Origin of the sequence: Amycolatopsis sp. NPDC051128 (assembly GCF_040682715.1) — a bacterium.
GTDB lineage: Bacteria > Actinomycetota > Actinomycetes > Mycobacteriales > Pseudonocardiaceae > Amycolatopsis.
Window position 1 is genome coordinate 1 of record NZ_JBFBBN010000027.1, and the last position, 113,074, is coordinate 113,074.

A 113,074-nucleotide genomic window follows, 5' to 3' on the forward strand; every position below is an offset into this window, starting at 1 on the left:
ACGCTACGTCGCCCGCGAAATCTACCCACACCTCACCGCAGACCTCGCCGCAATCCACCACCTCACCCTTGACAAACCATAGGAGCATCATTGGGGCGTTCGGGCTCTCCGCGGACGAGGGCTTTGTATGTGCGTGGACTTTGTGTTACAAAGTGCGCAGCGACTTTGCGACGCAAAGTCCACGAGCGAAGGGAGGACGCCATGGATGGGGGACCGGCGTTCGCACTCCACGGCCTGACCAAGCGGTTCGGCCCGGTCACGGCGGTCGACGGCGTGTCCGTCGAGATCGCGGGGGGCGAGATCGTCGCGCTGCTCGGGCCGAACGGCGCGGGCAAGTCGACCACCGTCGACATGCTGCTGGGCCTGACCAAGCCGGACGCGGGGGAGGTCGCCATCGCGGGTGGCAGCCCGCGCGAGGCCGTCGACCGGGGGCTCGTCGGCGCGATGATGCAGAACGGCGCGCTGCTGCCGGACGTCACCGTCGGCGAGATCGTCGAGCTGATCGTCTCGACGCACGCCAAGCCGCTCCCGGCGGCGGAGGTGATCGCCCGGGCGGGCCTCGGGCACCTCGTGAAACGCCGCTGCGGCAAGCTTTCCGGCGGGGAACGGCAGCGCGTCCGGTTCGCCCTCGCCCTGGCGGGCGACCCGCGGCTGCTCGTGCTCGACGAGCCCACCGCCGCGATGGACGTCGACGGCAGACGGGCCTTCTGGGCGGCCATCCGCGAGTTCGCCGCCACCGGCCGGACCGTGCTGTTCGCGACGCACTACCTCGCCGAGGCCGAGGACTACGCCGACCGCGTGGTGCTGATGCGCCACGGCGCCGTCGTCGCCGACGGCCCGGTCGCCGAGGTCCGGGCCGGGGTGTCCGGGCGGGTGCTCAAGGCCGCCGTGCCCGGCGCGACCGAAGCCGAGCTGGCCGCGCTCCCCGGCGTCACGACCGTGCGGCTGCGCGCCGGCCGCGCCGAGCTGGCCTGCGCCGACTCCGACGCCGCCGTCCGCGGCCTGCTCGCCGCGTACCCGCTCGCCACCGACATCGAGATCAACGCGCTGGGCCTCGAAGAGGCCTTCCTGGCGCTCACCGCCGATGCCACGGAAGGGGCGGCCGCGTGAACACCACCTACCTGAGCCTGGAGATCAAGCGGATCGTCCGGAGCCCGCAGTTCACGATCTTCACCATCGGCATGCCGGTGGCGATGTACCTGCTCTTCGGCTCCATCTTCGGCGATGTCGTCCTCGACACCGGCCTGCACTCGAGCACGCAGACGATGATCGGCATGGCCGCGTACGGGGCCAGCGGCGGTGCCTTGTTCACCGGCACCCGGGTGGCCCAGGAACGCACGGACGGCTGGCAGCGCCAGCTCCGCCTGACGCCGATGCGCGGCCCTGGCTACCTGGTCGTCAAGGTCGCCTCGGCGATGGCCGTCGCCCTGCCCGTCCTCTTGGCGATCTTCCTCGTCGGCTTCCTGCGTGGCGAACCGCTCGGCATGGCCGACTGGGGCAGGCTGCTGGTCTTCCTGTGGGCGGCCACGCTGCCGTTCGCCGTCCTCGGCCTGGCGATCGGCCTGTTCGGCAAGGGGGACACGGTCGGCGCGGTCACCGGCGCCTTGATGATGCCGCTGGGCCTGCTCGGCGGGCTGTGGCTCCCGCTCGAGATCCTGCCGGGCTGGATGACGACGGTGGCGCACTTCGTGCCGACCTACTGGCTCCGCCGCGTGGGTCTCGACCCGCTGACCCACGCCTCCGGGACCTGGGTCGCGGTGCTCGTGCTGGCGGGCTGGCTGGTCGTGCCCGCCCTGGTCGTCGTGCGCCGGTTCCGGCTGGACACGGCCCGGTTGTGAATGCGTGTTAACTTCCGTGCAGCGCTGAGGGGTCTGCACGGACGGAGGGCGAAACAGGTGGACGACGAACCGTTGTCGGCGGAGGAGTCGCTGAACCTGATCGCCCAGCAGAACCGGCGGACCCGCCGGGAGCTGGGCGGGGGCCCGGCGCGGATGCTCGCGGCCTGGGCCTTCGCCTGGTTGATCGGCTGGGGTTTCACCTACGTCACGACGTTGCCCGGGGTGGCGGTGCCCGGCTGGGTCGCCGGCGGCGTCGTCGTCCCGCTGCTGTTCCTCGGCGCCGTCGCCTACACGGCCTACACCAGCATCCGCACCGGCCGCGGGATCCGGGGGCCGTCCCGCACGGTCGGCGCGATGTACGGCTACGGCTGGGCGCTCGGCTCGACCGGGCTGATGGTCGTCGACATCCGGATCACGCAGTTCCAGACGCTCTCGTCCGACCAGGTGTCGCTGCTGTGGACCGGCACGTGGCTGCTGTTCACCGGCGTGATGTACCTGGCGGGCGGCATGGTGTGGCAGGACAAGCTGATGTACGGCCTCGGTGCGTGGATGATCGTGTCGGCCGCGCTGAGCGTGCTGGTCGGTTACCCGGCGAACTTCCTCGTGCTCACCGTCTGTGGCGGGGGCGGCTTCCTGCTCGGCGCGATCGTCTACTTCGTGCGCGAGAAGACCGGCCCATGAGTGAACTGCCCCAGCTCGACCCGGTCATCCACGCCCAGGCACGGCTGCGGGTCACCGTCGCGCTCGCCGGACTGCGCACCGGCGACCAGATCACCTTCCCCCGGTTGCAGCAGCTGCTGGAAATGACCGCCGGCAACCTCTCGACGCATTTGCGCAAGCTCGAGGACGCCGAGTACGTCGAGATCACCAAGGCCCACGAGCACCGCACCCCGGTCACGCTGGTCCGGCTGACCGCCCGCGGCCGGGCCGCGTTCGAGAGCTACACCAAGGCGCTGCACCAGCTGCTGGACGCCACCGGCGAGGACTGACGTGGGCCGCTGGGTGATCCACCTCGACCTGGACGCCTTCTACGCCTCGGCCGAGCAGCTCACCCGCCCGACGCTGGCCGGGCGCCCGGTGCTCGTCGGCGGCACCGGGCCACGCGGCGTCGTCGCCGGCGCGAGCTACGAGTCACGGGCGTTCGGCATCCGGTCGGCGATGCCGATGGCGCAGGCGCGGCGGCTGCTCCCGGCGAACGGCGTGATCGTGCCGCCGCGGTTCCGCGTGTACGAGCGGCTCAGCCAGGAGGTCTTCGCCGTCGTCACCGCGGTGGCACCGGTGCTGGAGAAGATCTCGCTCGACGAAGCCTTCGCCGAGCCGCCTTCGCTCGTCGGCGCTCCCTTCGACGACGTGACGGCGTTCTGCGCGTCGCTGCGGGCGCGGATCCGCGCGGAGACGGGGCTGGTGGCGTCGATCGGCGCGGGCAACGGCAAGCAGATCGCGAAGATCGCCTCCGACGAAGCCAAGCCGGACGGGCTGCTCGTCGTGCCGCAGGGCACCGAACGCGAGTTCCTCGCGCCGCTGCCGGTGCGCGCGTTGTGGGGGATCGGCCCGGTCGCCGAGGGCAAGCTGCGGTTCATCGGCGTCCAGACGCTGGGGCAGCTGGCGGCCCTGTCCGAACAGGACGCCGTCGCCACGCTCGGCGGCGTCGTCGGGCGCGAGCTGCGGCGGCTCGCCACCGGCGCCGACGACCGCCCGGTGGCCGGGCGCGCCGAGACCAAGCAGGTCAGCGCCGAGACGACGTTCGACACCGACATCATCGACCTGCCGTCGTTGCAGGCGGAGGTCCGCCGGATCGCCGCCGGCGCCCACCAGCGGCTGCTCAAGGCCGAGCGCGTGGCGCGGACCGTCGTGATCAAGCTGAGGCACACGGACATGCACACGGTGACCCGCTCCGAGACGATCTCCGCCCCGACCGACGACCTGGCCGAGCTGGCCGCGACCGCCGAGCGGCTGCTGCTCGACCCCGCGGAGTTCGGCGGCATCCGGCTGGCCGGCGTCGCCTACAGCGGGCTTTCGGTGCCGCACCAGGACGCGCTGTTCACCCTGGCCGCCCCGTCGACGCCTGCGGCGTCGACGGTGGTCTCCGCCGCACCGGCCCCCGCGCCGGCCCCCTCGACCTGGCGGCCGGGCGACGACGTCGTCCACGAGGAGTTCGGCACGGGCTGGGTCCAGGGCGCGGGCCACGGCCGCGTGACGGTCCGCTTCGAGCACCGCTCGTCCGGCCCCGGCGTGGCTCGCACCTTCCTCCAGTCCGACCCCGCCCTGCGCCGCGGCGACCCCGGCGACTGCCTGCGGTGAAAGCCGTGAATGTCGCATTGAGGGACTTCAAGTCCCTCAATGCGACATTCACGGACTTCGGGACCTACTCGGCCGAGCAGCCTTGGAGCTTGGCCACTTGCTGGCCGGCCAGAAGGAAAGCGCCCACGCCGTAGGCCGCGGTGTCCGACGCCTTGGCCGTGGCCGGGCGGTCGCCGACCGGCTGGACGTACCCGACCAGTCCCGTGGGCTGCAGCGCCTTCGTCGACAGCGCCGTCCACGCCTTGTCGACGACCGGGCGGAACCGCGCGGCGTCGAGGACACCCGCGTTGACGCCCCAGCCGATGCCGAACGCGAAGAACGCCGTGCCGCTGGACTCCGGGCCGCCGTGGTCCCACGGGTTCAGCAGGTCCGAGTTCCAGAAGCCGTCGCGGCGCTGCACGAGCGCCAGGGTGGCTGCCATCTTTTTGAACACCCGCAGGTACTCCGGCCGCCGCGGGTCGTCGGCGGGGAGGACCTGCAGGACCTTCGTCAGCGCCGCCAGGGCCCAGCCGTTGCCGCGCGACCAGAACACCCCCGAGCCCTTGAACCGCTCGTCGCGATACCACAGGCCGGTGAACTCGTTGAACAGCTTGTGTTCCGAGTACGAGAACAGCGTCTGCATGGCGTCCGAATAGGACGGATCGTGGTCGATCAGGCTCATCCGGGCGAACGACGGCATCGCCATGTTCAGCGCGTCGACGTAGTTCCAGTAGTCGCGGTGCCCCGCCTGCACCGCGGCCACCTCGGCCTTGATCCGCGTGCGGATCGAGTCGAGCGGGATCTCCGGGTGGAAGTAGGTGTAGAGGTCGAGGTACGCCTCACCGGCGGCTTGGTTGTCCGGGAAGAACGGCCGCTTCGGGTCGTCGGGGAGCAGGTATTTGTTGGCCTGCGCCCAGGGGAAGGTCTTGTGGTTGGACTGGCCAGTGGTCCGAACCAGTGCGAGGTTGCCGACGTGGAACGTCGCGTTCTGCCAGTCCGGCGCGTCGAGGTTCGTCCCGTTGGCGACCCAGTAGTTGCCCGCGGACACCATTTCGTCGGAGATCGTGCAGGTGGCGGCGGTCGCCACCGGGGCGGTGCACAGGCCGCCCGTCAACGCCGCGGCCGCGAGCACGCCGAAGCCACGAATTCCCGGGAAACGCATGAAAGCGTCCTCCTCAGCACGTCATGGCGGCGGTCATCCGCAGCGAGTGAAGCGCGTCATGGTGGACGTGTCAAGGTGCCGCTCAGCGGTACGGCGCAACGGTTTCCAGCAACCTGCGCGACGCGGACTCGGCGCCGTCGGGGTTCTTCGCCAGCACCAGCGTCAGCACGCGGGAATGCGCCACGAGCTCCATCGGCTCGCCGCGCGCCCTCAGCGCGGCGACCACGGGCACCTGCAGCTGCGCGATCAGCGTGTTCCCCGACGCGCGGATCAGCGCCGCGTGGAAGCGCGAATCGGCGTCCCGGAACGCTTCGCCGTCGGCGCGCTCGACCGCGACGGCCATCAGCTCGTAGGCCGCGGCCATCGCCGACAGCTCGTCCGGACGCCGGTGCCGCGCCGCCATCCGCGCCGCCTGCGGTTCGATGGCCAGCCGCAGTTCCAGCAGTTCGCGCAGGTGCTCGCGGCCGTCGGGACCGCCGACGCGCCAGGCGATGACGTCCGGGTCGATCGCGTCCCACGCCTCGGGTGGCTGCGTCCAGGTCCCGACCCGCGGGCGCGCGGTGACCATGCCCTTGGACTCCAGCACGCGCAACGCCTCGCGAACCACGGTCCGGGACGCGGAGAACCGCCGGCCGAGCTCCTCAGGGACGAGTGGCTGCCCGTCCCCGAGGACGCCTTCGACGATGAGCCTGCCCAGTTCGTCGACGATGCGCGCGTGGAGGTTCCGCACCGCTACTCGGGCAGGCCGACGCGGCGCTCCCCGCTCCGCAGCTGCTGCAGCACGACCGCGATCACGAGCAGGGCGCCGTGGGCGACGTTCTGCCAGAACGGGTTGATGCCCAGCCCGGACATGCCGTTGTCGAGCACGCCCAGGATGATCACCGCGAGCACGGTGGAGATGATCGACCCGCGGCCGCCCTTGAGCATCGTGCCGCCGAGCGCGGCGCCGGTGACGGCCTGCAGCTCCAGGCCCTCCGAGCCGGACGTCGGCTGGCCGGAGCCGGTGCGCGCGGTGATCAGGATGCCCGCGATCGCGGCGACCACGCCGACCAGGGCGTACACGCCGATGATGTACCGGTTGATGTTGATGCCGGCCAGCCGCGCGGCGGTGTCGTTGCCGCCGATGGCGTAGACGTTGCGGCCGATGTCGGTGTACTTCAGCAGGAAGTGCAGGAGCGCCGCGACGATCAGGAACACCCACACCAGCGACGGCAGCCCCAGCACGGAACCCTTGGCCAGGAAGATGAACAGGTCGTCGCCGCCGGTGTAGCCCTGCGCCTTGCCGTCCGAGATCACCTGCGCGATGCCCTTGTAGGTGGCGAGCATGGCCAGCGTCGCGACCACCGGGTTGACCCGGCCGAAGATGATGATCATGCCGTTGACCAGGCCGCAGAGGATGCCGACGCCGACCGCGGCGAGAATGCCCACCTCGGCGTTGCCGGTCGAGGTGAACACCATCGCCGAGACCACCGAGGCGAGGCCCGCCATCGAGCCGACCGAGATGTCCAGCGCGCCCAGGATGATCACCAGGGTCTGCACCAGCGCGAGCAGCCCCATGATGGTGATCGCGCTGCCGATCAGCAGCAGGTTGTTGGTGCGGAAGAAGTTCTCGTTCAGCACGGACAGCAGGATCACCAGCGCGATGAGCGTGATGATCAGGCTCGAGTTCTGCACGCCGATGCCGGTGAGCACGCGGCGCGCGGCCGACGGCTGGGGCGGCGCGACGGGGGACGAAGCTTCTTTGGTGGGGGTACTCATGCGCCGATCTCCTGCTGTTCTTCCACGGCTGGTTCGGTTTCGGGGATGGCGAGGGTCAGCACGGCTTCCTCGGTCGCTTCGTCACGGCTGATCTCGCCGGCCAGGCGTCCGGCGCGCATCACGAGGATGCGGTCGGCCAGCGTCAGCACCTCGGGCAGGTCGGAGGAGATGACCAGCAGCGCGATGCCTTCCGCGGCGAGGCCGTCGATGATCCGGTAGATCTCGGCCTTCGCGCCGACGTCGACCCCGCGGGTCGGCTCGTCGAGGATGAGCAGCTTCGGCCGCCGCGCGAGCCAGCGCGCCAGGACGGCCTTCTGCTGGTTGCCGCCGGACAGTTTGCGCACTTCCTGCTCCATCGACGGCGTACGCACGCGAAGCTCCCGTACGTACTCCTCGACGAGCGCGCGTTCCTTCGCCCGCTTCACGACGCGGAAGCGGCGAAGACGGTCCAACACCGAGATGGAGATGTTGTCGCGGACGGATCGCTGCATGAGCAGCGCGTCCGTCTTGCGCTCCTCCGGCGCGAAGCCGATCCCCGCCTTCACGGCGTGGCCGGGGTTGTGCGCGCGCAACGGCTTCCCGCCGAGTTCCACGGTCCCGGACCGGATCGGCAGGTCACCGACGATCGCGCGGGCCAGCTCGGAACGGCCCGCGCCGACCAGCCCGGCCAGGCAGACGACCTCGCCGGCGCGGACCTGCAGCGAAACGCCGGTGACGTCGTCCGTGGTGACGTCGGCCAGCTTCAGCACGACGTCGCCGGCTTCCTGCGTGGCCCGGCGTTGCAGGGCCGAGAGATCGCGGCCGATCATCATCCGCACCAAGCTCGCTTCGTCGGTCTCCGCGGCCTGCTGGACGCCGACGAGCTTCCCGTCGCGCAGCACCGCGACGCGGTCGGCGAGCTGGAAGATCTCCTTCATCCGGTGCGAGACGTAGACGACCGCGACCCCGCTGTCGCGCAGCCGCCCGATCAGCCGGAACAGCGCCTCCACCTCGTGCTCCGACAGCGACGACGTCGGCTCGTCGAACGCGATCACGCGCGGCGGGGTGGCCGCGGTGAGCACGCGCAGGATCTCGACGATCTGCCGCTGCGCGGCGGAGAGTGCGACGCCGAGCGTCGACGGCTTGAGCACGCCTTCGAAGCCGTACTCGGCCAGCGCGTCGTGCGTGGCCTTGGTGAGCGTGCGGCGGCTGAAGACGCGCGCCCTGGCCGGGAGTTCGCCGACGAAGACGTTCTCCGCCACCGAAACGTGCGGGATGATCTCGGGTTCCTGGTAGATCACGCGCACTCCGGCGGCCATCGCGGCGCGCGGGGTGTCGAAGGTGACTTCGGTGCCGTCGAGGAGGAGCCGGCCGTCGTCGGGGCCCTGGTCGCCGGAGAGCACGCGCAGCAGCGTCGACTTCCCGGCGCCGTTCTCGCCCATCAGCGCGAGCACCTCGCCGGAGCGGAACTCCAGCGAGACGTCGTCGAGGGCGGTGACGCCGGAGAAGCGCTTGCCGATGCCCTCGACGGCGAGCGGGGGAGAAGTGCTGGACATGGAGTCCCTTCCGTACGGCGGCAGGACCGGCACTTTCACGGGAAAGTGCCGGTCCCGGCAAGCGGTCAGGTGCAGTTGACGCCGGCCTGCTGGTAGTTGTCCTTGTTGACGATCGTGGTCTTGGCGATCGTCTCCGCGGGCAGCTCCTTGCCGTTCTTCACCTTGTCGACCAGCACCTGGATCGCCGAGCGGCCGACCTCGGCGCCGGAGATGTACAGCGCGGCCTTGTTACCGGTGTCCTTGCCGGCCTTCCAGTCCTTGCAGTCGAGGTAGGCGCCGAGCCCGACGCCGATGATGTTGGCCGGCTGCACACCGGAGTTGGCCAGCGCGGTCACGACGCCGGTTTCGTTCTCGTCGTTGCAGCCCCAGACGACCCAGTGCTTGACGCCCGGGTTGGAGCCGATCACCGCGCCGGAGCGGTTCTGCGCGTCGACCGGCGAGTTGTCGGTGCCGACGTCGATGACCTGGACGTCCGCGCCCGCGGACTTGGCGAACGCCGACTTCGCGGCGTTGACGCGGTCGGTGCAGACGGTCAGGTCCTGCTTGAACGCGCTGATGATCTTGGTGTCGGCGGCGGCCCAGCCCGCGGCCTTGAACAGCTTCCCGGCCTCGGTGCCGACCGAGTCGCCCATCTGGCTGCCGTTGAAGCCGACGAACGGGGCCTTCGCGCCGGTGCCGTCCTTGATGACGTCGTCGGAGGCGATCAGCGGGATGCCCGCGCTCTTGGCCTTGTCGATCACCTGCGGGCCGATGGCCTGGTCGGGGACGACGATGGCGACGCCGTTCGCGCCCTGCGCGACCGCGGCGTCCAGCTCGGTGATCGCCTTGTTCGCGTCCTGACCGAGGTTGACCACCTTGAGCTCGACGCCGAGCTCCTTCGCCTTCTCCTGCGCTCCCTGCGCCTGCTCGACGAAGTACTGCTGGTCGCCCTGTTTCTGCAGGTAGTAGAGGGTGATTTTGCCGTTGGCCGGTGCCTGCTGGGGTGCGGATGTCTCAGTTTTGCCGGAGGAACACGCGGCTAACACCAGGCTGGAAATCAAACAACAACCAACAACGCTCCAGGTGCGGAACCTGTGCGGGTATGTGGACATCGAGCGCTCCCATGGGGGCCGAGGACGAGTGGTGCGGGTGGGTTACCGCCGAGTGACTCGTATTACAAAACACCCGTTCGTCGAGCGTCAAGGCACTTTGGCCCGGCAGTTAGCGGAGCGAGACCTACTCTCCGTGATCGGATGAGGACGAAGACCCGGTTATTTATCGTATTTTTCCGCCGCTGTCCTGCGCGTTGACCGGTTTTGTCCTGTGCGAATGTTCTGATCGGTGTTGTCGACTGTGGTGCGATTTGCCGGTGACCGGGAGGCCGTCCGTGCCGGGTTCGTCCGGGTGGGAGGATGGCCGGACCATGCCTGAGGGGGACCGATGACGAAGTACCGCGTCGCCGTGCTCGCCGGTGTCGCCGTCCTGGCGGCCGCGTGCAGTGGCAGCCCGCCGCAGCAGGGGCCGGCGCCGACGCCGTTCCCCGAGGCGGCCGCGTCCAGTGCCGCTCCTGGTGCCGCGCCCGACGGGTCGTTCAGCGTCGTCGCCACCGGCGACGTCCTGATCCACCCGGCGCTGACCGACCAGGCCGAGGCCGACGGCGGCGGGAAGTTCGACTACCGCCCGCTGCTGGCCGGGATCAAGCCGCTGATCTCCGGCGCCGACCTCGGGATCTGCCACCTCGAGACGCCGCTGGCGCCGAAAGGCGGGCCGTACAGCGGGTACCCGTCGTTCAGTGCGCCGCCGGAGATCGCGGACGCGCTGAAGGACACCGGCTACGACACCTGCTCGACGTCGTCCAACCACACGATCGACCAGGGTGCCGAGGGTGTCGCCCGGACGCTGGACAAGCTCGACGACGCCGGCATCAAGCACACCGGCTCGGCGCGGTCGGCCAAGGAGGCGGCGACGCCGCTGATCCTCGACGTGCACGGCGTGAAGGTGGCGCAGGTGTCCTACGCCTTCGGGTTCAACGGCATCAAGGTGCCGGCCGGGAAACCGTGGCTGGCCAACCAGATCGACGTCGACGACGTGCTGGCGGCGGCGAAGAAGGCGCGGCAGGCCGGGGCCCAGGTCGTGCTCGCGAGCCTGCACTGGGGCGTCGAGTACCAGCACGAGCCGACGGCGGAACAGCGCAGCCAGGCGAAGAAGATCCTGGCGTCGGACGACATCGACCTGATCATCGGCCACCACGCCCACGTGGTCCAGCCGTTCGAGAAGATCGGCGACAAGTGGGTCGCCTACGGGCTCGGCAACAGCGTCGCCCGCCACTCCGAACCGCGCGGCGACACCGAAGAAGGCGCGGCGGCCCGCTTCCGCTTCGTCCGCGACGGCGACCGCTGGAAGGTCGACAAGGCCGAGTACGTCCCGACCCTGATCAAGCTGGACGCCCCGATCCGCCTGGTCGACTTGTCGACATCACCGCCGTCCGCGCAGGTCACCAAGGCCCTCCAGGACACGGACAAGAACATCCTGAGCCTCGGCGCGGACCAAGACGGCCTCACCCGCCCCGGCAAGTAACCCGTAACCCGCGTGATTGAAGCCGTAACCCGCGTGATTGAAGCCGGATCTCGCGAGTTACGGCTTCAATCACGCGAGTTCCGTTTCTGATCACGCGAGTTACGGGGTTCAGTGGGTGCGGGTGGTGATCAGGCGGGCCAGAGCCGCCAGTTCCGCGCCCGCGCGGGGGACCGGGTCGGCCGCGGCGAGGTCGCGCAACGCCTTGGCCAGCAACGCTTCGGCCTGGGCCTGGCTCCATTGGCGGCCGCCGGCGGCGTCCACGAGCGTGGCCGCGCGAGCCAGCTCGGCCTCGTCCAGCGGCTCGCGCCGGGCGTAGAGGACGGCCAGGTCGGCGCCCGGCGCCGTGCCGGAACAGAGGGCCGTCACCACCGGCAGCGACTTCTTGCGGTTCTGGAGGTCCGAGTACACCGGCTTGCCGGTGACGGCCGGGTCGCCCCAGATGCCGAGCAGGTCGTCGACGTGCTGGAACGCCAGCCCGACCGCCCGGCCGAACGCGCCGAAGGGACCGGGATCCCGCCGCCCGGACGTCGCCCCGAGCGTGCACGCCGCACCCAGCAGGGCCGCCGTCTTGCCCTCGGCCATCCGGACGCACTCGCCCGCGGTGACATCGTCGCGGTTTTCGAAGTCCAGGTCCGCGGCTTGGCCTTCGAGCAGGGCCAGCACCGCGCCCGACAGCAGCCGCGCGTCCGGCACGCCGCTCGGCGCCAGCACCTCGAACGCCAGGCTCAGCAACGCGTCCCCGGCGAGCACCGCCGCCCCGGTGCCGAACACCGTCCACGCCGTCGGCCGGTGCCGCCGGGTGGTGTCGCCGTCCATGACGTCGTCGTGCAGCAGCGAGAAGTTGTGGACGAGTTCGACCGCGACGGCGGCGGGGACGGCGTCCGCGGGGTCGCCGCCGGCCGCTTCGGCGGACAGCAGCACCAGCGCGGGTCGCAGGGCCTTGCCACCGTCGCCGTGCGCCGGTTCGCCGTGGGCGTCCCACCAGCCGAAGTGATAGCCGGCGATCCGCCGCAGCGTTTCCGGCAGCCGGTCGGCCGCCGTGTGGAGCGCCGGCTCGACGAGGCTCCTGCTCCACGCGAGGACTTCGGTGAGTGGACGGGCCGCGGCGCGCCTGTTCATGGTCGTCATGAGCGGCCGATCTCGACGTCGTCGAGCACGCCGAGCGCGTCGGGCACCAGCACGGCCGCCGAGTGGTACGCGCTGACGAGGTACGACGTGACCGCGCGCTCGTCGATGCCCAGGAAGCGGACGTTGAGGCCCGGCTGGTACTCGTCGGGCAGCGCCTGCGGCCGGAGGCCGATGACGCCGGCGTCGTCTTCGCCGGTGCGCAGGGCGAGGATCGACGTGGTTCCCCTGGCGCTGACCGGGATCTTGTCGCAGGGCAGGATCGGGACGCCCCGCCAGGCGGTGACGCGTGTGCCGTCGAGGATCGTGGTGCCGGGGTAGACGCGGTGGGCGGTGCAGGCGCGGCCGAACGCGGCGATGGCACGGGGGTGGGCGAGGAAGAACCGGGTCTTGCGACGGCGCGAGAGCAGGTCGTCGAGGTCCATCGGGGTGGGTGGGCCGGTGCGGGTGGTGAGCCGCTGCTTGAGGTCGGCGTTGTGCAGCAACCCGAAGTCGGTGTTGGTGATCAGCTCCTGCTCCTGCCGCTCCCGCAACGCCTCCACGGTGAGCCGGAGCTGCTGCTCGAGCTGGTTCATCGGCTGGTTGTAGAGGTCGGTGACGCGGTTGTGCACCCGCAGCACGGTCTGGGCGACGGCGAGGTCGTACTCCCGCGGCGACGGGTCGTAGTCGACGTAGGTGCCGGCGAGGACCGGCTCGCCGTCGTGGCCGGCGGTGAGGGCGATGGCGGCTTCGCCTCGGGCGTTCTGCGGTTTCCGTGGCCGTGTCAGCTCTCGCGTGACGTGGGTGCGCAGGGCTTCCGATCGGCCGTTGAGGCGGGCGTAGGCCGCGGCGGGCAGCACCAGGGCGATGACGCGGGTCGCGGCGCGGGCGGTGAAGGTCCAGGTGGCGGTGTCGCCGCCGAGGAGTTCTTCGCCGAAGTGGTCGCCGTCGGTGGCGGCGCCGAGGTGCGTTTCGTCGCCGTACTCGCCGGTGCCGTGCCGGGTGACCTTGCCGTGGGCGATCAGGACCACCGTGTCCAGCGGCGTGCCGGCGGTGAAGAGCGTCGCGCCGGGCTCGTATTCGCGTTGTTCGAAGGCGCCGGCCAGCGCGCTCAACGCTCGTTCGTCGCCGAAGCCGCGCAGGAGCGCGAGTTCGGTGAGTTCGGCGGGGACGACCTGCACGCGGGCGCCGGTGGTGTAGAAGCTGACCTTGCCGTCGCCGACGGTGTAGGTCAGGCGCCGGTTGACCCGGTACGACCCGGCAGGCACGTCCACCCAGGGCAGCTGGGAGAGCAGCCAGCGGGTGCTGATGCCGCGCATCTGCGGCACCGACTTCGTCGTCGTGGTCAGTGTCCGCGCCGCGGTGACGTTCAGCGAAAGCTGCAGCGACGCCGTTTCTTCGGTGACTGTCAAGGTTTCACGCGCCGATCGGGTTCGGGTGCTTCGGGAGGACGCACGCCCGCGGGTCGCGGCACGATCCGGGCCGCGGCCGTGCCCAGCCCGGTCGGCCCGAAGGCCGACGCGGGCAGGCCTGGCCCGGGGCGGGGTGGTTCCGCGTCGGGCTTGCGAGGCGGGGTGACGGGCTCGGGCACTACCCCTCCCGGCCGATCTCGGCGCTCTCCAGCACGGCCAGCGCGTCCGGCACCAGCACGGCGGCGGAGTAGTAGGCGGACACGAGGTAGGAGATGATGGCCTGCTCGCTGATGCCCATGAACCGGACGTTCAGCCCCGGCTGGTACTCGTCCGGCAGCCCGGTCTGGTGCAGCCCCACCACGCCCTGCGCCTGTTCCCCGGTGCGCATCAGCAGGATGGAGCTGGTCCGGGTCTCGGTGACGGGGATCTTGTTGCAGGGCAGGATCGGCACCCCGCGCCAGGCGGGGACGTGGTGGCCACCCAGGTCGACGGCGTCGGGGTAGATGCCGGCCTTGGTGCATTCGCGGCCGAACGCGGCGATCGTCTTGGGGTGGGCGAGGAAGAACCCGGGGTCCTTCCACACCAGCGCGAGCAGCTCGTCCAGGTCGTCCGGCGTGGGCGGGCCGGTGCGGGTGGGGATGCGCTGGGCGAAGTCGGCGTTGTGCAGCAACCCGAAGTCGCTGTTGTTGATCAGCTCGTGTTCCTGGCGTTCCCGCAGGGCTTCCACGGTCAGCCGCAGCTGCTGCTCGATCTGGTTCATCGGCTGGTTGTAGAGGTCGGCCACCCGGCTGTGGACCCGCAGCACGGTCTGCGCCACCGACAGCTCGTATTCGCGGGGCCTGGCTTCGTAGTCGACGAACGTGCCCGGCAGCACCGGTTCGCCGTCGTGGCCCGAGGCGAGGGCGATTTCGGCCTCGCCGTGGTCGTTGCTGGCCGCCGAATCCAGCGCCACGTAGGCGTCCAGGTGCGCGCGCAGGGTTTCCGAGCGGGCCAGGACGTCTTCGAAAGCCTGGCGGGGCAGGGTCAGCACGGTGCAGGTGGTGACGGCCTTGGCGGTGAACTCCCAGATGCCGTCGCCGCGCACCAGCACCGATTCGCCGAAGTAGTCGCCGTCGGCGAGGGTGCCGAGGACGGTCTGGTCCCCGTATTCGCCGGTGCCGATCTTGGTGATCTTGCCGTGGGCGAGGAGGAACACCTGGTCGGCCTGGCTGCCGAACTCCACCAGCGCGTCCCCTGGCTCGTATTCGTGCCGGGTGAACCGGCCGGCCAGCTCGGCCAGGACCTCCTCGTCGTCGAAGCCGCGCAACGGCGCCAGCTCCCCGAGTTCGGGCGGGATGACGCGGACCTCGGCGCCGGTCGTGGTGAACGTGACCCGCCCGTCGCCGACCGCGTAGCTCAGCCGGCGGTTGACGCGGTAGGCGCCGCCGGAGACCTCGACCCACGACAGCAGCTTCAGCAGCCACCGCGAGGAGATGCCCTGCATCTGCGGGACCGACTTGGTCGTCGTGGCCAGTGTCCGGGCCGCGGCCCGGCCAAGGCTCAACGGCGCCTGCTCGGAGTCCACCGGGTCGGTGACAGTCACAGCGAAAACCACCCCATCATCTCGATCGTCAGTCATGACCTGCTGTTCCGGATATTGGTGCGGTTACGCGGCACCCTGAAATCAACATAACAACGGCGTCGCGCCACACAATGCCACGATCGGGGGATCGAGATGATTCACCTGGGTGCGGTCCGGTCGTTCTGGGCATTTTCCGGCGGCGGGCCGCAGTGGCGATCACCCCTGGTGCCCGGCCGTCACCCGAACGGGAAGTTTCCTGTTCACACGGGGTAATCGATGGTCGCCGCGGGCAGTGGCGCGAGCGGGTCGTGACACCGGGAACTGCGCCGAACCGGCGACAACCGCGGCGTGGGTGAGGCCGCCGGGATGAATCGAACAATTCCCGGTTGCCGTCGTGGAAACGTGGGTCTAACTTGGGTGACCCCGGTGGGAAATGCGCCGGCGAGTGGGGGAAAGGACGTGGATGAACATCTTCGTGGCCGGCAGTCTTTGGGTGGCCGGCGCGGCTCTCGTCGGGGGCACGGTCGCGTACCTGGTCCGCCGGCTCGGCTGGGACGAGGGCAGGCCGGACAACAACGACGCGGCGGGCCAGGTGTTCACCATCGTCGGCGGGTTGTACGCGGTCCTCGTCGCGTTCGTGCTCATCTCGCTGTTCGACTCGGTGGGCGCCGCGAGCAACGACGCGCAGGCCGAAGCCGACAGCCTGGTCGCGGCGACCTGGGCGGCCGACGCGCTGCCGGAGGACACCAAGGACCGGGTGCACCAGCTCGCCGTCGCCTACGCGCGGACGGTCGCCGAGCAGGAGTGGCCGCGCCTCGCCGACGGCGGCGCGGTGCCCGCGACCGGCTGGACGCAGCTCGACCAGCTGCGCCAGGCGGTGGCGGAGACCCGGACCGACGGTGACTGGCAGATCGACCGTAAAACCGAGGCCGCCAACCAGCTCTGGTCGGTCTACCATGCCCGCCAGCAGCGGCTGACCGGCTCCGGGGGTGGCGGGGTCGGCGCGGTCGTCTGGTTCGCGCTGATCCTCGGCAGCCTGCTCACGGCGATCCTGCTCCCGAACCTGATGGGTGGCACGCGGCTGGTCGCGCACGTCATCATCGTGTCCACCCTGGCCGGCACGATCACGTTGCTGCTGTTCGCGATCCACCAGCTGCAGAACCCGTTCGGCGGCGGCGTGAAGATACCGCCGGCGGCGTTCACCTCGGCGCTGGAAAGGCTGGCTTGACCGGCAGCAGGGCCCGCTGGGCGGCGATGCTCGGCGTGGCCGCTGCGGTTTCGGCCCTGCTGACGGCGACGGGCCTGCTCGCGCCCCCGTCGGCGCCATCCTCCGAGCGGCCGGCGGCTCAAGACCAGGACGCCTGCACGGTCCTGCAGGCGGAGAACGAACGGGTCGGCGCGCCGACGACGTTGCGGCTGCTGGCGCTGCCCGGCGGAGCCACGCGACGCCTGAGCCAGGCCGGGTTCTGGATCAACGCGATGGGCTACTCCGCCGCGCAGGGCGTCGTCTACGGCGTCGCCGACGGCACCCGCGGCGGCCGCTACCAGCACGGCGCGCACGCGGTGCGGATCGACTCCGCCGGGGTGGTCACCGACCTCGGTGTGCTCGGCCGCGCGGGCGCGCGGCGTCCGGTGTGGAGCCTGGTCACCGGCGCGACCGCCGGGGCGATCGCCGGGAACCGCTGGTACGTGCGGCAGGGCAGCGTTCTGTACACAGTGGACATCGACCCGGCGAGCGCGGACTACGTGCGGGTGGTGCACCGGACGGCGCTGTGGCCGCTGTCGCTCGCCGTCGGCGTCGACGACTTCGCCTACGACCCGGCGGACGGCCTGCTCTACGGCGTCTCGGCGACTTCGCCCGGCGGCAACTCGGTGGTGACGCTCGACCCGGCGACCGGGAAGGTCGCGGTGGTGCCCTTCCTGCGTTTCCCCGCCGGCGGCGCGTACGGATCTGTCGTCCTGGCGCCCGGCGCGGTCTACGCGACGGCCAACCGCGAGGGGCACCGCAGTGTCGCCTACCGGCTGCCGCGCGACGGCTCGGGCCCGGCCGTCGAGATCGCCACCGGGCCGGCGCTGGTGAGCGGCGACGCGGCCGGGTGCTACGCCGACGCGGCCCCGCCGCCCTCGACGAGTCCGGCCACCCAGCCGCCGTCGCCCGGCCCCAGCCCCAGCCCGAACTCGCCGCCGCCGACGCCCGGCCCCAGCCCCAATCCGAACTCGCCGCCGCCCCCCGGCCCCAGCCCCAATCCGAATCCGAACTCGCCGCCGCCGACGCAGGCACTTCCGCCGAGTCAGGAACCTGTGCCCGCGCCGGTTCCCGAGCCGCCTCCGCCGCCGCGCCCGCCTCCGGTCGAGCAGCCGGACGCGGCGGTGCCGCCCCCGGCGCCCACCCCGGCCCCGGTGGTCACGCCGACGCCGTCCGCGCCGGTTCCGCCGTCACGGCACGCGCGCCCGGCGGAGAAGACCGAGCCGCCGCCGACGGACACCGGGCTGCGAACCGAGGCGAAACGCCGATGGGGCCTGACGGCCCTGATCCTGGTCCTCGGCGGCGGCGCGGCGGCGGCGCACCGGCGGCGGCACCGGTGACGGCCGGCGCCCGAGGTTGGGTCAGTACTTGAACTGGTCGACGTTGTCGGTGGTGATCAGCAGCGGGTCGCCCAGCAGGACGGTCTTCGTCGCGGAGTCGTACTTCACCGCCGGCAACTCCAGGCTCACCTTGTTCACCGGGTTCAGCGGCTTGCCGTCGGCGATCTGCTTCGCCGTCCACGCGGTCAGGTAGCCGAGCGATTCGACGTTCCACAGCACCGACTGCGAGCACGAGCCGTCGAGCAGGAAGGGCTTGATCGCCTGCGGCGTGCCGACACCGACGGTGAACACCTGGCCGATCTTCTGCTGCTCGCGCACGGCCTTGGCGACGCCGGGCGCGGAGGTCGAGCACTCGCCGATCAGCCCGGTCAGCCCGGGGTGGCGGGCCATGAGGTCCTTGGCCATGGTCGTCGCGGTGGCCTGGTCCTCGCCCGCGTACACGGTCTCGACGAGCTGCGCTTTCGGGTAGTTCGCGGCCGCGTACTCCTTCTGGACCGCGATCCAGGCGTTGAGGTTCTCCGCGGCGGGCCCGCAGGAGACGATGGCGTACTGGCCGGTGCCGCCCGTCCGCGCCATCAGCGCGTTGACCAGCGCGGAGCCGATGCCCTGGGCGGTGGCCTGGTTGACGAACACCTCGCGCTGCGTGCCCGGCGCGTCGGTGTCCGAGGTGAGCACGTGGATGCCCTTCGTCCTGGCCTCGGCGATCACCGGCGCGAGCACGGCCGGGTCGTTGGGCGCGACGACGATGACGTCGACCTTCTTCGCGATCAGGTCGCGCAGGATCTTCACCTGCTCGGCCGGGTCGACGGTCGCCGGGCCGGTGGTGTACCACTCCACGCCCAGTTGTTTCGCCGCTTCGAGGCCGCCGGTGTTCATCGCGTCGAAGTACGGGATGCGGGCGATCTTGGGCACGAACGCGATCTGTGTCGGCGACGGCGCGGGAGCGCTGCCCAGCCGTTCCGAGCAACCACCGAGCGCGAGCGCCGCACCCAGCAGCAGCGCCGCGACCAGCCGGAACGTCTTCGTCGGCCCTCGCATCCCCACCCATTTCTCAGGACTTTCGGACGGTCTTCGCATGGTGGAGACCCAGGGCGAACGTAGGGCCCCGGGTAACCGAGGTCAACGGGATGTGCGCAAAGGGTTACATAAGTGAGTTCAATCTCGGGGATTTTCGGCGGGAATCGCCTGGACAGCGGTATCGGCTACGCTGTGCGACGACGTTTTGCACAGTGCGTTGCCTTCATGTCGGCGAGCCAGTGACGGACGCCACCCGGCTCTTGTACCCCCCGGGGGTATAGTCGGCGGTATGAGTGAACAGCACGGAGCTTCGTGGGCGACAGCGATCCAGGCGACTCTGCACTGCCTGACCGGCTGTGCCATCGGTGAGGTGCTCGGCATGGTGCTGGGCACGGCGTTCGGCCTGCACAACGCGGCGACGGTGATCCTCTCGATCGCCTTGGCGTTCGTCTTCGGCTACGGCCTGACCATGCGGGGCGTGCTGAAGTCGGGGCTGAGCCCGGCGGCGGCGTTCAAGGTGGCGCTGGCCGCGGACACGGTGTCGATCGCGGTCATGGAGCTGATCGACAACACCGTGGTCGTGGCGATCCCGGGCGCGATGGACGCGGGCCTGGCGAGCTTCCTGTTCTGGCTGGCGCTCGCGCTTTCGCTGGCGGTCGCGTTCGTCGTCACGGTGCCGGTGAACAAGTGGATGATCGGACGCGGGCGCGGCCACGCGGTCGTGCACGCCCAGCACCACCACTGACGGCCTCGGGAAAGGTGGCGGCCTCCCCGCCGGCACCGGACCCTCGAAGCGCCACTTTCCCTAGGAAAGATGCATCGCCTCACGGGGATTTTACAGGTCGATCGCGCGGTCGACCTTGTCCCGGTCGAGCACCCGCAGGATGCCTTCCAGCAGGTAGTAGTCGGCGTAGGGGAGCGACACCTCGACGCCGTCTTCGTTCGGCCGGTTGCGGGTGCAGCGCGCGACGCTCGCCTCGGCCCGGGTGGACTTCGTCGTCAGGCACGTCCGCGACACCGCGGTGAGGATCCGCAGCGCGCTCTCCCGGTACCGCGGGTGGTGCGTGAGCTCGGCGAGGTCGAGCAGGCCGCAAGCCATGATCACGCCGGCGGAGGCGTCCTTGACGTCGTTCGGGGCCTGCGGCGCCAGGTAGTCCCACACCGGCACGTGGTCGGGCGTCAGCCGGGACAGCGCGAAGTCCGCGAGCCGCCGGGCCGTGGTCAGGAACTCCGCGTCCCCGGTCCGCCGGTGGATCGTGGTGAACCCGTAGACGCCCCACGCCTGGCCGCGCGACCAGCACGACGCCGGGCTGTAGCCCTGCACGGTGTTCGGCCCGATCGGCGCGCCGGTCACCGGGTCGAAGTCGAACACGTGCGGCGTCGACCCGTCCGGGCGCGGGAAGTTCCGCTGGGTCGTCTTCGCGTGCGCGATCGCGATGTCCAGGTACCGCGGATCCTGGGTCTGCTCGCTCGCGAATGCCAGCAGGTCGAGGTTCATCATCGTGTCCATGATGACCCGGCCCGCGTTGTTCGGGTCGGTGAGCGAGCCCCAGGCGCGGATGAACCGCCCCGCCGGGTTGTAGCGCTTGATCAGCGACGACGCGGCTTGCACCGCGCCGGCCCGCCACTTGTCGTCGCCGGTGAGCCGCCACGCGGTCACCCACGATGGGGAGAAGAGGAAGCCGAGGTCGTGTGTGCCGGTGTCGTTCTGGCGCGGCGCGAGTTTCTCCGCGGACGCCAGTGCGAGGGTCTTGAATTGTTCCTCGCCGGTGTGCAGCCAGGCCAGCCACAACTGGCCGGGCCAGAATCCGCCGACCCAGTCGCCATTCTGCGAATAGGTCCATTTCTCGAACTTCGTGCCGACGGGAAACGCGGTGACGCCGGGGGCCACCGCGCGCAGCTTGGCCACCGCGTGATCGGCCGCTTGGCGGAGCGTCCGGGTGACCGATGCCTGGTCGGCGGCATCGGTGGTGGCCGCGGCGGTCGTGGAGGTGCTGGCGCTCGCCGCCACCGCGGCGCCGGCCGCGGTGGTCAGCAGGGTTCTCCGGGTGATGCTCACAGGTGCCCGCCATTCCGTGAGGGGAAAGTGCCCGGAATTTTGGCACGACCGGCAGGGATTTGTACACCCGGCGGACAACTGTTCATGGTTGTGAATTGTGTGCCGGTGAGCGGAATAGCGTGAGAAAAGGGCGAAGGCCCGGCGGGGGTTGCCGGGCCTTCGCTGTTATCGCGGGGTTGAGGGCAGTCAACCACGCGACGATCGTGGCTCACTCGAGCCGGGGTTCAGCAGTGCGGCGCGACGGGCTGGTCGGAGCCGGTCTGCAGGTAGGTGTCCGACACGTAGTGGCCGGGGCCGATCCGGTCCCAGATGTTGTTGGTGCCGAACTTGCCGGCGACCGTGTCACCCTCGACGTAGCACTCGATGTTCACCTTGGCGTAGTTCGCCGCGAGGCCCTTGATGGCGGCCGAGGTGCTGGCGCTCGCCCGGACGTTCATCGGGTCGCCCGCGGTGGTGACGACGCCGGTCGGGCCGGAGCCGGTCCACAGGAAGGTGACGTTGACGTAGCCGTTGTCGGACATCCCGAGGCCGTCCCAGAACACGCCGTCGGCGAGGTCGATGCCGGCCGGGTTCTGCACCGTGCGGCCGGAGTCGTCCTTCTTGTGGTTGTAGCCCTGCAGGTACGCGGCCTGCGCTTCGGGCGTGCCCTGCGGCAGGTCCTTGAACTCCGAGCGGACCGACGCCGGGTTCCAGTAGTCGTCGCGCTCGTTCCACGGGCCGATCTCCCACACCGGCGCGTACTCGCACTTGCTGCCGTCGGTGCGGCACACCTTGGCGGTGTAGGTGCCGGTGCCCTTGGGGGACACGGACTTGCCCGAGGGGAAGGAGACGAAGTGGTCGTGGCTGACGATCTTGTGGCCGTTGGCGGTGGTGCCGCCGACGAGGCCCTCGCGGGTGCCGTACACCTTGTAGGTCAGCGGGGTCGTCGCGGCCAGCGCGTTGACCTGCGGGGCGCTCTCCGCGCTCAGCGCGAGGCCGCGCACGGCCGGGCGGACGCCGTCGGTGTCGCTGTGGAGGCTGACGCGCACCTGCACCGAGCTGACGGCGGTCTTGAGCGTCGTGCCCGCGGGCGTCCACTCGGTCCAGTCGTTCACCCCGGTCCGGCCGCGGACGTCGACCTCGACCGAGGTGCCCTTCGGCGCGTCGGCGGTCAGCTGCGCGTTGACGCGGTTGGCCGCCGAGCCGAGCGCGTGCTCGGCCGTGATGAGGCTGCCCTCGCTGCCCGCGAACACCCGCGCGGTTCTGTGCCAGGCGGCGTCGGCCAGCGTCAGCGTTCCGCCCGCGGCGGCGACGTTGACGTCATCGGTGTCCACAGTAGACAGATCGGCGGTCCAGCTCGCGCTGCCCGACGGCGTGGTCGCTGCCTGGGCGGGGGCTCCGGCCAGCGCCGTCACCGCCCCCGCGGCCAGAACCGCCGCGGTCACGCGGCCGGCCTTGAAACTCCGGATCATCCCCGGTTCTCCCTTCGCACTTGTTCACTCGAACGTGGCGAAAGACTGACGGGGCGGCGTACATGATCCGTACAAGCAGACGGTGCGTCACGCGGAAACGATGTGCGGGGACTCGTTCACCGGGGTCAGGGGTTCCTGCGGCCGCGCCGAGAGCTCACGCCAGATCGCCAGCGCGCGCTCCGAGTAGTCGCGAGACCGCTCCGGCTGCGAAAGCGCCCGGTGCAGTTCGCCGAGCAGCTGCGAAACCTCCGCCTCCGACCGCCGGTCGCCGTTGCGCCGGTGCACCGACAGCGAGTTCATCAGCAGCAGCTGGGCGTGCGCGAAGTCGCCGCTGTGCAGGCACAGTTCGCCGAGGTTCTGGTTGGCGTAGCCGACGCAGTGGTCGTCGCCGAGCTCGGTGAAGATCGCGATCGCCCGGTCGACGTGCTCGCGCGCCGCCGCCAGGTTGCCCTGGTGCTGGAACAGCAGGCCCAGCCGCTTGAACGCGTGCGCCTCCCGGTGCCGGTCGCCGATCGCCGCCGACAGTTCCAGCGCGTCGGTGAACCAGCGCTTCGCCGCCGCGTAGCAGCCGCGCGACATCCAGACCGCGCCGGCGCCGAGGCGGGCCACCGCCTCGCCGTGCGGGTCGTCTTCCTCCGCGAACAGCTTCAGCGCTTCGTGGCAGTGGTCGAGCGCGAGGTCGTCTTCGCCCTCGATGCGCAGGATCGTCGCGAGCCCGGTCAGCGCGATGCCGACGCCCTGGGCGTCGCCGACCCGCTCGAACAACGTCTTCGACTCCTCGAACGCCACCCGGGACCCGGCGTATTCGTCCTGGTAGAGCAGGTATTGAGCGAGGTTGCGCTGGACGATCGCCTCGGCGCGCAGCGAGCCGGTCCGGCGGGCCGCGTCGAGCGCGATGAGGTGCGTGCTGTGCCAGTCGTCCTGGTGGCCGCGCAGGTCGAAGTACGGCGTCAACGCCGACGCCAGCTGCCAGGCCAGGTCGTCGAAACCCTGCTGGGCGGCCAGCGAAACCGCCGCGACGCTGGCGTGCCGCTCGGCGGCGAACCACGCCGCCGGGTCGTCGGGCAGCACGTGCGCGGGCACCGGCGGGCGCGGCAGCTCGTCGTCGCAGTACATGCCGAAGAAGTGCAGCGGCATCCGGCGCGCCGCCTCGAGCGACAGCGCGAGGTAGCCCTCCAGCACCCGGCGCAGGCCGGCCCGCGTCTTCGCCGCGTCACTCCGCTCCGCGAGCTCGACCGCGTACACGCGCAAGAGGTCGTGCAGGCGGTAGCGCGGCTGCCCGGCCGAATCGGACCCGACGAGCTCGACGAGGTGGCCGTCGACCAGCACGTCGAGCACCTCCTCGGCTTCGCGGCGGCCCAGCACGGCCGCGACCGCCCACCCCGGGAACTGCACCGGCCCGAGCAGCCCCAGCCCGCGGAACGCGGTGGCCGCCGACATCGGCAGCAGGTCGTAGGACAGGGTCACGCTCGCGCGGACGGCGAGGTCGCCGACACGCAGCTCGTCGAGCCGGCGGTGCTCGTCGCGCAGCCGGTCGGCCAGCAGCCGCAGCGTCCAGCCCGGCCGGTGCGTCAGCTTCGCGCCGGCCACCCGGATCGCCAGCGGCAGGTGCCCGCACTGCCGCAGGATCGCCGCGGCGCTCTCCGGTTCGGCGGCCACCCGCTCGGCGCCGACGATGCCCTCCAGGAGCCGCGCGGCCTCGGCCTCGGGCAGCAGGTCGACGTCCACCGGCGTCGCCCCGGCGAGGTCGGGCAGCCGGATCCGGCTGGTCACCAGCACCGCGCACGCGCCGGCGCCGGGCAGCAGCGGCCGCACCTGGGCGGCGCTGCCGGCGTCGTCGAGCACGACGCACATCCGCCGCCCGGCCAGCCGCGACCGCAGCAGCGCGGACCGTTCGGCCGGTTCCCGCGGCAGCCCGGCGTCGGGGATGCCCAGCGCGTGCAGCAGCTCGGCGAGCACGCCCATCGGTGCCCGCGGCGACGAAGACGTGCCGGCCAGGTCGACGTGCAGCTGGCCGTCGGGGAACTCGTCGCGGACCGCGTGCGCGATCCGGACGGCGACCGCCGACTTGCCGACGCCGGGCGCGCCCGAGAGCACGATCACCGCCGGGGTGCCCGAGGCCGCGCGCTCTCGCATCAGGGCCGTGATCTCGCGGAGCACGGCGTCGCGGCCGGTGAAGTCCGGCAGGTCGAGCGGCAGCTGGCAGATCGGGGCGACGTCGGCGGGGCGCGGCGCGAGGACGCTCTCCGGCACCAGCGTCGCCCGCAGCTCGCGCAGCCGGGCACCGGGTTCGGCGTCGAGTTCCTCGCGCAGGACCCGCTCGGCCGATTCGTACGCCTCGATCGCGTCGGTGGTCCGGCCGGCCGCGCGCAACGCGACGATCAGCTGACCCCAGAGTTCTTCGCGCAGCGGATGCTCGGTGACCAGGCCGCGCAGCTCGGCGACGGCTTCGCCGCAGCGGCCGAGGTCGATCCGCGCCCGCAGGCGCTGTTCCTGCACCGAGAGCCGGAGTTCGGCGAGCCGGGCGACGGTCGCGCCCCAGCTGTGGTCGTGCGGCAGTCCGTCGAGGACTTCGCCGCGCCACAGGGCGTCGGCCCGGTCGAGGAGATCGAGCGCGCCCTCGGCGTCGCCGCGATCGAGCGCTTCCTGGGCTTCGCCGGCGAAGGCGGTGAAAGCGAGGTGGTCCAGTTCGTCCGGCGACGCGGTCAGCAGGTAGCCGGAGGCACGGCTGCTGATCCGTTCGCCAAGGTCGGGGTCGATCTCCGCGAACCGTCTTCGGAGCGAATGGACGTACGTGCGGATGTTCGCCGCGGCCGACCGCGGCGCCGAATCCGGCCACAGCACTTCCACCAGCACGTCGGTCGAAACGACGACGTTCGGCTGCAAGGCCAGCGCGGCCAGCAGCAGCCGTGGCTTCGGACCGCCGAGCGCGATCACCTGCCCGGCGGTGGTGACCTCCAGCGGGCCGAGGACGCGGATGGCCAGCGAGGTGGTCTCAATCTGCCCGATGAGTTCCCCCATGATCGGATGCTAGGGCCGCTTCGGCCCGGCGGCTAGATCCATTCGGAGTGTCTGTGCGCACGCGTGCGCGCGAGGCCCGGATTTGTACGGGACGTGTACGGCCCGAAGTCACGCTCCCTGCCATGAAGCGTTTGAACTTCCGGCGCATCGCCGGCATCGGGGTGATCGTGGCGACGGTCGGTGCGCTCGCGGTCGGCGGCGCGCTCGAAGCGTCGGCCGCGGCCACCGGCACCGTCAAGACCGCGGGCGACCCGCTCAACGTCCGCCGGGCGCCCACCACGGGCGCCACGGCCGTCAAGACCGTCGCGAACGGCGCGACCGTGACCATCGACTGCCAGATCACCGGCGCCTCGGTGACCGGGCCCTACGGCACGAGCACGCTGTGGGACTACCTCCCGGCACTCGGCGGGTACGTCTCGGACACCTACGTCTTCACCAACTCGGACACGCGGGTCGCGCCCGACTGCGGCGTCGGCTCCGGCAGCGGCCAGTGCTCCGACGCGTGCGCGGGCGAGGCGCAGTACCGCTCGTCCGACTCCCACTTCCTGGTCTACGACACCAGCTCCGACGGTTATTCGGCCGTGGCCGTGTACTGGCTCAAGGGCGGCGCCGGGCCGTTCTACGTCTGGAACTCCGGCGGCGAGGGCACGAAGGTCGACAAGGCCGTCGCGGTCCCGCACGGCGGCTGGGTCTTCTACAAGGTCTGCGTCGCCAACTACACGACCGCGAAGCCGGACCTGAAGTCCTGCAGCGACGGCATCACCGACTTCGCGGCCTGACCGCGTCCACCGCAAGAGAAAGGCTTTTCACCATGGGCCAGGTCAACCGGCGCAAGGTGCTCCTCGGCGGGCTCGCCGCGGTCACCGCCACCGCGGCTTCGGCGGCGCTGCCGTCCTGGGCGAACGCCCGCACCACGGCCGCCGCGCCCGCCATCCGCGATCCGTTCCAGCTCGGCATCGCCTCCGGCGATCCGCTGCCCGACAGCGTCGTGCTGTGGACGCGGCTCGCGCCGGCACCGCTCACCCCGGACGGCTTCGGCGGCATGCCAGACGCCACCTACGCGGTCGACTGGGAGATCGCGAACGACGAGGCGTTCAGCTCGATCGTGCAGAGCGGCTCGGTGAGCGCCGCCCGGGCGTCCGGGCACAGTGTCCACATCGAACCGACCGGGCTGCAGCCCGCACGGGAGTACTTCTACCGGTTCAAGAGCTCCGGCTACATCTCGCCGGTCGGCCGGACGCGCACCGCGCCCGCCGCCGGTGCCGCGGTCAACCAGCTCAAGTACTGCTTCAGTTCCTGCCAGCACTGGGAGGAGGGCTACTACCACGCGTACAAGGGCATCGTGGCCGACGACCCGGACCTGGTGCTGTTCCTCGGCGACTACATCTACGAGAAGAAATCGGGCCGCACCGCGAAGGAGCGCAACCCGCGCGGCCTGGCCTTCAGCGAGGACGTCACCACGCTCGCGCAGTACCGCGCCCGCCACGCCCAGCACAAGACCGACGCCGACCTGCAGGCCGCGCACGCGATCGCGCCCTGGATCGTGGTGTTCGACGACCACGAGGTCATGAACGACTGGAACGGCACCACCTCGCCCGCGCCGGCGGCGCGCAAGGCCGCCGGGTTCCAGGCGTTCTACGAGAACACCCCGATCCGCTCGACGGCCAAGCCCAACGGTGCGTCGATCCAGCTGTACCGGCAGCTGATGTGGGGCAACCTGGCCCGGTTCCACATGCTCGACACCCGCCAGTACCGCAGCGCCCAGGTGCCCGACCCCGCCGGCGACGCCGGTCCGGCCTGCGCCGACATGCGCAGCACCTCCCGCAGCATCCTCGGCGCCACCGAGGAGGCGTGGCTGCTCAAGCAGTTCGAGTCGCACCCCGCCACCTGGGACTTCCTCGGCCAGCAGGTCTTCTTCGCCACGCGTGACGCCGACGGCGACAAGACCACCTGCGAGAACAACGACTCCTGGCAGGGCTACGAGGCCTCCCGCAACCGGATCCAGCAGGGCTGGGTCGACCGCAAGGTCGCCAACCCGGTCGTGCTCACCGGGGACGTCCACCGGCACTGGGCCGCCGACCTGCGGCTCGACTACTTCAACCACAGCAGTCCGGTCATCGGCTCGGAGCTGGTCACGACGTCGGTCACGAGCAACAGCGACAACGCGGGCGACCCCAGCGCCGCCTGGTACGCGAAAAACCCGCACGTGAAGTACTGCAAGGGCGAGCGGGGGTACGTCCGCGTCACGACCACGCCGTCGCAGATGCGGGCGGACTTCATGACGACGTCCGACACGAGTGTCTACGACCCGGCGTCGGTCGTCATCAAGAACGACCGCAGCTACGTGGTGCAGGCGGGCAAGGCCGGCCTCCAGCAGGTCTGAAGCTACGCTGCGTGACGTGACCGATGAACTGGGTCTGCGGGAGCGTAAGAAGCTCCGCACGCGGGCGGCGATCTCGGCGGCGGCGATCCGGCTCTTCCTGGAGCGCGGGTTCGACGCCGTCGGGGTCGCCGAGGTGGCGCGGGTGGCCGAGGTGTCCAAGCGGACGCTGTTCGCCTACTTCCCGACCAAGGAGGACCTGGTGCTGCACCGGTTCGCCGACCACGAGACCGACGCGGCGGACGTCGTGCGCGCCCGCCGCCCCGGCCAGGGCGCGCTGGCCGCGCTGCGAGAGGCGTTTCTGCGCGGCCTCGACGAACGCGAACCGGTGACCGGCCTCTGTGACGCCCCGGCCGTCGTCGAGGTGTTCCGGCTGGTCACCGGCACTCCCGCGCTGGTGGCGCGGCTGGTGGAGTTCGCCTCCGCGGGGGAGTCGGCGCTGGCCGCCGCCCTCGCCGAGGCCGGCGTCCCAGCGCTGGACGCGGGCCTCGCCGCCGCGCAGATCACGGCCGCCCGCCGGACGCTGGCCACGGCGAACATGGACGCGATCGCCGCCGGCGTCCCCGCGACGCGGCGCCTCCCGGAAGCCGTCGCGGCGGCCGAACGGGCGTTCACCCTGCTGTCGTCCGGAGTAGGGTTCCCGTGACCGTCGCCGATCATGCCGGATTCATGGTCCGGACCATGCGAAACGCACGGGACCACCGGGTGTGGCGAAGGTAGACTCCGAATCCTGATTGGACACCGGGACCACCGAGCACGGGACCCGCGCCCGACTGGGGGTGGCGCGGGTCCCCGGCCCGGCGATCTTGACATTCCGCTCGTGCCACTCGTAATCTGGTTGTTCCGCCGTCATGCCGATTTCCGATTCCATGACAAGGCGGTTCCACGGTGAAGAAACTCTTGCTGATCACCTGTGCGGTGGCGGGGCTGGTGGTGACCGGCGCCGGGATCTCCGCGGCCGCGCCCGGCGGCGTTTACGACGTGAAGGACTACGGGGCCAAGGGAAACGGGTCCGCCAACGATTCCGGGGCCATCGACAAGGCGATCACGGCGGCCAACGCGGCCGGCGGTGGCACCGTCCGGTTCACGCCGGGTAACTACAAGTCGGCGAACACCGTGCACCTCAAGAGCAACGTGACGATCCAGCTCGACGCCGGCGCGACGATCACCGGGTCCAGCGCGGACAGTTACGACAAGCCCGAGGCGAACCAGTGGGACGACTACCAGGACTACGGCCACAGCCACTTCCACAACGCGATGTTCTACGGCGACAAGCTGTCGAACATCGGGTTCACCGGCGCCGGCACGATCGACGGCGGCGGCAACCTCATCACCGGCAACCCGGATCCGGGCGAGGCCGACAAGATCCTGTCGCTCACCCGCTGCGACGGGCTCACGCTGTCCGGGATCAAGCTGCGTCGCGGCGGCCACTTCGCCGCGCTGATCAACGGCTGTAAGAACGTCGTGTCCGACCACCTGACCATCGACACGGCGAGTGACCGGGACGGCTGGAACATCATCAGCACGACCGACGTCACGATCACCAACGCGACCATCGCGGCCAACGATGACGCGCTCGTCTTCAAGAGCGACTACGCGCTCGGCGCGAAACTGCCGAACGGGAACGTCACGGTGAACAACGCGAAACTGTCGGCGGTCTGCTGCAACGCGCTGATGTTCGGTTCCGAGACGTGCGGCGACTTCACCGGATACCGGTTCTCGGACATCGCGATCACCGGCGCGCACAAATCGGGCATCGGGATCGTTTCGATGGACGGCGCCAAGATTTCCGACGTGCACTACCGCAACATCACGATGTCCGGCACGTACTCGCCGATCATGATGAAGATCGGCACCCGGAAGCGGTGCGGGAACAACCCCGGCGTCGGCTCGATCAGCGGCATCACGCTCGACAACGTCACCGGCACGCACACCGGGAGCAACTTCAGCCCGACGATCTGGGGCGCGGACAGCGGCCACCGCGTCTCCGACGTCACCTTCACCGGCGTGAAGCTGAACGTGCCGGGCGGCTCCGGCACCATGGGCACCGGCGTGCCGAGCAACACCGCGACGGACTACAACCCGAAGAGCATCGGCACCCGCCCGTCGTACGGCTGGTACCTGCGCTACGCGTCCGGCATCCGCTTCGTGGACAGCTCGGTGGAGTTCGCCAAGGACGACGGCCGCCCGGCGAGCATCGTCAACAACAGCACCGACATCACGTTCGAACACTTCACCGCGGAGAAGGGCTCGAAGAGCCCGTTCGACCTCGGCTTCCAGTCGGTGACGGGCTACTGCGTGAAGGACTCGGCGACAACCTCGGGCTCGGCCCTGCGGGTGAACACCTCGAGCTCCACCTCGACCTGCTGACGTTCTCCGTATCCCGCGTGATCAGAGCCGTAACTCGCGTGATTGAAGGCGTAACTCGCGAGTTACGGCTCCGATCACGCGAGATACGGCCTGAATCACGCGAGATACGGGTTTCCGCACGGACGAAGGGGCCCCGGCTGGTGAGCCGGGGCCCCTTCCGCGGCGCGCCTCGTGGTCAGTGCCGGTACTGCTCGTTCATGATGAGGAACGCGCCGAGGCCGTGGAAGTCGTTGGTCCTGCGGGCCCGGGCGTAGTAGTACGACAGGTCGCCGACGTTGGTGCCTTCGCCGATGTCGGTGATGTTGGTCAGGCCGTCCGAACCGAGCGAAACCTTCTGCAGCACGCCGGCGTAACCCTTGTCCGCCACCGCCTGGTACGACGAAGGCAGGTAGCCGCGCTGGACGCCGCGGGCCATCGTGAACGTGTACATCGACGACGCCGACGTCTCGAGCCAGTTCTTCGCGTCGTAGCCGCGGTCGACGACCTGGTACCACCGGCCGGTCGAGGGGTCCTGGTACCGCTGGTAGCCCGCGGCCAGGAACCGGACGACGTCGATCAGCGCGGCCCGCCGCGGGTGGTCCGCCGGGAGCGCCTCGAGGATGTCGATGGTGGCCATGCCGAACCAGCCGATCGCCCGTGCCCAGTGGTACTTCGAGTGGCGCCCGGACCCGGACGCCCACGACTCGGAGCCGTCCTCGTCGTAGGCGTGGTAGAGCAGGCCCTTCGCCGGTTCGCGAAGGTGGTTGAAGTACACGACGATGTTCTTCGCCGCTTCTTCGAAGCAGTACGCGCCGTCGTCGAACGCCGCGCCGTAGAGCGCGAGGAACGGCTGGGCCATGTACACGCCGTCGCCCCACAGCTGGCCGACCTTGCTCGTGGCGTGGAACATGCCGCCGTCGGACGTCCGGGGGTAGGACGGGAACCGCTTGCGGAGCTGGTCGGCCGCCGTCTTGTACTTCTTGCGGCCGGTTTCCGCGTGCAGCAACGGAAGCAGCTGGCACGAACGCATCGAGTCGAGGTTGGTGAAGCTGTTGGAGATGCCGCTGTCGGTGATGAAGCGGTCGTACCAGGCGATGATGTAGTCGAGGTACTTCTTCTCGCCGGTGCGCTTGTAGAAGAGGTACTGGCCGTAGAGGTAGAGGCCCAGGGTGTAGCCCCAGCCGCCGATCTTGTCCGGCGGGTAGCGCTTCATCGTCGAGTCGATCACGGCCCGTGACCAGTCCATCGGCGCCGCGCCGCCGATCGGGGGGAGCCGGTCCGCCGCCCGCGCGACGGGACCCGCCGCGGCGAGGGCACCAAGGGTGCCGAGCGTGCCGGCCAGGACCGCGCGCCGGGTCGGGCGAAGGGGGTGCTCGGACATTCGTCGTCCTTTCGTGCACTGGCCCCGGGGAGCGGGCGGGAGGGTGGCCGGGATGCCGATCCGCCGTCCGTCGGCATCCCGACCAGCTCAGGGGGGCGCGGCGTGCTGCCCGTGTCGCCGGAGCGATGGTCTCGGAGCGAAAGCGCTCACTGGGGAGAACATCTACTCGCCTTCCGGAGGATCAGTCAAGAGAGATCGGATCTCTCGTCTCATATATCAGATATATGACCCGAATGGCCGCAACTCTGATGTACCGGTCAGCGAAATGCCCCGCAAAGGTCGGATCTAAGTCTTGATCGACCGTCGTCAAGGCGAGCGCGTTCAGGGGTGGCCACAGTGGACAGTCCGCGAGCGACGGCGTGACGGCCAGGTACTACGCGACCGCGGCGGGCTGAGCCAGCAGGTCGAGGGTGAGCGCCGCGGTCCAGCTGAACGAACGGGTTCCGTGGCCCGTCCCGGTCAGCGGGTCGCAGTACTCCGCGAAGTCCGTCCGCAGTGCCGTCTCGACGAGGTCGGCGCGCAGGTGTTCGGCGAGCGCGTGCTCGCCGTGGCGCAGCAGCCCGTGCCGGACCAGCCAGCCGACGTTGAACCAGGACGGGCCGCGCCAGTAGCGGCCCGGGTCGAACTCAGGCGCGGTCAGGTCGTGACTCGGGACGCCGTGCACCCGCCCGAGCCGGAACCGCGGCCCGGTGGCCGTCGCCAGCAGGGCCGGGGCGACGGCCAGGTCCGGCAGCAGCAGCGGCAGCAGGCCGGCGCACGTGTACTCGCGGGTCCGCGTGCCGGTCCGGACGTCGCGGGCGAAGAACCAGCCGGAAGCGCTGTCCCACAACGTGTCCTGCAACGCCTTCGCGACGCGCGCCGCGGCTTCGCGGTGGCCGGCGGCGGCCGCGGGCAGGCGGAGCTCTTCGGCGATCTCGGCCAGCGCCAGTTCGCCGTCGGCCAGCAACGCGTTGAAGCCGGGATCTTCGACGACGAAGCCGGCGCCGTCCTGGTAGCCGCTGTCGCGGTAGTCGGCGGCGAGCCGGACGTAGCGGCCGTAGTCCTCGTCGCTCGGCCGGTCGGCGGCGGCGCCGTGCTGCAGGTCGCGGCGGACGAACCCGGCCGACGGCGTGACGGCGGAGAGGGGCGCGTCCCAGGCCGGGCTGTTGTCCATCCCGGACTCCCACGGGTGCACGATCGCGGCGAGCCCGCGCCCGCCCCGGCCGCGGTGGGTGTGCAGGTATTCGTGCCAGGCCCGGAGTTTCGGGTACAGCGTGGCGAGGAACGTGCGGTCGGGCTCGGCCTCGTGCACCGCCAGCACGGCCCGCGCGTGCACCGGCGGCTGGACCAGCCCCGACGTCCGCCCGGCGTGCCAGAAGGACGGCCCCGGGAAGTACGCCTCCGGCGGTGTGTCCGGGTTGAAGAGGATGTGCGGGACGCGGCCGTCGCGCCACTGGGCGGAGAACAGCGTCAGCAGCTCGAGCCGCGCGCGCTCGGGCGCCAGGTGCCGCACGCCGAACGCGATGAACGCGGAGTCCCAGCTCCACTGGTGCGGGTAGAGCCCGCGCGAAGGCACCGTGGACGAGCCCAGCCAGTTGTCCGCCAGGACAGCTGCCGCGCGCTCCCGTGTTACGTCCATGTGTCCAACCTATCTCCTACTTATGTCTTGTCAATGGACAAAAGTCCGCAGCTGGGATGATGCGGGCCACACCGAAGGGGGCCCGTGATGGCGACGCCGACCAGTGCCGGAGAGCTGCTGCAGCTGGTCCGGACGGGACAGGCGACCACGCGCAAGGCGCTGCGCACGCGCAGCGGGCTGTCGCGCTCGACGCTGACCGCCCGATTGGAGCAGCTCCAAGCGGCGGGCCTGCTGGCCGAAGGCGACCAGGAGGACTCCACCGGCGGCCGCCCGGCGCGGCAGCTGCGGTTCGACGACCAGCACGCCGTCGTCCTCGCCGCGAGCATCGACACGATGCACGCCGAGGCCGCGCTCACCGACCTGTCCGGACGGCGGCTGGCGCGCCGCGGGGGCGCGCTGCGGGTCGCCGACGGCCCGGAACCCGTGCTCGCCCGGATCGCGGAGTGGTTCGAGGCGATGCTGGCCGAGGTGGGACGGCCGGTGTGCGGCGTGGGCGTTTCCGTACCGGGGCCGGTCGAGCCCGGCCGCGCCCGGGTCACGCAGCCGCCGATCATGCCCGGCTGGGACGGCTACCCGATCGACGGCTACCTCGGGGCCCGCTTCGGCGCCCCGGTGCTGGTCGACAACGACGCCAACCTGATGGCGCTGGGCGAGCACCGCGCCCGGTACCCCGACTCGGCCGCGCTGGTGGTGGTCAAGGTGTCCACCGGGATCGGCGCCGGGCTGGTCATCGGCGGCGAGGTCTACCGCGGCGTCGACGGCGGCGCGGGCGACATCGGCCACATCCGGCTGCCGGGGCACCCGGAAGCGCGCTGCCTCTGCGGTTCGGTCGGCTGCCTCGCGGCGGTCGCGAGCGGGGGCGCGCTGGCCGCGCGCCTGACGGAGCTGGGCCTGCCGACGACGTCGGGGTCGGGCGTGCGCGAGCGGATCGTGGCCGGGGAGCCGGCCGCGGTGCGGCTCGCCGAGTCCGCCGGGCGGCAGGTGGGGGAGGTGCTCGCGACGCTCGTCTGCGTGGTCAACCCGGGCGTGCTGGTGATCGCCGGCGACCTCGCCGAGCCGCACTTCGTCGCCGGGGTCCGCGAGGTGCTCTACCGGCGGGCGCTGCCGCGCGCGACGCAGAGCCTGCGCGTCGAGATCGGCGGCCGCGGGCTCGCGCTCGGCGGCGCGGTGGCGATGGTGGTCGAGGCCGTGTTCGCCCCGGCCGAGGTCGACCGCAGGCTGGCCGCGCGCGCCTGACCGCCGGTCCGGCCGGCGGTCCGGCCGCGGTCTGTCCCGAGTGGACAGAGCGACCGACTTTAGTAGGTGGCGGGCGCCTGTCTCCCGTAGTCCGCACTGATGTCGCGAAACGGACTTACCGCGCATCCAGGTGTATTCCTCGCGTTTTCCGGGCGACAAATCGGATTTCCGCACCGCGCCAGGATCGGCGGTGAATTCGCGACCAGATAACGGTTGCGCAAGTACTTCCCCGGGAGTGGAACGCCGATCTAGTCTCAGCCGGTATTCGAGGCCCATTTACCGGGGGCCGCATTCGAGAGGGAGATTTCTGTGCGAAGAAGCTCCACCCTGCTCCTGTCGCTCGCGGTGGTGGGTGGTCTCACCGCGACCATGCCGGCGACGGCGTCGGCGCAGGGGCGTCAGGACATCCCGCAGTCGCACCCGTTGTGGGCGAACGCGCAGGCGAAGGTCGCCGACACGGCGCCCGCGGCGAAGCTGAGCTTCCGCGTTTACCTGAACCAGCGCGACAACGCCGGCGCCGAGGCGCTGGCGCAGGCCGTGTCCGACCCGGACAGCAGGACCTACCGCCAGTTCCTGAGCCCCGACCAGGTTCGCGACCGGTTCGCCGCGAGCGAAGCGACGGTGAACGCCGTCAAGTCGTGGCTGACCGGCAACGGGTTCAGCATCGGCGAGGTGCCGTCGAACCGCGCCTTCGTCGAAGCCACCGGCACGGCAGACCAGACGGAGAAGGCGTTCGCCGTCGACCTGGGCAAGTACCGGGTCAAGGGCCAGACGCTGCGCGCCGCCGACAAGAACCTGTCGGTGCCGGCGAACCTGGCGGCCGACGTCCTCGGCGTCGTCGGCGTGGACCAGGCGACCAACCTGTTCAAGCCGGACCACACCGACGGCATCGACTCGGGCAAGGCCACGAAGTCCGTGCAGCCGTCCGATGTCGCGCCCGGCCCCGGGTTCCGCAACGCGCCGCCCTGCAGTGCCTACTACGGCGAGAAGATCGACACCACCGATCCCGCCTACAACGGCAAGCGGCTGCCGTACGCGCCCTGCGGGTACACCCCGGCGCAGCTGCGTTCGGCCTACGGCGTCGACAAGGTCGGCGCGGACGGCAAGGGCACCACGATCGCCATCGTGGACGCGTTCGCCTCGCCGACCATCTACGCCGACGCCAGCGAGTACGCCCGCCGCAACGACCCGGCGCACCCGCTGAAGCAGAGCCAGTTCTCGCAGCACGTCTTCCCGGCCAACCCCGTCCTGGAGCCGCCGGACCAGTGTGACGCGGCGGGCTGGTACGGCGAGGAGACCCTCGACGTCGAGGCCGTCCACGGCCTCGCCCCGGGCGCGAACATCCTGTACGTCGGCGGGTCCGACTGCCAGGACAACTCGCTCGACGAGGCGCTGAACTACGTGATCGCCGGCCACAAGGCCGACATCGTGTCGAACTCCTACGGCGACACCGGTGAGGACATCCCGGCCGACGAGGTCAAGGTGTTCAACCAGATCTCGCTGCAGGCGGTCCTCGAGGGCATCGGTGTCTACTTCTCGTCGGGCGACAACGGTGACGAGGTCGCGCGCCTCGGCTTCCCGTCGCCGGACTTCTCCGCCTCCGCGCCGTGGATCACCGCGGTCGGCGGCACGTCCATCGCGATCGGCAAGGACGGCAAGCGGATCTTCGAGACCGGCTGGGAGACCAGCAAGTCGCTGCTGACCAACGGCGTCTACGGCCCCGCCGCCTACACCAGCGGTTCCGGTGGCGGCACGAGCCGGCTGTTCGAGCAGCCCTTCTACCAGAAGGGCGTCGTGCCGGACGCCCTGGCGACGAAGAACCAGACCGGCCACAAGAAGGGCCGGGTCGTCCCGGACATCTCCGCGGTCGGCGACCCGAACACCGGCTTCCTGGTCGGCCAGACGCAGACCTTCCCGGAGGGTGCGCACTACGACCAGTACCGGATCGGCGGCACGAGCCTCGCGTCGCCGGTGTTCGCCGGGATCATGGCGGTGGCTGACAGCCTCGACCACTTCCACCACGGCTTCATCAACCCCGTGATCTACAAGCTGACCTCGCGCACCTCGGCGATCAGCGACGTGCAGCACGTGGACGGCCAGGCCGTGGCCCGCGTCGACTACGCGAACTCGGTCGACGCGTCGGAGGGGCTGCTCCGCTCGGCCCGCAACCTGGACTACCAGGGGCTGACGATCCGCACCACCAAGGGCTACGACGACGTGACCGGCCTCGGCGCGCCCAACGGGCTGCTGTTCCTGTTCCTCGTCTAGTTTTGCAGTGAAGTCCTGAAGGGCACTCTCACGGCCGTAAGGTCCGTGAGAGTGCCCTTCACGGCGTTCCGGGGGCTTCGCCGAGCGGGATCACCGCGCGGACGGTGGTGCCGCCGGTGACACCGCTCACTTCCAGTTCGCCGCCGAGGGCCTGGACACGATCTCGCAGCCCGGCCAATCCCGTGCCGCCCTCGACGTCGGCGCCGCCGACGCCGGTGTCCGTCACCTCCACCCGCAGCTCGGCGCCGGCGACCGCGATCCGGACGGCCACGTGGTCGGTCTGTGCGTGCTTCAGAGCGTTCGTCAACGCCTCCGACGTCACGAAGTACGCCGTCGCCTCCACCGCCGCGTCGAGGCGCGGCACCTCGCCGACCGAAAGGGCGACGTCCACCGGGATCCGGTCGGCCAGCGACCGGACCGCCGCCACCAGGCCCGCTTCGGTGAGGATCGCCGGGCGGATGCCGCGGGCCAGCTCGCGCAGCTCGGTGATCGCCGTCTGCAGCTCTTCGACCGTGCCGGCGAGCAGGGCCCGGACCTCCGCCGGCAGCTCGCCGCCGTACCGGCGGCCGGCCATCCGCAGCAGCAGCACGACGCTGACCAGCCGCTGCTGGGCGCCGTCGTGCAGGTCGCGCTCCAGGCGGCGGCGCTCCTCGTCGCCGGCCGCGACCAGCCGGGCCCGCGACGCCCGCACCTCGGCCAGCCGCTGCTCCAGCTCGGCGGTGAGCCGCTGGTTGTCCAGCACCAGCCCGGCCGCCGCGTTCAGCGCGTCGATCGACCGGCTGTCCTTCCACACCTCGTCGTCCTGCACCAGCGCGGCCAGCCCGGTGCCGTCGCGTTCCAGCAGCAGCCGGATCATCTCGGCGTTGCCGACGCGGGCGCGCAGCACGCCGGCCAGGAACGCCAGCGGCCACAGGCAGAACAGGATCCGGTGCGCCTGCAGCAGTGGCTCCGACAGCGGGTGCCCGTCGCCGAGGGCCGTGCCCGCGGCCGACGACAGGGCGGCGAGCAGGGCGATCGTGATCACCGGGGACAGCAGGCGCCGCTGCGGCAGCCGGCCGGTCAGCCACCGGTAAAGCAGCACGACGACCACTCCGGCGCTGATCGCCGTCGCGGCGAGCTCCAGCGCTCGGCCGGCGAAGGCGCCACCGGCCGGGTCGGCCGAGATCGCCGGCAGGTCGCGGGGGTCGTCGCTGAACAGCAGCCCGAGGACACCGGAGCCGAGCACCACCAGGTAGGCCGCGGCGACGAGCAGCCGTTCCCACCGCGAGCGGAGCGTGCCGTGCGGGAACGCGAGCACGAGGTGCGCGATCACCGGGCTGGACGCGGCGCGCAGCGGCACGGTGAGCGTGTACAGCACCGGGTTTCCGGTGAACTGCAGGTCTTCGAGGAACAGCGCCACGCCGGCGAGCGCGATGAGCACACCGATCGGGTTGGCCGGGCGCCGCACGTGCGCGACCGCCCCCGCGAGCAGGAACAGGAAGCCGGTGGTGGCGCTGAGAGCGGTGTCGAGCACGGAATGGGTGCCTTCGGCGGCCTTCAGCGTCAGCGCGGTGACGCCGAGCGCGCAACCGGCGGCCAGCAGGCCGGTCATCGCGAGCGTCCGCGGATGCTGCACCGCCCCCACGCAGCCCCCTCCCCGGTGTGCTTCGCGGACGCGCTCCCGCGGACCGCCCGGGCAATCCTGGCGGGAGCACGCCGTGGTCCGGCAACGGCTTACCGTGATTCGCCTGCTCGGGCCGTCGCGTTACAGTGCCGATCGGTACTGATCCGACCACAGCCACGGCCGAATGGCTTAGCAGCAACAGTTACGTGCCGCGTCGGGGTCGGCCTGCTTTTGGCCGGATCAGTACTGTGCCGATCGGTACTGATCCGACCACAGCCACGGCCGAATGGCTTAGCAGCGACAGTTACGTGCCGCGTGAGGGGTCGGCCTGCTTTTGGCCGGATCAGTACACCGGCCGCCCGCGGCTTAGGGTGACTCGGGCTCGGACGGGAGGCAGGACATGAGCGGACGCGGTCTGGAGGCCGAGGTCTTCGGTGGGCGGATGCCCACGGGAGGCCGTGACCTGGCGATCGAAACCCACGGCATCACGCCGGTGCCCGCGGGCAACCGCTTCGGGCGGCCGTGGCGGCTGTTCAGCGTGTGGTTCGCGCCGAACCTGACGATGACCGCGGTGTTCACCGGCACCCTCGCCGCGTCGCTGGGCCTCGGGTTCTGGACCGGGCTGGCCGCGATGCTCGCCGGCACCGTGCTCGGCTCGCTGCCGGTGGCGTACCTGTCCACCTGGGGGCCGCGCACCGGCACCGGCCAGCTGCCGCTCGCCCAGCTGCCGTTCGGCGGCGGCGTGGTGCTGCCGGGGCTGGTGCAGTGGCTCGGCTCGATCGCCTGGGACGCGCTGGTCGGGCTCTTCGGCGGCGAGGCCCTCGCCGAGCTGACCGGGCTGCCGTTCTGGGCCGCGGTGCTCATCGTGCTGGTGCTGCAGTGCGCGCTCGGCGTGTTCGGCTACGCGCTGATCCACCGCGTGCAGGCGGTGATGAGCGTGCTGCTGGTGCTCGCGTTCGCCGCGCTCGCCGTGAAGGTCCTTTCCGGACACCCGGTCGCCACCGCCGACACCGCGGCCGGCGCCGACCTGGCCGGCGGCGTCGTCCTGTTCACGACGATCGCGTTGTCGCTGGCGATCTCCTGGGCGCCGTACGCGTCGGACTTCAGCCGCTACCTGCCGGTGGAGACGTCGTCCCGCAGTGTCTTCTGGGCGACGTTGCTCGGCCTCGTCGTGTCGTACGCGGTCGGCGAAGGCCTCGGGCTCGCTCTCGGGTCGTCGCTGGGCGACCACACGGCGTCCGGGATCGCGAACCTGCTCGGTGGCGGGTTCCTGGGCGCGCTGGCGCTGGCCGTGATCGCGCTCGCCGCGGTGTCCTCGAACGCGATGAACGACTACAGCGGCTCGCTGGCCCTGCAGACCGTCGGTGTCCGGCTGCGGCGTCCGGTGTCGGCGGTGGTCGTCACCGTGCTCGCGTTCGCGCTGATCCTCTGGATGCACAGCGGGGACCTGTCGGCGAAGTTCGAGAACGTGCTGCTGTTCGTCAGCTACTGGATCCCGCCGTTCCTCGGCGTGGTCGTCCCGGACTGGCTCGCGCGGACCCGCGGCGGGCGGCGCGTGGACGTCCTGGCGGCGGTCTCCGTTCGCCCGTGGGCGGCGGTCGTGGCCTTCGCGGTGGGCTTCGGCGCCGCGGTGCCGTTCATGAACACGTCCCTCTACACCGGGCCGGTCGCCGCGGCACTGCACGGCGCGGACCTCGCCTACTACGTCGGTCTCGTCGTTTCGCTGGCAGCGTATTTCCTGCTGCGGGGCCGCCCTCCGATTGACCTCAAGTAATATAGAGGTTTCATGATGGTGTGGTCCCCTCGAAGGAGGAACCATGCCCACCGCTTTGATCACCGGGGCGTCCGCCGGGCTGGGCCGCGCGCTCGCGGCGGCCCTGGTGAGTCGCCAGTGGACGGTCGTCGGCGACGGCCGGGACGCGGCGGCGCTGGGTTCGGCGGCCCGGGAGATCGGCTTCACGGCCGTCCCCGGCGACGTCGCCGACCCGGCCCACCGCGCCGCACTGGCGGCCGCCTGTCCCGCACTCGACCTGCTCGTCAACAACGCCAGCACCCTAGGCGTCAGCCCGTTGCCGCCGCTGGGGCGCTATCCCTTGGCGGAACTGGAAAACGTCTACCGCGTCAACGTCCTCGCGCCGCTCGCGCTCACGCAGCTGCTGCTGCCCGCGCTCACCGCGGCGCGCGGCACGATCGTCGACGTCAGCTCGGACGCCGCCGTCGAAGCCTACGAAGGCTGGGGCGGCTACGGCTCCGCGAAGGCCGCGCTCGACCAGCTCACCGCCGTGCTCGGCGCGGAAAACCCGGACCTGGCCGTGTACGCGGTCGACCCGGGGGACCTGCGCACCGCGATGCACCAGCGCGCCTTCCCCGGCGAGGACATCTCGGACCGGCCACTGCCCGAGACCGCCGTCCCGGCGTTCCTGCGGCTGCTCGACGAACGCCCGCCCAGCGGCCGCTACCGCGCCGCCGACCTCATGGCGGCGGCGTGAACATCCGGTTCGACCTGCCGGACGAACTGTCCGCGTCGGCCCCACCCGAGGCGCGAGGACTGGCGCGCGACGAGGTCCGCCTGCTCGTCGCTTCGCCGTCGGGCGTCCACCACTCGGTGTTCGCGTCCTTGGCCGAGCACCTGCGGCCCGGCGACCTGCTGGTCGTCAACACGTCCGGGACCCTCCCGGCGGCGGTCGACGCCCGCCGCGCCGGCCGCCCGATCGTCGTCCACTTCGCTACTTCGCTGGACGACGGGGCGTGGATCGTGGAGCTGCGCGCCCCCGGCGGGCCGCTGCTCGACGGACGACCAGGGGAGCGGCTGGAGCTGCCCGGGGGCGCGTCGCTGACGCTGCTGTCCCCGGCCGTGCCGGGCGCGGCGCGGCTGTGGCGGGCGGCGGTGGCGGTGCCGGTCGACGGTGGGGTCACGGCGTTCCTGGCCGCGGCGGGCCGCCCGATCCGCTACGGCTACGTCCCGCGCGCGTGGCCGCTTTCGGACTACCAGACGGTGTTCGCCCGCGAACCGGGCAGCGCGGAGATGCCGTCGGCGGCCCGGCCGTTCACTTCGGCTTTGGTGACCCGCCTGGTGACCGAGGGGGTGCTGTTCGCGCCGCTCCTGCTGCACACGGGCGTGTCGTCGCCCGAGGCGGGCGAGCCGCCCCAGGCCGAGCGCTTCCGCGTACCCGCGACGACGGCCGCGCTGGCGTCGTGGGTCCGCACCCGCGGCGGCCGGGTGATCGCGGTCGGCACCACGGCGGCCCGCGCGCTGGAGTCGGCGGTTTCCGGCGGCGAAGTCCACGCGGCGGAGGGCTGGACGGACCTGGTCCTGGGCCCGGACCGCCCGGCCCGGGTGGTGGACGGCATCATCACCGGCCTGCACGCACCCGAGGCGTCCCACCTGCTGCTGCTGGAAGCGGTGGCGGGCCGCGAGCTGGTCCAGCGCGCGTACGACGCGGCGGTGGAGCGCCGCTACCTGTGGCACGAATTCGGCGACGTGTCCCTGCTGCTGCGCCGCTGACGGACGCGAAGCGGCCCCCACCCTCTCCGGGGGGCGTCCCCAGGTCCAGCGTATCGGGGTGGCCCGACGAAAAGCCGCGAAAAGCCGCAGCCCGGCCGGATTGTCCACATCACGGCCGGGCTGTGGGCAACTCGGCGCCGGGTCGTTCGGGCCGAGCGCCCCAATGTGGCGTTGGTTGCGTTGGACGCACCCAATGTGGCGTTGGTTGCGCTGAGCGCACCCAAAGTGGCGTTCGGTGCGTCGAACGCACCCAATGTGGCGTTCGGTGCGTCGAACGCACCCAATGTGGCGTTCGGTGCGTCAGACGCACCCAACGCCACATTGGGGCGCAACCCCGGGCCCCTGTCAACGAACCTCGGACGCGCGACATTAGCGCCGGGAGGGCTCCTCGTCGTGGCGGCGGGACCGGACCAGCCCGGCCACGACCACCACCGCGACGCCCAGGCCCACCCCTGTGACGATCGAAGCCACGAGGCTCGCGGTCCCGGTCGCGAGGCCGAACGCGCCGCCCAGGTAGACCGGGATGCAGACCGCCGCCGGCAGCCAGGTCCGCAGCCCGAAGGCGCGGTCCGACGCAAGCCACAGCACCAGCGTCACCGCCGCCGCGGTGGCGACCGGGATCGCCCAGACGGCCAGGGTCGTCTCGGCGTCCAGGCCGAGTGACCTGAGCCACTCGAACGACGCCTGGCCCAGCCCGATGAACAGCACGACCAGTGCCACGCGGACGCCGGTGGCTCCCTGGCCCCGTCGGTATGCGGTGCTCGTCATGCCTTCCCTCCCGAGTTCGTGGTCACCCATACCACGTCCGGGTGACGCCGCCGGTTGTCCGCGCCGCCGAATTTCTCGGGCCCGGTTGTCCAGATACCGGGAACTTCCCGCTCGGGCCGCTTCACCCCGCATGCTCTTGCGGAACCACTTGCGAGAACGGTCGCTCTTAGGCGCACCGGCCACCGGTTGTCAAGGAATCTCACCAGAATTCCCGGGATGCGGATGGCTATGCGCCCTAGTGGGTGACCGTGCGAACCTCGCCCCGACACCGATCCCGAAAGGCGACACTGACGTGCGCAGCTACCACCGGAACCGCTTCCTGGCCTCGGCGCTGGCCGCCCTGACCGCCGTGAGTGCGCTCGCGGGCTGTTCCCGCGCGGACAGCAGTGTCGCGCCGGCCGCGAACCAGGGGGCCGCCGGCGAGGTCCGCCTCGGGTTCTTCCCGAACGTCACCCACGCGCCCGCGCTGATCGGCGTCAAGAAGGACTTCTTCAAGAACGAGCTGGGCTCGACCAAGCTCACCACGCAGACGTTCAACGCCGGCCCCGAAGAGGTCAACGCCCTGCTCGGCGGCTCGCTCGACGTCGCGTTCATCGGCTCCGGCCCGGCGATCAACGCCTTCACCAAGTCCAAGGGTGCCATCCAGCTGATCTCCGGCGCCGTCTCGGGCGGCGCGCAGCTGGTCGTCAAGCCCGACATCGCCGGTGTCGACCAGCTCAAGGGCAAGAACATCGCGACGCCGCAGCTGGCCAACACCCAGGACGTCGCGCTCAAGAAGTTCCTGGCCGACAAGAAGCTGACCGACCAGGTCAAGATCACCAATCTCGAGAACCCGAAGACACTGGACGCCTTCAAGAAGGGCGAGGTCGACGGCGGCTGGCTGCCCGAGCCGTGGGCGTCGCGGCTGGTCATCGACGCCGGCGCGAAGGTCCTGGTCGACGAAAAGACGCTGTGGCCCGGCGGCCGCTTCCCGAGCACCGTCGTCATCGTGCGCAGCGAGTTCCTGCAGCAGCACCCGGACACCGTCCGCGCGCTGCTCAAGGGCGAGCTGGCCGCGATCGACTGGGCGAAGGCCCACCCGGAGGACGCGAAGACCGTGGTCAACGGCGCGCTCAAGGAGCTGGCCGGCAGTACCCTGAACCCGGCGGTCCTCGACCGCGCGTTCTCCGGCATCGAGCTGACCACCGACCCCGTCGCCGCCGAGTTCCCGCAGCTCGCGCAGGACTCGGTCACCGCGGGCGTGGTGAAGTCGGCGGTGGCGCTGAAGGGCTTCGCGGACTTCGGCCCACTGAACGAGGTGCTGAAGACCCAGAACCTTCCCGCCGTCGAAGCCCCCGAACTGACCAAGTGATCAGGAGAGGCAGCCAGCGATGACCACGACCCTCCCGACCGGCCCGGCGAAGCTCACCGGTGCGACCGCGGTGCGTCTCGACGGCGTGCGCAAGACGTTCGGCCCGGCCGGCCGCGCGGTGGTCGCGCTCGACGGCGTGGACCTGACGGTCGCGCCCGGCGAGTTCGTCTGCCTGCTGGGCGCGTCCGGCTGCGGCAAGAGCACGCTGCTGAACCTGGTCGCGGGGCTGGACGCGCCGTCGGCGGGCGAGATCACGCTGAACACGTCGCGGCCCGCGGTGATGTTCCAGGAGGCCGCGCTGATGCCGTGGCTCACCGCGGCCCGCAACGTCGAGCTGCCGCTGCGGCTGGCCGGGTTCGGGCGCGCCGAGCGCCGCGAGAAGGCCGCCGAGCTGCTGGACCTGGTCCGGCTGAACGGTGCGGGCACCAAGCGGCCGCACGAGCTGTCCGGCGGCATGCGGCAGCGGGTCGCGCTGGCCCGCGCGCTCGCCGCGACCCTGCGCGTCGGCGGCGACCCGGAACAGTCGCTCCTGCTCATGGACGAGCCGTTCGCCGCGCTCGACGCCATCACCCGCGACGTCCTGCAGGGCGAGCTGCTGCGCGTCTACCGCAGCACGGGCACGTCCGTGTTGTTCGTGACGCACGACGTGCGTGAGGCGGTCCGGCTCGGGCAGCGCGTGGTGCTCCTGTCGTCGCGGCCCGGCCGGGTCGTGCGCGAGTGGACGGACGTGCCGCTGGCCGACCCCGCGGAGCTGACCGAGGAAATCACTGGGCACCTGCGAGAGGTGATCAGCACCCATGCCGCAGCTTGACCGGTCCCCCGGGGACGTCGAAGAACTCGACGCCGTCGGCTCCGGCCTCGACGCTCTCGACGCCCCGGTGGGGGAGCGCCGCCCGAGCTTCTGGAAGCGGTTCGCGTGGGGCGTCCTGCCGCCGTTGGGCGCGCTCGTCCTGCTGATCGTCGTCTGGCAGATCCTCTGGGCGGCGGCGTTCTGGTCGGAGGCCCAGCTCCCGGCGCCGATCGCGGTGTGGAACGAGTTCTGGGGCATCGTCGTCGACGGCCAGGTGTTCGGCTTCGTCTGGACGTCGGTGCACCGCGCCGCGCTCGGCTTCGTCGCCGGCGTGCTCATCGGCACCCCGCTGGGTCTCCTCGTGGCGAAGGTCCGCGTGGTGCGGGCGGCGATCGGGCCGCTGCTGACCGGGCTGCAGAGCCTGCCGTCGGTGGCCTGGGTGCCGGCCGCGATCCTGTGGTTCGGGATCAACGACGCGGCGATCTACTTCGTCGTGCTGCTGGGCTCGGTGCCGTCCATCGCGAACGGCCTCGTGTCCGGCATCGACCAGATCCCGCCGATCCTGCCGCGCGTGGGCCAGGTGATGGGCGCCAACCGGTTCTCGTCGGCCCGGCACATCCTGCTGCCCGCGGCGCTGCCCGGCTTCCTGGCCGGGCTCAAGCAGGGCTGGGCGTTCTCGTGGCGGTCGCTGATGGCGGCCGAGCTGATCGCGCTGTCGCCGCAGCTGGGCGTCGGGCTCGGCGCGTACCTGAACCAGGGTTCGTCGCTCAACAGCATCGAGACGGTGATCGCGGCGATCTTCCTGATCCTGCTGGTCGGCGTCGGGATCGAGCTGGTGGTGTTCCGGCCGCTGGAGCGCGCGGTGCTCCGGGCCCGCGGCCTGACTTCGTCGCTCTAGAAACGGGTATCTCGCGTGACTGGAGGGGCATCACGCGTGACTGGCGGGGCATCGCGATGATGCCCGCCCGATCACGCGCGATGCCCCTCTGATCACGCGAGATGCCCGCCTGATCACGCTGATGCCTAGCGGGGCCGGCGCCCGCCGGCGCGAGTGCCGGACGAGAAGGCCGCCGCTCCGCCGCTGCGGCGGCTGCCCGCCGCGGGGGCTCCGGACCGGCCGGTGCCGCCTGTCTTGGCCGAACCGGCCGAGCCGCCGGACCGGCGCTGGCCACCGGAAGCGCCGCGGCCGGAGTCGGACCGGGTCTGCTCCTGGCCCGCCGCGCGGGAGCGCTGGCCCCCGCGGTTCTCCTTCGGCGCGCCGCCGCCGCGACGGCCACGGCCGGTGCCCGGCGCCGCGCCGGCGGCCGTCACCTTCTTCGGACGGTTGTCCACCGGAGGCCGCGCCGGAGAGGCCGTGAAGGAACGCTCGCCCGGCGCCAGTTCCGACAGCAGGGGGTGCCCCGGCCCAAGCTGGGTGGTCGTCGGCTTGATGCCCGCCTTGCGGGTCAGGTCCCGCACGTCGCGGACCTGCGCGTCGGTCATCAGTGTGACCACCGTGCCCGACGCACCGGCCCGCGCCGTGCGGCCCGAGCGGTGCAGGTACGCCTTGTGTTCCACCGGCGGGTCGGCGTGGATGACCAGCCGGATGTCGTCGACGTGGATGCCGCGGGCCGCGATGTCCGTCGCGACCAGCGTCTTCGCCGCTCCCGACGAGAACGCCTCGAGGTTGCGCGTCCGCGCGTTCTGCCCCAGGTTGCCGTGCAGCTCCACCGCCGGGACGCCGGACGCGACGAGCTTGCGCGTCAGCGCCTTCGCGCGGCTCTTGGTCCGCGTGAACACCAGCGTGCGGCCCGGCGCGGCGGTCAGGTCGACCAGCACCGGCAGCCGGTGGGTCTCCTCGAGGTGCAGCACGTGGTGCTCCATCGTCGACACCGGCGACTGCGCCGAATCGACGCTGTGCGTGATCGGGTTGCTCATGAAGCGCTTGACCAGCACGTCGACACCGTTGTCCAGGGTCGCGGAGAACAGCATCCGCTGCCCGCGGGACGGCGTCGCGTCCATGATCCGCCGCACCTCGGGCAGGAAGCCCAGGTCGGCCATGTGGTCGGCCTCGTCGAGCACGGTGATCTCGACGGCGTCGAGCTTCACGTGCCCGGAGCGCATGTGGTCGGCGAGCCGGCCGGGGCAGGCGACGACGATGTCGACGCCGTCGCGCAGCCGCGTGATCTGCGGGTTCGCCGAGACGCCGCCGAAGATGGTCGTGGCCTTGAGGCCGAGCGGCTTGGCCAGCGGCAGGATCGACGCCTCGATCTGCGTCGCGAGCTCACGGGTCGGCGCCAGGATCAGCGCGCGCGGGCGGCCGGGCTTGCGCCGCGTCGGCCCGTCCGCGAGGCGGGCCAGCAGGGGCAGCACGAAGCCGTAGGTCTTGCCGGAGCCGGTCCGGCCGCGGCCGAGCACGTCGCGCCCGGCGAGGGTGTGCGGCAGGGTCGCCGCCTGAATGGGGAAGGGCTCGGTGACGCCCTGGGCGGCCAGCGCGGTCACGAGGGTCGTGGGCAGGCCTAGTTCAGCGAAAGTGCTCATAAGTGCATGCGGGCGTGGAAGCGCCCTGGTCTCCATAACCTTGAGAAGGGTTGTCCTGCCCGGCGCAGACCGGTGTGCGGCCGCGGCGCGTGGTAGTCGACAACAGCAGCGGCCCGAGGCAGAACTGAGCGGGCCGCATGATCAGTATAACCGGCGAGGGTGACGTACCCCCAGTGAGATTGCCCGCACTCTAGGGGCCTTGCTAAGTTACTGGTCGGTAATCGAGGAGGCTCACCCATGCTGCTGAACCCGCACGAGTACGACCCGGCCCACTTCGACGCGGAAACGCGCCGGCTGCTGCGCGCCACCATCGACTGGTTCGAACAGCGCGGCAAGGCGAAGCTGACCGAGGACTACCACGCCCGCGCCTTCTACGCGGACTTCCTCGAGTTCGCGGGCAAGGAAGGCCTGTTCTCGACCTTCCTGACCCCGGCCGCGAACGCCGGCGGCCACCCGGACAAGCGCTGGGACACCAGCCGCGTCGCCGCGCTGTCGGAGATCCTCGGGTTCTACGGGTTGAACTACTGGTACCCGTGGCAGGTCACGATCCTCGGCCTCGGCCCGGTGTGGCAGAGCGGCAACGACGTCGCCCGCCGTCGCGCGGCGGCCGCATTGGACGCCGGGGGCGTCGGCGCGTTCGGACTGTCCGAAAAGGAGCACGGCGCCGACATCTACTCGTCCGACATGGTGCTCACGCGCGACGGTGACGGCTACCGCGCGACCGGCTCGAAGTACTACATCGGCAACGGCAACTGCGCGCGCACGGTGTCGGTGTTCGGCCGCATCGACGGCGTCGAGGGCCCCGACCAGTACGTCTTCTTCTACGCCGACTCCGAGCATCCGAACTACCACGTGGTGAAGAACGTCGTGCCGTCGCAGATGTACGTCGCCGAGTTCCGGCTCGAGGACTACCCGGTGCACGCCGACGACATCCTGCACGTCGGCGCCGAAGCCTTCAGCGCCGCGCTGAACACCGTCAACATCGGCAAGTTCAACCTCTGCTTCGGCGGCATCGGCATGGCGACGCACTCGCTGTACGAAGCCATCACCCACGCGCACAACCGCGTCCTCTACGGCAAGCCCGTGACCGGCTTCCCGCACGTGCGCCGCGAGTTCGTCGAGGCCTATGCCCGGCTGATCGGGATGAAGCTGTTCTCCGACCGCGCCGTCGACTACTTCCGCAGCGCGCACGCCGAAGACCGCCGGTACCTGCTGTTCAACCCGATCACCAAGATGAAGGTGACCACCGAGGCGCAGAAGGTGATCGGCCTGGTCGCCGACGTCGTGGCCGCCAAGGGGTTCGAGGCCGACACCTACCTGGCGATGTCCAAGAACGACATCGACGGCCTGCCGAAGCTCGAAGGCACGGTGGCCGTGAACCTCGCGCTGATCGCGAAGTTCATGCCCGCGTACCTCTTCGCGCCGCAGGAGTACGCGCCGGTGCCGACGCGCACCGACGCCGCGGACGACGAGTTCCTCTTCCGCCAGGGCCCGGCGCGCGGCCTGTCGAAGGTCCGGTTCCACGACTGGAAGACCGCCTACGCGCAAGCCGCGCACATCCCGAACGTCGCGCTGTTCACCGAGCAGGCCGGCGCGCTGGTCAAGCTGCTCACCGAGGCGGCGCCGGACGAGGCGCAGCAGGCCGACCTCGACTTCGGGCTCGCGCTGGCCGAGCTGTTCACGCTGGTCGTGTACGGCCAGCTGATCCTGGAGCAGGCCCGCATCACCGGTCTGGACGAAGAGGTCGTCGACCAGATCTTCGCGGTGCTGGTGCAGGACTTCAGCGCCGCGGCGGTGGACCTGAACGGCAAGGCGAGCTCGACCGAGGCCCAGCAGGCGATCGCACTGGCCGCGCTGCGCAAGCCGGTGGTGGACGCCGGGCGGTTCGAGAACGTCTGGGCCCGCGTCCGTGACCTGTCCGGGGTCTACGCTATGCACCCGTGACGGCGAGAAAGTACCGGCTGGGCGTGACGCGCAAAGTCGCCAACGTGGTCATGAAGGCGTTGCTGGAACGCGGAATCCCGGTCAACGGCAGCACGGGTTTCCTGCTGACCACGCGCGGGCGCAAGACCGGCGAGGACCGGACGACCCCGGTCAACGTCCTCGAGGTCGGTGGCGACCGCTGGCTCGTCTCGCCGTACGGGCGGGTCGGCTGGGTGCACAACCTGCGCGCCGACGCCACCGCCCGGCTGCGCCGCGGCCGGCGGCGCGAGACGTGGGAGGTCGAGGAGGCGGACGCCGCCACGGCCGGCCCGGTGCTGCGCGCCTATGTCCGCAAGATCCGGGTGACGGCGCCGTTCTTCGACGCGAAGCCGAGCGACCCGGCGGAGGTGTTCGCCGCGGAAGCCGATCGACACCCGGTGTTCCGATTGGCAAGATCACGGGGGTGAACCGGGCGCGGGCGGCAGAGCTGATCTGGGACGCGTGGCGGACCGGAAAGCGCCTCGACGGCCTCCCGGACGACGTCCGCCCGCGCGACCTCACCGAAGGCATGGCGGCGCAGGCGGCGCTCGCCGGGCTGGCCGGGCCGGTGTCCGGCTGGAAGATCGCCGCGACCACCGCGTACGCCCGGCAGTACCTCGACGTCCCCGGGCCGCTGCCGGGCGCGCTGTTCCAGCGGTTCCACCACGCCGAGGGCGAACCGGTGCCGGCCGACACCATGACCATGGGGGTCGCCGAGCCCGAGTTCGCCTTCCGGCTGAAGGCCGACCCCGGGCCGTCGCCGTCGCTGACGGCGGTGCTCGACGCGGTCGACACGATGTTCCTCGCGCTGGAGATGCCGGACAGCCGCTACACCGACCACCAGCACGCGGGCGGCCCGCAGCTGCTGGCCGACGCCGCGTGCGCGGGCCGGTTCGTCGAAGGCCGGGCGGTGCGCGACTGGCGCGACCACGACCTGCCCCGGCAGGCGGTGGTCCTGCACGCCGACGGCGAGGAGTTCTCGCGCGGCAGCGGCAGCCTGGTCCTCGGCGACCCGAGGCTGGCGCTGCACTGGCTGGCGATGGAGCTGCCTCGCCACGGCCGTTCGTTGCGGCCGGGCGACATCGTCACGACCGGGACGGCGACCCCGCCGTGCCCGATCCACGCGGGCGGCCACGTCGTGGCGGACTTCGGCGCGCTGGGGAGTGTGGAAGCGCGGTTCGTCCGAGGGTGAACCCCGTTCCGCCTCGCTAGAGTGACTGGGTGCTGACTTTCCGTGCGGGATTCCTGGTGCTCGCCGTAGTCGTCGCGGCGCTCGACGCGGGGTTCTGGATGTTCACCCGCGCCCAGCACCAGACGACCGCGCGGATCGGCTTCCTCGTCGCGTTCGTGCTGCTGCTGGCGCTGCTCGCGGCGGCCGCGGGCCTGGTGCGCTGGGAGATCGCGGCCCCGCTGGCGGCGGCTTCGACATCGGGCTTGTTCTTCGTCGGCGCGGCGGCGATCTTCAGCGTCGGCTTCGGCTTCCTGCTGACGGCGGTCGTGGAGGCGGCGCTGGTCCGCCGGATGGTGCTGGACGCGTCCCCGGTGGGCTGGCGCGCCGGCAACTGGCTGATCAGCTCGGCGGCCGCGGTGGTCCCGGTGGCCCTGTTCGTGGCCGGCTTGGCCGTTCTCCACTGAGCCGTTTGCCGGTGACCCGCTGAAGGCCACCCCGAGGCACCCGCAGGGTTCCGGCAAAGTCGCTTTCCGCCGCATCCCGGCGGCCTCACCAGGCCCGATTGGCCCGGTTTCAGGTGCTCGCCCAAGGCCGTGAATGTCGCATTGAGGGACATAGAGTCCCTCAATGTGCCATTCCCGGCCTTCAGCGACTGAGCTCTACTTGCCGAACCCGGCCCGGCGAAGCGCCTCCGCCATCGCGCCGCTGCTGGAACCGGAGTTGCCACCCCGGCCGCCGCCACCGGCACCGCCACCACCGCGCCGGTCGCCGCCACCGGAGCCACCCGAGCCCCCGCGGCGTTGACCACCGCCGCCACCACCACCCTGGCCACGGTCACGACCACCGCCGCCGCCACCACCGCGGGAAGACGGCGCGCCCGGCTCGTCGTCCAGGCGCAGTGTCAGCGAGATCCGCTTCCGCGGCACGTCGACGTCGAGCACCTTCACCTTCACGATGTCACCCGGCTTCACGACCTCGCGCGGGTCCTTCACGAAGTTCTTCGACAGCGCCGAAACGTGCGCCAGACCGTCCTGGTGCACACCCACGTCGATGAACGCGCCGAACGCCGCCACGTTCGTCACCACGCCCTCCAGCCGCATGCCCGGCTTGAGGTCCGAGATCTTGTCGACGCCCTCGGCGAACGTCGCCGTCTTGAACGCCGGGCGCGGGTCGCGGCCCGGCTTGTCCAGCTCGGCCAGGATGTCCGTCACCGTCGGGAGACCGAACTTCTCGTCCACGAACTGCGTCGGCCGGACGGAAGACAGCGTGCGGGTGTTGCCGATCAGCGAGCGGATGTCCGTGCCGGTCGCCGAGAGGATCCGCCGCACCACGGGGTACGCCTCCGGGTGCACCGCCGACGAGTCGAGCGGGTCGTCGCCGTCCGGGATGCGCAGGAAGCCCGCGCACTGCTCGAACGCCTTCGGCCCGAGCCGCGCGACCTCCTTCAGCGCCATCCGCGAGCGGAACGGCCCGTTCGTGTCGCGGTGGGCGACGATGTTCTCCGCGAGCCCGGTCGTGATGCCCGAGACGCGGGTCAGCAGCGGCGCGGACGCGGTGTTGACGTCGACGCCGACGGCGTTCACGCAGTCCTCGACCACCGCGTCGAGCGAGCGCGACAGCGAAACCTCGGACAGGTCGTGCTGGTACTGCCCGACGCCGATCGACTTCGGGTCGATCTTCACCAGCTCGGCCAGCGGGTCCTGCAGCCGCCGCGCGATCGAGACCGCGCCGCGCAGCGAGACGTCCATGTTCGGCAGTTCCGCCGAAGCGAACGCCGACGCGGAGTACACCGAAGCGCCCGCCTCGGACACGATCGCCTTGGTCAGCTTCAGCTCGGGGTGCTTCTTGATGAGCTCGATCGCGAGCTTGTCGGTCTCGCGCGACGCCGTGCCGTTGCCGATCGAAATCAGGTCGACCTTGTGCCGCGCCGCGAGCGCCGCGAGCTCGGCGATCGACTGGTCCCACTTGTTCGCCGGCTGGTGCGGGTAGATGACGTGGGTGTCGACGACCTTGCCGGTCGCGTCCACGACGGCCACCTTGACGCCGGTGCGGAAGCCCGGGTCGAGGCCCATCGTGGCGCGGGTGCCGGCGGGCGCGGCGAGCAGCAGGTCGCGCAGGTTGGACGCGAACACGCGGACGGCGTCGTCCTCGGCGGCCTGACGCAGCCGCATCCGCAGGTCGATGCCGAGGTGCAGGAGGATCTTGGTCCGCCACGCCCAGCGCACGGTGTCGTTCAGCCACTTGTCGCCCGGGCGGCCCTGCTGCGTGATGCCGAACTTGGCGGCGATGCGCGTCTCGTAGTCGGTCGGCCCGATCTGCGGCTCGTCGGTGGGCTCGTCCGGCGACATCGTGAGGTCGAGGACCTCCTCCTTCTCGCCGCGCAGCATCGCGAGGATGCGGTGCGAGGGGAGCTTGGTGTAGGGCTCGGAGAAGTCGAAGTAGTCGGCGAACTTGGCGCCTTCCTCCTCCTTGCCCGCGCGGACCTTCGCCACGAGGTGGCCCTGGCCCCACATCTTTTCGCGCAGGTCGCCGATGAGGTCGGCGTCCTCGGCGAAGCGCTCGACGAGGATCGCGCGGGCGCCGTCGAGGGCCGCCTGCGCGTCCGCGACGCCCTTGTCCGCGTCGACGAACACCGCGGCCGCGGCCTGCGGGTCGGTCGACGGGTCGTTGAGCAGGCCGTCGGCCAGGGGTTCGAGCCCCGCCTCGCGCGCGATCATCGCCTTCGTGCGGCGCTTCGGCTTGAACGGGAGGTAGATGTCCTCGAGCCGCGACTTCGTGTCCGCGGCCAGGATCTGCGCCTCCAGTGTTTCGTCGAGCTTGCCCTGGCTGCGGATCGATTCGAGCACGGCGAGCCGGCGCTCGTCGAGTTCGCGCAGGTAGCGCAGCCGTTCCTCGAGCGTGCGCAGCTGCGCGTCGTCGAGCATGCCGGTGACTTCCTTGCGGTAACGCGCGATGAACGGCACGGTCGAACCGCCGTCGAGCAGCTCGACGGCGGCCTTGACCTGTCCTTCGCGCACGCCCAGTTCTTCGGCGATCTTCTGCTCGACCGACACGCTCACTGCTACACGCTCCCGCTTCGCCTGGATCCGATCCTCACATTCTGCCGTTTCGGCCGCCCCGACTCTCGGATGGGGCTGCCGTGGGCCTCCGTCAAGCCACCACCCGGTAGTCGCGCAGGTCCAGCCGCCGGGTCCGGCGGTCGTACTCGGTGACCAGGCCCGGCCAGTTGGTCGTCACCCGGCCGTCGGCCTGCCGGTACCAGCTCGTGCACGCACTCCACACGCTCCGGCCCAGCCGCTTCTGCACTTCGGCGTCGTAGCGCTCCTCGACCTCCGGCCGCACGTCCACATAGGACACACCGGGACGCGCGAGCTGTTCCACCGCCTGCCGGATGTAGCGTGCCTGGCGCTCGATCATGTAGATGATGGACCCCGCGCCGAGGTTCGTGTTGGGCCCGTAGACGCAGAACATGTTGGGGAACCCGGGCACGGTGATGCCCAGGTACGCCCGCGCGCCGCCGGACCACGCGTCGTGCAGCGACCGGCCGCCGAGGCCGAGCACCTTCAGCCCGCCGAGGAAGTCCGTCGCGGCGAACCCGGTGCCGTACACCAGGACGTCCGCCCGGAGCTCGGTCCCGTCCTCGACCCGCACGCCGGTTTCGGTGATCGCGCTGATCCGCCGCGTCTCGACGTCGACGTTCGGCCGCGCCAGCGCGGGCAGGTAGTCGTTGGAGAAGAGGATCCGCTTGCAGCCGAGCGGGTAGGCCGGCTCGAGCTTCGCGCGCAGCTCCGGATCCTTGACGTGGCGGCGGCGCAGCTGGGCGGTCCGCAGCTCGAACATCTTCGCCAGCGCGGGGTGCCGCGTGATCGCGTACGTCGCGTACTCGGCGAGCAGGAAGATCCGCAGCCGGCCGAGCAGCTGCGTGGCCGGCAGGTGCTCGAACAGCCAGTGCTGCCACCGCCGGTAGCTCGGATCGGCCTTCGCCAGGACGTACGGCGGCGTGCGCTGGAAGACCGTGACGTGCTTCGCGTGCTTCCGCAGCTCGGGCACGAACTGGATGGCGCTGGCCCCGGTCCCGACGACGGCGACCCGTTTCCCGGTCAGCTCGACGCCGTGGTCCCAGCGCGCCGAGTGGAAGGCGTCCCCGGCGAAGCTGTCCCGCCCCGGGATGCCGGGCAGCGCGGGCCGCGAAAGCTGTCCGACAGCGGGAACGAAAACGTCGGCCTCGTAGGTCTCGCCGCTCCGCGTCTCGACGCGCCAGACGCCCCGCTCCTCGTCGAAGGCGGCCCCGGTGACCTCGGTCCGGTACCGGATGTGCGGCTCGAGACCGTACTTCGCGATGACGCGCCGCAGGTAGGCCAGGATGTCCGGCTGGTGCGAGAACCGCTTCGGCCAGCGCGGATTCGGTTCGAAGGAGAAGGAGTAGAGCGGCGACGGGATGTCACACGCGGCACCGGGGTAGGTGTTGTCCCGCCAGACGCCGCCGGGCTCGGCCGCGCTTTCCAGGAGCGTGAAGTCGGTGAACCCGGCGCGCTTCAGCTCGATCGCCGTCCCGATGCCGCCGAAGCCGGTCCCCACGATCAGCACCGACGGCCCCTTCGCCGTACCAGTCATGGTTCACGAAGCTACCCACCCGGCCCCTGTGACAACAGGGCACGAACGGTCACCCGATCGAGAATCCCGGCCAACGGCTCACGTCACCGGCAACAGCCGGACCTCCTGGGTTTCCGCGTCCGGCCGTGCCCAGCTCATCAGCCGCCCGGCGGCGCTTTCCAACGCCGCCAGATCCCGCTTCGGCAGCTTCTCGAACGGCGACAGCTCCACCACCGCCGCCTTCCGCGAAGTCTTGATCTCCCAGAACCCCCGTACGGTCCCGTCCACCAGCACCGTGCCCTTGACCAGGCCGTTCTGCGTGATCACCCGCTTGCGGTACTCGTCGGAGATGATCCTCGTCCGGTCCGCGTACGACAGGATCATCTGGTCGAACGGCCCCAGCAGCCGGGGCGGCGCCGGGACGTCCTCGTCCGGCAGGGTCAGCTCCGGCAGGTCCAGCAGCTCGCGGCCGTCCGGGCCACGGTACCGCCGCAGGTCCATCTCCGAGGCCACCTCGCCCAGCCGCGTGATGCCCGCCCACGCCTGGACGTCGGCCACCGACGCCGGGCCGAACGCGCGCAGGTACCGCGCGATCAACGCCGACGGCGACGGCGGGGAAAGCGGTGCGCCGGCCCACTCGTCCAGGCAGGCGTACGTCGTCTGCCCGGCCTTGCCCCAGATGGCCCGCGGGGGCACCTGCACCAGCGGCAGCTTGCCGCGGGCCAGCTGCGTCAGGGACGCCGTGGCGACGTCCGGCCAGCGCCGCGCCAGTTCGGTGCCCAGCGCCGTGGTCGACAGCGGACCGCGCGAAAGCAGCTCTCGCGCCGCCCCGGCGACGACGTCGTGGTCCAGCCCGGCGATTTCCCGGGCGTGCTGCGCGTTCTGCTTCAGGTCGCGGTCGTAGATGACCTGCACCACCGGCCGCCAGGCCAGGGCGTCCGCCGCCGTCACGAGGTGCACGGTGCCGCGCATCAGCGCGATCCGCACCACCTGCCTGCTCTCCAGCAGCCCCGCCAGCTCCTCCGGCCGGAAGCCGTGCAGCCGGGCCCACAACGCGTAGTACGGCGGGAACGGCGCCTGTGCCTGAAGCCCGGCCAGGTGCTCCACCGCGTCGTAGGCGGACATCTTCGCGGGGCGTAGCAACAGCTGGCGCTCCAGCGTCGCGCGGTTCAACGCCCGTCGGCTCAAGGTCTCCACGCCGTCACCTTAACGATCACCCAGGACAGTTCCGGTCCTCGATTGCACGACATCGGCCCGTGATCCATACTTCCGGCCATGGCCGAGCTCGCCGCGCCCGCCGTCGGGGACTGGGACTTCCCCCGCGGCACCGGGAGCATCGAGCTGATGACCCGGTTCGCCGCCGACCGCGGGCTGGCCGCGGACCGGCTGCTCGCCGCGACGACGCTCTCGCCGGACCTCCTCGCCGACCCGGCGGTCCAGGTCGACGCGCGCCAGGAGCTGGCCGTCGTCCGCGCACTGGCCGGGCTGGACGGTTCGGACGCGGCGGCGCTGGACCTCGGGCGCCGCTACCGCGTCACCACCTTCGGCATCTTCGGCTTCGCCTGCATCAGCAGCCCGACGCTGCGCGACGCGATGCTGTTCGCCCTGCGCTATTTCGACCTGAGCTTCGCGTTCTGCATCCCGCACGTCGTGGTCGGCGACGACCGGCTGACGCTGGAGCTCGACGACAGCCGCGTGCCTGCCGACGTCGCCCGGTTCCTCGTGCTCCGCGACCTGGCCGCGATCTTCACGGTCATGCGCGACCTGCTGCCGGAGATCGCGCTGGACGACCTGAGCTTCCGGCACGAGTCGTCCACACCGGACCCCTACCTGGCCACGTTCGGCGTGCTGCCGCGGTTCGGTGCCGGCGCGTGCCGCGCGACGCTCGACCCGGCGCTGCTCACGCGGCCGCTGCCGCAGGCCAACGACCAGACCGTCGCGCTCTGCGCCGCGCAGTGCGAAGCGCTCGTCGCGCGCAAACGGCAGCGCTCGGGCATCTCCCAGCAGGTCCGGGAACGCCTCGTCCGGCTCGGCGGCGTCGACGCGGGGATGGACGAGATCGCCCGCCGGCTGACGCTCAGCACGCGCACGCTGCGGCGCCGCCTGACCGAGGCCGGCACCAGCTACCGCGCGCTGGTCGACGAGGTTCGCCAGGCGCTCGCCGAGGAGCTGCTCGACCTCGGTGTGCTGTCGGTCGAGGACGTCGCCTGCCGGCTCGGGTACGCGGAGGCGTCGAGTTTCATCTACGCGTTCAAGCGCTGGACGGGGATGACGCCGGCGGCGTTCGCCCGTCGCTTCCGTGCCGCCCGGCAAGCACCGCCGGGTAGGTGACTTTCAGCAGGTTGAGGATCGAATCGGTGAGGAAGGTGCGCAGCGCCGCACGGTCCAGCGTGCCGCGGATGAGCCATTCCCGTGACGCCGCCCGCAGCATCCCGCCGTACGACCGGATCATCGCGCGCAGCTCTTCGCGGCCCTCGGTCACGCCGGTCATCAGCGCGGCCTCCAGGACCCGGTCGGCGGCGGTCTCGTCGGCCTCCAGCATGATCCGCTCGATCTCCGGGTCGCGGCCGGCGGCCTCCGGGCCGATCACGGTGAGCCAGGCGTCGCGGTTGCGGTCCACGACTTCGATCCACCGCTCGACGCCGATCGCCAGCCGTTGTTCCATCGTGGTGTCCGGCAGCGCTTCGGTGACCGGGGCCGGCACGATCATCAGCTGCCGCACCACCTCCAGGTACAGCTCGCGTTTCCCGCCGAAGTAGTGGTTGATCAGCGGGCGCGCCACCCCCGCCGCTTCGGCGATGTCCGAAGTGGACACCGAGGCGTAGCTCTCCGTGCCGAACAGGTGCCGGGCGGCGGCGAGGATCTCCGCCCGCCGCTCGGCCGGTTCGAGCCGGCGGCGCCGGGGCCGGGTGCCACTGGTCATCCGCCCAGCCTCGCCGGGGACCGGCACCCTGTCAACAAGTAGTTGACCCAGTGTCAAAAGTGTGCCGATGGCGGATGGTCGATGTTTCGCGGCAACCTTTGTCGTTACGCAACCGGAACAACCCGTCGGTAACTTCCCGGGACCCGGATGCGACGAGAGACGGCAAGGGGCCGTCGACCGGGGTAGGAGCAGATGAGCGAAGAAGGCGTGCCGATCCGGCCGGCCGGCCGCTGGGTGAGCGTCCGCCTGCAGCATCGCCACATCAGCTTCGACGACGGCTTCGAAGCGGACGAATCACTGCCGGACGGCGACTGCGCGGACGAAGCGTCCCTGTCCTACTCCGGCATCGTGATCATCGGCTACGACCAGGGGTCGAAGGTCTCCGAACGCTGGATCCCGCTCGGCGTCGATCCGTCCGAAGCGGACGACGAACGGCTGATCGAGCAACTGCGAGAGGCGCTCCTGTGGCAGGCGGGGCGCCCGCCGCAGACCGCGGAGGACTGACCACTCACGACCCCGTGCGCAACCCCTCGAAGGCCACTTTGCACACCGCGTCCGCCACCTCGGTCGCCGACGATCCCCGCCGCGGCTTGTACCACTCGATCAGGGAGTTGACCATGCCGAAGACGAGCCGTGCCGTGACCGCCGGATCGACGTCCGGGCGGACGTCGCCCTCCGCTTCGGCCTGCTTCACCAGATCGGTGACCAGCCGGTCGAACTCGCGCCGCCGGGCCAGCGCCGCGCGCTCCACCTTCGTGTTGCCGCGCACGCGCAACAGCAGCGTCACGAACGGCAGCCGCTCGGTGAGCACCAGCACGCTGCCGCGCACCAGGTGCTCCAGCCGGTCGATCGCGCGCCCGTCGAGCCGGGCGGTCTCCTCGGCGACGGCGAACAGCCCGTCGAGGGCCCGGTCCACCGACAGCCGCAGCAGTTCCTCCTTGCTGGGCACGTGGTGGTAGATCGCCGACTTCGTGATGCCGAGCTTCCGGGAGAGGTCCTCCATGCTCGTGCCGTCGTAGCCGCGCTCGTTGAACAGCTTCACCGCCACCTGCAGCAGTGATTCGAGGTCGTAGCCGGGACGTCCGCGCCGCGGCGCCGTCACGGCTTTTCCCGCTCGTCGACGATCCGCCGCATCTTGCCCATCGACCGCTCGAGGGTCTCCGGTTCGACGACCTCGACCGACACCGTCACCCCGACGCCGTCCTTGACGTCCGAGACCAGCGACGCCGCCGCGCGCGCTCGCTCGGGAGCCGCCGCGTCGTGGCGCGCTTCGACCCGCACGGTCAGGTGGTCGAGCCGGCCGCGTGTGGACCGGACGAGCTGGAAGTGCGGGCTCAGCCCGGCCGTGCGCAGCACGATCTCCTCGATCTGCGTCGGGAAGACGTTGACCCCGCGCAGGATGATCAGGTCGTCGGTGCGCCCGGTGACCTTGGCCATCCGCCGGAACGCCGGGCGCGCGGTCCCCGGCGAAAGCGCGGTGAGGTCGCGGGTCCGGTAGCGGATGATCGGCAGCGCCTGCTTGGTCAGCGACGTGAACACCAGCTCGCCGGTTTCGCCGCCGCCCAGCACGGCTTCGCTGTACGGGTCGATCACCTCGGGGTAGAAGTGGTCCTCCCAGATGTGCAGGCCGTCCTTCGTCTCGACGCACTCCTGCGCGACCCCCGGGCCCATCACCTCGGACAGCCCGTAGATGTCGACGGCGTCGAGCGCGAACCGCTCCTCGATCTCGGCGCGCATCCGCTCGGTCCACGGCTCGGCGCCGAAGATGCCGACCTTCAGGGAACTTTCCCGCGGGTCGACGCCCTGCCGCTCGAACTCGTCGAGCAGCGTCAGCATGTACGACGGCGTGACCATGATGACCTCGGGCTGGAAGTCGGTGATCAGCTGCACCTGCCGCGCCGTCATGCCGCCCGACGCCGGGATCACCGTGCAGCCCAGCTTTTCCGCGCCGTAGTGCGCGCCGAGCCCGCCGGTGAACAGGCCGTAGCCGTAGGCGACGTGCACCTTGTGCCCCGGCCGCCCGCCCGCGGCGTGGATCGAGCGGGCCATCACCGTCGCCCAGGTGTCGATGTCCTGCTCGGTGTAGCCGACGACGGTGGCCTTGCCGGTGGTGCCGCTGGAGGCGTGGATGCGCCGCACCTGGTCCTGCGGCACGGCGAACATGCCGAACGGGTAGTTGTCGCGCAGGTCCTGTTTCGTGGTGAACGGGAACTTCGCCAGGTCGGCCAGCTCCCGGCAGTCGTCCGGGTGGACGCCGGCCTCGTCGAACTTCTTCCGGTACGCCGGAACGTTCGCGTAGGCGTGCCCGAGCGTCCACCGCAGCCGCTCCAGCTGGAGGGCGGCGAGTTCGTCCGCGCCGATGTTCGCCTCGATCATGTGTCGCCTCGCTCAGCGGAGAGGGCGCGGCTGCGGCCGCGGAATTCGGCGATGACTTCCATGGCCTCCGGGCGATCGGGGGTCTCCCGGTGCACGGTGACGTCGTAGATGCCGTTGCGGCCGTAGCGGGTGCGCTCGGTGGCCGTGGCGACGAGCCGGTCGCCGAGCCGGCCGGCCGCGACGAAGGAGATTTCCGCACCCGCGGCGACCGTGACCGGGCCGCGGGTGTTGCAGGCGCAGGCGAACGCGGTGTCGGCCAGGAGGAAGACGTACCCGCCGTGCGCGATGTCGTGCCCGTTCACCATGGCGCGGGTGATCGTCATCCGCGCCACGGCCCGCCCGTCGCTCGCTTCGGCGAGTTCGATGCCCAGCGCGCGCGAAGCCTCGTCCGCGGCGAACATGGTGTGCGCGGCGTTGGTCATGCACCCTCCGTCCTCACTGACCGAATGGACGGTCACCTCGCGGTGTCGCTCAGTAAAGGCAGTGGTCGGCGCCGGTGTCAAGCGTCCGGCCCTTCCGATCTTCGGGTCCGGCGGCTACCATGCGATTAACTGAACGTCCGGTAGGTAATTCGGCGAGAGGGACCTGATGGCACTGCTGCGCAGCTACGTCTCCGGGAGCTGGCACACGGCGGCGGACGGGGGCGTCCCGCTGCACGACGCGACCACCGGCGAGGAGGTCGCCCGGATCTCGTCGGCGGGCGTCGACTTCGCGGCCGCGCTGGAGTACGGCCGCACTGTCGGCGGCCCGGCGCTGCGCGAACTGACGTTCCACCAGCGTGCGGCGCTGCTCAAGGCGCTGGCCTCGCACCTGCGCGAGCACCGCGACGAGCTGTACGCGCTCTCGGCAAAGACCGGCGCCACGCTCGGCGACTCCAAGTTCGACATCGACGGCGGCATCGGCGTCCTGTTCAGCTACGCCTCGAAGGGCAAGCGCGAGCTGCCGAACGACACCGTCTACGTCGAGGGCGACGTCGAGCCCCTTTCGCGCGGGGGGACGTTCGTGGCGCAGCACATCGCGACCCCGCTGCGGGGGGTCGCCGTCCAGATCAACGCGTTCAACTTCCCGGTGTGGGGTCCGCTGGAGAAGTTCGCGCCCGCGTTCCTCGCCGGGGTGCCGAGCCTGGTCAAGCCGGCGAGCCAGACGGCCTACCTGACCGCGCGGCTGGCCGAGCTGATCATCGAGTCCGGCATCCTGCCCGAGGGCTCGCTGCAGTTCGTCGCGGGCAGTGTCGGCGACCTGCTCGACCACGTCACCGCGCAGGACCTCGTGTCGTTCACCGGATCGGCGTCCACGGCGCAGAAGCTGCGGGCGCACCCGGCGATCATCCGCAACGCCGTCCGGTTCAACGCCGAAGCCGACTCGCTGAACTGCTCGATCCTGGGCCCGGACGCGGTCAAGGGCACCACGGAGTTCGACCTGTTCGTCAAGCAGCTGGTCACCGAGATGACGGTCAAGGCGGGCCAGAAGTGCACCGCGATCCGACGCGCGTTCGTGCCCGCTTCGCTGCTCGACGACGTCGCCGAGGCCGCGTCCGCGAGGCTGGCGAAGGTGACGGTCGGCAACCCGGCCGCCGAGGGCGTCCGGATGGGCGCGCTGGCCAGCCTGGAGCAGCGCGAAGAGGTCCGGCGGTCGCTGAAGGCGCTGCTGGACGCCGGGAGCGTCGTGTTCGGCGACCCGGAGCACGTCGAGGTGGTGGACGCCGACGCCGAACGCGGCGCGTTCCTCTCGCCGGTGCTGCTCAAGGCCGACCCGGAGCGGTCGGAGCCGCACGAGGTCGAGGCGTTCGGCCCGGTCTCGACGCTCATGCCGTACACGTCCACCGAGCAGGTCGTCGACTTCGCGGCGCGGGGCGGCGGCAGCCTGGCCGGGTCGGTCGTGTCAGCGGACCAGGAGTTCGTCCGCGAGGTCGTCCTCGGCGCGGCGCCGTTCCACGGCCGCCTGCTGGTGCTGGACGCCGACGACGCGAAGGAGTCGACCGGGCACGGGTCGCCGATGCCGCAGCTGGTCCACGGCGGGCCGGGCCGCGCGGGTGGCGGCGAGGAGATGGGCGGCGTCCGCGGGGTGCTGCACCACATGCAGCGCACCGCCGTGCAGGGCTCGCCGGCCGTGCTCAGCGCGGTCACCGGCCGCTGGGTGACCGGGGCCCCGCGCACCGAAGGCGACGTCCACCCGTTCCGGAAGTCCCTGGCGGAGCTGCGCATCGGAGACTCGGTCGTCGCCGGGCCGCGCACGGTCACGCAGTCCGACGTCGACCACTTCGCCGAGTTCACCGGCGACACGTTCTACGCCCACACCGACCCCGCGGCGGCGGCCGCGAACCCGCTGTTCGGCGGGATCGTCGCGCACGGCTACCTCGTCGTGTCGTTCGCGGCGGGGCTGTTCGTCTCGCCCGAGCCGGGCCCGGTGCTGGCCAACTACGGCCTGGAGAACCTGCGGTTCCTCACCCCGGTCAAGGTCGGCGACTCGCTGACCGTGACCCTGACCGCCAAGCAGATCACCCCGCGGATCGACCAGGAGTACGGCGAGGTCCGCTGGGACGCCGACGTCACCAACGGCGACGGCGAGTCCGTGGCCAAGTACGACGTCCTGACCCTGGTTTCGAAGGAGCAGCCGTGACCGCTGTGGCTTCGCTCGAGGAACACTTCGAGCACACGATCGAGCGCGACCAGCGGATCGAGCCGCGGGACTGGATGCCCGACGGCTACCGCAAGACGATGATCCGGCAGATCGCGCAGCACGCGCACTCCGAGATCATCGGGATGCAGCCGGAGGGCAACTGGATCACGCGGGCGCCGTCGTTGCGGCGCAAGGCGATCCTGCTGGCCAAGGTGCAGGACGAGGCCGGCCACGGGCTCTACCTGTACTCCGCGGCGGCGACGCTGGGCGCGGACCGGGCGGATTTGACCGACAAGCTGATCACCGGCCGCCAGAAGTACTCGTCGATCTTCAACTACCCGACGCTGACGTTCGCCGACGTCGGCGTGATCGGCTGGCTCGTCGACGGCGCGGCGATCTGCAACCAGGTGCCGCTGTGCCGGTCCTCCTACGGGCCCTACGCGCGGGCGATGATCCGGATCTGCAAGGAGGAGTCCTTCCACCAGCGGCAGGGCTACGAGCTGCTGATGACGATGATGAAGGGCACCGACCAGCAGCGGGAAATGGTCCAGGAGGCCGTGAACCGCTGGTGGTGGCCGTCGCTGATGATGTTCGGCCCGCCGGACGCCGATTCGCCGAACACCGCGCAGTCGATGGCGTGGAAGGTCAAGCGCCACACCAACGACGAGCTGCGGCAGCGCTTCGTCGACATGTCGGTGCCGCAGGCTGACGCGCTGGGTGTCACGTTCCCCGATCCCGACCTCGCGTGGAACGCCGAGCGCGGGCACTACGACTTCGGCGCCGTCGACTGGGACGAGTTCAAGAACGTGCTGAAGGGTAACGGCCCGTGCAACGCGCAGCGGATCGCCCACCGGCGCCGCGCGCACGACGAAGGTGCCTGGGTGCGGGAAGCCGCCGTGGCGCACGCCGAAAAGAAGGAGCGCAAGTGAGCGACCTGACCGCCGAAGGTGGCCACGGCGCCGTCCCGCTGGAAGGCGTCCCCGCCGCCCCGGGGCCGATCAAGCACGACTGGCCGTTGTACGAGGTGTTCGTCCGCGGCAAGCGGGGGCTGAACCACGTGCACGTCGGGTCGCTGCACGCGGCCGACGACCAGATGGCGCTGCACCACGCCCGCGACCTCTACACCCGCCGCAACGAAGGCGTGTCGATCTGGGTGGTGCGCGCGTCCGCCATCACGGCGTCGTCGCCGGACGAGAAGGACCCGTTCTTCGCGCCCAGCGGGGACAAGGTCTACCGGCACCCGACGTTCTACGACATCCCCGAGGAGGTGCCGCACATATGAGTTTCGACAACGTCTACGAGTCGCTGACCGAGGAGAACGACGCCCGCTGGGCGTTCGGCACCGGCTTCGAGGACCCGCTGTCCGGAGTGGACACTTCGGTGCCGTCCGGTGTGGACGGCGCGCGGCTGGCGGCCTACTGCCTGATGCTCGGCGACGACGCGCTGATCTTCTCGCACCGGCTGCAGGAGTGGTGCACCAACGCGCCCGAGCTGGAGGACGAGGTCGCGATCGCGAACATCGCCCTCGACCTGCTCGGGCAGGCGCGGCTGCTGCTGGCCCGGGCCGGCAAGGCGGACGGTTCTTCACGCACGGAGGACTCCTACGCGTTCCAGCGCGAGGAGAACGAGTTCCGCAACGTCCGGCTCGTGGAGCTGGGCGGCGGGCACTTCGGGCACCTGATCGCGCGGCTGTTCGTGTTCTCGACGTGGCGGCTGGCGTTGCTGCAGCGGCTGGTTTCGTCGGTGGACCCCGTGCTGGCGGCCATCGCGGACAAGGGCGTCAAAGAGGTGACCTACCACCGCGACTACGCGGCGCAGTGGCTGGTCCGCCTCGGCGACGGCACGCCGCTGTCGCACTCGCGCATGCAGGAAGGCCTCGACGCGGTTTGGCCGTACGTCGGGGAACTGTTCCGGACGCACCCGGTGGAACTGGTGGACGCGGCTTCGCTGCGGCCGGAGTTCGACGCGGTGCTGGACCAGGCGCTCGCGGCCGCGACGTTGGTGCGGCCTTCGTCAGGTGAGCTCGCCGGGGTCTCGGGACGGACGGGCCGCGACGGCGTCCACACCGAGCGGATGGGGTACGTGCTGGCGGAGCTGCAGAGCGTCGCCCGGGCGATGCCGGACGCGAAGTGGTGACCGCCGCCGCCGTGGCCGCCACGGTCACCGACCCGGAGCTGCCCATGCTGACCCTGGCGGACCTGGGGGTGCTGCGGTCGGTGTCCGAATCCGGCGGCCGGGTGGTCGTCGCGATCACGCCGACGTACACCGGCTGCCCGGCGATGGACACCATGCGCGACGACTTGGAGCACGCGCTGCTTTCGGCCGGCTACGCCGACGTCGAGATCCGGACCCAGCTGTCGCCGGCGTGGTCGTCGGACTGGATTTCGGCTTCGGGGCGGCAGAAGCTGGCTTCGGCGGGGATCGCCCCGCCGGGCGCGGCGCCGCGGCGGTCGGGCCCGATCCCGCTGACGCTGTCGGCACCGGTGTCGGCAGTTCGTTGCCCTTTGTGTGGGTCGGCGGACACCGAGGAGCAGTCCCGCTTCGGCGCGACGGCGTGCAAGGCGCTGCGGCGCTGCCGTTCGTGCTTGGAGCCGTTCGAGCACGTCAAGGAGATCTAGGGTGACGCTTTCCCGAGGGTTCCACGACCTGAAGGTCGCGGGCATCGAGCGGTTGTGCGATGACGCCGTCGCGGTGACCTTCGACGTGCCTCCCGCGCTGGCTTCGGAGTACGCGTTCAAACCGGGCCAGTCCTTGACGCTGCGGCGATCGATCGACGGCCGCGACGAGCGCCGCTCGTACTCGATCTGCGCGCCGGCGGGCACGGCACCGCGGGTGGGCGTCCGCCTGGTGCCGGGCGGCTTGTTCTCGTCGTGGCTGCTGAACGACGTCCGCCCGGGCGACACGATCGAGGTGTCGCCGCCGTCCGGCTCGTTCACCCCGGACCTGTCGACGGGCGGCCACCACGTGCTGATCGCGGCGGGTTCGGGCATCACGCCGGTGTTGTCGATCGTGTCGTCCCTGCTCAGGTTTTCGACCGCGACGGTGACGGTGTTGTACGGGAACCGGCGCACGGACACGGTGATGTTCGCGGACGAGCTGGCGGACCTGAAGGACCGCGCGCCCTCGCGGCTGGAGTTGATCCACGTGCTGTCACGCGAGCCCCGCGAGGCGGAGCTGTTCACGGGCCGCCTGGACGTGCCGAAGCTGCGTTCCTTGTTCTCCTCCCTGGTTCCGGTGTCCTCCGTGGACCATTGGTGGCTGTGCGGCCCGTTCGAGATGGTTTCCGGCGCCCGGGATCTGCTGGCATCCCTGGACGTGCCGGCGTCGCGGGTGCACCAGGAGCTGTTCTACGTGGACACGCCCCCGGCCCCGGTGGAGCATCTCGATCCGGCGGTGGCGGGTGAGTCGTCGGAGGTGACCCTGGTCCTGGACGGTCGGTCGACACCGATGACATTGCCGCGGTCGACGTCGGTGCTGGACGGAGCCCAGAAGTTCCGCCCGGACCTGCCGTTCGCCTGCAAGGGCGGGGTGTGCGGAACCTGCCGCGCCCGGGTGACGGAGGGCAAGGTGGACATGAGGCGGAATTTCGCCCTGGAGGAGGCGGAGGTGGCGGCGGGTTTCGTGCTGACATGCCAGTCATACCCGGTCTCGGAGACAATCACGGTCGATTACGACGCCTGAGGTCGGGGTTGTCCACAGGGACGCCGGCTTGTGGACAGCCAGTCTCGTCAACGGCTTTCCGGCGGCTTTGGTCAGTGGGCGCCGATAGACTGGACGTGGGGACGCCCCCCTGGGAGCGGTGGGGGATGTTTTGGGTCGGGAGTCTGGCCCTGGTCGCTCGCAGCTGGGTCAGAGGATGCGTCGCCGTCTGCGGCGGGGCCGGGACTCGGTGGCGGAGCGGTCGTTGTCCCCGTCCGCCGGCGCGGTCTCCTCGTCAGGCTCGGTGCTCGTGATCTTCCCGTCGCGAGAGCTCGGCTCCGCCAGGCCCAGCATCTCCGCCGCCAGCTGCTGCGAACTCGCGAACATCCCGGTCGGCGCCTCGCGTGCCCGGCGCAGGGCGGCCGGGCGGAGGCGGTTGTAGCCGCGGACCGTCACCGGGCGTCGGGGGCGGAGCTCGTACGCCTCCTCCTCCGACAGGTCCGCCGCCAGTTCTCGGTCGACGAGGATCGTGCCCGGGCGCGCCACCGACGTCAGGCGGGCCGCCAGGTTGACCACCGATCCGTACACGTCGCCGAAGCGCGAGAGGATGCGGCCCGAAGCCATGCCCGCGCGGACCGCCGGCAAGCTCTCGTCCGCCGAAGTGCGTTCGGTCAGTGCCAGGGCGATCTCCGCCGCGTCGATCGGCGAGTCCGCGACGAAGAGGACCTCGTCGCCGATCATCTTCACCACCCGGCCGTGGTGCTCGGCGATCACCTCCGCCGTCAGCAGCTCGAACGCGTCGAGCACCCGGCTGAGCTCTTCCTCGTCGATTTGGCGCGTCAGCCGCGTGTAGCCCACCATGTCGACGAAGCCGACCACCTCGGTGCGGGTTTCGAGGTGCTCGTCCGACGCGGCCAGCGCCCGCCCCGCGTACGCGGCCAGGTGCCGCCGCCAGACGAAGTTCTGCACCCGCTCCAGCTCCGGCAGCAACCCGTCGACGAGCCGGGCGATCTGCCGCTCGTTGCGGCCCAGCTCCGGCTGCTCGGTGATCAGCGCCCACAGCATCTCGACCTGCCACTCGGCCAGCCGCGACAGGTGCTGGCCGAGCGCCCGCGTCACCGACACCTCGATGCTCGGGTCGACCAGCCCCGACCGCACCAGCTGGTCCGCCGTCCGCATGGCATCGACGTCCGCGTCGGTGAAGACGACCTCGTCGTCACGCACCGTCGCGAAACCCAGGGCGCGCCAGAGCCGGCGCGACCGGTCTTCGGGCACGCCGGCCTTGTCCGCCACCTCGAGCCGGGTGTACTTCCGCCTGCCGCCGAGCAGGACGCGTTCGAGCCGCTGCTGAAGTTCCTCGCTCGAATCGACCACGGCTCAGGTCGTGTGGACGATCAGCACGTCCACGCCGGACTTGCGCGCCACCTCGGACGGCACCGAGCCCAGGATCCGGCCGGCGATCGTGTTCAGCCCGCGGTTGCCCACCACCAGAAGGTCGGCCTCGCGCTCGTGCACCACCTTGCGCAGCGAGTCGACCGGGTCGCCCTTCACCGCGACCGTGTCGATCTTCTCCGCGCCCGCGCGCGCCGCCCGGTCCCGCGCCGACTGCAGGGTGTCTTCGGCCGGCGCCGAGCCGACGACCTGGTATGCCTCTTCGCCGAGGACGTCCTGGGCCTTGTCGACGTCGGACTTGCTGGCCGGGTAGTACGCACACGCGATGACGAGCGTCGCGCCCGCGTCGCCGGCGACCGCTGCCGCGCGGTCCACCGCCGCGAACGAGGACTCCGAGCCGTCCGTGCCCACCACCACGGTCCGATATGCCGCACCCATGCGCAAAACCTCCAGGTGATCCCGCGTGAGCAGGGACGATAGCCGGTCGGTACCGACCGTGCAGGCTCGTCCGCGCCCGTGTCGGAGGGAAGGTTACTCGCCAGTCGCTTTCTGCGCTCCGCTCGGCCGCTGAGCCGGCTTCGGCGCGGGCTTGGCGACCGGTTTGCGCTTCGGTACGTCGGCGGCGCGGATCCGGATGGTCTCTTCGACGTCGGTGACGCGGACCGTCGTCTCGGTGTCGTCCTGGGTCCCCGGCTTGCCGGGCTTGTCTGCTTTGTCCGTCACGTGGTCGGCTTTGACCTCCGCCGGCACCTTCACGTCGTCGCCGAGCACGGTGTGCGCCTCGGCCAGCACCGCCCGCGCCGCGCGCACCTGCTCGGCCAGCCCGCCGCGCACCTTGCGCAGCGCGTCGACCCGCTCGTTCGCCTGGGTGATCCGCCGGTTCGACTCCTCGGTCGCCGCCGTCACGCGGCGCCGCGCCTCGTCGGCCGCTTCCGCGAGCCGGGCGTTCGCCTCGGTGATCGAGTCCTGACGGCGCTTGTTCGCCTCCGCCACCGATTCCCGCTGACGGCGGTCGATGTCCGCCTTGGCGGCCTTCTCCTCTTCGACGATCTTGGCGCGGATGTCGGCGGCGTCCTGCGTGGCCTCCTGGACGCGACGCGCGGCCTCGGCCTTGCTCGCCGCTTCCTGCTCGGCCAGCACCCGCATCGCTTCGGTGCGGCGCGAGGCCATCGCGATGTCGAAGTCCTCTTCGACCTTCGTGCGCCGGTCCGAGGACTCGGTGTCGAGCCGGGTGCGCTCCGCCTCGGCCTTGTCGGTGATCTCCTTGGCCTGCGCGCGGGCGTCCTCGAGCACCTTGCGGTGCTCCGCCTCCATCTCCTTGCGCCGCAGGTCGAGCTCGGTGAGAAGCTGCTCGTAGCGGGCGCGCATGGCGCTGGCGTCCGTCTCGGCCTTGGCCCGGATGTGCCCGGCCTCGGCCTCGGCGCGGGCGCGGGTGTCGGCCGATTCGTCCTGCGCCAGGCGCAGCATTCGCTGCAGCCGTTCGGACAGGCCTTCGACGCTCGTCGGCGGCTGGGCGAGCCGGTCGACCTGCCCGCGCAGGTCCGCGATCTCGCCGCGCGCGATTTCCAGCTGGCGGGCCAGGTCGCCGGCCTGCGCGATGGCGGCGTCCCGGTCCGCGGTGAGCATTTTCAGGTCGGCGTCCAGCCGTTCGAGGTGCTCGTCGACCTGTGCTCGGTTGTACCCGCGCTTCGCCACGTCGAAGCCGGCTCCCAGCGGCACAAGCTCCCGTTCATCGCCAAGGCTCATGGGCCCACCGTAGTCGCAGCCCGGTCACGGAGAGGCGAGCCCCCGGACCGTGCGCCGAATGTGCCGTCTCCCGCGGTGAAGGGAACTGACGGATTCCGGCGGCTCATCGGCGGTTCCCGACGCCGGGAGCTGGGCCGCTCCCGGCGCCTTCGCGGCTCAGGCGTCGCGGAACGCGTTGATGCCGTCAATGTGCTTCGCGCGCTTCTCCTCGTCGCGGACGCCGAGGCCTTCCTGCGGCGCGAGCGCGAGCACGCCGACCTTGCCCTGGTGGGCGTTGCGGTGGACGTCCAGCGCGGCCTGCCCGGTCTCTGCGAGCGGGTACGTCTTGGAGAGCGTCGGGTGGATCAGGCCCTTCGCGATCAACCGGTTCGCCTCCCAGGACTCGCGGTAGTTCGCGAAGTGCGAGCCGATGATCCGCTTCAGGTTCATCCACAGGTAGCGGTTGTCGTACTGGTGCATGTACCCGGAGGTCGACGCGCAGGTGACGATCGTGCCGCCCTTGCGCGCGGCGTAGACCGAGGCGCCGAACGTCTCCCGGCCCGGGTGCTCGAACACGATGTCCGGATCGTCGCCGCCGGTCAGTTCGCGGATCTTCGCGCCGAAGCGCTGCCACTCCTTCGGATCCTGCTCGGTCTCGCTCTTCCAGAACTTGTAGCCCTCGGCGCTGCGGTCGATGATCAGGTCGGCGCCGAGCTTCCGGCAGATCGCCGCCTTCTCCGGGCTGGAGACGACGCACACCGGGATGGCGCCGCCGTTGAGCGCGTACTGCGTCGCGTAGGAGCCGAGGCCACCCGAAGCGCCCCAGATCAGGACGACGTCGCCCTGCTTCATGTCGGCGCCGTTGCGCGAAACCAGCTGGCGGTAGGCCGTCGAGTTGACCAGGCCGGGGGCGGCGGCCTCCTCCCAGGTGAGGTGGCCCGGCTTCGGCATCAGCTGGTTGGCCTTGACCAGCGCGATCTCGGCGAGCCCGCCGAAGTTCGTCTCGAAGCCCCAGATCCGCTGCTCGGTGTCGAGCATCGTGTCGTTGTGGCCGTCGGGGCTCTCCAGTTCGACGTTCAGGCAGTGCGCGACCACCTCGTCGCCCGGCTTCCAGGTGTGCACGCCGACGCCGGTGCGCAGCACGACGCCGGACAGGTCCGAGCCGACGACGTGGTAGGGCAGGTCGTGCCGCTTGGCCAGCGGCGAGAGCTTCCCGTACTTCTTGAGGAACTTGAACGTGGGGATCGGCTCGAAGATCGACGTCCACACGGTGTTGTAGTTGATGGCGCTCGCCATCACCGCGACCAGCGCCTCGCCGGGACCCAGTTCGGGGACGGGCACCTCGTCCAGGTGCAGCGACTTGCGGGGGTCCTTGTCCCGGCTTTCGAGGCCCTCGAACATGTCGACCTCGTCGGCGCGCACGGTGACCCCGCGGTAGCTCTCGGGCATGGGCAACGAGCCGACCGCGGCGGACTCGCCGTTCAGGATGGCTTGCTGGATCTCGCCGAGCTGCGTCATCGGTTCCTCCGCGGAGATGGGGGTCAACGGCGTTGGCGGCAGAAATTACTCGCCGGTAACACGTGCGCACAACTGTACGAGACGAGCAGCACGATTACATGTCGAAGTGTGACCGGAAGACTTGACCGGCTGGCCAGTCAAGCGGATCATCGACGACGGGTACACCCACCCGAACAGCAGTTTCACCAACGGAGGTGAGCACGAATGAGTGAAGTCTCGACGCGCGCTTGGACGCGGCCCCACGACTGGGCCGAGGTTGTCATCGGGGTGGTCGCCGCTCTTTCACCCCTTTGGCTGAGCACGGACACGCCCGCGATGTGGACGATGGTCATCCTGGGCGCCTTGATCGCGCTCGACGGCCTGGTCTCCCTGGCGATGCCGGGCATGGTCTACGGCGAAGGCATCCAGATCGCGCTCGGCGTCCTGCTCTTCATCGCGCCGTGGGTGATGGGATACACCGAGTTCAACGGCGCGTCCTGGACGTCCTGGGTCGCCGGCGTGCTGACGGTCATCGCCAGCGCGGCAGCGATGCCGGTCGCGAACGCCGCGCACCGCACGGCGGGTCAGCACTGACAGCGCGTTGGTGAAGGGCGCTCACCTGGCAACCCAGGGGAACCCGCCGGCGTGGCGGCCGGGCGCCCGGCCACGAGCCGCAGATTCACCATCAGGCAGATTCACCACCAGGCACTGACCCACCAGGAGGCACCGGAATGACCGAGGATTCGGCGAAAGAGCGCATCCTCTGCGCCGCCGAGGCGCTCTTCGCCGAATCCGGCTTCGACGCCACCCCGACCTCCCGCATCGCCGAACGGGCCGGGGTGCCGAAAGGGCTGGTCCACTACTACTTCCGGCACAAGTCGGACCTGCTCGCCGCACTCGTCGAGCGGCTGCCCGACGAACGCATCGAGCCGGCCGTGGTCGTCGTCCCCGGCGACCTCGTGGGCAGCCTCCGCAGGCTCGTCCGCGAACTCGACCACCGCTTCAGCCGATCACTCGGCCTGTCCCACTTGCTGTGGCGCGAGGCCGACACCCACCACGTCGTCCGCGACGCACTCCACGAGCGCTTCCAAGTGCTCGTCCGGCAGGTCCGCGCGGTCATCCTGGCCGCGACCGGCGGCGGAGTGCCGGCAGCCGACGTCGACCGCGCGTCCGGCCTGCTGGCCCGCGCGGTCAGCCACCGCCACGCGACAGCCCGCCATTCGGACGACGACCTGCCCGCCGAATTCGACGGCGAGCTCACGTTCATCGCCGAGGCTCTTTCTCCCGCGCGCGCCCCCGCGGTCACGCCGCCGACGCCGCCAAGGCGCGACTTTGGCGCTTCGGCCGCCGGTCGCGAGGATGGCGCCCTGCCATCGTGATCGCGGGGACCTGACGGCCCCGGACCGCGGCGTGGTGAAGTCTCCGCCCGCGCGTCAGTGGGGGGCGTTGCCCTTGGCGGGTTCGACCAGCTCGACCAGGACGCCGCCCGCGTCCTTCGGGTGGACGAAGTTCACCCGGCTGTCGGACGTGCCCCGCTTCGCCTCCTCGTACAGCATGCGCAGGCCCTGTTCGCGCAGTGCCGCCGCCGCGGCGTCCACATCGGACACCCGGTACGCCAGCTGCTGCAGCCCCGGGCCGCTCTTGGACAGGAACTTGCCGATCGCCGAATCGTCGCGCAGCGGCGCCAGCAGCTGAATCTGCGTCTCCGTGCCCGCCGTGCCGGGCGCGCGCAGCATCGCCTCCCGCACCCCCTGCTCCTCGTTCACCTCCTCGTGCGCCACTTCCAGACCGAAGTGCGCGCGGTGGAACTCGATGGCCGCGTCCAGATCCGGGACCGCGATGCCGACATGGTCGATGGCCGTCACGAACGGCCGCAGGGCGTCATTCATGGAGGCAGGATAGGGGGCCGGGGCATGGCGTCCGGCCAGTATCGTCGCGTGCCCCGCCTCACACTGGCTCCATCAAGAGGCCCGCCGTCCGGGTATGGTCGGAAAAACTGCCCATGCGCCGAAGCTTGGAGGACGCCGTGTCCGGTTCCGTGATCCTGGGTGCCGCCCGTACGCCGATCGGGCGCCTGCTCGGCTCCCTCAAGGACTTCACGGGGGCACAACTCGGCGGGGTCGCGATCAAGGCGGCGCTCGAACGCGCCGGGGTCTCCCCGGACGCGGTGCAGTACACGATCATGGGTCAGGTGCTGACCGCCGGCGCCGGGCAGATCCCGGCCCGCCAGGCCGCCGTCGCCGCGGGCATCCCGATGAGCGTGCCCGCACTGACGATCAACAAGGTCTGCCTCTCCGGCCTCGACGCCATCGCGCTCGCCGACCAGCTGATCCGGGCCGGCGAGTTCGACCTCGTCGTCGCCGGCGGCCAGGAGTCCATGACCCAGGCACCGCACCTGCTGCCCAAGTCCCGCTCCGGAATCAAGTACGGCGACAGCACCCTCGTCGACCACATGGCCTACGACGGTCTTTTCTGCGCCTTCGACCAGGTCGCCATGGGCTCCTCGACGGAGAAGTACAACTCCCGCTACGGCATCACCCGCGAGCAGCAGGACGCGTTCTCCGCCCGCTCCCACCAGCGCGCCGCCGAAGCCATCAAGAACGGCTACTTCGCCGACGAGATCGCGCCGGTCTCCATCCCGCAGCGCAAGGGCGACCCGGTGGTGTTCGACACCGACGAGGGCGTCCGCGCCGACACCACCGCCGACAGCCTCGCCAAGCTGCGCCCCGCCTTCGCCTCCGACGGCACCATCACCGCGGGCTCCGCCTCGCAGATCTCCGACGGCGCCGCCGCGGTCGTGGTGGCCAGCAAGGCGAAGGCCGAGGAGCTCGGCCTCACGCCGATCGCCGAGATCGGCGCACACGGCGTCGTCGCCGGACCGGACGCCAGCCTGCACGAGCAGCCGTCGAACGCCATCCTCGCCGCGCTGGCGAAGGCGAACCTGACCGCGGACGCGCTCGACCTCGTCGAGATCAACGAGGCCTTCGCCGCCGTCGGGCTCGTGTCCACCGAGAAGCTCGGCCTCGACCCGGAGAAGGTCAACGTCAACGGCGGCGCCATCGCCCTCGGCCACCCGATCGGCGCCTCCGGGGCCCGGCTCGCCGTCCACCTGATCCACGAGCTGCGCCGCCGCGGTGGCGGACTCGGCGCGGCCGCTCTGTGCGGTGGCGGCGGCCAGGGCGACGCCCTGCTGCTGCGCGTGCCGTCCGCGTAAGTGGCCGGACCACTCGACCTCGACGACCTGGTCGGCCGCGCGCGGGACGGGGAGGCCCGTGCCGTCGCGCGGCTGTTGTCGCTCGTCGAGGACGCCCATCCCCGTGTCGCGGAGATCGCGCGGGCGCTGACCCCGCACACGGGGCGGGCCCGCGTCGTCGGGCTCACCGGACCACCCGGCGTCGGTAAGTCGACGTCGACGTCGGCCCTGCTCACGGCGTTGCGCGCCGAGGGCAAGCGGGTCGGGGTGCTCGCGATCGACCCGTCTTCGCCGTTTTCGGGTGGAGCGCTGCTCGGCGACCGGATCCGGATGACCGAGCACGCCACCGACCCCGGGGTGTTCATCCGCTCGATGGCCACGCGTGGCCACCTCGGCGGGCTCTCGTGGGCGACCCCGCAGGCGGTGCGCGTGCTCGACGCCGCCGGCTTCGACGTGGTGCTGATCGAGACCGTCGGCGTCGGACAGTCCGAAGTGGACGTCGTGAAACTGGCCGACACCACGGTGGTGCTGCTCGCACCGGGCATGGGCGACGGGATCCAGGCCGCGAAGGCCGGCGTGCTGGAGATCGCCGACGTCTTCGTCGTCAACAAGGCCGACCGTGAGGGCGCCGAGGCGACCGTGCACGACCTCAAGCAGATGATTTCGCTGGCCCGCCGAGAGATCCGGGGGCCGAGTTGGCGCCAGCCGATCGTCCGGACCGTCGCGTCGAAGGGCGAAGGCGTCGACGACGTGGTCCGCGCGCTGGCCGAGCACCACGACTGGCTGGTGGCGCACGACGAGCTGGCCCGGCGCCGGGTGGCCCGGGCACGCGACGAGGTCGAAGCCATCGCGATGCGGCGGTTGCGCGCCGAACTGGTGGACCTGCGCGGCGGGGGACGGCTGGCCGGGGTGGCCGAGCGGGTGGTGGCGCGGGAGCTCGACCCGTTCGCCGCCGCCGACGAGCTGATCGCGGATCTGCGGGGTTAGGCCCGGCGACGTCGCGGCCGGGTTCTGCCGGGTCGCTGTGGGCAACGGTGCGCTCGGTGCCGTCGGCGGATTCGCACCGGCGCTTCTCGCGCCTGCGGTGACTTCACCCGCTACGCGAGCCGGAGGGCGCGGGATTCGCGCGGGCACGGCTGTGCGTCGGTGACCAGCGGCTGCCGGATCCGGAGCGCCGCCCCGATCGCGAACACCGCTCGGTCGCGAGGAGGACCGGGTTTCGTCGTCGTCGCAGGCGAAGCGATCGCGAGTCGGCCGGCCGCCCGCGGGCAGGCTTGCGCTCGGGTGCCGGCGGGGTGCGAGCGGGTCGTGGCCGCCGGCACCGGGGGTCTGCGAAGTCAGCGCGTCCACGGCCACTCCCCGGTGAGGTGAGTACGCAGCAGTGCCGCGTGCGACAACGGTTTCGACAGGTCCTCGACGTCACCGTTGGTCGTGTAGTCGAGCAGGACGACGTCCCGCTCCGCGCTCGTCTCCCGGAGCTCGGTGACCAGGCCGGCCAGCTTGTTCTCCAGAACCCACCGGTAGGACGGCAGGTAGATCCGTCTTCGTGCCTGCTCGTACGCCAGCAGTTCCGTGCCCGCGACGCCGGCGCGGTGACCGACCACCTCACCGTGCTTGCGGACCGTGCGCTTCAAGCCCTTCATCGACGTCACCTTCAGTTTGCCGACGTCGATTCCCGTGCCGCGGAACACCTTCAGCGCCTGCCAGATCCCCTCGACCGACGCGCTCTCCACCCCCGGCGAGAACGGCACCGGGATCCCGCCGTGCGGGTAGAACGGGCTGAACCGCACCCACGGCTCCGGCCCCCGCGACGTCACGTCCGCGACCAGTGCTCCCGGATACCTTGCCTCCACACCGTTTCTCCGTCGGTTGACCACGTGCACCGGCATGACTTCCCCCTTCGCGGTGCGGCACTCTGCCGCGTCTTGGCCATCGTGCTCGGGGGGTCCGACAGTTTTGGGGGCGCGGCCGGGGTACGGGCGCCGAGGTTCACCCGACCGGCTGACATGGGCGACTTTCGCCGGTTCTGGCTGTCGGTGCCGGGCCCTAGACTGCGGGGCGCTCCGGAACCGGGCGACCACTGGGAGGCGTGCAGGATGAAGAAGGCACTCGTCACCGCACTGGCTGCGGCCGCGTTGTTCGTGGCAGGCAACGGCGTCGCCGCGGCGGACGACGCCCCGCCGCCGAAGACGACGCACGGCCCCTGCCAGTACACCGAGACGCCGGACGAACCGCCCGCGCGGCCGGTGCCGCTGCCGCCCGACCCGCGGCACACCCCGAGTCACGGCAAGGTCGACGTCGCGGTCCCGACCAGCCAGGGCGCGCTGCCACTGCGGCTCGACCGCGCGAAGGCGCCGTGCACCGTGCAGAGCTTCCTGCACCTGGCGCGGCACCGGTTCTACGACCACACGGTGTGCCACCGGCTCACCGCGTACCCGACGCTGAAGGTCCTGCAGTGCGGCGACCCGACCGCGACCGGCGAGGGCGGGCCCGGCTACAAGTACAAGGACGAGCTGCCGGTCGACCTGCCGCCGGCACCGACCGACCCGACCGGTGCCCGGCGCGTCTACGCGCGCGGCCTGCTGGCGATGGCCAACGCGGGACCGGCCACGAACGGTTCGCAGTTCTTCGTCGTGTACGGCGATTCCGCGCTGCGGCCCAACTACACGGTGTTCGGCACGGTCGGGGCCGAGGGCCTGAAGACGCTCGACAAGGTCGCCGCCGGCGGGATCCAGCCGACCGCGGAGGACCCGGCACCGGTCGACGGCACGCCGGTGTTGCGCACGGAACTGCTCCGCGTCCGGCCCGGCTGCTGGTTCTGACGGCGGCCGCGGGCCACCTCGGGCCGGGGGTGGCCCGCGGCATCACGCGTGATTGGCCGGGCTTCTCACGTGATTGGAGGGGCATCACACGTGATTGGGTGGTCGGCTCGTGTACCTGGGTGGTCGGCTCGCGTGCCTGGACGGTCGGCTGGCGTGCCTGGAGGGTCGGCTCGCGTCTTTGGGGACGGGAGTCGTGTGTTGGGGGCGGGACTCGTGTGTTTGGGGACGGGAGTCGTGTGATTGGGGACGGGACTTGTGTGATTGGGGACGGGACTTGTGTGATTGGGGACGGGATTCGCGTGTTTGGGGACGGGACTCGGGGGGCGGGGCGGGTTAGCTGGTGATTTCCCAGAGGGCCTCCATCAGGGTTTGGGTGGCGCCCGCGAACGCGTGTTTCGGCGTTGTCGCGTAACCGACGATCAGGCCGCCTGGGCGGGGTGAGTCCATCCAGTAGCCGTCGAGGCCCTCGATGCCGATCGCGCGGCGGCGGCAGGCCGCGAGGGCCTGCGTCTCCGTCGGGCCGTCCGGGGGGAGCATCAGCAGCAGGTGCAGGCCGGCCGCGATGCCGCGCGGCCGCATCGTGTCCGGCAGCGCCGCCAGCAGCCGCGCGCGGCGGGCGCGGTACTCGGCGCGGCAGCGGCGGACGTGCTGGTCATAGGCACCCGAGCCGATCAGCTCGGCCAGCGTCAGCTGGTTCAGCAGCGCCGGGCGCGAACCGCTGTCGGCCATCGCCGCGCGGACCGGCTCCACCAGCGACCGCGGCAGCACCAGCCAGGCCAGCCGCATCGCCGGGGCCAGGGTCTTGCTCGCCGTGCCCGCGTACACCACCCGCTCCGGCGCGAGCGCCTGCAGCGCCCCGACCTGCTGGCGGTCGAAGCGGAACTCGCCGTCGTAGTCGTCCTCCAGGACGAACGCGCCCGAGTCGCTCGCCCAGCGGGTCAGCGACGCCCGGCGGGGCGGGGCCAGCGTGACGCCGGTCGGATACTGGTGCGCCGCGGTGACGACGACCGCCGGACTGTCCAAAGCGGACACGTCGAGGCCGTGTTCGTCGACGTCCACGCCGACGACCCGCGGCCCCTGCGCTGCCGCGACGGACCGGTACAAACCCAAGGAAGGGTTCTCGAACGCCATTTCGCCGACGTCCAAAGCGAAAAGGGCCCGCGACAGAACGGCGAGCGCGTGCGAATACCCGTGGCACACCACGATCCGCGCCGGGTCGGCGACCACCCCGCGGGCGCGGGCGAGGTAGCCGGCGAGGGTGTCGCGCAGCTCCGGCGCGCCCAGCTCCGACTCGTAGCCGAGCGCCGACGCCGGGGTCCGCAGCAGGGCGCGGCGGGTGGCGGTGATCCAGGCCTGCCGCGGGAACGACGTCAGGTCCGGGCGGCCCGGCCGCAGGTCCCAGCGCGGTCCCGGATCGCGGGGCGGCTGCCGCGGTGCGGACTGGGCGAGCGAGCCCGCCGTCGCCACCCGGGTCGGCGCGCCCTGGGCCGTCCGCAGGTAGCCCTCGGCCGCGAGGTCGGCGTACACGCGCGTGACCGTCCCGCGGGCGACGCCCAGGTCGTGCGCCAGCGCCCGGGTCGACGGCACCGCCGCGCCCGGCTGCCAGCGGCCCTCGCGGATAGCCGTGCGGATCGCGTCCGCGAGCCCGCCGCGGCCGGTCGAAGGGTGCCAGTCGAGGTGGACGTCGAGCCCGGAACTGGACCACGAATCTTCCATGTGACTGGACCATACCCGTGGACCAGTTCGGACTAGCGTGAACGGCATGACGAACCGCATCGGACTCGGGGGCGCCCCCGAGCTCTACCAGGCGATGGCGAACCTGCAGGCCGAGGTCAACAAGGCCGCCGCCAACGCCGGTCTCGACCCGAAACTGCTGGAACTGGTGAAGACCCGCGCGTCGCAGATCAACGGCTGCGCGTTCTGCCTCGACATGCACACCCGTGAGGCCCTGGAGCTGGGCGAGTCGCCGCGCCGGCTGTTCGTGCTCGACGGCTGGCGCGAGACCGACCTGTTCACCGAGCAGGAGCAGGCCGCCCTCGCCCTCACCGAGGCGATGACCAAGCTGTCCGAGACCCAGACCGTGCCCGACGACGTCTACGAAGAAGCGGCGCGGGTGTTCACGGAGGACCAGTACCGGGCGGTCGCCTGGGAGGTCATCGCGATCAACAGCTGGAACCGGATGACCATCACCAGCCACACTCCGCTCCCGAAGCGCGACTCGTGACCGCCGCCGCGCTCAAGGCGCTGCACGTTCCGGGCAAGCCGCTGGTCCTGCCGAACGCCTGGGACGCCGACACCGCCAAGCTCGTCGAGGCCGCCGGGTTCCCCGTCGTGGCGACCAGCTCGGTGGCCGTGGCGGCCGTGCTCGGGTTCCCCGACGGCGAACACGCGCCCGCGGACGAGATGTTCGCCGCGGCCGCGCGGATCGCCAAGGCGGTCGGCATCCCGGTCACGGTGGACGCCGAGTCGGGTTACGGCCTGTCCGGCGCCGAGCTGGCGGGCCGCCTGCTCGACGCCGGCGCGGCCGGTTGCAACTTCGAGGACACCGACCACGCCACCGGCCAGGTGCGGCCCGTCGCCGAACAGGCGGAGCGGATCGCGGCCCTGCGTGAAGCGGCGGGCGACGGCCTGGTGATCAACGCCCGCGTCGACTCCTTCCGCGGCGTCGACGCCCACGAAGCGATGGCGGACAGCGTCGCCAGGGCGAAGGCTTACCTCGAAGCGGGCGCCGACTGCGTCTACCCGATCCACCTGAGCACTCCGGAGTCGATCGCGGAGTTCGTGCGGGGGGTCGACGGCGCCGCGGTCAACGCGCCGGCTTGGCCGGGCAGCCCGGGAATCGCCCCGCTCGCGGAACTGGGGGTAGCGCGGATTTCCCTGGGGGGCGGGCTGTGGCACTTCGCCCGGAAGCAGCTCGAAGCGACCCTCGCGGGCATCGCGGAGGGCAAGCTGCCGTACTGACCAATGGCCGAAGGCCGCCGCGAGGGGATCGGGAACACCCTCGCGACGGCCTTCGGGGTCGGTGCGGTGACGAATCGGGGCTCCGCTACCCGGAACCCCCGACCGGTTAGTGGGCGACGGCCTTCTCGGCGCCCGCGCCGGTCAGGGACCGGACCTCCATCTCCGCGTACTTCTTCTCGTCGTGCTCCTTGGACAGGACCGTGCCCAGCCAGCCGAGGAAGAACGCGGCCGGGATCGAGACGATGCCGGGGTTGCTCAGCGGGAACCAGGCGAAGTCGGCGTGCTTGAACATCGACGTGCTCTTGCCCGAGACCGCGGGCGAGAAGACGATCAGCACGACCGTGATGGCGAGGCCGCCGTAGATCGACCACAGCGCGCCCTGGGTGTTGAACCGCTTCCAGAACAGCGAGTAGAGGATGGTCGGCAGGTTCGCCGACGCCGCCACCGCGAAGGCCAGCGCCACCAGGAACGCCACGTTCTGCCCGTTGGCCAGGATGCCGCCGCCGATCGCGAGCGCGCCGATCACCAACGCGGTGAGCCGGGCGACCTGGACCTCGGAGTCCGGCGACGTCTTGCCCCGCTTGACGACGTTGGCGTAGACGTCGTGCGCGAACGACGCCGACGCCGTGATCGTCAGGCCCGCGACCACCGCGAGGATCGTGGCGAACGCGACCGCGGAGATCAGGCCCAGCAGCACCGGCCCGCCCAGTTCGAGCGCGAGCAGCGGCGCCGCGGAGTTCACCCCGCCCGGCGCCTTCTTGATCACGTCCGGGCCGACCAGCGCGCCCGCGCCGTAGCCCAGCACCAGCGTGAACAGGTAGAACACGCCGATCAGCACGATCGCCCAGACCACCGAGCGGCGCGCGTCGCGGGCCGTCGGCACGGTGTAGAACCGCATCAGGACGTGCGGCAGGCCGGCGGTGCCCAGGACCAGGGCGATGCCGAGCGACAGGAAGTCCAGCTTGGACGTCCCGGTGGCGCCGTACTGCTTGCCCGGGCCGAGCAGCGTCTCGCCGGCCTTGCCCGCCTTGTCGACCGCGGCCTGCAGCAGGCTGGAGAAGTTGAAGCCGTACTTGGCGAGCACCCACAGCGTCATCGCGAGCGCACCGAAGATCAGCAGCGCGGCCTTGATGATCTGCACCCAGGTGGTGCCCTTCATACCGCCGATCAGGACGTAGGCGATCATGATGATGCCGACCACGGCGATCACCAGTGCCTGCGCGCCCGAGCCTTCGACGCCGAGCAGCAGCGCCACGAGGCCACCGGCGCCGGCCATCTGCGCCAGCAGGTAGAAGAACGACACGGCGAGCGTCGACGTCGCGGCCGCGGCCCGCACCGGGCGCTGCTTCATGCGGAACGCCAGCACGTCGCCCATCGTGAACTTGCCGGTGTTGCGCAGCAGTTCCGCGACCAGCAGGAGCGCGACGAGCCAGGCGACCAGGAAGCCGATCGAATAGAGGAAGCCGTCGTAGCCGTTGATGGCGATCGCGCCGGCGATGCCGAGGAACGACGCCGCCGACAGGTAGTCACCCGAGATCGCGACGCCGTTCTGGGGACCTGTGAAGGCGCGCCCGGCCGCGTAGTAGTCGGACGCCGTCTTCGTGTTGCGGCTGGCGCGGAACACGATCACCAGCGTGATGATCACGAAGAGGGCGAAGATGCCGATGTTCAGGAGGGGGTTGCTGCCCTCCACACTCGCGGCGAGCGTGGTCATGCCTGCTCCTCGATGTCTTCGCGGATCTTCTCGGCCACCGGGTCGAGCTTGCGGTTGGCGTAGCGGACGTACAGCCCGGTGATGACGAACGTCGAGACGAACTGCAGGAGGCCGAAGACCAGGCCGACGTTGATGTTGCCGAACAGCTTGGTGCTCATGAAGCTGTGCGCATAGTCCGCGAGCAGCACATAGAGGAGGTACCAGAGGAGGAACAGCGCCGTCATCGGGAAGACGAACCGGCGCAGCCGGCTGCGGAGTTCACGGAACTCGGTGCTTTCGTGCGCGCGTTCCCAGATGGTTTCTGACGTGTCCGGGGGCCCGCCGGTATCCGTCGTGCTCATCGCTTGCTCCCTGCGACGTTGCGGAAAGTGACCTGCGACACCGTAAGGACGCGTGAGGCTCGCGTGAAGGTTCAGCGGTTCAACAGCAGGGCCAGACGACGAACGGTTGACGAACGGTCGCGCGGTCCGGCCGAACGGGGTTCGTCCAGGTGCAGGCGCAGCATCGCCGCCGTAGACCAGGCGGGTGGCCTGCCCCGCAGGGAGACCAGTGTCATTACTCCGAATGCTAACGGCACCGACCAAGGTGCGGGCTGCTGAACCAAGATCGCCACCCAGCCGTGTAGATCCGGCCCGGCGAGGGCGAACAGGATCGAGCCGGACGACGCGACGAGCCCGGTCAGCACCCCGGCGATCCCGCCGGCCGCGGTCAGCCGCGGCCACCAGATGCCGAGCACGAGCAGCGGGCAGAACGTCGACGCCGCCACGGTGAAGCCCCACGTGACGAGGACCCCGGCGTCGAGCTCGGCCGACCGCAGTGCCAGCAGCACCATGATCCCGGCTACGCCGAAGACGGCGATCCGCAGCCGCCGCAGGCCGCCGGGCACGAGGTCGTGCGCGATCGCGCCGGACATCACCAGCAGCAGGCCGAGCGACGTCGCCAGGAACGCGGCGAACGCGCCCGCCGTCAGCAACGCCGTGAACAGCCCGCCGGCCCAGCCGCTGTCCACCTGCGACGGCAGCGCCACGACCACGGTGTCGGTCGCGCCGGAGAGGTAGAGGCCGGGCACGAACACCCGGCCGAGCACGCCGTAGACGCCGGGGAAGAGGTAGAAGACGCCGAGCAGCGCGACCGTGATCGCCGCGGTGCGGCGCGCGGCGCGGCCGTCCGGGCTGGTGTGGAAGCGCATGAGCACGTGCGGCAGGCCCATGGTGCCCAGCATGGTCGCGACGAGCACGGCCCAGGTGCCGAGCAGCGGATAGCCATGGTCGCCGAGGTCGAGCAGTGGGCGCTGCCAGTCGGCGCCGCCGAGCGGCGCCCCGCCGCGGACCGCCGGGACCGCCGCGCCTTCGCCGAACACGATCTCGTCCCGGCTGTGCGCGGTGAACTCGCCCGGGGCCAGGGTCACCGGCACGCCGTTGCGCCGCACCGCGGTCGGCTCGCGGATCTCCATGGTGACGTCGACCTCGAACTTCACCGGTGTCTCGCGGGCGAAGTGGGTGAACTCGACCGGGTGCAGCGCGTCGGCCCGGTTGACCGCGCCCGCCTGCAGCACCAGCCAGATCGCCGGGACCAGGAACAGCAACAGTTTCAACACGAACTGGAACGCCTGCACGTACGTCGCCGCGCGCATCCCGCCGAGCGCGAGGGTGACGCTGACCGCCGCGCCGGCCAGCACCACGCCGACCCAGTACGGCGTGCCGCCCACCGCGGCGAGCACCAGACCGGCCGTGCGGAACTGCGGGACGACGTAGATGGTGCCGATCACCAGCACGACCACGGCCGTGAGGCGGCGCAGCGAGGGGGAGTTGAGCCGGGCCTCGGCGAAGTCGGGGACAGTCAGCGCGCCCGACCGCCGCATCGGCGCGGCGACCAGCACCAGCATCGCGATGTAGCCGGCGGTGAAGCCGACCGGATACCAGAGCGCGCCGATGCCGTTCTTGACGACCAGCCCGGCGACGCCGAGGAACGACGCCGCGCTCAGGTATTCACCGGAGACCGCCGCCGAGTTCACCAGCGGCGAGATCCGCCGGGACGCCACCAGGAAGTCCGACGTCGTGCGCATCGCGGCGACCCCGCGGACGCCGATCAGCAGCGTCACGAGCACGACCGGCGCGACGGCGAGTGCGACGCCCACTAGCGCGCCCGCCCGGTCTCATGCGCCCCAATGTGGCGTTGGGTGCGTTGAATGACACTGCGGCGCGAAGCGCCTCCGTTGAGGGTGGCGGTGGGGGCATGGGAGGAGCACCCAACGCCACATTGGGGCGTTTGAAAAGCCGCGGTCACTCGTCGTCCTCGAGGCGCTCGGCGCGGCGGAGCTGCCAGCGGGCCAGCAGCGCCATCGCCGGGTACGGCAGCACCGCGAGCATCAGCCAGGACACCGGAATCCCCAGCAGCCGTGCGGTGTCCAGGCCCGGGAACAGCGCGAACACCCCGGGCAGGCCCAGCAGCAGGGCGAACATCAGCAGCAGGGCGGGCACGCCGCTGCGCCGCTGAGCGCGGTAGAGGGTGGTGGCGCGCTGGGTGTCGCCCGCGGGCAGCCGCACGACCCGCCAGCGGTGACGGGAGCGGCGCCGGGCGTGGGCGAGGCGGGTTTGCGGGCTGGTGACGGCGACCCGGCGGATCTTGCTCATCGCGGGCCTGCTGGATGTCGCGCGGCTTCGGGTGGGCGGCTCATCGCCGGCCCGGCCCGAGCTGGCCGCGCTGGGCGGCTTCCAGCAGCCGGTCGCGCAGGTCGCGGGCGTGCCGGCGGCTGACCGGGACGTCGCCGGCCTCGGTGTGCGCCAGCAGCCCGCCCGCGGTGTCGCTGCGCAGTTCCAGGACCGCGTCGACCGCCAGCAGGAACCCGCGGTGCACCCGGCTGAACCCGGTGCCCTCCCAGTACTCCTCGAGCCGCGAGATCGGCATCCGCACCAGATGGACGCCGGAGCGCGTGTGCAGCCGGACGTAGTCGCCGTGTGCCTCGACGAACAGGACGTCGTCGCGACGGACGTACCGGGTGCGGCCGCCGGATTCGACCGGGAGCGCGGCCATCGCGTCCGGCATCGGCCGCCCCGACGGCTTCGCCATCCGCGTCACCTTCGCCAGCGCGGCCGAAAGCCGTTCGGCGCGGACCGGTTTGAGCAGGTAGTCGACCGCGCCGATGCCGTAGGCCGTGACGGCGTGCCCGTCGTACGCCGTGACGAACACGATCACCGGCGGTTCGCTCAGCTTCGTCAGCAGGGACGCCAGTTCGAGGCCGTCGAGCCCCGGCATGGAGATGTCGAGGAACACCGCGTCGAACTGGTCGGCCTGGAGGAGCTTCAACGCCTTCAGCGCGTCGCTCGCGCCGACGACTTCGCCGACTTCGGGCGCTTCGCGCAACAGGCGGCAGAGTTCGTCGAGCGCGGGTGACAGGTCGTCGACGGCGAGGACGCGCAGGCTCGTCACGGCAGCACCCCCGGCTGGAACCGCGGCACCCGCACGATCACCCGGGTGCCCGCGCCGGCCGCGGTCTCCACGGTGAGCCCGTACCAGGCGCCGTAGACGTCACGGAGCCGTCTGTCCACATTGGCCAGTCCGAGCCCGGCCGGGTCGTCCTCGCCGAGACGGCCGGCGAGGAGGTCCGCCGCCCGCTTCGGGTCCATGCCGACCCCGTCGTCCTCGACGAAGATCACGCAGTCGTTCCCTTCCGCCTGGCCGTGCACCTGGACCAGCCCGGTGCCCGAGCGTGGCTCGATGCCGTGCCGGATGGCGTTCTCCACCAGCGGTTCCAGCACCAGGTAGGGGACGGCGACGGCGAGGACCTCCGGCGCGACCCGCACCTGGACGCGCAGCCGTTCGCCGAGCACGGCCCGCTGTAGCGCGAGGTACGTCTCGATCGCGCGGAACTCCTCGGCGACCACCGTGTATTCGCCGTGCCGCGCCAGGCTGTAGCGGGTGTAGTCGGCGAAGTCGAGCATGAGGTCGCGGGCGCGGTCGGGGTCCGAGCGCATCAGCGACGCGATGACGGTGAGTGCGTTGTAGACGAAGTGCGGCGACATCTCCGCCCGCAGCGCCCGCAGTTCGGCCTGGGCCGCCTGTTCGGCCGACGCCTCGAGCTTGCCGTGCTCGAGGGCCTGCACGACCAGGTCGGCCGCCTGAGCCGCGGCCGCGTCGCGGACGTCGCCGACGACCAGCAGCGCCCCGGCGAGTTCGTCGTGGACGTGCAGCGGCAGCACGAGGACCTCCGGCGCGGAGCCCGGTTCCTCGCTGTGGAGCACGCCTTCGAGCACCGTCGCGACGGCGTCGTCGGGCCCTGGCCGTCCCGACCAGAGCAGTGCCCCGGAGAGGTCGGTGAGGCCGAGCCCGGGGAAGCCGAAGAGCCGGCGCAGGCGGTGCGCGGCGCGGCGGGCGCGGGCGCCGGCCAGCCCGTCGCGCAGGTCGTCGGTGATCCGGCGGGCGGCGGCGAGCACCGGCAGCGGGTCGGCGCGGGACGCCGGGCGCAGGTGCACGGTCATCGGCCTCCCTCAGCAGCGGTGTCCAGGGGAATTGATCCTACGGCCAAGCCGCGTCTTCCCGGTCCCGGTCGGTCAGCACCTGGGCGTGGCGGCGGAACCAGCGCCAGAGGCGGTAGTCGTCCATCGCCGTCACCGGGGCCGGCTCGTCGGCCAGCGCGCTCGGGTCGGCGGGGAACGGCCGGTCCGGCAGCGAGATCCAGCCGGTCGTGCGCGTCTCCTTCACCGCCACCCGCACCGGCCGGAACGTCGTCGGGTCGAGACCGTCGCTGTGCCGGACGACCTCGTCGAAGAACCACGCCGACGTGATCAGCGCGAGCACGCCGCGGGACTCCTTGAGCGCCGTCTTCAGCGGCGGGGCCTCCAGGAGCCGGAACGTCTGGTTGATCGCCGGTGCCGTGACGCCGTGGTCGTCGTAGGCGACCTCGCCCGCGTGCAGCGCCATCCGGAGCCGGATCCGGGCCCCGGCGGGGTGCGTCCGGTTGTGCCGGTGCACCGCCACGGCGAGGGCGCTGGGCAGGAACTCGACGAAATGTCCTTTCGGGATTTCCGGTGGGGCCAGGACGAAGACGCCGTCGCCGCAGTCCTGGTCCTGGCAGTCCGCCCAGGGGACGCCCGCGTCGTCGAATGCCCGGCGAAGCGCGTGATACAGCCCTTCGCGCAACGCCAGGCGGTCCGGTGTCGTCCTGCGCTGGTCGCCGTAGCCCTCGACATCCACCGCGAAGATCGTCCGGTGTACCGCCGGCCGCTCGTAGTTCATCGCCCCTCCCGCGATCCGTGCAGGCGCGGATGCATCTGCACGTGCAGATGAGTGTGACGCAAGCCACCGGATCGGGGGAATGGGCCGTGCGGTGAGCGGTTCTCCCACCGCGGTAACCGGCGGTGCGCGATCACCCCCAGTGAAACCGCAGGTCAGATACTGCGCGGGGGGCCGACAACTGTCACAAGAAGTTGACGGACGAAGCCGCATCGGGTGACGCGGCTTCGCCCGTCCGGGTCAGCAGCTCTGCTTGTAGAAGTACTGCGAGTTGGCGTCCATGTCGGCCTTGGTGATCGAGTGCAGCTGCGCGGTCAGGTTCCGCGTCACCGGCTTGCCCTCGATGGCCGCCACGGCCTGCTGGACGCCCTGGGTGCCGATGGCGGCCGGGTCCTGGGCGATGAGGGCCTGGTACTGGCCGTTCTTGAGGCCTTCGACCTCGGACGGGCTGGCGTCGAAGCCGATCAGGTTCACCGCGCCGGCCTTGCCCGCGTTGCGCAGGCCGGTCGCCGCGCCTTCGCCCGTGTTGAGGTTGGTCGCGAAGACGCCGACGAGGTCGGGGGTCGACGACAGGGCCGCCGTCACCTTGGACGCCGCCTGGTCCGGTTCGTTCTGGGTGAACTGGACGCCGATCGACTTGAGGTTCGGGGTGTTCTTCAGCTCTTCCTCGAAGCCCTTCGCACGGGCCGCCGTGGTGGAGGTCCCGGCGATCGTGTCGAGGACCAGCACCGAGCCGCTCTTGCCGGCCGCGAGCTTGGCCATCGTCCGCGCGGCCAGCTTGCCGCCCTCGGCGTTGTCGGAGGAAACGGACGACGCGGCGACGCTCGTGTCCTTCAGCGACGTGTCCACCTCGACGATCTTCGCGCCGCGCGCCTTGACCTGCTGGATCGGCGCGAGCATCGCCGTGTCGTCGGTCGGGGCGACGAGCAGCGCGGCCGGCGGGTTCGAGCCGAGGGCGTTGACGAGCTGGGTCTGCATCGCCGCGTCGAACTTCTGCGGCGCCTGCGTGGTCAGCTCGTAGCCGAGTTTCTTCGCTTCGGCCTGCGCGCCGCACTGCAGCGAGATGTAGAACGGCTCGGCCTGCACGCCCGGGATCAGCGCCAGCTTCTTGCCGCCGGACGGCTGGGCGGACTCACCGGACCCGCTCTGCCCGACCGTGCCGGACCCGCACGCGGTGAGCAGCGCGGCGGCCGAGGCCAGCGCGCCGACGGCCACGAGAGTCTTGGAAAGGTTCATGACACAAGCACCTCTTTGTACTCGGTTTTGTACTCGGGGACTCAGCGGGAGTTGCGGCGACGGCGGCGCCGCTGGTCGAACCAGACGGCCGCGATGAGCACCGCGCCCACCGCGATCATCTGCCAGAAGTCCTGGACGTGGGTGATGTTGAAGCCCTTCTTCAGCACCGCCGGGATGAACACGCCGATCACCGTGCCCAGCACCGAGCCGACACCGCCGAAGAGGCTCGTCCCGCCCATCACGACCGCGGCGATGGCGTTGAGGTTGTCGGTGGTGTGCGCCGAAATCGTGGTCGACGCGTAGTACGCCAGGGAAAGGAACCCGGCGATCCCGGCCAGGAACCCGGTCAGCGTGTAGACCTTGAGCAGGTGCGCGGTGACGCCGATGCCCGCGCGTCGCGCGCCTTCGGCGTTGGAGCCGACCGCGAAGGTGTAGCGGCCGAACTTCGTCGTGTGCAGCAGCCACGCGCCGACGCACGTGATCACCACGGCGACGATGACCAGGTTGGGCACCACGCCGAACGAGGTGCCGTAGCCGAGGGTCTGGTTGAGCACGACCGGCACGCTCCGCACGTCCGACCCGTTGTTGAGCAGGTAGGCCGAGCCGAGTGCCGCGCCCATCGTGCCGAGGGTGACGATCAGCGGCGGGATGCCCGCCACCGCGATGAGGAACCCGTTGACCAGGCCCCACACCGTCCCGGCGACGACCGCCGCGAGCAGCCCGGCCGTGATGACGCCCCAGCCCGCGTTCGACGCGTTGCCGCCGGAGAGCGCTTCCATCACCTTGCCGGCGACCATGCCGGCGAAGATCAGCACCGAGCCGACGGACAGGTCGATCCCGGAGGTGATGATCACGAACGTCATCCCGACCGACAGCACCAGCAGCACCGACGTCTCGATGAGCAGGGTCTGGAAGGTGAACAGGGTGGCGAACTCGGCGGGGGCGATGGCGGTGAACACGGCGATGAGCGCCAGCAGCACCAGCGCGATCCAGAACGTGTTGGCGCCGGCCAGGCGTTTGCCGAGTGGCCGCTTCCCGAAGCCGGCGTCCGGCGCTTCCTGGATTTCTTTCCTGGGTGTCGACACGGTCACGCGACCTCCTCCTGCACGAGCGCGCCGGTCATCGCGGCGACGAGGTCTTCGAGTTTCGTGTCCGACCCGGTGAACCGGGCGACGCGCTTGCCGAGCCGCAGCACCTCGACGCGGTCGGCGACCGAGAGCACCTCGGGCATGTTGTGGCTGATCAGGACGACGGCGATGCCTTTGTCGCGCACCTTCTTGATGACGTCGAGCACCCGCTCGCGCTGCACGACGCCGAGCGCGGCGGTCGGCTCGTCCATGAACACGACCTTGGACGCCCACACGACCGAGCGCGCCACCGCGACGCTCTGCCGCTGGCCGCCGGACAATGAGCCGATCGGGACGTCGGTGCTCTGCAGCGTGACACCGAGGCGCTGGAACTCTTCGACGGCCCGCCGCCGCATCTCGGCCTTGTCGAGCATGCCGAGCTTGCCGAGGATGCCCTTGCGGTGGATCTCGCGGCCGAGGAACAGGTTCGCCGCCGGGTCGAGTTCGGGCGCGACGGCGAGGTCCTGGTACACCGTCTCGATGCCCAGGCGCCGCGCCGTGGTCGGCGAGTCGAAGTGCGTCTCGGCGCCGTCGAGGAGGATCTTCCCCGACGTCGGCTGCTCCGCGCCGGAGAGGCATTTGACCAAAGTGGACTTGCCGGCGCCGTTGTCGCCGATCAGCGCCGTCACCTCGCCCGCGCGGGCCTGGAACGACGCGCCGCGCAGCGCTTCGACCGAGCCGTAGTGCTTGGTCAGGTCGGCCGCTTCCAGCAGGACTTCGCTCATCCGTGCCTCTCTTCCGGTGCCGGCGGCCGGCAGCGGATCACCGTCGCGGCGCCGGACAGCTCGGTCTGGCCCGCGTCGAACGGGACCACGTAGGTGTCGCCCTTCGTCAGCGCGTGTTCGCCGCCGTGCTCGGTGCGCAGCGTCCCCTCACCGTCGAGAACGACCAGCACCGCGAACGACGGATCGAGTGACAACGTTGTCAGCTTGTCGGTGCGCAGCTGTTCGGCCCGGAAGAACCGCTCCGATCCGCCGGCCAGGAGGTCCACAGTGGACGCGTTGTCGCCCGCGGTGCGTTTGATGATCGTCTCGAGGCGCTCGGCGTCCCAGCCCGAGGTGTCGAGTGCCTCGATCGCGGTGTCGAAGCCGAGGCCGAGGTGGCCCTTTTCCGGCGACGCGAGGAAGTCGCGCCACTCGATGGTGAGCGAGAAGTCCGTCGGCTGCTGCAGCTCGACGACGAACACCCCCTCGCCGATCGCGTGCGGCAGCCCGGCCGGGATGTAGACGGTGTCGCCCGCGGTCACCGGGACACTGTTCAGCGCGCCCAGCATCGAAGGCACGTCCTGCTCGCGCGTCCACTCGGACACGGTCGCCTTGGACAGCGTCTCCGTGAAACCGGGGTGGACGCGCGGGTCGTCGCCGTAGGTGCCGACGACGATCCACGCCTCGGTCTTGCCGAAGTGCGAGTCGAAGTGCCGCTTCGCGAACGCGTCGCCGGGGTGGAAGTGCACGGGTAGCCGCTGACCCGCGTCGAGCAGCTTGACCAGCAGCCCGGTCGACGTCCCGAGCGCCTCGACGTGCTTGGCGCCGAGCCACGCCGGGGCGTCGCGCTGGACGGCGTCGCGCAGCCAGGTGCCGTCCGGGAGCCGGGTCAGGCCGTTGGTCTCCTGGCCGAACAGGGTGGTCGCCGAGGCGACCCAGTCCTCCGGGCCGAACCTCTCCGGGGCGTTTCGAGATGCCCCGCGCAGCGCCGCGATGGCGTCGCCCCCGCGGTAGAACTGCGGCGGCTGGTTGGCCGGAAGCCGGATCGGTTCGAGGGTCACGGGGCGGCCTCACCGGAGCCACGGACGACGAGACGCACAGGCAGGACCACCTTTCTGGGCGGGGACTGATCTCCTTGGACGCGGGCGAAAAGCAGCTCGGCCGCGGCGTGGCCCAGTGCGCTCACGTCGTGCGCGACCACGGTGACCGGCGGGTTCAGCAGGTCCGCCAGCTCGAAGTCGTCGAAGCCGACGAGCGCCGGGCGGCGCTCGACGTGGGCGAGCGCGCGCAGCACGTGCACGGCGATCCGGTTGTTGCCGGCGATCACCGCGGTGGCCGCGTCCGGGCCGCGCAGCAGGCGCGCCACGGCGTCGCCGATGTACTCCTGCGTCGGCGTTCGCATGGAGACCAGGGACTCGTGGTAGGAGATCCCGTTGCGCACGCAGCCTTCGCGGAACCCGCGCAGGCGCTCGGCCGCGGTGAAGATGTCCGGGCTGTCGCCGAGGAACGCGATCCGCCGGTGGCCGTGTTTCGCCAGGTGGGTGACGGCTTCGACGGTGCCGCCGAGGTTGTCCACCAGCACGGTGTCGGCCACGATGTCGCCGGCCGGGCGGTCGATGAACACCACCGGCGTGCCGGCGCGCATCTCCGGCACCAGGTAGCCGTGCTGGAGCCCCGCCGGGACGACGAGGATGCCGTCCACCCGCCGCGCGCAGAACTCCAGCACGAGCTCGCGCTCGCGGTCGGAGTTCTCCTCGGACGAACCGGTGAGCACCTGGCGCCCGAACGACGTCGCGATGCGCTCCACCGCGCGGTTCAGCTCGGAGTAGAAGGGGTTCCCGACGTCTTCGACGATCAGCCCGATGGTTCCGGTCGTCGACCCGCGGCGCAGGTTGCGCGCCCCGAGGTTGCGCCGGAACCCCAGCTGCTCGATGGCCGCCATGACCCGCTCGGCGGTGTCCGGGTGCACCGCCGGTTCGTCGTTGACCACGCGTGAGACGGTCTTGATGCTCACGCCCGCCAGCCGGGCCACGTCGCTCATCGTGGCCCGTCTGCTCGCGGCGCGCGCGGCACCGCCGGAGTCCCGGCCGAGAGGAGACAACGTTGTCATAGTGACGGGGATTGAACTCCCCGGCCGGCACCTTGTCAACGCCTCGTGCGTGGATTGTGCCGATTCGGCTCCCGGCGGCGCGTAGGTCAAGGCCGTGAATGTCGCATTGAGAGACTTCAAGTCCCTCAATGCGACATTCACGGCCTTTCCCGAGTCGCAGGCGTTCTGCGGCGGCAAGGCGACGGATGCTCACGACCGTGGTCTGGACCACAGTGGACCGCGGTCGTGAGCATCGTCACGGGCCCCGGTGTTCCGGTGAGCGCCGTCACGCCTCACACTGGCATCAGCACGTCCGACAGAGCTGTTGACGTTCTCGGCGAGTCTGCCTTGGACGGTTGTCGGGCGGCATTTTTTGTGTCAACGCAGTGATGTCAGGACCAAAACGTGGTGAGACCCCACAGGAGGAAGAAGTGTCCAGCAAGGCCGCTCTAGTGTTCCGCGTGGCCGCAGTAGCCGAAGCCCTGTCCTGGGCCGGGCTGCTGGTCGGGATGTTCCTCAAGTACGTCGTCCACTCTTCCGGCGAGGGCGGCGTGCCCGTCCTCGGCATGGTGCACGGCGTGATCTTCGTCCTCTACGTGGTCATCTCCCTGTCCGTGGCGAAGCCGCTCGGCTGGCGCCCGAAGACGCTGGTCCTGGCCCTGCTCGCGAGCATCCCGCCGCTGTTCACGTGGCTGTTCGAGAAGTGGGCGCTGCGCAACGGCAAGCTCGACGGCCCGCAGCGGCTGTCCCACGGCGGTGTCGGCCTGTTCCAGGCGCAGACCCGGGAGACCGTGGCCGTCTGATCCCAGCTCGTGAGAAAAGGCCCGCGCGATCCGCGCGGGCCTTTTCTCGTGTCCGCGTGTTTACTCCGTGAAGTCCCCGGCCGCGCGGCGCACCTTCGTCAGCAGGTCGGTCAGCTGCTCGGTCTGCCGGTCGGTGAGGCCGGACAGGCCGAAGTCGATCGCGGTGACGGCTTCGGTGGCGGCCTCGCGGCGCGTCCGGCCCTCGTCGGTGATCTCCACGAGCGTCGTGCGCCGGTCCGTCGGGTGCGGGACGCGCTTCACGAGCCCGTCGCGCTCCAGGCGGTCGACTATGTTGGTGACACTGGTGGGGTGCAGCTGGAGCCGCTCGCCCATCACCCGCATCGGCAGGCTGGCGCTGCGGGCGAAGGTGAGCAGCACCAGCGCTTCGTACCGGGCGAAGGTCAGGCCGTGCGGCTTGAGTGCGCCGTCCACCGCGGACTGGATGATCTGCTGGACCCGCATCACCCCGGTCACCGCGGCCATGGTGCCGGCGGGCCCGATCCGGGCCTCCCAGAGCTGGGCCGCGCGGGCGATCGGGTCGAACGGCAGCGGACGGTTCATGACACGCGAAGTTACCAGCGGGTACCGGCGGGTGTCGCTCGACCGGCGGAAAGAACACCAAAGAAGGGACTTCCGAGCATGATCGTCGCGTTCAGCGTCAGCCCGTCCGGCGGGGAGCCCGACGGCGGGGTGAGCGAAGCCGTGGCCCGCGCGGTGAAGGTGGTCCGCGAGTCCGGGCTGCCCAATTCGACCAACGCGATGTTCACGAACATCGAGGGCGAGTGGGACGAAGTGATGGACGTCGTCAAGCGCGCGGTCGAGGCGGCGGGGGAGGGCTCGGCCCGGGTCGGCTTGGTCCTGAAGGCCGACATCCGCCCCGGTTTCTCCGACCAGCTCGAAGCGAAGGTGGACCGGATCGAAGCCCACCTCCGCGACTCCTGACCGGCTACGGCAGCGGCGGGGTGAAGGCGATCGTCCAGCGGCCGTCTTCGGTCGTCACCGTCAGCGGGTAGCTGAACGGCTTGCCGTCGCCGAGGGCGCCCGCGACCGTCGCGCGGGTCGGCGCGGCCGCGTCCGGGCCCAGCTCGACGCGCACGTCGTGGACGCCGCGGCCGGCGAGCACCGCCACGTAGTCCTTGGCGAAGTCGTCGCCGCCCGAGCCGGGGTAGTCGACGAGGTCGCTCAGCGCGTCCGGATCGTGGCCGCCGAGGGCCGCGGCGAGCCGGTCGCGCAGTTCGGCCGGCGAGGCCGCGCCCGGGTCCGGTTCGTGCACGATGAGCAGCGTCACCGCGCCGATCCAGCCGACGGCGGCCGCGATCGACAGAGCGACCTTCACGTCACGCCGGATGTGCACCCGGCCGAGCCTGCCCCACGCGGCGGTGTCATGCCAAGCGGACTGCCAAGCGGATCGGCCGGGCACCCCGTGAAACTCCTCCGGCGCGCGTGCCAGGATGGAACCCGTGACCCAACCACGCGGATCTGCAGCGAAGTCAGCGGCCCTGTCCGCCGCCCTGTCCGGCGCGGTCGACCTGTCCGCGCTCAAGGCCCGCGCCGAAGCGGCGCGCAAGCAGCCGGCCCCGCCCGCCGGCCCGGCCGGTGACGACGGACCGCCCCCGCCCGCCTCGGCCGGGGCCGTGATCGACGTCACCGAGGCCACCTTCCAGACCGAGGTCGTCGAACGGTCCCTGCGCCAGCTGGTGATCGTCGACCTCTGGGCCGAGTGGTGCGGCCCGTGCAAGCAGCTGTCCCCGGTGCTGGAGCGGATGGCCGCCGAGTCGGGGGGCGCGTGGGTCGTCGCGAAGGTCGACGTCGACGCCAACCCGCGCATCGCGCAGCTGTTCGGCGCCCAGTCCATCCCGACGATCGTCGCCATCGGCGGCGGCCAGCCGGTCGACGCGTTCTCCGGCGCCCTGCCCGAGCCCGAGATCCGCAAGTGGATCAACGCGCTGCTCGACGCCCTGCGCGACAAGCTCCCGTCGATCCGCGAGGCGGAGGCGAACGGCGGCGACCCGGTCGAGGAGCCCGAAGACCCGCGCTTCACCGAGGCGGAAGAGGCCTTCGAGCGGGGCGACTTCGCCGCCGCGCAGGCCGCGTACGAGCGCATCCTCGACGTCGAACCGGCCAACGAGCTGGCGAAGAACGCGCTGGCCCAGGTCAAGTTCACCGCCCGCGCGGAGAGCGCGGACCCCGAGGCCCGCGCCAAGGCCGACGCCGACCCGTCCGACCTGGCGGCCCAGCTCGACGCGGCCGACCTCGAGATCGCGGACAACGACGTGGAGGCGGGCTTCAAGCGCCTGATCGACACGGTCCGCCGCACCGCGGGCGAGGACCGCAACAAGGTCCGCGAGCACCTGGTCGCGCTGTTCGACCTCTTCGACCCGGCCGACGAGCGCGTGATGAAGGCCCGCCGCGACCTGGCGAGCGCCCTGTTCTGATCCCGGACACCGGAAAGGCCCTCACCCGAGCGACTCGGATGAGGGCCTTTTTTCCAGGTCAGGCGTACTGCTTCGAGCAGACCGACGAACCTTCCAGGTAGCCCTTCCGCAGCGCCTCGACCCGGTCGAAACCGCTGTCCGGGCGTTTCCCGGTGACGTCCGCCGACACGAGGCTCTCCGGCAGCAGCAGGTCCGCGATCGCCTCGTCGAGGTCGCCCGCCGACAGCCGCAGGTCGCCCGGGCGGTTCGTGAACGCCGCCCACGCACCCACCAGGCAGGCCGTGCGCAGGCCCGCGTTGGCGTTGTCGATCGACGCGCCGACGCCCTTCTGGATGGCCAGCGCATACCGCGAAGCGACCTCCGAGAACGCCGCGAAGTCACCCATGCCGCCCGGGTCCTCGCCCTTCATCTCGGCGTCGCGGTCCATCGGCTGGGCCAGCTGGGTCAGCTTGGCGAGGTCGATGCTCACCGTGTTGTCGTCCGGGCAGTACGACGCCGGCGGCGTGGTCTGGCAGCTGCCGCCGTCGGTGATCGCCGGCGCGGCCACCCTGGCGCCCTTGAAGGCCTCGTCGAGGCTCTTCTTCAGCAGGTCGACGGTCTGCTGGTTGAACTTCGTGTCGCCCTTGCCCTTGTCACCCCTGTCGAACGGGCGCTCCGTGATCCGGGCCTTGACGTTCTCGGTGTTCATCGCCGCGCACTCCTTCGGGCCCTTTTCGAACCCGGCCTGGAACGCGTAGGTGCGGTCGAACGCCGTGCCGTGCGCGCCCTTGTCGGCGGCGCTGGTGCCCGCCTGGTCGCGGATCAGGAACATCGCCGCCATCACCTGGTTCAGGCCTTCGGACGTCGACACCCGGTAGTACTTGCTCTTGTCCTCGGCGACCCAGCGGAAGTAGCCGCCGGCGAAGCAGTCGGCCTGCTGCTCCTTGACCACGGTCGGGGTGCTCTTGGTGATCCCGGCCTTGTCGCCGAGCCGGTACTGGACGGCGTGGCCGAACTCGTGCGCCAGCACGACGACGACCGACATCGGCCCGAACCGCTTGCGGAGCATCGGCAGCAGCACGCCGCGGTCCCACGCCACCGAGTCGTCGACCGGGCAGTAGAACGCGTTCACGAGCTTCTTCACGCTGCCGCAGCCGGTCTTCTCGGTGTCGGTCTGCGCGTCGTAGGACAGCAGCGACTTCACCGGCTCGAACTGCTGCCCGAAGTCCGCCCGCAGCCGCTCACCCCAGTACGTCTGGACGTCGTCGATCGCGGCGGTGGCGAGCTTGTCGTCCTCACCGCCGTCGGCGTTGCGGACGTCGAGGCCCGGCGTCGGCGCGTCCGGCTTGAGGCCGCTCTCGAAGTGCGTCACCGGCAGCCCGGAGACCGACCCGGCGCCGGTGTCCTGGACCGGTCCGCTGCCGCCGCCGCTCTTGCCGCTGCAGCCGCTCACGGCCACGGCCGCGACGGCGAGCAACGCGACCAGCGCGCGCCGTCCTCCCCCTGGGATCATCTGTTCACTCGCTCTCATGCCCACCCGTACCCGACGGCAGGGACCATACCCAGGGCATTCACGGAGCGTGCACGTTATCCCCGAACTACTCCCGGCGCAGGCCGGGCCGCGGCCCGACCTGCGCAGAGCGGGCCGCGGCCCGATATCGTCGCTTCCCATGCGTGCAGTCCGCCGGTTCACCGTCCGCGCCAGCCTCCCGGAGTCCCTGTCCGGCCTGGGCGCGCTGGCCACCAACCTGCGCTGGACGTGGCACCCGCCGACGCGCGACCTGTTCGCGTCGATGGACGCCGAGCTGTTCAACGCCGTGCGCGACCCGCTGCGGATGCTCACCGCGCTGCCGCCGGCCCGGCTCGACGAGCTCGCCGTCGACGACGACTTCCTCGCGCGCGCCCGCGCCGCGGCCGAAGACCTCGAGAAGTACCTGTCCGAGCCGCGCTGGTACCAGCGGCGCGAAGATCCCGATCTGCCGCCCGCGGTCGCCTACTTCTCGATGGAGTTCGGCGTCACCGAGGCGCTGCCGAACTACTCCGGCGGACTCGGCGTGCTCGCCGGCGACCACCTCAAGGCCGCGTCCGACCTGGGCGTGCCGATGGTCGGCGTCGGCCTGCTCTACCGCAACGGCTACTTCCGGCAGTCGCTGTCGCTGGACGGCTGGCAGGTCGAGCACTACCCGGTGATCGACCCGAACGCGTTTCCCCTGGAGCTGCTGACCGCCGGCGGGAGGCCGGTGCTGATCGGCGTCGCGATGCCGGGCGGGCGCGAGCTGTGCGCGCAGATCTGGCAGGCCCGCGTCGGCCGGGTGCCGCTGCTGCTGCTCGACACCGACACCGAGGCCAACGACGAAGACCTGCGCGGCGTCACCGACCGGCTGTACGGCGGCGACGCCGACCACCGGCTGCGGCAGGAGATCCTGGCCGGCATCGGCGGGTTCCGCGCCGTCCGGAAGTACTGCGAGCTGACCGGCCACCCGCAGCCGATGGTGTTCCACACGAACGAAGGACACGCGGGGTTCCTCGGGCTGGAGCGGGCCCGCGAGATCGTCCAGGCCGACGGCCTCGCGTTCGACGAAGCCATGCCCGCGGTCCGGGCCGGGACGCTGTTCACCACGCACACCCCGGTCAGCGCGGGCATCGACCGGTTCCCGGTGGACCTGGTGCAGCGCTACTTCGCCGACGGCAGGCTGGTGCCGGACATCGACCCCCGCCGCGTGCTCGCGCTCGGCGCCGAGGACAACCCCGGCCTGTTCAACATGGCGCACATGGGCCTGCGGCTGGCGCAGCGCGCGAACGGCGTCTCCCAGCTGCACGGACGCGTCACGCGGAAGATGTTCTCCCGGCTGTGGCCCGGTTTCGACCACGACGAGGTGCCGATCTCGTCGGTGACGAACGGCGTGCACGGGCCGACGTGGGTGGCGCGCGAGCTGAGCACGCTGCTCGGCCGCGAGTGGGGCCTCGACACCGGCGAGGGGCCGCTGCGCGACGGCGTTTCCGACGCGCAGCTGTGGGAGCTGCGGCGCGAGCTGCGCGAGAAGCTGGTGTCCGAGGTGCGGCGCCGGGTGCGGGCCGCGTGGCTGCAGCGCGGCGCGTCGCCGCTGGAACTGGGCTGGGTGGACTCGGTCTTCGACCCGGACGTGCTGACCGTCGGGTTCGCCCGCCGCGTCCCGACGTACAAGCGGCTGACGCTGATGCTGCGCGACCCGGACCGCCTGCGCACGCTGCTGCTGCACGAAGACCGGCCGATCCAGGTCGTCGTCGCCGGGAAGTCGCACCCGGCCGACGAGAACGGCAAGCAGCTGATCCAGCAGATCGTCCGGTTCGTCGACGGCGCGGACGTCCGGCACCGGATCGTGTTCCTGCCGGACTACGACATGTCGATGGCGCGGTACCTCTACCGCGGCTGCGACGTGTGGCTGAACAACCCGGTGCGGCCGCTGGAAGCGTGCGGGACGTCGGGGATGAAGTCCGCTTTGAATGGTGGCCTCAACCTCTCCATCCGCGACGGCTGGTGGGACGAGTGCTACGACGGCAGCAACGGCTGGGCGATCCCGACCGCGGACGGCGTCACCGACCCGCTGCGCCGCGACGACCTGGAGGCCGCGGCGCTGTACGAGCTGCTCGGCCAGCAGATCGCGCCGCTGTTCTACGACCGCTCGGACGGCGGCGTGCCCACCGGCTGGCTGTCGATGGTGTGGCACACGCTGGAGACGCTCGGCCCGCGGGTGCAGGCGTCGCGGATGGTCCGCGAGTACGTCGACAACGGTTACCTGCCGGCGTCCCGGACGGTCACGGCTGCGACCGGCGACGGCTACCGGGGCGCGCTGTCGCTGGCGGACTACCGCACCAAGCTGGAGGTGTCGTGGCCGCGGGTGCGGATCTTCGACTCGGAGCTGCTGGTGGCGGCCACCGAACCACTGGTGGTCGGCACCGAGGTGACGATCCGGGCGCGCATCGACCTGGCCGGCCTCGATCCGTCCGAAGTGGACATCCAGGCGGTGGTCGGCCGGGTGGGCGACGACGACGAGCTGAGCGACCCGGTCACGGTCCCGATGACGGCCGACGGCATCGGCGCGTTCGCGGCCCGGCTGAAGCTCCCCCGGCCGGGCGCGGTCGGCTACACGGTGCGGGTGCTGCCGAGGCACGGCCTGCTGGCGACCCCGGCGGAGCTGGCGCGCGTGGTCCTGGCCTGAGCTGGAGTAACTCCAGCCGAAAAGCGCGGCGGTGACTGCTGAGCGCGGCTAAGTTGTTGTCATGCGCTTCGGAATTTTCGTTCCGCAGGGGTGGCGGCTGGACCTGGCCGGCATCGACCCCGCGGACCACTGGAAGACCATGCTCGGCCTGGCGAAGCACGCGGAGGCGGGGCCCTTCGAATCGATCTGGGTCTACGACCACTTCCACACCGTGCCGGTGCCGACCGAGGAGGCCACGCACGAGGCGTGGTCGCTGATCTCGGCGTTCGCCGCCGCGACGGACACCGTGCGGCTCGGCCAGATGTGCACCTGCATGGGGTACCGCAACCCGGCCTACCTGGCGAAGGTGGCCGCGACCGCCGACACGATCTCCGGTGGCCGCGTCGAGATGGGCATCGGCGCCGGCTGGTACGAGCACGAATGGCGGGCCTACGGCTACGGCTTCCCGGGCGCCGGCGAGCGGCTCGGCCGGCTCGACGAAGGCGTCCGCATCATGCGGGACCTCTGGACGACCGGAACGTCCACATTGGACGGGAAATATTACCGGACCGACGGCGCGATCCTGCGCCCGCTGCCGCCGCAGGAAGGCGGCATCCCGCTGTGGATAGCGGGCGGCGGTGAGAAGAAGACGCTCCGGATCGCCGCGCAGTACGCCCAGTACACGAACTTCTTCGGCGACCCCGAGACCTTCGTCCGGAAGTCGGAGATCCTCGCCACGCACTGCAAGGACGTCGGCACGGACTTCGACGCGATCGTCCGCTCCGCCAACCACAACATCGTCCTCGGGGAGACCGAAAAGGACGTCCAGGACAAACTGGCCTGGATCAAGGCGCACTACGCGAAGTACGTCTCGGCCGAGGAAGTGGAGCGGGCGTACGCCAACTTCGCCAACGGCCCGGCCGTCGGCACGCCCGAGCAGGTCACCGAACGGCTGACCGCGATGGGCGAGCTCGGCATGTCGTACGCGATCTTCAACTTCCCGGAAGCCGCTTACGACCGCTCCGGCATCGACCTGTTCGCGAAGCAGGTCGCCCCGGCGCTGACCTGACGCTCGAGCCTGGTTGTCCACAGCCGAGCCGTGATGTGGACAACCAGGCCCCGGCCGACGGTTTTTCCCGGGGTTGTCCCACCCCGCCGATAGACTGGACGTGGGGACGCCCCCCTGGGAGCGGTGGGGGAGTTTCCGGCGAGGTCTCTTGGCGAGGGTGGCTGCGAGAGGTCTCTTTGTCGCGAATGACTCATTGGGGACCGCGCAGGTCCCGAATGAGTCATTCGCGACACCAAGCCGAGTGGTGAGGCCGCCCGGATGCGGCGGAAAGCGGCTTTGCCGGAACCCTGCCTGGGAGCGGTGGGGGATGTACTCAGGCGCTAGGGAACCGCAGGGCTGCCGCCCTCGATGACCGGCAACCCGGCTGCCGCCCAGGCGCGGAACCCGCCTTCGAGGTCCGTCGCCCCGGGCAGGCCCAGCCGCTGCAGGTCCGCCGCCGCCAGGCTCGACGAATACCCCTCGTTGCACACCACGATCACCGTCGAGTCCGCGGTCACCGACGGCAGCCGCCACTCACTGTCCGGCGCCAGCCGCCACTCCAGGTGGATGCGTTCCACCACCACCGAGCCCGGGATCTCGCCCTCGGCCGCCCGGTTCGCGTGCGGCCGGATGTCGACGATCAGCGCCCCCGCGTCCTGCAGCTCGCGGGCACGCGCCGGGCCGGCCCGGTCCAGTCCGGACCGGGCCTTCGCCAGCAGTGCGTCGACGGCGCTCATGACCGGACGATAGCGGGCACCGGCGGGATTTCCGCCGGAACCTCGGTGAGCGAGGTGTACTCCCGCGTCGCCACCAGCGGCGGCGAGTAAGCGTGGACGCTCGCCGCGGGCTGGTCGCCGAGGCCGGTGACCTGGTGGGCGCGGCCGGCGCCGAAGCCGAGCCCCTCGCCGGCGACGTGCGTGCGGCGGCGGATCGGGCCGCCGGGATAGCGGTACTCCTCGCCGAGCTCGCCCTGTAGGACGGTGAAGGAGCCGGACGCGCCGCCATGGTCGTGCGGCTTCGTGTGCTGGCCGGGCAGCCACGACAGCAGCCACAGCTCGACGCCATCGGTCAGGGCCAGCCGGGCCCACCAGCGGCGGTCCTCGTCGAACCGCAGGACCTCCCGCAGGCTCGCGGTCAGCTCGGTGGTGACGGTGGCGGTGAGGTCGGCCAGCTCACGCGGCGTCCAGAGCAGCCGCGAGGGGTGCAGCAGCTCGGGCAGCAGCGGGTCGGTCAGCTGCGGGTGGATCTCGACGGGCGGACGGACAAGGGACGTGGTCAACGCGGGTGCTCCTCGGACGCGAAGGTGAATCGGGACGCGGGGGCAGCGCGGCACCGCTTCGCACATCGGCGCGAAGGATCAGCGGAGACGCGCCCGCGTACACCCGGCCGAAGCGACGAGGAGCAGGTCGATCGCACGACGGCGCCAGAACGAGCCCCGGGTCACCGGGGTCACGGGCGCGTCGGCTGACATACCCGCGATCCTGCCACAGGCGCGTCGCTCCCGGCACTTCCGGACTGCGGTGTTCCACGTCGTGGACGCGCTCCGACCTGCCCGTTCGCCGTCTCACCCGGGCGGGTGCGCACGCGCGCGCGACGGCAGACAGAATGGGCCTCGTGAGCGAGCCGATCCAGCCCAGCGAACTTGACGACCTCGTGGTCCGGATGGCCGGTGTCGGCGTCCGCCGGGGGACCAACGACCTCCTCGCCGGCCTCGACTGGACCGTGGAACTGGACGAGCGCTGGGTGGTGCTCGGCCCGAACGGCGCGGGCAAGACCACCCTGCTGCGTCTCGCCGCGGCCGAACTGCACCCGACCACCGGCGAAGTCGACCTGCTCGGGGAGCGGATCGGCCGGGTCAACATCTTCGACCTGCGGCCACGCATCGGGTTCACCTCCGCCGCGATCGCCCAGCGCGTGCCGGGCGACGAGCTGGTCAAGGACGTCGTGGTCAGCGCCGGGTACGCGGTGCTCGGCCGCTGGCGTGAGGAGTACGACACCCTCGACACCGCCCGCGCGACCGAGCTGCTCGAAGCGATGGGCATCGGGCAGCTGGCCGAGCGCACCTTCGGCACCCTGTCCGAGGGAGAGCGCAAGCGCGCGCTGATTGCGCGGTCGCTGATGACCGACCCGGAGATGCTGCTGCTCGACGAGCCGGCCGCGGGCCTGGACCTCGGCGGCCGCGAGGACCTCGTCGCGCGGCTGTCGGAGCTGGCGCTCGACCCGGACGCGCCGGCGCTCGTGCTGGTCACCCACCACGTCGAGGAGATCCCGCCGGGGTTCACCCACGCGCTGCTGCTGCGCGATGGCCGCGCGGTGGTCTCCGGCCTCGTCGACGACGTCATCACCAGCGAAAACCTGTCGAAGACGTTCGACCAGGACCTTGTCCTGGAGCGCTCCGGCGATCGCTTCTTCGCCCGCCGTCGCTAGGCTGTCTCTACCGGCCGGTAGGCTCCGCTGCATGGCCTCTCACCAGTGGAGAGTGGTTCGAGGCGAAGGCGATTCGTCAACCGAGGAGTGATGGCGTGGGAGAGTTCGTAACCCTCGAGGTCAAGGACGGCGTCGGCACGATCCGGCTCGACCGGCCGCCGGTCAACGCCCTGAACGCCCAGGTCACCGCCGAGCTCGCGGACCTCGCGAAGGAGGTCTCCGAGCGTGACGACGTCCGCGCGGTGATCCTCTACGGCGGCGAGAAGACCTTCGCCGGCGGCGCGGACATCAAGGAGATGGCCACCCGCACCTACCCGGAGATCGCGAAGTTCGGCGCCCGGCTCACCGGCGCCCTCGCCGCGATCGCGGAGATCCCCAAGCCGGTCGTCGCGGCCATCACCGGGTACGCCCTCGGCGGCGGCCTCGAACTCGCGCTGACCGCGGACCGCCGGGTCGCCGGCGACAACGTCAAGGTCGGCCAGCCCGAGATCCAGCTCGGCGTCATCCCCGGCGCGGGCGGCACCCAGCGCCTCGCCCGGCTGATCGGGCCGAGCAAGACCAAGGACATCGTCTACACGGGACGGTTCGTCAAGGCGGAAGAGGCGTTGCGCCTCGGGATCGTCGACGAGGTCGTCGCCCCCGACGACGTCTACGCGGCCGCGCACAAGTGGGCGTCGCAGTTCGCGAACGGTCCGGCCGTCGCGCTGCGCGCGGCGAAGGCGGCCATCGACGGCGGCCTCGACACCGACCTCGCGAACGGGCTCAAGCTCGAATCGCACCTGTTCGCCGCGCTCTGGGCGACCGAAGACCAGCGGAACGGCATGAAGTCGTTCATCGAAAACGGGCCCGGCAAGGCCACTTTCGAAGGGAAATGACGCCTTGACCGACGTGAACGACCCGGCACCCAACCCGCACGCCACCGCCGAAGAGGTCCAGGCGGCCTACGCCGACCCGAAGCTGGCGAACGTGCTGTACCACGACTGGGAAGCCGGCACCTACGACGAGAAGTGGTCGATCTCGTACGACGAGCGCTGCATCTCCTACGCCACCGACGTGTTCAACGCCGTCGCGGGCGAGGACGGCCAGCCTTACCAGCACGCGATGGAGCTGGGCAGCGGCACCGGCTTCTTCCTGCTGAACCTCATGCAGGGCGGCGTCGCCAAGAAGGGCTCGGTCACCGACCTCTCGCCCGGCATGGTCCAGGTCGCGCTGCGCAACGCCGAGAAGCTCGGCCTCGACGTCGACGGCCGGGTCGCCGACGCCGAGCGGATCCCGTACGACGACAACACGTTCGACCTCGTGGTCGGGCACGCGGTGCTGCACCACATCCCGGACGTCCAGGCGGCGTTCCGCGAGGTGCTGCGCGTGCTCAAGCCCGGCGGCCGGTTCGTCTTCGCCGGCGAGCCGACGAAGGTGGGCGACTTCTACGCCCGCAAGCTCGGCCAGTTCACCTGGTTCCTGACGACCAGGGTGACGAAGCTGCCCGCGCTGCGCGGCTGGCGCCGCCCGCAGGAGGAGCTCGACGAGTCTTCGCGCGCCGCCGCGCTGGAGGCCGTCGTCGACATCCACACCTTCGACCCGTCGGAGCTGGAGTCGTGGGCCCGCGGGGCCGGCGCCCAGGACGTCCGCGCGGTCACCGAGGAGTTCGCCGCCGCCCTCGCGGGCTGGCCGATCCGGACCTTCGAGGCCGCGGTGCCGCCGGAGAAGCTCACCGTGCGCTGGCGGCTGTTCGCCTACAAGCTGTGGCTGCGGCTGTCCGCCGTGGACAAGAAGGTGCTGGCCAAGGTGCTGCCGCGTGAGCTGTTCTACAACGTGATGGTCACCGGGACCAAGCGGCCGTCCTAGGTGCCTTATGCGTTCACCCTCGGCGACGTCGCCTACCTGCGTTCGGACGCGGGCAAGGCGGCGGTCGCCGAGGCTTCGGCGCGGCCGCTGACCGACCGCATCGCCGACGTCGCCGCCGTGCGCCGCGCGGTCGGTGAGGAGCACGCGGCCGCCGTGCTGGAAACCGCGGTGCTGCGCCGCAAAGCCGTGGGCAAGTTGTCCGCCGAGGACTGGCTCTTCACCGCCGACGCGCTCCAGCAGGCGAGCGCCACGCCGGTCGCCCGGCACCGCGCGGCTCGCCTGGCCGGGCGCGACGTCCACGACGTCACGTGCTCGGTCGGCGCCGACCTCGTCGAGATCGCCCGCGTGGCGCGGCGCGCGCTCGGGTCCGATCTGGACCCGGTCCGCCTGAAGATGGCCCGGCACAACGGAGAAGCCGCCGGAGTCGCGTTCGGACTGGCCCGCGCCGACGCGCTGCGCCCGGTCAGCCGGGACGCCGTGGTGGTCGCCGACCCGGCCCGCCGCGACTCCGCCGGACGGCGGGCCTGGAAACCCGCCGACTTCGCCCCGCCGCTGGACGGCCTGGTGGCCGCCTACCCGGGCCGCGCCCTCGCGGTGAAGTGCGCGCCCGGCCTGGACTTCTCGATCACGCCGTGGGCCGACGAGGTCGAACTCGTGTCCCTCGACGGCCAGGTCCGCGAGTCCTGCCTCTGGCGCGGCCTGGGCACCGGGGTCACCCGGCGCGCCACCGTGCTGCGCGCGGACGGGACACAGTGGACGGTCACCGACGCCGAACCGGACGAACTGCCCACGCGGGCGCCGGGGGAGTGGATCGTCGACCCCGACGGCGCCGTCGTCCGGGCCGGGCTGGTCCGTCACTACGCGGCGCGGCACGGGTTGTGGCAGCTGGACGAACGCATCGCGTACCTGACCGGTGACACCCCGCCGCCGGGCGTGCGGGCCTTCCGCGTCCTGGAACACGGGCCGTACACCGAGAAAGCGCTGAAGACCGTCCTGAAGCGACACGACGTCGGACGGCTGGAGATCCTCGTCCGTGGGCTGGACGTCGACCCGGACGCGTTGCGGCGCAGGCTGAAACCCCGTGGCGCCGCGGAGGCGTCGGTCGTGCTGACGCGGATCGGGCGGTCGCCGGCGGCGTTCCTCTGCCGGGCCGAACGGATTGTCTGAACGGGAACTTTTTCGAGGGTGGAACTCCGGGTGCGCGTGACGTAGGTTCCCCCGGTCGCCAAACAGCACCGGAGGATCGCCGTGTTCCGAAACTGGTCAGGTCTCGTCAAGCTCGCCGCCGCGGCCGCCGTCGGCGCCACCCTCGCTTCGGGCGCCACCGCGCTCGCGGGGTCGGACGACGCGACCGCCGCCCGCTCGAAGGAGCCGGCCAACATCGGGAAGGTCAAGCTCGACGTCAAGGCCTACTACGGCGACCACGTCGACGCCGCCGGCAAGCACCACTACGCCGACACGAGCCAGTTCGTGAAGGATTCCAACCGCATCGTCTCGGATGCGAAGCGCTTCCTGCAGCAGCAGCTGGGCCGGGTGAAGAACCCCGCGGTCGTGCTGGACGTCGACGACACCTCCGAAATCACGTACGGCTGGGAGGCCGACAACGACTTCGGCTTCGACCCGGTCAAGCAGCAGCAGGCCATCGACAACGGCACGTTCGTCGCGAACAAGCCGGTGCTGGAGCTGGCCAACTGGGCGGCGCAGCACGGGGTGAAGGTGTACTTCCTGACCGGCCGAAACGAGTTCCAGGGCCCGCAGTCGCTCAAGAACCTCGCCAACGAGGGGTATCCGGCGCCGGCCGGGGCGTTCTTCAAGCCGAAGGTGACCGCGCCGGACTACCTGCCGTGCGGGCTGACCTGCACCACCGTCCAGTACAAGTCGGGCACGCGGGCGCACATCGAGGCGACCGGCGCACGGATCGTGCTCAACCTCGGTGACCAGTTCAGCGACCTCGAGGGCGGCTACGCGCTGCGCCCGGTGAAGCTGCCGAACCCGATGTACTACTTGCCCTGAGCCGGAATAACCGCTCGCCCCGGTGTGCTGTCCTGAGGACAGAGGACTCTGAGGGAGCTGAAATGCCGGAGAAGCAGGTACTGGTACCGGGTCCGGACCACCCGATCACCGTCGAGCCGACCAAGGCCCGCGTGGTGGTCAAGGCGGGCGGGCGCGTGGTGGCCGACAGCCGCAACGCGCTCACGCTGCAGGAAGCGTCCTACCCGGCGGTCCAGTACATCCCGCGGGAGGACGTCGACTTCAGCGTGCTGGAGCGGACCGACCACGAGACGTACTGCCCGTACAAGGGCGAGAGCAGCTACTACTCGATCGATGCCGGTGACGTGAAGGGCGAAAACGCGGTCTGGACGTACGAGAAGCCGTACGACGCGGTCGCGCCGATCAAGGACCACGTCGCGTTCTACCCGAACGTCGTGGACGCCAACGAGCTGGTCGAGGACTGAGCTGGACCTCGACCTGCTGAGGACCTTCCTGGCCGTCTACCGGGCAGGCTCGCTGACCGGCGCGGCGCCGTCGCTGGGGTTGTCCCAGCCGACGGTGACCGCGCAGGTCAGGACCCTCGAAGACCAGCTCGGGCGGCAGCTGTTCGTCCGGCGCGCCCGCGGCGTGACGCCCACGCCGGTGGCCGACGAACTGGCCGGGCGGGTCGCCCCGCACGTCGACGCGCTTTCCTCGTTGACCGTTGGTGAGGCTGACCCTTTCGCCGCGCCGGTGCACCTGGCCGGACCCGCCGAGCTGACGACGTTGCGGGTGCTGCCCGCCTTGACCGGCCTGGTCGCCGCCGGGCTGAAGCTGCGGGTCGGTTTCGGCCTGGCCGACGACCTGCTGGCGGGGCTTTCCCAGCGCCGGTTCGACCTGGTCGTCTCGACGATCCGGCCGCGCGGCCGAGGCCTCACCGCGACGCCGCTGACCGACGAGGAGTTCGTCCTCGTCGGCCCCCGCGGCTTCGACGGCGACCCGCGGACGGCGCCGCTGGTCGCCTACGCCGAGGACCTGCCGATCATCCGCCGCTACTGGCGTTCGGTGCTGGGCGTGCGGCCGCCCGCTGGGCCCGCCGTCGTCGTCCCGGACCTGCGGAGTGTCCTGGCTTGTGTGCTGTCCGGGTTCGGCGTCAGCGTGCTCCCGCGGTACCTGTGCGCGGCCGAACTGGCGTCGGGCGAGCTGGAAGCGCTGCTCGACCCCGAGGAGCCGCCGATCAACACGCTCTTCGTCGTCACCCGGACCGAACCGTGCCGGGCGGGGCCCGCGGCGGTGCGGGACGCCCTGCTCGCGGACGCCGCCCGGTGGTGACTCAGCCGGTGTAGCCGGCGAAGATCTTCGCGAACTCGTACTTCGACTGCGGCACGTTGGTGCACTTGTAGAGCGCGCCGGTGCACGCGTTGGCGTCGCGGCCCTGCTCCCAGAACGACAGCATGCCGAGGTGAACGGTCTTGGCGAAGGCGACGAGCGCCTTCGCGTCCTTCTGGTAGAAGATCTCGTTCTGGGAGTCGTTCACGCCGATCATCGGGGTCACGCCGACCTTCTTCCACGCCGCCGCGTCGCTCAGCCCGTAGAGCGACTTGAGCTGCGCCTGCGTCGCCTTGGCCGCCGAGATCGCTTTCGCGCCCTGGTCGGCGGCGCCCTGGTAGTAGTCCATCGCCATGATGTTGACCAGGTCGAGGGCGACCCCGGCGTTCTTGGCGGCTTTGACGACGTTGAGCCCGTCCGCGGTGAGGCCGTTCGGCAGCACCGGCAGAGTCAGCGAGATCTTCAGGCCGGGATTGTTGTTCTGGAGCGTCTTCAGGGCTTGTGACCGGCGAGCGATCGACGTTGGGTCCGCGGTGGCCGCGCCCTCGATGTCGAAGTCGGCGTACTTCAGCCCGTACGCCTTGACGACGGCGTCGTACTCCGCGGCGACCTGCGCGGACGTGCTGCACGCCTGGGCCAGTTCGATGCCGGACGCGCCGCCGAAGGAGATCTTGACGTCGCCGCCGGCGGCGCGGATCTTGGCGATCTCCTCCTTCTGCCAGGCCGTGCGCGGGTCGTAGGCGCCGAACCAGCTGGCCTTGCAGCCGTAGGAGTTGACGAACGCGAGCGTGAAGCTCTTGACGCCGCTCGCGGCCGACATCGCCGACAGGCTGGGTGTCGGCCAGGCGCCCATGTCGACGTAGGGCCCCACCGGGATCGGCGAGCCGGCCGCGGCGCCGGCGGGGGCGGCGAGCCCGGTGGTCAGCAGGGTCAACCCGCTCAAGAGGGAGAGGAAGGAACGGAGACGCATGGTGGACCTCCACGACGACGAGCGGCGGCGGGATCTGCGGTCCCTCATTGGTATAGACCAGTCACCTTGGTTCAGACCATAGGCCGAACGGGCTACCCTGATCACCCGCGGTGACGAAGGGAACCGGAGATCACCCCGGCGAGTCCCACCTCCGTTGAGACAGCGCCGACTGAGGGAGCTCGATGAACACCTTGAAGAGGAAGGCCGCCGTCGCCGCGGCGAGCGTCGCGATCGCGTTCGGGACGACCGCCGTCGTCGCCGAGCCGGCCGCGGCGGCGATCAGCTGCGAAACGTCGTCGAGCGGGAAACTCGCTTCGTTCTACTCCGGGCTTTCGGCGTCCTACGCCTACGACAGCCGCTTCGCGAAGGGGCCGGCGGTGCCGGAGCTGGACACTTACACCCCGCAGGGCGTCGCCACCTGGTACGGCTGGGACGGCGGCAACGACCTGCTGGTGATCTCGGCCTACCGCGACGGCCACGACGCCCACCTGATCGGGATCGACGCGAAGACGGGCAAGCACGTCGGCACGGTCGCCATCGCGGCGACGCACGCGGGCGGCATCGCGATCACCCAGGGCTGGGCGTTCGTGCAGGGCGCCGGCGACTCGATCCGCAAGTACAAGCTGTCCGAGCTCAAGGCCGCGATGAAGAAGGCCGGCACGCCGGCCCTCAAGCAGGTCGGCGAAGCGCGCAAGGTCTACGGCGCGTCGTTCCTGACGAGCTACGGCGACAACCTCTATGCGGGCAAGTTCAGCGCGACCGGCCACGAGAAGATGTACCGCTACAAGGTGGGCACCGACGGGTCGCTGACCACGCAGTCCGGCGCGTACGAAGTGCCGACGAAGACCCAGGGCCTGATGGTCACGAAGTCCCACTTCGTGTTCAGCACCTCGTACGGCAACGACAACCGCGGCAACATCTACGTCGTCGACGCCGGCGCGCGGGACATCGACAAGTCCTCGACCCGGTGCTACCGCTCGCCCAGCATGAACGAGGGCATGACCGAATCGGGCGGCTACGCGTACCTCGTCTTCGAGTCGGGCGCCGCGCAGTACGTCGCGAAGAACCCGCGGAACATCATCCGGAACCTGCACAAGGCCCGGGTCTCCGGACTGTAGGGGCGGTACCTTGGACACGGTGCTGATCACGACGGAACGGCTCACGCTCCACGCGTGGTCCGAGAGCTTCTTCGACGACTTGTTCGAGCTGGCGCAGGTACCCGAGACGGTCCGCTACGTCGGCACCGGCGAGCCGTGGAGCCGCGAATACACCCTCGTCAAGCACCGGGCGACGCTGGAGCACTGGGCCGAGCACGGCTTCGGCTGGTTCGCGGTCTCGGCGGCCCCGGGTTCCTTCGACGGCGTGGTGTCGCTGGTCCGCCGCAACGCCACGGAGTCGGGCTTGGGGATGCCGGCGGTGGAGATGGGCTGGTGGATAGCGAAACCGGTCTGGGGCCGCGGCTACGCGACGGAAGCGACGACGGCCATCCGCGACCACGTCTTCGCGTCCGGCTTCACGGATCGCCTGCTGGCGGTGTACGAACCGGCGAACTCGGCTTCGGCGCGGGTCGTGGAGAAGCTCGGATTCACCCCGCACAGCAAGTTCACCCTCGACGGACGGGTGGAGCAGCGGGCGGTCCTGCACCGCCCCCGCTGACCGGACCTCGGCTTGGTGTCGCGAATGACTCATTCGGGACCTCGCAGGTCCCGAATGAGTCATTCGCGACCAAGAAACCCCTCGCGGCCACCCCTCGCCAAGAGACTTCGCCGGGGCCCCTGGGGCCGGCCACCTTGCCGGGGATGGCGGCAAGGTGGCCTTCGCGATCAGTTTTCCAGCACCGAAAGGGCGTTGTCCCGCAGGAACTTCCGGCGGTTCTCGTCGCCGAGCCCGCTCAGCCGGTCGTAGAAGTCGGCCGGCTCGGCGAGTCCTTCGGCGTGCGGCCAGTCCGAGCCCATCACGAGCGAGTCCGCGGTGCCCAGCCGGTCGACGAGGCCCACGATGTCGTCCTCCGGGTACGGCACCACCTTGACGTGCTTGTGGAAGATCCGGCTCGGGCGCTCGGGCAGCTGCCCGCCGAGCCAGACCCCGTTGCGGCCCATGCCGCGGCTCTTGTCCATGTGCTTCAGGAAGTGTGGCACCCACTCGGCGCCGAACTCGCTCACCACGAGCTGGATGTCCGGGAACCGGCCGAAGAGGTTGTCGAAGATCAGCGCCGAGAGCGTGTCGGTGATCGGCCGCTCGCCGTAGGTGTTCTGCCACTGCCAGGCCGAGAACTGGAAGGGCGGCACGAGTCCCCAGCCCCACTGCGACGCCACGTTGGACTGGTAGTGGAATTCGGAGATGTGGAAGGCGACGCGTGCCTTCGCCTCGTTGATCCGCGACCAGATCGGGTCGAAGTACGGGTCGCCGGGGGAGCGGCCGTAGGCCGGCCCGGCGGGCAGCAGGACGAACCGGGCTCCGGCGGCGAGCACTGTCTCCAGCTCGGCCACGGCCCGGTCGCGGTCGCGCAGGGACAGCATCGCCGGCGCGTAGATCCGGTCCTTGTAGTTGAAGCCCCAGTCCTCGTCGATCCAGCGGTTGAACGAATGGAGGTTGTCGTAGAGCGGGTCGATCCCGTCCAGGTAGGCCTCGGCCATCAGCGCCCAGCCGCCCGGGTACATGAGCCCGCGTTCGATCTGCTGCTCGTCCATCTTGGCCAGCCGGGCGTCGTGCCGGAGGTACTCGTCCTTGATGTCCTCGAAGAAGCGCTCGGAGTCGGACTGCTCGCCCTGTGAACGCTGCCGGAGCATCTCGGCCAGTGAGCCCGGCACGTAGGCCTTGTCGAGGTCGTTCTCCAGCGCGTTGACGATCTTGTGGTTGGCGAGCAGGACCTTCTTGCCGGACGCCAGCCGCACGGTCTGGATCGCGGAATCCTTCTTGGCCGCCGGCATGAACCGGGTGAAGCAGTCTTCGGTCTCGTAGGAATGGGTGTCGAAATCGATCATCTTGTAGGGCAGCTGACCGGCCATCGTCGTTCTCCTTGTCTTTGGGGCAGCAGAGTCTTCTCGGCTCAGCAGGTGAGGTCGGTGCAGCAGGCGAACGCCTGCCGCGTCAGGTGGGCGATCGAGGCGCCGGTGTGGTGCCCGGCGCGCAGTGCGCTGGTGAGGCAGGACACCGCGACCGCCGCGACCAGGGTGTGGCCGAGGTCGGGCCGGTCGGTGCCGGCTTCGCGGGCCAGCTGTGCCGCGATCTCGCGTTCCCAGCGCAACCGGAGCCGGAGGCTGCGGGCCTCCAGGGCCGGCGTGGTCATGACGAGGTGCGTCAGCCGCTGGCCGTCGGTGGCCGGGTCGGCGACCGAGCGGTGGGCGAACCGGCACACCGGGTCGGCGAGCGCGGCCACGGTGCGGCGGCGGTCGCGCCGCTGTGCCACGAGGGCGACGAGCGTGCCGGCGGACACGTCCTCCCCGCTGAACAGCACGTCTTCCTTGGCCCGGAAGTGGCGGAAGAACGTCGCGCTGGAGATCCCTGCCCTGGCGGCGATCTGCTCGACCGTGGTGCGGTCGTAGCCGTGCCGCTCGAACAGCTCGAGCGCTGCGGTCTCGACGTCGGCCGCGGTCCGCATCCGGTTCCGCTCCCGCAGTGTCATGGCCGCGATGCTATGTCGGGTTGAGAGACTCTCGCAAGACTATCCGCTTAATTATCTAACTGAAAGATATAGGTAGATGAATCAGCGACTGCTAGCATCGGCCGCATGACGACGCAGGTGGCCGTCGCGGACGGCCTGTTCACGTGGCCCGCACGCGAACCGAGGCTGATCGCCTCCCGGGGGGACGACGGTGTCCTGTCGTTCCCCGCCCGCTCCGGCGAAGAGCAGTGCCTGCTCGGCAGGCGCGGCACGCTCTGGGCGTTCACCACCCAGCAGTTCCGGCCGCCTTCGCCGCCCTATGACGGCAATGACACCGACGAGACGTTCCAGCCGTACGCGCTGGGGTACGTCGAGCTGCCCGGCGAGTTGCTGGTGCAGGC

106 protein-coding genes (1 of these 106 cut by a window edge) are annotated in these 113,074 nt (G+C 71.0%); 55 read left to right on the forward strand and 51 right to left on the reverse strand.

Annotated features, from left to right (window positions below; all coding sequences use genetic code 11):
• Positions 1 to 201 precede the first annotated feature (201 nt).
• Genes AB0M82_RS25455 through AB0M82_RS25475 form a run of 5 tightly spaced genes read left to right on the forward strand, consistent with a single transcriptional unit; the run spans position 202 to position 4,139 of the window.
• The gene (locus tag AB0M82_RS25455; protein ID WP_364726497.1) at positions 202 to 1,110 is read left to right on the forward strand and encodes an ABC transporter ATP-binding protein; all 909 of its coding nucleotides are present in this window, start codon (positions 202 to 204) and stop codon (positions 1,108 to 1,110) included.
• The gene (locus tag AB0M82_RS25460; protein ID WP_364726500.1) at positions 1,107 to 1,838 is read left to right on the forward strand and encodes an ABC transporter permease; all 732 of its coding nucleotides are present in this window, start codon (positions 1,107 to 1,109) and stop codon (positions 1,836 to 1,838) included. Before AB0M82_RS25455 ends, AB0M82_RS25460 begins: the two co-directional genes overlap by 4 nt.
• Before the next feature lie 57 nt (positions 1,839 to 1,895).
• Complete coding sequence (locus AB0M82_RS25465) at positions 1,896 to 2,519, forward strand: hypothetical protein (protein WP_364726503.1); 624 nt, start codon at positions 1,896 to 1,898, stop codon at positions 2,517 to 2,519.
• Positions 2,516 to 2,827 (forward strand): transcriptional regulator, encoded by a 312-nt coding sequence (locus tag AB0M82_RS25470; RefSeq protein WP_364726506.1) that lies wholly within the window; start codon positions 2,516 to 2,518, stop codon positions 2,825 to 2,827. Before AB0M82_RS25465 ends, AB0M82_RS25470 begins: the two co-directional genes overlap by 4 nt.
• A gap of 1 nt (position 2,828) precedes the next feature.
• Positions 2,829 to 4,139: a DNA polymerase IV gene (locus AB0M82_RS25475; protein WP_364726509.1), complete on the forward strand. Its 1,311-nt coding sequence runs from the start codon at positions 2,829 to 2,831 to the stop codon at positions 4,137 to 4,139.
• A 64-nt stretch (positions 4,140 to 4,203) separates the two neighbouring features.
• Here AB0M82_RS25475 and AB0M82_RS25480 read toward each other — a convergent pair whose 3' ends face one another.
• The 5 genes from AB0M82_RS25480 to AB0M82_RS25500 form a co-directional block, all read right to left on the reverse strand.
• On the reverse strand, positions 4,204 to 5,280 hold the full coding sequence (locus AB0M82_RS25480) for a glycoside hydrolase family 88 protein (protein ID WP_364726512.1): 1,077 nt from the start codon (positions 5,278 to 5,280) through the stop codon (positions 4,204 to 4,206).
• An 82-nt stretch (positions 5,281 to 5,362) separates the two neighbouring features.
• Positions 5,363 to 6,010 (reverse strand): FCD domain-containing protein, encoded by a 648-nt coding sequence (locus AB0M82_RS25485; protein WP_364726515.1) that lies wholly within the window; start codon positions 6,008 to 6,010, stop codon positions 5,363 to 5,365.
• A 2-nt stretch (positions 6,011 to 6,012) separates the two neighbouring features.
• On the reverse strand, positions 6,013 to 7,038 hold the full coding sequence (locus tag AB0M82_RS25490; RefSeq protein ID WP_364726518.1) for an ABC transporter permease: 1,026 nt from the start codon (positions 7,036 to 7,038) through the stop codon (positions 6,013 to 6,015).
• A complete protein-coding gene (locus AB0M82_RS25495; protein ID WP_364726520.1) occupies positions 7,035 to 8,573 on the reverse strand; it encodes a sugar ABC transporter ATP-binding protein in 1,539 nt (512 codons plus the stop codon). The genes AB0M82_RS25490 and AB0M82_RS25495 overlap by 4 nt, the downstream gene beginning before the upstream one ends.
• Positions 8,574 to 8,638: 65 nt before the next feature.
• Entirely contained in the window at positions 8,639 to 9,613 is a 975-nt protein-coding gene (locus AB0M82_RS25500) for a substrate-binding domain-containing protein (RefSeq protein ID WP_364726523.1), read from the reverse strand.
• 379 nt (positions 9,614 to 9,992) lie between these two features.
• Here AB0M82_RS25500 and AB0M82_RS25505 point away from each other — a divergent pair, with 379 nt between their 5' ends.
• Entirely contained in the window at positions 9,993 to 11,129 is a 1,137-nt protein-coding gene (locus tag AB0M82_RS25505) for a CapA family protein (protein ID WP_364726526.1), read from the forward strand.
• A gap of 108 nt (positions 11,130 to 11,237) precedes the next feature.
• Here the strand turns inward: AB0M82_RS25505 and AB0M82_RS25510 are convergent, their stop codons facing one another.
• The 3 genes from AB0M82_RS25510 to AB0M82_RS25520 all read right to left on the reverse strand — a co-directional run bounded on the left by AB0M82_RS25510 (position 11,238) and on the right by AB0M82_RS25520 (position 15,227).
• The gene (locus tag AB0M82_RS25510; protein ID WP_364726529.1) at positions 11,238 to 12,257 is read right to left on the reverse strand and encodes a family 2 encapsulin nanocompartment cargo protein polyprenyl transferase; all 1,020 of its coding nucleotides are present in this window, start codon (positions 12,255 to 12,257) and stop codon (positions 11,238 to 11,240) included.
• Positions 12,254 to 13,645 (reverse strand): family 2B encapsulin nanocompartment shell protein, encoded by a 1,392-nt coding sequence (locus AB0M82_RS25515; protein WP_364726532.1) that lies wholly within the window; start codon positions 13,643 to 13,645, stop codon positions 12,254 to 12,256. Before AB0M82_RS25515 ends, AB0M82_RS25510 begins: the two co-directional genes overlap by 4 nt.
• 178 nt (positions 13,646 to 13,823) lie before the next feature.
• On the reverse strand, positions 13,824 to 15,227 hold the full coding sequence (locus tag AB0M82_RS25520) for a family 2B encapsulin nanocompartment shell protein (protein ID WP_364726535.1): 1,404 nt from the start codon (positions 15,225 to 15,227) through the stop codon (positions 13,824 to 13,826).
• 442 nt (positions 15,228 to 15,669) lie between these two features.
• Here AB0M82_RS25520 and AB0M82_RS25525 point away from each other — a divergent pair, with 442 nt between their 5' ends.
• Both AB0M82_RS25525 and AB0M82_RS25530 read left to right on the forward strand, forming a co-directional pair.
• Positions 15,670 to 16,434: a hypothetical protein gene (locus AB0M82_RS25525; protein WP_364726538.1), complete on the forward strand. Its 765-nt coding sequence runs from the start codon at positions 15,670 to 15,672 to the stop codon at positions 16,432 to 16,434.
• Positions 16,431 to 17,792, forward strand: a complete 1,362-nt coding sequence (locus tag AB0M82_RS25530) for a hypothetical protein (protein ID WP_364726541.1) — start codon at positions 16,431 to 16,433, stop codon at positions 17,790 to 17,792. Before AB0M82_RS25525 ends, AB0M82_RS25530 begins: the two co-directional genes overlap by 4 nt.
• Positions 17,793 to 17,813: 21 nt before the next feature.
• Here AB0M82_RS25530 and AB0M82_RS25535 read toward each other — a convergent pair whose 3' ends face one another.
• Positions 17,814 to 18,830 carry an autoinducer 2 ABC transporter substrate-binding protein gene (locus AB0M82_RS25535; protein ID WP_364726544.1) on the reverse strand — a complete coding sequence of 339 codons (1,017 nt, stop codon included), beginning with the start codon at positions 18,828 to 18,830 and terminating at the stop codon, positions 17,814 to 17,816.
• Positions 18,831 to 19,098: 268 nt separating this feature from the next.
• Between AB0M82_RS25535 and AB0M82_RS25540 the strand changes: the two genes are divergently transcribed.
• Positions 19,099 to 19,554, forward strand: a complete 456-nt coding sequence (locus AB0M82_RS25540) for a DUF4396 domain-containing protein (RefSeq protein WP_364726546.1) — start codon at positions 19,099 to 19,101, stop codon at positions 19,552 to 19,554.
• 90 nt (positions 19,555 to 19,644) lie between these two features.
• On the opposite strand, the gene AB0M82_RS25545 is transcribed toward AB0M82_RS25540, so the two are convergent.
• From AB0M82_RS25545 to AB0M82_RS25555, 3 genes are all read right to left on the reverse strand, one after another.
• Complete coding sequence (locus AB0M82_RS25545) at positions 19,645 to 20,868, reverse strand: glucuronyl hydrolase (RefSeq protein WP_364726549.1); 1,224 nt, start codon at positions 20,866 to 20,868, stop codon at positions 19,645 to 19,647.
• 224 nt (positions 20,869 to 21,092) lie between these two features.
• Positions 21,093 to 22,319 carry a hypothetical protein gene (locus AB0M82_RS25550; protein ID WP_364726552.1) on the reverse strand — a complete coding sequence of 409 codons (1,227 nt, stop codon included), beginning with the start codon at positions 22,317 to 22,319 and terminating at the stop codon, positions 21,093 to 21,095.
• Positions 22,320 to 22,406: 87 nt separating this feature from the next.
• Positions 22,407 to 25,340 (reverse strand): BTAD domain-containing putative transcriptional regulator, encoded by a 2,934-nt coding sequence (locus tag AB0M82_RS25555; RefSeq protein WP_364726555.1) that lies wholly within the window; start codon positions 25,338 to 25,340, stop codon positions 22,407 to 22,409.
• 122 nt (positions 25,341 to 25,462) lie between these two features.
• On the opposite strand from AB0M82_RS25555, the gene AB0M82_RS25560 reads away from it, so the two are divergent.
• The 4 genes from AB0M82_RS25560 to AB0M82_RS25575 all read left to right on the forward strand — a co-directional run bounded on the left by AB0M82_RS25560 (position 25,463) and on the right by AB0M82_RS25575 (position 30,090).
• Entirely contained in the window at positions 25,463 to 26,119 is a 657-nt protein-coding gene (locus tag AB0M82_RS25560; RefSeq protein ID WP_364726558.1) for a hypothetical protein, read from the forward strand.
• A gap of 32 nt (positions 26,120 to 26,151) precedes the next feature.
• On the forward strand, positions 26,152 to 27,723 hold the full coding sequence (locus AB0M82_RS25565; protein ID WP_364726561.1) for an alkaline phosphatase D family protein: 1,572 nt from the start codon (positions 26,152 to 26,154) through the stop codon (positions 27,721 to 27,723).
• 16 nt (positions 27,724 to 27,739) lie between these two features.
• Positions 27,740 to 28,366, forward strand: coding sequence for a TetR family transcriptional regulator (locus tag AB0M82_RS25570; RefSeq protein ID WP_364726564.1), 627 nt, complete (start codon positions 27,740 to 27,742; stop codon positions 28,364 to 28,366).
• 242 nt (positions 28,367 to 28,608) lie between these two features.
• Positions 28,609 to 30,090: a glycosyl hydrolase family 28 protein gene (locus tag AB0M82_RS25575; RefSeq protein ID WP_364726567.1), complete on the forward strand. Its 1,482-nt coding sequence runs from the start codon at positions 28,609 to 28,611 to the stop codon at positions 30,088 to 30,090.
• A 175-nt stretch (positions 30,091 to 30,265) separates the two neighbouring features.
• On the opposite strand, the gene AB0M82_RS25580 is transcribed toward AB0M82_RS25575, so the two are convergent.
• Complete coding sequence (locus AB0M82_RS25580) at positions 30,266 to 31,450, reverse strand: glycoside hydrolase family 88 protein (protein WP_364726570.1); 1,185 nt, start codon at positions 31,448 to 31,450, stop codon at positions 30,266 to 30,268.
• Between the two features lie 373 nt (positions 31,451 to 31,823).
• On the reverse strand, positions 31,824 to 33,068 hold the full coding sequence (locus tag AB0M82_RS25585) for a trehalase family glycosidase (RefSeq protein WP_364726572.1): 1,245 nt from the start codon (positions 33,066 to 33,068) through the stop codon (positions 31,824 to 31,826).
• A gap of 87 nt (positions 33,069 to 33,155) precedes the next feature.
• On the opposite strand from AB0M82_RS25585, the gene AB0M82_RS25590 reads away from it, so the two are divergent.
• Both AB0M82_RS25590 and AB0M82_RS25595 read left to right on the forward strand, forming a co-directional pair.
• The gene (locus tag AB0M82_RS25590) at positions 33,156 to 34,304 is read left to right on the forward strand and encodes an ROK family protein (protein WP_364726574.1); all 1,149 of its coding nucleotides are present in this window, start codon (positions 33,156 to 33,158) and stop codon (positions 34,302 to 34,304) included.
• A 309-nt stretch (positions 34,305 to 34,613) separates the two neighbouring features.
• Positions 34,614 to 36,572, forward strand: a complete 1,959-nt coding sequence (locus tag AB0M82_RS25595; RefSeq protein ID WP_364726577.1) for a S53 family peptidase — start codon at positions 34,614 to 34,616, stop codon at positions 36,570 to 36,572.
• A 58-nt stretch (positions 36,573 to 36,630) separates the two neighbouring features.
• Here the strand turns inward: AB0M82_RS25595 and AB0M82_RS25600 are convergent, their stop codons facing one another.
• The gene (locus AB0M82_RS25600; protein ID WP_364726809.1) at positions 36,631 to 38,187 is read right to left on the reverse strand and encodes a sensor histidine kinase; all 1,557 of its coding nucleotides are present in this window, start codon (positions 38,185 to 38,187) and stop codon (positions 36,631 to 36,633) included.
• 388 nt (positions 38,188 to 38,575) lie between these two features.
• Between AB0M82_RS25600 and AB0M82_RS25605 the strand changes: the two genes are divergently transcribed.
• Genes AB0M82_RS25605 through AB0M82_RS25615 form a run of 3 tightly spaced genes read left to right on the forward strand, consistent with a single transcriptional unit; the run spans position 38,576 to position 41,680 of the window.
• On the forward strand, positions 38,576 to 39,949 hold the full coding sequence (locus AB0M82_RS25605; RefSeq protein WP_364726580.1) for a cytosine permease: 1,374 nt from the start codon (positions 38,576 to 38,578) through the stop codon (positions 39,947 to 39,949).
• 43 nt (positions 39,950 to 39,992) lie between these two features.
• Positions 39,993 to 40,664, forward strand: a complete 672-nt coding sequence (locus tag AB0M82_RS25610) for an SDR family NAD(P)-dependent oxidoreductase (RefSeq protein WP_364726583.1) — start codon at positions 39,993 to 39,995, stop codon at positions 40,662 to 40,664.
• Positions 40,661 to 41,680, forward strand: coding sequence for an S-adenosylmethionine:tRNA ribosyltransferase-isomerase (locus AB0M82_RS25615; RefSeq protein WP_364726586.1), 1,020 nt, complete (start codon positions 40,661 to 40,663; stop codon positions 41,678 to 41,680). The genes AB0M82_RS25610 and AB0M82_RS25615 overlap by 4 nt, the downstream gene beginning before the upstream one ends.
• A gap of 369 nt (positions 41,681 to 42,049) precedes the next feature.
• Here AB0M82_RS25615 and AB0M82_RS25620 read toward each other — a convergent pair whose 3' ends face one another.
• Positions 42,050 to 42,448, reverse strand: a complete 399-nt coding sequence (locus AB0M82_RS25620) for a hypothetical protein (RefSeq protein WP_364726589.1) — start codon at positions 42,446 to 42,448, stop codon at positions 42,050 to 42,052.
• Positions 42,449 to 42,740: 292 nt separating this feature from the next.
• Between AB0M82_RS25620 and AB0M82_RS25625 the strand changes: the two genes are divergently transcribed.
• The 3 genes from AB0M82_RS25625 to AB0M82_RS25635 are packed head-to-tail and all read left to right on the forward strand — an operon-like array spanning position 42,741 to position 45,487.
• Complete coding sequence (locus AB0M82_RS25625) at positions 42,741 to 43,799, forward strand: ABC transporter substrate-binding protein (protein ID WP_364726592.1); 1,059 nt, start codon at positions 42,741 to 42,743, stop codon at positions 43,797 to 43,799.
• A gap of 19 nt (positions 43,800 to 43,818) precedes the next feature.
• Positions 43,819 to 44,610, forward strand: coding sequence for an ABC transporter ATP-binding protein (locus AB0M82_RS25630; protein WP_364726594.1), 792 nt, complete (start codon positions 43,819 to 43,821; stop codon positions 44,608 to 44,610).
• Positions 44,597 to 45,487 carry an ABC transporter permease gene (locus AB0M82_RS25635; RefSeq protein ID WP_364726597.1) on the forward strand — a complete coding sequence of 297 codons (891 nt, stop codon included), beginning with the start codon at positions 44,597 to 44,599 and terminating at the stop codon, positions 45,485 to 45,487. The genes AB0M82_RS25630 and AB0M82_RS25635 overlap by 14 nt, the downstream gene beginning before the upstream one ends.
• A 125-nt stretch (positions 45,488 to 45,612) precedes the next feature.
• Here the strand turns inward: AB0M82_RS25635 and AB0M82_RS25640 are convergent, their stop codons facing one another.
• Entirely contained in the window at positions 45,613 to 47,109 is a 1,497-nt protein-coding gene (locus AB0M82_RS25640; RefSeq protein ID WP_364726600.1) for a DEAD/DEAH box helicase, read from the reverse strand.
• 237 nt (positions 47,110 to 47,346) lie between these two features.
• Here AB0M82_RS25640 and AB0M82_RS25645 point away from each other — a divergent pair, with 237 nt between their 5' ends.
• Genes AB0M82_RS25645 through AB0M82_RS25660 form a run of 4 tightly spaced genes read left to right on the forward strand, consistent with a single transcriptional unit; the run spans position 47,347 to position 50,706 of the window.
• Positions 47,347 to 49,053, forward strand: coding sequence for an acyl-CoA dehydrogenase (locus tag AB0M82_RS25645; protein ID WP_364726603.1), 1,707 nt, complete (start codon positions 47,347 to 47,349; stop codon positions 49,051 to 49,053).
• Positions 49,050 to 49,499 carry a nitroreductase family deazaflavin-dependent oxidoreductase gene (locus AB0M82_RS25650; protein ID WP_364726606.1) on the forward strand — a complete coding sequence of 150 codons (450 nt, stop codon included), beginning with the start codon at positions 49,050 to 49,052 and terminating at the stop codon, positions 49,497 to 49,499. Before AB0M82_RS25645 ends, AB0M82_RS25650 begins: the two co-directional genes overlap by 4 nt.
• Complete coding sequence (locus AB0M82_RS25655; RefSeq protein WP_364726609.1) at positions 49,496 to 50,263, forward strand: fumarylacetoacetate hydrolase family protein; 768 nt, start codon at positions 49,496 to 49,498, stop codon at positions 50,261 to 50,263. The genes AB0M82_RS25650 and AB0M82_RS25655 overlap by 4 nt, the downstream gene beginning before the upstream one ends.
• 29 nt (positions 50,264 to 50,292) lie before the next feature.
• Complete coding sequence (locus AB0M82_RS25660; protein ID WP_364726611.1) at positions 50,293 to 50,706, forward strand: hypothetical protein; 414 nt, start codon at positions 50,293 to 50,295, stop codon at positions 50,704 to 50,706.
• A gap of 195 nt (positions 50,707 to 50,901) precedes the next feature.
• On the opposite strand, the gene AB0M82_RS25665 is transcribed toward AB0M82_RS25660, so the two are convergent.
• The 3 genes from AB0M82_RS25665 to AB0M82_RS25675 form a co-directional block, all read right to left on the reverse strand.
• A complete protein-coding gene (locus AB0M82_RS25665) occupies positions 50,902 to 53,301 on the reverse strand; it encodes a Tex family protein (RefSeq protein WP_364726614.1) in 2,400 nt (799 codons plus the stop codon).
• Positions 53,302 to 53,392: 91 nt separating this feature from the next.
• Positions 53,393 to 54,856, reverse strand: a complete 1,464-nt coding sequence (locus AB0M82_RS25670; protein WP_364726617.1) for an NAD(P)/FAD-dependent oxidoreductase — start codon at positions 54,854 to 54,856, stop codon at positions 53,393 to 53,395.
• 78 nt (positions 54,857 to 54,934) lie between these two features.
• Positions 54,935 to 56,032 carry a winged helix DNA-binding domain-containing protein gene (locus tag AB0M82_RS25675; RefSeq protein ID WP_364726620.1) on the reverse strand — a complete coding sequence of 366 codons (1,098 nt, stop codon included), beginning with the start codon at positions 56,030 to 56,032 and terminating at the stop codon, positions 54,935 to 54,937.
• A gap of 78 nt (positions 56,033 to 56,110) precedes the next feature.
• On the opposite strand from AB0M82_RS25675, the gene AB0M82_RS25680 reads away from it, so the two are divergent.
• The gene (locus AB0M82_RS25680; protein WP_364726623.1) at positions 56,111 to 57,166 is read left to right on the forward strand and encodes an AraC family transcriptional regulator; all 1,056 of its coding nucleotides are present in this window, start codon (positions 56,111 to 56,113) and stop codon (positions 57,164 to 57,166) included.
• Here the strand turns inward: AB0M82_RS25680 and AB0M82_RS25685 are convergent.
• Complete coding sequence (locus AB0M82_RS25685) at positions 57,087 to 57,758, reverse strand: helix-turn-helix domain-containing protein (RefSeq protein ID WP_364726626.1); 672 nt, start codon at positions 57,756 to 57,758, stop codon at positions 57,087 to 57,089. The two genes, AB0M82_RS25680 and AB0M82_RS25685, sit on opposite strands and share 80 nt — an antisense overlap.
• Before the next feature lie 192 nt (positions 57,759 to 57,950).
• Between AB0M82_RS25685 and AB0M82_RS25690 the strand changes: the two genes are divergently transcribed.
• Entirely contained in the window at positions 57,951 to 58,262 is a 312-nt protein-coding gene (locus AB0M82_RS25690; protein ID WP_364726629.1) for a hypothetical protein, read from the forward strand.
• Positions 58,263 to 58,266: 4 nt separating this feature from the next.
• Here the strand turns inward: AB0M82_RS25690 and AB0M82_RS25695 are convergent, their stop codons facing one another.
• From AB0M82_RS25695 to paaI, 3 genes are read right to left on the reverse strand one after another with little or no spacing between them, the layout of a single operon-like run.
• Positions 58,267 to 58,860 carry a TetR/AcrR family transcriptional regulator gene (locus AB0M82_RS25695; RefSeq protein ID WP_364726632.1) on the reverse strand — a complete coding sequence of 198 codons (594 nt, stop codon included), beginning with the start codon at positions 58,858 to 58,860 and terminating at the stop codon, positions 58,267 to 58,269.
• Positions 58,857 to 60,134: a phenylacetate--CoA ligase PaaK gene (gene paaK / locus AB0M82_RS25700; protein WP_364726635.1), complete on the reverse strand. Its 1,278-nt coding sequence runs from the start codon at positions 60,132 to 60,134 to the stop codon at positions 58,857 to 58,859. Before paaK ends, AB0M82_RS25695 begins: the two co-directional genes overlap by 4 nt.
• Positions 60,131 to 60,556: a hydroxyphenylacetyl-CoA thioesterase PaaI gene (gene paaI, locus AB0M82_RS25705; RefSeq protein WP_364726638.1), complete on the reverse strand. Its 426-nt coding sequence runs from the start codon at positions 60,554 to 60,556 to the stop codon at positions 60,131 to 60,133. The genes paaK and paaI overlap by 4 nt, the downstream gene beginning before the upstream one ends.
• Before the next feature lie 166 nt (positions 60,557 to 60,722).
• Between paaI and paaZ the strand changes: the two genes are divergently transcribed.
• The 6 genes from paaZ (at position 60,723) to paaE (ending at position 66,434) form a co-directional block, all read left to right on the forward strand.
• Positions 60,723 to 62,753, forward strand: coding sequence for a phenylacetic acid degradation bifunctional protein PaaZ (gene paaZ / locus AB0M82_RS25710; RefSeq protein WP_364726640.1), 2,031 nt, complete (start codon positions 60,723 to 60,725; stop codon positions 62,751 to 62,753).
• A complete protein-coding gene (gene paaA / locus AB0M82_RS25715; RefSeq protein ID WP_364726643.1) occupies positions 62,750 to 63,682 on the forward strand; it encodes a 1,2-phenylacetyl-CoA epoxidase subunit PaaA in 933 nt (310 codons plus the stop codon). Before paaZ ends, paaA begins: the two co-directional genes overlap by 4 nt.
• Positions 63,683 to 63,750: 68 nt before the next feature.
• Positions 63,751 to 64,035, forward strand: coding sequence for a 1,2-phenylacetyl-CoA epoxidase subunit PaaB (gene paaB / locus AB0M82_RS25720; protein ID WP_364726812.1), 285 nt, complete (start codon positions 63,751 to 63,753; stop codon positions 64,033 to 64,035).
• Positions 64,032 to 64,889, forward strand: coding sequence for a 1,2-phenylacetyl-CoA epoxidase subunit PaaC (gene paaC, locus AB0M82_RS25725; protein ID WP_364726645.1), 858 nt, complete (start codon positions 64,032 to 64,034; stop codon positions 64,887 to 64,889). Before paaB ends, paaC begins: the two co-directional genes overlap by 4 nt.
• Entirely contained in the window at positions 64,883 to 65,371 is a 489-nt protein-coding gene (gene paaD, locus AB0M82_RS25730; protein WP_364726648.1) for a 1,2-phenylacetyl-CoA epoxidase subunit PaaD, read from the forward strand. Before paaC ends, paaD begins: the two co-directional genes overlap by 7 nt.
• A gap of 1 nt (position 65,372) precedes the next feature.
• Positions 65,373 to 66,434 (forward strand): 1,2-phenylacetyl-CoA epoxidase subunit PaaE, encoded by a 1,062-nt coding sequence (paaE, locus tag AB0M82_RS25735; RefSeq protein ID WP_364726650.1) that lies wholly within the window; start codon positions 65,373 to 65,375, stop codon positions 66,432 to 66,434.
• A 168-nt stretch (positions 66,435 to 66,602) separates the two neighbouring features.
• Here the strand turns inward: paaE and AB0M82_RS25740 are convergent, their stop codons facing one another.
• From AB0M82_RS25740 to ccrA, 4 genes are all read right to left on the reverse strand, one after another.
• On the reverse strand, positions 66,603 to 67,766 hold the full coding sequence (locus tag AB0M82_RS25740) for an adenylate/guanylate cyclase domain-containing protein (RefSeq protein ID WP_364726652.1): 1,164 nt from the start codon (positions 67,764 to 67,766) through the stop codon (positions 66,603 to 66,605).
• A gap of 3 nt (positions 67,767 to 67,769) precedes the next feature.
• Complete coding sequence (locus tag AB0M82_RS25745; protein ID WP_364726655.1) at positions 67,770 to 68,222, reverse strand: universal stress protein; 453 nt, start codon at positions 68,220 to 68,222, stop codon at positions 67,770 to 67,772.
• A 93-nt stretch (positions 68,223 to 68,315) separates the two neighbouring features.
• Positions 68,316 to 69,503, reverse strand: coding sequence for a chromosome segregation protein (locus AB0M82_RS25750; protein ID WP_364726815.1), 1,188 nt, complete (start codon positions 69,501 to 69,503; stop codon positions 68,316 to 68,318).
• Between the two features lie 183 nt (positions 69,504 to 69,686).
• The gene (gene ccrA / locus AB0M82_RS25755; protein WP_364726657.1) at positions 69,687 to 71,027 is read right to left on the reverse strand and encodes a crotonyl-CoA carboxylase/reductase; all 1,341 of its coding nucleotides are present in this window, start codon (positions 71,025 to 71,027) and stop codon (positions 69,687 to 69,689) included.
• Positions 71,028 to 71,231: 204 nt separating this feature from the next.
• Here ccrA and AB0M82_RS25760 point away from each other — a divergent pair, with 204 nt between their 5' ends.
• Positions 71,232 to 71,600, forward strand: a complete 369-nt coding sequence (locus AB0M82_RS25760) for an SPW repeat protein (RefSeq protein WP_364726660.1) — start codon at positions 71,232 to 71,234, stop codon at positions 71,598 to 71,600.
• A gap of 137 nt (positions 71,601 to 71,737) precedes the next feature.
• Positions 71,738 to 72,385 carry a TetR/AcrR family transcriptional regulator gene (locus AB0M82_RS25765; RefSeq protein ID WP_364726662.1) on the forward strand — a complete coding sequence of 216 codons (648 nt, stop codon included), beginning with the start codon at positions 71,738 to 71,740 and terminating at the stop codon, positions 72,383 to 72,385.
• Between the two features lie 54 nt (positions 72,386 to 72,439).
• Here AB0M82_RS25765 and mce read toward each other — a convergent pair whose 3' ends face one another.
• The gene (gene mce / locus AB0M82_RS25770; protein WP_364726665.1) at positions 72,440 to 72,895 is read right to left on the reverse strand and encodes a methylmalonyl-CoA epimerase; all 456 of its coding nucleotides are present in this window, start codon (positions 72,893 to 72,895) and stop codon (positions 72,440 to 72,442) included.
• A gap of 137 nt (positions 72,896 to 73,032) precedes the next feature.
• On the opposite strand from mce, the gene AB0M82_RS25775 reads away from it, so the two are divergent.
• Entirely contained in the window at positions 73,033 to 74,220 is a 1,188-nt protein-coding gene (locus AB0M82_RS25775) for an acetyl-CoA C-acetyltransferase (protein ID WP_364726668.1), read from the forward strand.
• On the forward strand, positions 74,221 to 75,186 hold the full coding sequence (gene meaB / locus AB0M82_RS25780; RefSeq protein ID WP_364726671.1) for a methylmalonyl Co-A mutase-associated GTPase MeaB: 966 nt from the start codon (positions 74,221 to 74,223) through the stop codon (positions 75,184 to 75,186).
• Positions 75,187 to 75,536: 350 nt separating this feature from the next.
• Here the strand turns inward: meaB and AB0M82_RS25785 are convergent, their stop codons facing one another.
• Complete coding sequence (locus AB0M82_RS25785) at positions 75,537 to 76,052, reverse strand: hypothetical protein (RefSeq protein ID WP_364726673.1); 516 nt, start codon at positions 76,050 to 76,052, stop codon at positions 75,537 to 75,539.
• A 243-nt stretch (positions 76,053 to 76,295) separates the two neighbouring features.
• On the opposite strand from AB0M82_RS25785, the gene AB0M82_RS25790 reads away from it, so the two are divergent.
• Positions 76,296 to 77,021, forward strand: coding sequence for a peptidylprolyl isomerase (locus AB0M82_RS25790; protein ID WP_364726676.1), 726 nt, complete (start codon positions 76,296 to 76,298; stop codon positions 77,019 to 77,021).
• Between the two features lie 333 nt (positions 77,022 to 77,354).
• On the opposite strand, the gene AB0M82_RS25795 is transcribed toward AB0M82_RS25790, so the two are convergent.
• Positions 77,355 to 78,737 (reverse strand): PLP-dependent aminotransferase family protein, encoded by a 1,383-nt coding sequence (locus AB0M82_RS25795; RefSeq protein WP_364726678.1) that lies wholly within the window; start codon positions 78,735 to 78,737, stop codon positions 77,355 to 77,357.
• 46 nt (positions 78,738 to 78,783) lie between these two features.
• On the opposite strand from AB0M82_RS25795, the gene AB0M82_RS25800 reads away from it, so the two are divergent.
• Both AB0M82_RS25800 and AB0M82_RS25805 read left to right on the forward strand, forming a co-directional pair.
• Positions 78,784 to 79,245, forward strand: coding sequence for a carboxymuconolactone decarboxylase family protein (locus tag AB0M82_RS25800; RefSeq protein ID WP_364726681.1), 462 nt, complete (start codon positions 78,784 to 78,786; stop codon positions 79,243 to 79,245).
• On the forward strand, positions 79,242 to 79,982 hold the full coding sequence (locus AB0M82_RS25805) for an isocitrate lyase/phosphoenolpyruvate mutase family protein (RefSeq protein WP_364726684.1): 741 nt from the start codon (positions 79,242 to 79,244) through the stop codon (positions 79,980 to 79,982). Before AB0M82_RS25800 ends, AB0M82_RS25805 begins: the two co-directional genes overlap by 4 nt.
• Before the next feature lie 106 nt (positions 79,983 to 80,088).
• On the opposite strand, the gene AB0M82_RS25810 is transcribed toward AB0M82_RS25805, so the two are convergent.
• The 12 genes from AB0M82_RS25810 to AB0M82_RS25865 form a co-directional block, all read right to left on the reverse strand.
• Entirely contained in the window at positions 80,089 to 81,696 is a 1,608-nt protein-coding gene (locus AB0M82_RS25810; protein WP_364726687.1) for a cation acetate symporter, read from the reverse strand.
• The gene (locus AB0M82_RS25815) at positions 81,693 to 82,037 is read right to left on the reverse strand and encodes a DUF485 domain-containing protein (protein WP_364726689.1); all 345 of its coding nucleotides are present in this window, start codon (positions 82,035 to 82,037) and stop codon (positions 81,693 to 81,695) included. The genes AB0M82_RS25810 and AB0M82_RS25815 overlap by 4 nt, the downstream gene beginning before the upstream one ends.
• 71 nt (positions 82,038 to 82,108) lie before the next feature.
• On the reverse strand, positions 82,109 to 83,833 hold the full coding sequence (locus AB0M82_RS25820; protein ID WP_364726691.1) for a cation acetate symporter: 1,725 nt from the start codon (positions 83,831 to 83,833) through the stop codon (positions 82,109 to 82,111).
• A gap of 145 nt (positions 83,834 to 83,978) precedes the next feature.
• A complete protein-coding gene (locus tag AB0M82_RS25825; RefSeq protein ID WP_364726693.1) occupies positions 83,979 to 84,329 on the reverse strand; it encodes a hypothetical protein in 351 nt (116 codons plus the stop codon).
• 40 nt (positions 84,330 to 84,369) lie between these two features.
• Positions 84,370 to 85,125 (reverse strand): LytTR family DNA-binding domain-containing protein, encoded by a 756-nt coding sequence (locus AB0M82_RS25830; RefSeq protein WP_364726696.1) that lies wholly within the window; start codon positions 85,123 to 85,125, stop codon positions 84,370 to 84,372.
• Positions 85,122 to 86,174, reverse strand: coding sequence for a histidine kinase (locus tag AB0M82_RS25835; protein ID WP_364726699.1), 1,053 nt, complete (start codon positions 86,172 to 86,174; stop codon positions 85,122 to 85,124). The genes AB0M82_RS25830 and AB0M82_RS25835 overlap by 4 nt, the downstream gene beginning before the upstream one ends.
• A gap of 37 nt (positions 86,175 to 86,211) precedes the next feature.
• Positions 86,212 to 86,931, reverse strand: coding sequence for a hypothetical protein (locus tag AB0M82_RS25840; protein WP_364726702.1), 720 nt, complete (start codon positions 86,929 to 86,931; stop codon positions 86,212 to 86,214).
• Between the two features lie 237 nt (positions 86,932 to 87,168).
• Entirely contained in the window at positions 87,169 to 88,164 is a 996-nt protein-coding gene (locus AB0M82_RS25845) for an ABC transporter substrate-binding protein (protein WP_364726705.1), read from the reverse strand.
• 41 nt (positions 88,165 to 88,205) lie between these two features.
• A complete protein-coding gene (locus AB0M82_RS25850; protein ID WP_364726708.1) occupies positions 88,206 to 89,255 on the reverse strand; it encodes an ABC transporter permease in 1,050 nt (349 codons plus the stop codon).
• Positions 89,252 to 90,016: an ATP-binding cassette domain-containing protein gene (locus AB0M82_RS25855; RefSeq protein ID WP_364726711.1), complete on the reverse strand. Its 765-nt coding sequence runs from the start codon at positions 90,014 to 90,016 to the stop codon at positions 89,252 to 89,254. Before AB0M82_RS25855 ends, AB0M82_RS25850 begins: the two co-directional genes overlap by 4 nt.
• Positions 90,013 to 91,056, reverse strand: coding sequence for a class I mannose-6-phosphate isomerase (locus AB0M82_RS25860; RefSeq protein WP_364726714.1), 1,044 nt, complete (start codon positions 91,054 to 91,056; stop codon positions 90,013 to 90,015). The genes AB0M82_RS25855 and AB0M82_RS25860 overlap by 4 nt, the downstream gene beginning before the upstream one ends.
• Positions 91,053 to 92,036, reverse strand: a complete 984-nt coding sequence (locus AB0M82_RS25865) for a LacI family DNA-binding transcriptional regulator (protein ID WP_364726717.1) — start codon at positions 92,034 to 92,036, stop codon at positions 91,053 to 91,055. The genes AB0M82_RS25860 and AB0M82_RS25865 overlap by 4 nt, the downstream gene beginning before the upstream one ends.
• Positions 92,037 to 92,515: 479 nt before the next feature.
• Between AB0M82_RS25865 and AB0M82_RS25870 the strand changes: the two genes are divergently transcribed.
• Positions 92,516 to 92,887, forward strand: a complete 372-nt coding sequence (locus tag AB0M82_RS25870; RefSeq protein WP_364726720.1) for a DUF3817 domain-containing protein — start codon at positions 92,516 to 92,518, stop codon at positions 92,885 to 92,887.
• Positions 92,888 to 92,947: 60 nt separating this feature from the next.
• Here AB0M82_RS25870 and AB0M82_RS25875 read toward each other — a convergent pair whose 3' ends face one another.
• Positions 92,948 to 93,448 carry a MarR family transcriptional regulator gene (locus AB0M82_RS25875; RefSeq protein WP_364726723.1) on the reverse strand — a complete coding sequence of 167 codons (501 nt, stop codon included), beginning with the start codon at positions 93,446 to 93,448 and terminating at the stop codon, positions 92,948 to 92,950.
• Between the two features lie 78 nt (positions 93,449 to 93,526).
• On the opposite strand from AB0M82_RS25875, the gene AB0M82_RS25880 reads away from it, so the two are divergent.
• The gene (locus tag AB0M82_RS25880; protein ID WP_364726726.1) at positions 93,527 to 93,829 is read left to right on the forward strand and encodes a thiamine-binding protein; all 303 of its coding nucleotides are present in this window, start codon (positions 93,527 to 93,529) and stop codon (positions 93,827 to 93,829) included.
• 4 nt (positions 93,830 to 93,833) lie between these two features.
• Here AB0M82_RS25880 and AB0M82_RS25885 read toward each other — a convergent pair whose 3' ends face one another.
• Complete coding sequence (locus AB0M82_RS25885; protein ID WP_364726818.1) at positions 93,834 to 94,241, reverse strand: hypothetical protein; 408 nt, start codon at positions 94,239 to 94,241, stop codon at positions 93,834 to 93,836.
• 106 nt (positions 94,242 to 94,347) lie between these two features.
• On the opposite strand from AB0M82_RS25885, the gene AB0M82_RS25890 reads away from it, so the two are divergent.
• Entirely contained in the window at positions 94,348 to 95,322 is a 975-nt protein-coding gene (locus AB0M82_RS25890; protein WP_364726729.1) for a tetratricopeptide repeat protein, read from the forward strand.
• A 58-nt stretch (positions 95,323 to 95,380) separates the two neighbouring features.
• Here the strand turns inward: AB0M82_RS25890 and AB0M82_RS25895 are convergent, their stop codons facing one another.
• Positions 95,381 to 96,814 carry a neutral zinc metallopeptidase gene (locus tag AB0M82_RS25895; protein WP_364726732.1) on the reverse strand — a complete coding sequence of 478 codons (1,434 nt, stop codon included), beginning with the start codon at positions 96,812 to 96,814 and terminating at the stop codon, positions 95,381 to 95,383.
• Positions 96,815 to 96,971: 157 nt separating this feature from the next.
• Between AB0M82_RS25895 and glgP the strand changes: the two genes are divergently transcribed.
• Positions 96,972 to 99,500, forward strand: coding sequence for an alpha-glucan family phosphorylase (glgP, locus tag AB0M82_RS25900; RefSeq protein WP_364726735.1), 2,529 nt, complete (start codon positions 96,972 to 96,974; stop codon positions 99,498 to 99,500).
• Positions 99,501 to 99,561: 61 nt separating this feature from the next.
• Positions 99,562 to 100,548, forward strand: a complete 987-nt coding sequence (locus AB0M82_RS25905; protein ID WP_364726738.1) for an LLM class F420-dependent oxidoreductase — start codon at positions 99,562 to 99,564, stop codon at positions 100,546 to 100,548.
• Positions 100,549 to 100,868: 320 nt separating this feature from the next.
• Here the strand turns inward: AB0M82_RS25905 and AB0M82_RS25910 are convergent, their stop codons facing one another.
• Entirely contained in the window at positions 100,869 to 101,264 is a 396-nt protein-coding gene (locus AB0M82_RS25910; protein WP_364726741.1) for a rhodanese-like domain-containing protein, read from the reverse strand.
• Complete coding sequence (locus tag AB0M82_RS25915; RefSeq protein WP_364726743.1) at positions 101,261 to 101,806, reverse strand: cysteine dioxygenase family protein; 546 nt, start codon at positions 101,804 to 101,806, stop codon at positions 101,261 to 101,263. Before AB0M82_RS25915 ends, AB0M82_RS25910 begins: the two co-directional genes overlap by 4 nt.
• A 326-nt stretch (positions 101,807 to 102,132) precedes the next feature.
• Here AB0M82_RS25915 and AB0M82_RS25920 point away from each other — a divergent pair, with 326 nt between their 5' ends.
• The 7 genes from AB0M82_RS25920 (at position 102,133) to AB0M82_RS25950 (ending at position 108,102) form a co-directional block, all read left to right on the forward strand.
• The gene (locus AB0M82_RS25920; RefSeq protein ID WP_364726746.1) at positions 102,133 to 102,954 is read left to right on the forward strand and encodes an ABC transporter ATP-binding protein; all 822 of its coding nucleotides are present in this window, start codon (positions 102,133 to 102,135) and stop codon (positions 102,952 to 102,954) included.
• A 95-nt stretch (positions 102,955 to 103,049) separates the two neighbouring features.
• Positions 103,050 to 103,829 (forward strand): enoyl-CoA hydratase-related protein, encoded by a 780-nt coding sequence (locus AB0M82_RS25925; protein ID WP_364726749.1) that lies wholly within the window; start codon positions 103,050 to 103,052, stop codon positions 103,827 to 103,829.
• 4 nt (positions 103,830 to 103,833) lie between these two features.
• On the forward strand, positions 103,834 to 104,799 hold the full coding sequence (locus tag AB0M82_RS25930) for a class I SAM-dependent methyltransferase (protein WP_364726752.1): 966 nt from the start codon (positions 103,834 to 103,836) through the stop codon (positions 104,797 to 104,799).
• Positions 104,800 to 105,966: a class I SAM-dependent methyltransferase gene (locus AB0M82_RS25935; RefSeq protein ID WP_364726755.1), complete on the forward strand. Its 1,167-nt coding sequence runs from the start codon at positions 104,800 to 104,802 to the stop codon at positions 105,964 to 105,966. It abuts the gene before it with no gap.
• A gap of 81 nt (positions 105,967 to 106,047) precedes the next feature.
• The gene (locus AB0M82_RS25940; protein WP_364726758.1) at positions 106,048 to 106,812 is read left to right on the forward strand and encodes an HAD family acid phosphatase; all 765 of its coding nucleotides are present in this window, start codon (positions 106,048 to 106,050) and stop codon (positions 106,810 to 106,812) included.
• 62 nt (positions 106,813 to 106,874) lie between these two features.
• Complete coding sequence (locus tag AB0M82_RS25945) at positions 106,875 to 107,255, forward strand: DUF427 domain-containing protein (protein ID WP_364726761.1); 381 nt, start codon at positions 106,875 to 106,877, stop codon at positions 107,253 to 107,255.
• Between the two features lie 16 nt (positions 107,256 to 107,271).
• A complete protein-coding gene (locus AB0M82_RS25950; protein WP_364726821.1) occupies positions 107,272 to 108,102 on the forward strand; it encodes a LysR family transcriptional regulator in 831 nt (276 codons plus the stop codon).
• Position 108,103: 1 nt separating this feature from the next.
• Here AB0M82_RS25950 and AB0M82_RS25955 read toward each other — a convergent pair whose 3' ends face one another.
• Positions 108,104 to 109,069: a chitinase gene (locus AB0M82_RS25955; RefSeq protein WP_364726764.1), complete on the reverse strand. Its 966-nt coding sequence runs from the start codon at positions 109,067 to 109,069 to the stop codon at positions 108,104 to 108,106.
• A gap of 182 nt (positions 109,070 to 109,251) precedes the next feature.
• Here AB0M82_RS25955 and AB0M82_RS25960 point away from each other — a divergent pair, with 182 nt between their 5' ends.
• Together AB0M82_RS25960 and AB0M82_RS25965 are read left to right on the forward strand one after the other, a co-directional pair.
• Entirely contained in the window at positions 109,252 to 110,187 is a 936-nt protein-coding gene (locus tag AB0M82_RS25960) for a hypothetical protein (RefSeq protein ID WP_364726767.1), read from the forward strand.
• Positions 110,188 to 110,206: 19 nt separating this feature from the next.
• Positions 110,207 to 110,725, forward strand: coding sequence for a GNAT family N-acetyltransferase (locus AB0M82_RS25965; RefSeq protein WP_364726770.1), 519 nt, complete (start codon positions 110,207 to 110,209; stop codon positions 110,723 to 110,725).
• 167 nt (positions 110,726 to 110,892) lie between these two features.
• Here AB0M82_RS25965 and AB0M82_RS25970 read toward each other — a convergent pair whose 3' ends face one another.
• Complete coding sequence (locus AB0M82_RS25970) at positions 110,893 to 112,077, reverse strand: amidohydrolase family protein (protein ID WP_364726771.1); 1,185 nt, start codon at positions 112,075 to 112,077, stop codon at positions 110,893 to 110,895.
• Positions 112,078 to 112,118: 41 nt separating this feature from the next.
• The gene (locus AB0M82_RS25975) at positions 112,119 to 112,694 is read right to left on the reverse strand and encodes a TetR family transcriptional regulator (protein WP_364726774.1); all 576 of its coding nucleotides are present in this window, start codon (positions 112,692 to 112,694) and stop codon (positions 112,119 to 112,121) included.
• A gap of 105 nt (positions 112,695 to 112,799) precedes the next feature.
• Here AB0M82_RS25975 and AB0M82_RS25980 point away from each other — a divergent pair, with 105 nt between their 5' ends.
• On the forward strand, positions 112,800 to 113,074 hold the 5' portion of the coding sequence (locus AB0M82_RS25980; protein ID WP_364726776.1) for an OB-fold domain-containing protein. Its footprint extends 148 nt past the window's final position; 275 of the gene's 423 nt are visible here — the first part of the coding sequence; the start codon lies at positions 112,800 to 112,802; the stop codon falls past the right edge of the window.

Coding starts and splice junctions, on each gene's coding strand:
- AB0M82_RS25975 (WP_364726774.1), bottom strand. CDS start 112,694: ATGACACTGCGGGAGCGGAACCGGATGCGGACCGCGGCCGACGTCGAG.
- AB0M82_RS25635 (WP_364726597.1), top strand. CDS start 44,597: ATGCCGCAGCTTGACCGGTCCCCCGGGGACGTCGAAGAACTCGACGCC.
- AB0M82_RS25905 (WP_364726738.1), top strand. CDS start 99,562: ATGCGCTTCGGAATTTTCGTTCCGCAGGGGTGGCGGCTGGACCTGGCC.
- AB0M82_RS25590 (WP_364726574.1), top strand. CDS start 33,156: ATGGCGACGCCGACCAGTGCCGGAGAGCTGCTGCAGCTGGTCCGGACG.
- AB0M82_RS25510 (WP_364726529.1), bottom strand. CDS start 12,257: ATGACGACCATGAACAGGCGCGCCGCGGCCCGTCCACTCACCGAAGTC.
- AB0M82_RS25610 (WP_364726583.1), top strand. CDS start 39,993: ATGCCCACCGCTTTGATCACCGGGGCGTCCGCCGGGCTGGGCCGCGCG.
- AB0M82_RS25800 (WP_364726681.1), top strand. CDS start 78,784: ATGACGAACCGCATCGGACTCGGGGGCGCCCCCGAGCTCTACCAGGCG.
- AB0M82_RS25945 (WP_364726761.1), top strand. CDS start 106,875: ATGCCGGAGAAGCAGGTACTGGTACCGGGTCCGGACCACCCGATCACC.
- AB0M82_RS25455 (WP_364726497.1), top strand. CDS start 202: ATGGATGGGGGACCGGCGTTCGCACTCCACGGCCTGACCAAGCGGTTC.
- paaI (WP_364726638.1), bottom strand. CDS start 60,556: ATGACCAACGCCGCGCACACCATGTTCGCCGCGGACGAGGCTTCGCGC.
- AB0M82_RS25910 (WP_364726741.1), bottom strand. CDS start 101,264: ATGAGCGCCGTCGACGCACTGCTGGCGAAGGCCCGGTCCGGACTGGAC.
- AB0M82_RS25490 (WP_364726518.1), bottom strand. CDS start 7,038: ATGAGTACCCCCACCAAAGAAGCTTCGTCCCCCGTCGCGCCGCCCCAG.
- AB0M82_RS25745 (WP_364726655.1), bottom strand. CDS start 68,222: ATGGGTGCGGCATATCGGACCGTGGTGGTGGGCACGGACGGCTCGGAG.
- AB0M82_RS25580 (WP_364726570.1), bottom strand. CDS start 31,450: ATGTCCGAGCACCCCCTTCGCCCGACCCGGCGCGCGGTCCTGGCCGGC.
- AB0M82_RS25505 (WP_364726526.1), top strand. CDS start 9,993: ATGACGAAGTACCGCGTCGCCGTGCTCGCCGGTGTCGCCGTCCTGGCG.
- AB0M82_RS25760 (WP_364726660.1), top strand. CDS start 71,232: ATGAGTGAAGTCTCGACGCGCGCTTGGACGCGGCCCCACGACTGGGCC.
- AB0M82_RS25865 (WP_364726717.1), bottom strand. CDS start 92,036: ATGAGCGACGTGGCCCGGCTGGCGGGCGTGAGCATCAAGACCGTCTCA.
- AB0M82_RS25620 (WP_364726589.1), bottom strand. CDS start 42,448: ATGACGAGCACCGCATACCGACGGGGCCAGGGAGCCACCGGCGTCCGC.
- AB0M82_RS25845 (WP_364726705.1), bottom strand. CDS start 88,164: ATGAACCTTTCCAAGACTCTCGTGGCCGTCGGCGCGCTGGCCTCGGCC.
- AB0M82_RS25550 (WP_364726552.1), bottom strand. CDS start 22,319: ATGATCCGGAGTTTCAAGGCCGGCCGCGTGACCGCGGCGGTTCTGGCC.
- AB0M82_RS25895 (WP_364726732.1), bottom strand. CDS start 96,814: ATGATCCCAGGGGGAGGACGGCGCGCGCTGGTCGCGTTGCTCGCCGTC.
- AB0M82_RS25825 (WP_364726693.1), bottom strand. CDS start 84,329: ATGAGCAAGATCCGCCGGGTCGCCGTCACCAGCCCGCAAACCCGCCTC.
- glgP (WP_364726735.1), top strand. CDS start 96,972: ATGCGTGCAGTCCGCCGGTTCACCGTCCGCGCCAGCCTCCCGGAGTCC.
- AB0M82_RS25815 (WP_364726689.1), bottom strand. CDS start 82,037: ATGAGCACGACGGATACCGGCGGGCCCCCGGACACGTCAGAAACCATC.
- mce (WP_364726665.1), bottom strand. CDS start 72,895: ATGAATGACGCCCTGCGGCCGTTCGTGACGGCCATCGACCATGTCGGC.
- AB0M82_RS25495 (WP_364726520.1), bottom strand. CDS start 8,573: ATGTCCAGCACTTCTCCCCCGCTCGCCGTCGAGGGCATCGGCAAGCGC.
- AB0M82_RS25920 (WP_364726746.1), top strand. CDS start 102,133: ATGGGCCTCGTGAGCGAGCCGATCCAGCCCAGCGAACTTGACGACCTC.
- AB0M82_RS25680 (WP_364726623.1), top strand. CDS start 56,111: ATGGCCGAGCTCGCCGCGCCCGCCGTCGGGGACTGGGACTTCCCCCGC.
- AB0M82_RS25810 (WP_364726687.1), bottom strand. CDS start 81,696: ATGACCACGCTCGCCGCGAGTGTGGAGGGCAGCAACCCCCTCCTGAAC.
- AB0M82_RS25840 (WP_364726702.1), bottom strand. CDS start 86,931: ATGAACTACGAGCGGCCGGCGGTACACCGGACGATCTTCGCGGTGGAT.
- AB0M82_RS25540 (WP_364726546.1), top strand. CDS start 19,099: ATGAGTGAACAGCACGGAGCTTCGTGGGCGACAGCGATCCAGGCGACT.
- AB0M82_RS25970 (WP_364726771.1), bottom strand. CDS start 112,077: ATGGCCGGTCAGCTGCCCTACAAGATGATCGATTTCGACACCCATTCC.
- AB0M82_RS25555 (WP_364726555.1), bottom strand. CDS start 25,340: ATGGGGGAACTCATCGGGCAGATTGAGACCACCTCGCTGGCCATCCGC.
- AB0M82_RS25875 (WP_364726723.1), bottom strand. CDS start 93,448: ATGAACCGTCCGCTGCCGTTCGACCCGATCGCCCGCGCGGCCCAGCTC.
- AB0M82_RS25835 (WP_364726699.1), bottom strand. CDS start 86,174: ATGACCGTGCACCTGCGCCCGGCGTCCCGCGCCGACCCGCTGCCGGTG.
- AB0M82_RS25690 (WP_364726629.1), top strand. CDS start 57,951: ATGAGCGAAGAAGGCGTGCCGATCCGGCCGGCCGGCCGCTGGGTGAGC.
- paaK (WP_364726635.1), bottom strand. CDS start 60,134: ATGATCGAGGCGAACATCGGCGCGGACGAACTCGCCGCCCTCCAGCTG.
- AB0M82_RS25855 (WP_364726711.1), bottom strand. CDS start 90,016: ATGAGCGAAGTCCTGCTGGAAGCGGCCGACCTGACCAAGCACTACGGC.
- AB0M82_RS25765 (WP_364726662.1), top strand. CDS start 71,738: ATGACCGAGGATTCGGCGAAAGAGCGCATCCTCTGCGCCGCCGAGGCG.
- AB0M82_RS25605 (WP_364726580.1), top strand. CDS start 38,576: ATGAGCGGACGCGGTCTGGAGGCCGAGGTCTTCGGTGGGCGGATGCCC.
- AB0M82_RS25640 (WP_364726600.1), bottom strand. CDS start 47,109: ATGAGCACTTTCGCTGAACTAGGCCTGCCCACGACCCTCGTGACCGCG.
- AB0M82_RS25480 (WP_364726512.1), bottom strand. CDS start 5,280: ATGCGTTTCCCGGGAATTCGTGGCTTCGGCGTGCTCGCGGCCGCGGCG.
- AB0M82_RS25535 (WP_364726544.1), bottom strand. CDS start 18,830: ATGCGAGGGCCGACGAAGACGTTCCGGCTGGTCGCGGCGCTGCTGCTG.
- paaZ (WP_364726640.1), top strand. CDS start 60,723: ATGGCACTGCTGCGCAGCTACGTCTCCGGGAGCTGGCACACGGCGGCG.
- AB0M82_RS25955 (WP_364726764.1), bottom strand. CDS start 109,069: ATGCGTCTCCGTTCCTTCCTCTCCCTCTTGAGCGGGTTGACCCTGCTG.
- ccrA (WP_364726657.1), bottom strand. CDS start 71,027: ATGACGCAGCTCGGCGAGATCCAGCAAGCCATCCTGAACGGCGAGTCC.
- AB0M82_RS25560 (WP_364726558.1), top strand. CDS start 25,463: ATGAAGCGTTTGAACTTCCGGCGCATCGCCGGCATCGGGGTGATCGTG.
- AB0M82_RS25565 (WP_364726561.1), top strand. CDS start 26,152: ATGGGCCAGGTCAACCGGCGCAAGGTGCTCCTCGGCGGGCTCGCCGCG.
- AB0M82_RS25880 (WP_364726726.1), top strand. CDS start 93,527: ATGATCGTCGCGTTCAGCGTCAGCCCGTCCGGCGGGGAGCCCGACGGC.
- AB0M82_RS25470 (WP_364726506.1), top strand. CDS start 2,516: ATGAGTGAACTGCCCCAGCTCGACCCGGTCATCCACGCCCAGGCACGG.
- AB0M82_RS25670 (WP_364726617.1), bottom strand. CDS start 54,856: ATGACTGGTACGGCGAAGGGGCCGTCGGTGCTGATCGTGGGGACCGGC.
- AB0M82_RS25630 (WP_364726594.1), top strand. CDS start 43,819: ATGACCACGACCCTCCCGACCGGCCCGGCGAAGCTCACCGGTGCGACC.
- AB0M82_RS25790 (WP_364726676.1), top strand. CDS start 76,296: ATGAAGAAGGCACTCGTCACCGCACTGGCTGCGGCCGCGTTGTTCGTG.
- AB0M82_RS25645 (WP_364726603.1), top strand. CDS start 47,347: ATGCTGCTGAACCCGCACGAGTACGACCCGGCCCACTTCGACGCGGAA.
- paaC (WP_364726645.1), top strand. CDS start 64,032: ATGAGTTTCGACAACGTCTACGAGTCGCTGACCGAGGAGAACGACGCC.
- AB0M82_RS25795 (WP_364726678.1), bottom strand. CDS start 78,737: ATGGAAGATTCGTGGTCCAGTTCCGGGCTCGACGTCCACCTCGACTGG.
- AB0M82_RS25960 (WP_364726767.1), top strand. CDS start 109,252: ATGAACACCTTGAAGAGGAAGGCCGCCGTCGCCGCGGCGAGCGTCGCG.
- AB0M82_RS25585 (WP_364726572.1), bottom strand. CDS start 33,068: ATGGACGTAACACGGGAGCGCGCGGCAGCTGTCCTGGCGGACAACTGG.
- AB0M82_RS25525 (WP_364726538.1), top strand. CDS start 15,670: ATGAACATCTTCGTGGCCGGCAGTCTTTGGGTGGCCGGCGCGGCTCTC.
- AB0M82_RS25685 (WP_364726626.1), bottom strand. CDS start 57,758: ATGACCAGTGGCACCCGGCCCCGGCGCCGCCGGCTCGAACCGGCCGAG.